At 64.7% G+C, this 115,343-nt stretch carries 88 protein-coding genes and 2 pseudogenes (1 of these 90 only partly in view); 51 read left to right on the top strand and 39 right to left on the bottom strand.

All coding sequences use genetic code 11. The annotated features are described in order from the left end of the window. The 4 genes from VT84_RS26040 to VT84_RS26025 form a co-directional block, all read right to left on the bottom strand. Positions 1-620 carry the 5' end (the start) of an ABC-F family ATP-binding cassette domain-containing protein gene (locus tag VT84_RS26040; protein ID WP_082841550.1) on the bottom strand. Its footprint begins 1,162 nt before the window's first position, so only the first 620 of its 1,782 coding nucleotides appear in the window; the start codon lies at positions 618-620; the stop codon falls past the left edge of the window. 112 nt (positions 621-732) lie between these two features. Beyond that, complete coding sequence (gene trhA / locus VT84_RS26035) at positions 733-1,467, bottom strand: PAQR family membrane homeostasis protein TrhA (protein WP_239465939.1); 735 nt, start codon at positions 1,465-1,467, stop codon at positions 733-735. 158 nt (positions 1,468-1,625) lie between these two features. Further along, positions 1,626-5,099, bottom strand: coding sequence for an ABC transporter permease (locus VT84_RS26030; RefSeq protein ID WP_082841548.1), 3,474 nt, complete (start codon positions 5,097-5,099; stop codon positions 1,626-1,628). Between the two features lie 23 nt (positions 5,100-5,122). After that, complete coding sequence (locus VT84_RS26025) at positions 5,123-5,800, bottom strand: ABC transporter ATP-binding protein (protein ID WP_082841547.1); 678 nt, start codon at positions 5,798-5,800, stop codon at positions 5,123-5,125. Positions 5,801-6,109: 309 nt separating this feature from the next. Between VT84_RS26025 and VT84_RS26020 the strand changes: the two genes are divergently transcribed. The 14 genes and pseudogenes from VT84_RS26020 to VT84_RS25955 all read left to right on the top strand — a co-directional run bounded on the left by VT84_RS26020 (position 6,110) and on the right by VT84_RS25955 (position 24,585). Beyond that, positions 6,110-6,523, top strand: coding sequence for an RNA polymerase sigma factor (locus tag VT84_RS26020; protein WP_082841546.1), 414 nt, complete (start codon positions 6,110-6,112; stop codon positions 6,521-6,523). A 158-nt stretch (positions 6,524-6,681) separates the two neighbouring features. Next, positions 6,682-8,340: a formylmethanofuran dehydrogenase subunit A gene (locus VT84_RS26015; RefSeq protein ID WP_082841545.1), complete on the top strand. Its 1,659-nt coding sequence runs from the start codon at positions 6,682-6,684 to the stop codon at positions 8,338-8,340. Positions 8,341-8,345: 5 nt separating this feature from the next. Next, a complete protein-coding gene (locus VT84_RS26010; RefSeq protein WP_157469837.1) occupies positions 8,346-8,981 on the top strand; it encodes a metallophosphoesterase family protein in 636 nt (211 codons plus the stop codon). Then, the gene (locus tag VT84_RS26005; RefSeq protein ID WP_010050902.1) at positions 8,981-9,328 is read left to right on the top strand and encodes a P-II family nitrogen regulator; all 348 of its coding nucleotides are present in this window, start codon (positions 8,981-8,983) and stop codon (positions 9,326-9,328) included. Before VT84_RS26010 ends, VT84_RS26005 begins: the two co-directional genes overlap by 1 nt. Positions 9,329-9,821: 493 nt before the next feature. Next, positions 9,822-10,139 carry an STAS domain-containing protein gene (locus tag VT84_RS26000; RefSeq protein ID WP_082841543.1) on the top strand — a complete coding sequence of 106 codons (318 nt, stop codon included), beginning with the start codon at positions 9,822-9,824 and terminating at the stop codon, positions 10,137-10,139. A 56-nt stretch (positions 10,140-10,195) separates the two neighbouring features. Next, entirely contained in the window at positions 10,196-10,561 is a 366-nt protein-coding gene (locus tag VT84_RS25995; RefSeq protein WP_052561676.1) for a response regulator, read from the top strand. A gap of 171 nt (positions 10,562-10,732) precedes the next feature. After that, positions 10,733-11,647, top strand: coding sequence for an Hpt domain-containing protein (locus tag VT84_RS25990; RefSeq protein WP_082841542.1), 915 nt, complete (start codon positions 10,733-10,735; stop codon positions 11,645-11,647). Beyond that, positions 11,548-12,282, top strand: a pseudogene (locus tag VT84_RS42430) (Hpt domain-containing protein); the annotation flags it as partial. The gene VT84_RS25990 and the pseudogene VT84_RS42430, both read left to right, overlap by 100 nt. Positions 12,283-12,658: 376 nt before the next feature. Beyond that, entirely contained in the window at positions 12,659-13,879 is a 1,221-nt protein-coding gene (locus tag VT84_RS25980; protein WP_082841541.1) for a chemotaxis protein CheA, read from the top strand. After that, positions 13,876-14,358, top strand: a complete 483-nt coding sequence (locus tag VT84_RS25975) for a chemotaxis protein CheW (protein ID WP_082843416.1) — start codon at positions 13,876-13,878, stop codon at positions 14,356-14,358. The genes VT84_RS25980 and VT84_RS25975 overlap by 4 nt, the downstream gene beginning before the upstream one ends. Positions 14,359-14,394: 36 nt before the next feature. Continuing rightward, the gene (locus tag VT84_RS25970) at positions 14,395-16,671 is read left to right on the top strand and encodes a methyl-accepting chemotaxis protein (RefSeq protein ID WP_082841540.1); all 2,277 of its coding nucleotides are present in this window, start codon (positions 14,395-14,397) and stop codon (positions 16,669-16,671) included. A 199-nt stretch (positions 16,672-16,870) separates the two neighbouring features. Continuing rightward, positions 16,871-19,546 (top strand): methyl-accepting chemotaxis protein, encoded by a 2,676-nt coding sequence (locus VT84_RS25965; protein WP_157469835.1) that lies wholly within the window; start codon positions 16,871-16,873, stop codon positions 19,544-19,546. A 71-nt stretch (positions 19,547-19,617) separates the two neighbouring features. Beyond that, positions 19,618-22,002 (top strand): methyl-accepting chemotaxis protein, encoded by a 2,385-nt coding sequence (locus VT84_RS25960; protein WP_082841539.1) that lies wholly within the window; start codon positions 19,618-19,620, stop codon positions 22,000-22,002. Positions 22,003-22,113: 111 nt separating this feature from the next. Beyond that, complete coding sequence (locus VT84_RS25955; RefSeq protein ID WP_082841538.1) at positions 22,114-24,585, top strand: methyl-accepting chemotaxis protein; 2,472 nt, start codon at positions 22,114-22,116, stop codon at positions 24,583-24,585. Between the two features lie 74 nt (positions 24,586-24,659). Here the strand turns inward: VT84_RS25955 and VT84_RS25950 are convergent, their stop codons facing one another. Then, a complete protein-coding gene (locus tag VT84_RS25950) occupies positions 24,660-26,348 on the bottom strand; it encodes an alginate export family protein (RefSeq protein ID WP_052561651.1) in 1,689 nt (562 codons plus the stop codon). 443 nt (positions 26,349-26,791) lie between these two features. Between VT84_RS25950 and VT84_RS42030 the strand changes: the two genes are divergently transcribed. The 6 genes and pseudogenes from VT84_RS42030 (at position 26,792) to VT84_RS25920 (ending at position 32,650) form a co-directional block, all read left to right on the top strand. After that, on the top strand, positions 26,792-28,747 hold the full coding sequence (locus tag VT84_RS42030; protein ID WP_082841537.1) for a methyl-accepting chemotaxis protein: 1,956 nt from the start codon (positions 26,792-26,794) through the stop codon (positions 28,745-28,747). Positions 28,748-28,840: 93 nt separating this feature from the next. Then, positions 28,841-29,929 (top strand): CheR family methyltransferase, encoded by a 1,089-nt coding sequence (locus tag VT84_RS25940; RefSeq protein WP_204249647.1) that lies wholly within the window; start codon positions 28,841-28,843, stop codon positions 29,927-29,929. Further along, positions 29,884-30,348, top strand: coding sequence for a chemotaxis protein CheD (locus VT84_RS25935; protein WP_204249646.1), 465 nt, complete (start codon positions 29,884-29,886; stop codon positions 30,346-30,348). The genes VT84_RS25940 and VT84_RS25935 overlap by 46 nt, the downstream gene beginning before the upstream one ends. A 57-nt stretch (positions 30,349-30,405) precedes the next feature. After that, positions 30,406-31,411 (top strand): annotated as a pseudogene (locus tag VT84_RS42425) (chemotaxis response regulator protein-glutamate methylesterase). Positions 31,412-31,615: 204 nt separating this feature from the next. Then, the gene (locus VT84_RS25925; RefSeq protein WP_052561656.1) at positions 31,616-32,065 is read left to right on the top strand and encodes a response regulator; all 450 of its coding nucleotides are present in this window, start codon (positions 31,616-31,618) and stop codon (positions 32,063-32,065) included. A gap of 63 nt (positions 32,066-32,128) precedes the next feature. Next, positions 32,129-32,650, top strand: a complete 522-nt coding sequence (locus tag VT84_RS25920; protein WP_052561658.1) for a chemotaxis protein CheX — start codon at positions 32,129-32,131, stop codon at positions 32,648-32,650. 612 nt (positions 32,651-33,262) lie between these two features. Here VT84_RS25920 and VT84_RS25915 read toward each other — a convergent pair. Both VT84_RS25915 and VT84_RS25910 read right to left on the bottom strand, forming a co-directional pair. Then, complete coding sequence (locus tag VT84_RS25915; RefSeq protein WP_082841536.1) at positions 33,263-33,724, bottom strand: helix-turn-helix domain-containing protein; 462 nt, start codon at positions 33,722-33,724, stop codon at positions 33,263-33,265. Positions 33,725-33,729: 5 nt separating this feature from the next. Continuing rightward, positions 33,730-34,092 (bottom strand): type II toxin-antitoxin system RelE/ParE family toxin, encoded by a 363-nt coding sequence (locus VT84_RS25910; RefSeq protein ID WP_082841535.1) that lies wholly within the window; start codon positions 34,090-34,092, stop codon positions 33,730-33,732. Positions 34,093-35,127: 1,035 nt separating this feature from the next. On the opposite strand from VT84_RS25910, the gene VT84_RS25905 reads away from it, so the two are divergent. Then, complete coding sequence (locus tag VT84_RS25905) at positions 35,128-36,726, top strand: hypothetical protein (protein WP_239465474.1); 1,599 nt, start codon at positions 35,128-35,130, stop codon at positions 36,724-36,726. Positions 36,727-37,006: 280 nt separating this feature from the next. On the opposite strand, the gene VT84_RS25900 is transcribed toward VT84_RS25905, so the two are convergent. Further along, on the bottom strand, positions 37,007-37,597 hold the full coding sequence (locus tag VT84_RS25900; RefSeq protein WP_157469832.1) for a hypothetical protein: 591 nt from the start codon (positions 37,595-37,597) through the stop codon (positions 37,007-37,009). A gap of 788 nt (positions 37,598-38,385) precedes the next feature. Next, positions 38,386-40,122, bottom strand: coding sequence for an ArnT family glycosyltransferase (locus VT84_RS25895; protein WP_082841533.1), 1,737 nt, complete (start codon positions 40,120-40,122; stop codon positions 38,386-38,388). A 200-nt stretch (positions 40,123-40,322) separates the two neighbouring features. On the opposite strand from VT84_RS25895, the gene VT84_RS25890 reads away from it, so the two are divergent. After that, positions 40,323-41,459 (top strand): prenyltransferase/squalene oxidase repeat-containing protein, encoded by a 1,137-nt coding sequence (locus tag VT84_RS25890; RefSeq protein ID WP_082841532.1) that lies wholly within the window; start codon positions 40,323-40,325, stop codon positions 41,457-41,459. A 21-nt stretch (positions 41,460-41,480) separates the two neighbouring features. After that, positions 41,481-41,714 (top strand): hypothetical protein, encoded by a 234-nt coding sequence (locus VT84_RS25885; protein WP_082841531.1) that lies wholly within the window; start codon positions 41,481-41,483, stop codon positions 41,712-41,714. Between the two features lie 529 nt (positions 41,715-42,243). Here the strand turns inward: VT84_RS25885 and prmC are convergent. The 3 genes from prmC to VT84_RS25870 form a co-directional block, all read right to left on the bottom strand. Further along, complete coding sequence (gene prmC / locus VT84_RS25880) at positions 42,244-43,119, bottom strand: peptide chain release factor N(5)-glutamine methyltransferase (protein ID WP_082841530.1); 876 nt, start codon at positions 43,117-43,119, stop codon at positions 42,244-42,246. A 610-nt stretch (positions 43,120-43,729) separates the two neighbouring features. Next, the gene (locus VT84_RS25875) at positions 43,730-47,914 is read right to left on the bottom strand and encodes an AAA domain-containing protein (protein WP_082841529.1); all 4,185 of its coding nucleotides are present in this window, start codon (positions 47,912-47,914) and stop codon (positions 43,730-43,732) included. A gap of 97 nt (positions 47,915-48,011) precedes the next feature. Further along, positions 48,012-48,425 (bottom strand): VOC family protein, encoded by a 414-nt coding sequence (locus tag VT84_RS25870; protein WP_082841528.1) that lies wholly within the window; start codon positions 48,423-48,425, stop codon positions 48,012-48,014. A gap of 74 nt (positions 48,426-48,499) precedes the next feature. On the opposite strand from VT84_RS25870, the gene VT84_RS25865 reads away from it, so the two are divergent. Next, positions 48,500-49,540, top strand: coding sequence for a hypothetical protein (locus VT84_RS25865; protein WP_157469830.1), 1,041 nt, complete (start codon positions 48,500-48,502; stop codon positions 49,538-49,540). Positions 49,541-49,633: 93 nt separating this feature from the next. Next, entirely contained in the window at positions 49,634-50,161 is a 528-nt protein-coding gene (locus VT84_RS25860) for an HU family DNA-binding protein (RefSeq protein ID WP_082841526.1), read from the top strand. 129 nt (positions 50,162-50,290) lie between these two features. Here the strand turns inward: VT84_RS25860 and typA are convergent, their stop codons facing one another. Next, entirely contained in the window at positions 50,291-52,114 is a 1,824-nt protein-coding gene (typA, locus tag VT84_RS25855; protein ID WP_082843412.1) for a translational GTPase TypA, read from the bottom strand. A 247-nt stretch (positions 52,115-52,361) separates the two neighbouring features. On the opposite strand from typA, the gene VT84_RS25850 reads away from it, so the two are divergent. After that, positions 52,362-52,850 carry a SixA phosphatase family protein gene (locus VT84_RS25850; RefSeq protein ID WP_082841525.1) on the top strand — a complete coding sequence of 163 codons (489 nt, stop codon included), beginning with the start codon at positions 52,362-52,364 and terminating at the stop codon, positions 52,848-52,850. Positions 52,851-53,158: 308 nt separating this feature from the next. Here VT84_RS25850 and VT84_RS25845 read toward each other — a convergent pair whose 3' ends face one another. From VT84_RS25845 to thrC, 4 genes are all read right to left on the bottom strand, one after another. Then, positions 53,159-54,079, bottom strand: coding sequence for a hypothetical protein (locus VT84_RS25845; protein WP_082841524.1), 921 nt, complete (start codon positions 54,077-54,079; stop codon positions 53,159-53,161). Positions 54,080-54,222: 143 nt separating this feature from the next. Continuing rightward, entirely contained in the window at positions 54,223-55,014 is a 792-nt protein-coding gene (dapB, locus tag VT84_RS25840; RefSeq protein WP_082841523.1) for a 4-hydroxy-tetrahydrodipicolinate reductase, read from the bottom strand. Between the two features lie 101 nt (positions 55,015-55,115). Next, positions 55,116-55,796, bottom strand: coding sequence for a DUF1559 domain-containing protein (locus tag VT84_RS25835; protein ID WP_052560142.1), 681 nt, complete (start codon positions 55,794-55,796; stop codon positions 55,116-55,118). Positions 55,797-55,846: 50 nt separating this feature from the next. Further along, complete coding sequence (gene thrC / locus VT84_RS25830) at positions 55,847-57,241, bottom strand: threonine synthase (RefSeq protein ID WP_082841522.1); 1,395 nt, start codon at positions 57,239-57,241, stop codon at positions 55,847-55,849. Between the two features lie 238 nt (positions 57,242-57,479). Between thrC and VT84_RS25825 the strand changes: the two genes are divergently transcribed. After that, positions 57,480-57,869 carry an FHA domain-containing protein gene (locus tag VT84_RS25825; RefSeq protein WP_082841521.1) on the top strand — a complete coding sequence of 130 codons (390 nt, stop codon included), beginning with the start codon at positions 57,480-57,482 and terminating at the stop codon, positions 57,867-57,869. A gap of 44 nt (positions 57,870-57,913) precedes the next feature. Here VT84_RS25825 and VT84_RS25820 read toward each other — a convergent pair whose 3' ends face one another. From VT84_RS25820 to VT84_RS25810, 3 genes are all read right to left on the bottom strand, one after another. Then, positions 57,914-58,960 (bottom strand): hypothetical protein, encoded by a 1,047-nt coding sequence (locus tag VT84_RS25820; protein WP_082841520.1) that lies wholly within the window; start codon positions 58,958-58,960, stop codon positions 57,914-57,916. Then, positions 58,957-59,214 (bottom strand): hypothetical protein, encoded by a 258-nt coding sequence (locus VT84_RS25815; RefSeq protein WP_082839551.1) that lies wholly within the window; start codon positions 59,212-59,214, stop codon positions 58,957-58,959. The genes VT84_RS25820 and VT84_RS25815 overlap by 4 nt, the downstream gene beginning before the upstream one ends. Positions 59,215-59,745: 531 nt before the next feature. Further along, the gene (locus tag VT84_RS25810; RefSeq protein WP_082841519.1) at positions 59,746-61,014 is read right to left on the bottom strand and encodes a hypothetical protein; all 1,269 of its coding nucleotides are present in this window, start codon (positions 61,012-61,014) and stop codon (positions 59,746-59,748) included. A gap of 155 nt (positions 61,015-61,169) precedes the next feature. On the opposite strand from VT84_RS25810, the gene VT84_RS25805 reads away from it, so the two are divergent. Beyond that, positions 61,170-62,597 (top strand): alpha/beta fold hydrolase, encoded by a 1,428-nt coding sequence (locus VT84_RS25805; protein ID WP_082841518.1) that lies wholly within the window; start codon positions 61,170-61,172, stop codon positions 62,595-62,597. A gap of 1 nt (position 62,598) precedes the next feature. Here VT84_RS25805 and VT84_RS25800 read toward each other — a convergent pair whose 3' ends face one another. Continuing rightward, positions 62,599-63,072: a macro domain-containing protein gene (locus VT84_RS25800; protein WP_082841517.1), complete on the bottom strand. Its 474-nt coding sequence runs from the start codon at positions 63,070-63,072 to the stop codon at positions 62,599-62,601. A gap of 90 nt (positions 63,073-63,162) precedes the next feature. On the opposite strand from VT84_RS25800, the gene VT84_RS25795 reads away from it, so the two are divergent. Beyond that, positions 63,163-64,143 (top strand): hypothetical protein, encoded by a 981-nt coding sequence (locus VT84_RS25795; protein ID WP_157469828.1) that lies wholly within the window; start codon positions 63,163-63,165, stop codon positions 64,141-64,143. 126 nt (positions 64,144-64,269) lie between these two features. Here VT84_RS25795 and VT84_RS25790 read toward each other — a convergent pair whose 3' ends face one another. Then, complete coding sequence (locus VT84_RS25790; protein WP_052560149.1) at positions 64,270-65,646, bottom strand: DUF1501 domain-containing protein; 1,377 nt, start codon at positions 65,644-65,646, stop codon at positions 64,270-64,272. A gap of 429 nt (positions 65,647-66,075) precedes the next feature. Here VT84_RS25790 and VT84_RS25785 point away from each other — a divergent pair, with 429 nt between their 5' ends. The 6 genes from VT84_RS25785 (at position 66,076) to VT84_RS40245 (ending at position 73,457) form a co-directional block, all read left to right on the top strand. After that, positions 66,076-66,570, top strand: coding sequence for a nuclear transport factor 2 family protein (locus tag VT84_RS25785; protein ID WP_082841515.1), 495 nt, complete (start codon positions 66,076-66,078; stop codon positions 66,568-66,570). A 64-nt stretch (positions 66,571-66,634) separates the two neighbouring features. Continuing rightward, the gene (locus VT84_RS25780; RefSeq protein WP_157469826.1) at positions 66,635-67,738 is read left to right on the top strand and encodes an FG-GAP repeat domain-containing protein; all 1,104 of its coding nucleotides are present in this window, start codon (positions 66,635-66,637) and stop codon (positions 67,736-67,738) included. A 119-nt stretch (positions 67,739-67,857) separates the two neighbouring features. After that, on the top strand, positions 67,858-68,661 hold the full coding sequence (locus tag VT84_RS25775; protein WP_082841513.1) for a carbon-nitrogen hydrolase family protein: 804 nt from the start codon (positions 67,858-67,860) through the stop codon (positions 68,659-68,661). Positions 68,662-69,173: 512 nt separating this feature from the next. Continuing rightward, positions 69,174-69,950: a YdjY domain-containing protein gene (locus VT84_RS25770; protein WP_052560153.1), complete on the top strand. Its 777-nt coding sequence runs from the start codon at positions 69,174-69,176 to the stop codon at positions 69,948-69,950. A 250-nt stretch (positions 69,951-70,200) separates the two neighbouring features. Further along, positions 70,201-71,079 carry a hypothetical protein gene (locus tag VT84_RS25765; RefSeq protein WP_082841512.1) on the top strand — a complete coding sequence of 293 codons (879 nt, stop codon included), beginning with the start codon at positions 70,201-70,203 and terminating at the stop codon, positions 71,077-71,079. A 209-nt stretch (positions 71,080-71,288) separates the two neighbouring features. After that, positions 71,289-73,457 carry a hypothetical protein gene (locus tag VT84_RS40245; protein ID WP_204249645.1) on the top strand — a complete coding sequence of 723 codons (2,169 nt, stop codon included), beginning with the start codon at positions 71,289-71,291 and terminating at the stop codon, positions 73,455-73,457. Between the two features lie 70 nt (positions 73,458-73,527). Here VT84_RS40245 and VT84_RS25755 read toward each other — a convergent pair whose 3' ends face one another. Together VT84_RS25755 and VT84_RS25750 are read right to left on the bottom strand one after the other, a co-directional pair. Continuing rightward, complete coding sequence (locus VT84_RS25755; RefSeq protein WP_052560155.1) at positions 73,528-74,238, bottom strand: response regulator; 711 nt, start codon at positions 74,236-74,238, stop codon at positions 73,528-73,530. A gap of 305 nt (positions 74,239-74,543) precedes the next feature. Next, positions 74,544-75,566, bottom strand: a complete 1,023-nt coding sequence (locus tag VT84_RS25750) for a DUF1559 domain-containing protein (RefSeq protein ID WP_052560156.1) — start codon at positions 75,564-75,566, stop codon at positions 74,544-74,546. Between the two features lie 220 nt (positions 75,567-75,786). On the opposite strand from VT84_RS25750, the gene VT84_RS25745 reads away from it, so the two are divergent. From VT84_RS25745 to VT84_RS25725, 5 genes are all read left to right on the top strand, one after another. Continuing rightward, the gene (locus tag VT84_RS25745) at positions 75,787-76,572 is read left to right on the top strand and encodes an MBL fold metallo-hydrolase (RefSeq protein ID WP_052560157.1); all 786 of its coding nucleotides are present in this window, start codon (positions 75,787-75,789) and stop codon (positions 76,570-76,572) included. Positions 76,573-76,599: 27 nt separating this feature from the next. Beyond that, a complete protein-coding gene (locus VT84_RS25740; RefSeq protein ID WP_052560158.1) occupies positions 76,600-77,328 on the top strand; it encodes a head GIN domain-containing protein in 729 nt (242 codons plus the stop codon). A 105-nt stretch (positions 77,329-77,433) separates the two neighbouring features. Continuing rightward, the gene (locus VT84_RS25735; protein ID WP_052560159.1) at positions 77,434-78,474 is read left to right on the top strand and encodes a DUF933 domain-containing protein; all 1,041 of its coding nucleotides are present in this window, start codon (positions 77,434-77,436) and stop codon (positions 78,472-78,474) included. 576 nt (positions 78,475-79,050) lie between these two features. Then, positions 79,051-80,007 carry a WG repeat-containing protein gene (locus tag VT84_RS25730; RefSeq protein ID WP_052560160.1) on the top strand — a complete coding sequence of 319 codons (957 nt, stop codon included), beginning with the start codon at positions 79,051-79,053 and terminating at the stop codon, positions 80,005-80,007. Between the two features lie 538 nt (positions 80,008-80,545). Then, the gene (locus VT84_RS25725; protein ID WP_052560161.1) at positions 80,546-81,616 is read left to right on the top strand and encodes a DUF1559 domain-containing protein; all 1,071 of its coding nucleotides are present in this window, start codon (positions 80,546-80,548) and stop codon (positions 81,614-81,616) included. Between the two features lie 212 nt (positions 81,617-81,828). Here the strand turns inward: VT84_RS25725 and VT84_RS25720 are convergent, their stop codons facing one another. The 9 genes from VT84_RS25720 to VT84_RS25680 form a co-directional block, all read right to left on the bottom strand. Beyond that, a complete protein-coding gene (locus tag VT84_RS25720) occupies positions 81,829-82,263 on the bottom strand; it encodes an RNA polymerase sigma factor (RefSeq protein WP_052560162.1) in 435 nt (144 codons plus the stop codon). 125 nt (positions 82,264-82,388) lie between these two features. Beyond that, positions 82,389-83,645 (bottom strand): DNA methyltransferase, encoded by a 1,257-nt coding sequence (locus tag VT84_RS25715; protein WP_052560163.1) that lies wholly within the window; start codon positions 83,643-83,645, stop codon positions 82,389-82,391. Continuing rightward, entirely contained in the window at positions 83,642-84,319 is a 678-nt protein-coding gene (locus VT84_RS25710) for a hypothetical protein (protein ID WP_052560164.1), read from the bottom strand. Before VT84_RS25710 ends, VT84_RS25715 begins: the two co-directional genes overlap by 4 nt. Before the next feature lie 198 nt (positions 84,320-84,517). Beyond that, on the bottom strand, positions 84,518-84,985 hold the full coding sequence (locus tag VT84_RS25705; RefSeq protein WP_052560165.1) for a hypothetical protein: 468 nt from the start codon (positions 84,983-84,985) through the stop codon (positions 84,518-84,520). A 526-nt stretch (positions 84,986-85,511) separates the two neighbouring features. Beyond that, positions 85,512-87,131, bottom strand: a complete 1,620-nt coding sequence (gene serA, locus VT84_RS25700; RefSeq protein ID WP_082841509.1) for a phosphoglycerate dehydrogenase — start codon at positions 87,129-87,131, stop codon at positions 85,512-85,514. Positions 87,132-87,222: 91 nt separating this feature from the next. Next, entirely contained in the window at positions 87,223-87,723 is a 501-nt protein-coding gene (locus VT84_RS25695; protein WP_082841508.1) for a hypothetical protein, read from the bottom strand. 66 nt (positions 87,724-87,789) lie between these two features. Then, positions 87,790-88,401 (bottom strand): hypothetical protein, encoded by a 612-nt coding sequence (locus VT84_RS25690; RefSeq protein ID WP_082841507.1) that lies wholly within the window; start codon positions 88,399-88,401, stop codon positions 87,790-87,792. A gap of 159 nt (positions 88,402-88,560) precedes the next feature. Then, a complete protein-coding gene (locus tag VT84_RS25685) occupies positions 88,561-89,172 on the bottom strand; it encodes a DUF4190 domain-containing protein (protein WP_082841506.1) in 612 nt (203 codons plus the stop codon). An 81-nt stretch (positions 89,173-89,253) separates the two neighbouring features. Continuing rightward, complete coding sequence (locus VT84_RS25680) at positions 89,254-90,252, bottom strand: ribose-phosphate diphosphokinase (protein ID WP_082841505.1); 999 nt, start codon at positions 90,250-90,252, stop codon at positions 89,254-89,256. 205 nt (positions 90,253-90,457) lie between these two features. Here VT84_RS25680 and dprA point away from each other — a divergent pair, with 205 nt between their 5' ends. Together dprA and VT84_RS25670 are read left to right on the top strand one after the other, a co-directional pair. Then, complete coding sequence (gene dprA / locus VT84_RS25675; RefSeq protein ID WP_082841504.1) at positions 90,458-91,597, top strand: DNA-processing protein DprA; 1,140 nt, start codon at positions 90,458-90,460, stop codon at positions 91,595-91,597. A gap of 55 nt (positions 91,598-91,652) precedes the next feature. Then, a complete protein-coding gene (locus VT84_RS25670) occupies positions 91,653-93,245 on the top strand; it encodes a DUF6798 domain-containing protein (protein ID WP_082841503.1) in 1,593 nt (530 codons plus the stop codon). 10 nt (positions 93,246-93,255) lie between these two features. Here VT84_RS25670 and VT84_RS25665 read toward each other — a convergent pair whose 3' ends face one another. The 3 genes from VT84_RS25665 to VT84_RS25655 all read right to left on the bottom strand — a co-directional run bounded on the left by VT84_RS25665 (position 93,256) and on the right by VT84_RS25655 (position 97,456). Next, on the bottom strand, positions 93,256-93,972 hold the full coding sequence (locus VT84_RS25665; protein WP_052560173.1) for a Uma2 family endonuclease: 717 nt from the start codon (positions 93,970-93,972) through the stop codon (positions 93,256-93,258). 71 nt (positions 93,973-94,043) lie between these two features. Next, a complete protein-coding gene (locus VT84_RS25660; RefSeq protein WP_052560174.1) occupies positions 94,044-96,581 on the bottom strand; it encodes an ATP-dependent Clp protease ATP-binding subunit in 2,538 nt (845 codons plus the stop codon). A gap of 290 nt (positions 96,582-96,871) precedes the next feature. Then, positions 96,872-97,456, bottom strand: coding sequence for a DUF6940 family protein (locus VT84_RS25655; protein WP_082841502.1), 585 nt, complete (start codon positions 97,454-97,456; stop codon positions 96,872-96,874). A gap of 516 nt (positions 97,457-97,972) precedes the next feature. Here VT84_RS25655 and VT84_RS25650 point away from each other — a divergent pair. Both VT84_RS25650 and VT84_RS25645 read left to right on the top strand, forming a co-directional pair. After that, on the top strand, positions 97,973-99,826 hold the full coding sequence (locus VT84_RS25650) for a WD40 repeat domain-containing protein (RefSeq protein ID WP_162271851.1): 1,854 nt from the start codon (positions 97,973-97,975) through the stop codon (positions 99,824-99,826). A gap of 128 nt (positions 99,827-99,954) precedes the next feature. Beyond that, a complete protein-coding gene (locus tag VT84_RS25645; RefSeq protein WP_157469824.1) occupies positions 99,955-101,142 on the top strand; it encodes a hypothetical protein in 1,188 nt (395 codons plus the stop codon). A 147-nt stretch (positions 101,143-101,289) separates the two neighbouring features. Here the strand turns inward: VT84_RS25645 and VT84_RS25640 are convergent, their stop codons facing one another. Next, on the bottom strand, positions 101,290-102,144 hold the full coding sequence (locus tag VT84_RS25640; RefSeq protein WP_082841499.1) for a DUF3472 domain-containing protein: 855 nt from the start codon (positions 102,142-102,144) through the stop codon (positions 101,290-101,292). A 56-nt stretch (positions 102,145-102,200) separates the two neighbouring features. Beyond that, a complete protein-coding gene (locus VT84_RS25635) occupies positions 102,201-102,626 on the bottom strand; it encodes a TIGR03067 domain-containing protein (RefSeq protein ID WP_082841498.1) in 426 nt (141 codons plus the stop codon). Positions 102,627-102,882: 256 nt separating this feature from the next. Between VT84_RS25635 and VT84_RS25630 the strand changes: the two genes are divergently transcribed. The 3 genes from VT84_RS25630 (at position 102,883) to VT84_RS38895 (ending at position 105,370) form a co-directional block, all read left to right on the top strand. Continuing rightward, positions 102,883-104,151, top strand: coding sequence for a tetratricopeptide repeat protein (locus VT84_RS25630; protein WP_082841497.1), 1,269 nt, complete (start codon positions 102,883-102,885; stop codon positions 104,149-104,151). Between the two features lie 54 nt (positions 104,152-104,205). Next, on the top strand, positions 104,206-104,937 hold the full coding sequence (locus tag VT84_RS25625) for an alpha/beta hydrolase (RefSeq protein ID WP_082841496.1): 732 nt from the start codon (positions 104,206-104,208) through the stop codon (positions 104,935-104,937). 163 nt (positions 104,938-105,100) lie between these two features. Continuing rightward, positions 105,101-105,370: a hypothetical protein gene (locus VT84_RS38895; RefSeq protein WP_157469822.1), complete on the top strand. Its 270-nt coding sequence runs from the start codon at positions 105,101-105,103 to the stop codon at positions 105,368-105,370. A gap of 95 nt (positions 105,371-105,465) precedes the next feature. On the opposite strand, the gene VT84_RS25615 is transcribed toward VT84_RS38895, so the two are convergent. Continuing rightward, positions 105,466-106,998 (bottom strand): HEAT repeat domain-containing protein, encoded by a 1,533-nt coding sequence (locus VT84_RS25615; protein WP_082841494.1) that lies wholly within the window; start codon positions 106,996-106,998, stop codon positions 105,466-105,468. Positions 106,999-107,225: 227 nt separating this feature from the next. Here VT84_RS25615 and VT84_RS25610 point away from each other — a divergent pair, with 227 nt between their 5' ends. The 4 genes from VT84_RS25610 (at position 107,226) to VT84_RS25595 (ending at position 115,309) form a co-directional block, all read left to right on the top strand. Further along, positions 107,226-109,229 carry a protein kinase domain-containing protein gene (locus VT84_RS25610; RefSeq protein ID WP_082841493.1) on the top strand — a complete coding sequence of 668 codons (2,004 nt, stop codon included), beginning with the start codon at positions 107,226-107,228 and terminating at the stop codon, positions 109,227-109,229. Positions 109,230-110,107: 878 nt separating this feature from the next. Further along, a complete protein-coding gene (locus VT84_RS25605; protein WP_082841492.1) occupies positions 110,108-110,641 on the top strand; it encodes a hypothetical protein in 534 nt (177 codons plus the stop codon). Between the two features lie 20 nt (positions 110,642-110,661). After that, positions 110,662-113,343, top strand: a complete 2,682-nt coding sequence (locus VT84_RS25600; RefSeq protein WP_082841491.1) for a TolC family protein — start codon at positions 110,662-110,664, stop codon at positions 113,341-113,343. Then, entirely contained in the window at positions 113,237-115,309 is a 2,073-nt protein-coding gene (locus VT84_RS25595; RefSeq protein WP_157469820.1) for a hypothetical protein, read from the top strand. The genes VT84_RS25600 and VT84_RS25595 overlap by 107 nt, the downstream gene beginning before the upstream one ends. The last annotated feature ends 34 nt before the right edge of the window (positions 115,310-115,343 follow it).

Here is a 115,343-nt window from a genome sequence, read left to right as displayed (position 1 = left end):
AACTCCAGGAAGGCGTCCACTTTACCGGGGAACGACGTGAGCTTTCCGCGCGACAGCCCGATCGTGTGGTCGCACGTCGCGCCGAGGAACGCGCGGTCGTGCGACACGATCAGGCACGCCGCCCGGAAGTCCCGGAGGAAGTGTTCGAGGAGAATCTGTGTGCGCAGGTCGAGGAAGTTCGTCGGTTCGTCGAGCATGAGCAGGTTCGGCTCGTGCAGCAGCAGTGCGGCGAGCTTGAGGCGCGTTTGCCACCCGCCGGAGAGTTTCGCGACCGGGCCGTTGAGGTACGCGCCCTTCAGCTCGAACTGCCCCGCGACCTCACCGCACTTCCAGTCGGGCTGCTCGCTGTCGCGCATCAGGTACTCGAGCGCCGTTTCGCCCGGGAGGAACGGGTCGTGCTGTCGGAGGTACCCCAGTCGCAAATTGGGCGAGCGCACGACCTCGCCGCTATCGAGCTCCTCTTCGCCGAGCAGGACGCGGAGCAGGGTGCTCTTCCCGGCCCCGTTGCGGCCGATGAACCCGACCTTCGTGTTGTCGCTGATGGTCGCGTCGGCCCCATCGAGCAGGATCTGATCGCCGTAACTCTTGTGTGCGTCCGTGACCTGGAACAGGATACCCATCGGCGCTCGGTTCCTCGTGTGTTGAGAGTAGGGGCTATGCGCACGGGTCTAAAAACCGTGCTTCTTGAGGTTTGGTTTTATGCCCGAAGCGCTGACCCGATCGCGATCGGGTTCAACGCTCCACGCGCGGAGAGGGGAGCGAGAACAACCCGGCACTGTGCGCGGTCAACAATCCTCCCGGCCGTGCGCTGGTCGGGCGCGGCGGTCGGTGCGGGATCACGTAGCGGACCACGAACAGGAAGAACACGATACTCGCGGCGGTGTCGCACAGGTGGAGCACTTCGTGATACTGGAACACGCCCGGGACGATGATCGGCCACTGCGCGAGTTCGCACACCGCGCCGAGGCTGTACAGCCCGCCGCCGACCCACACCCAGTTCATCGCGCGCCACCCGATCGCACGGTAGTACAGGGGGAGAGGGAACAGCCCGATCCACCCCAAACTCAGGTAAATGCCCACGATCGCCCAGTGCGGGGCCTTCGGTAGTAACCACATGCACGACACGCCCGCGACCGCAAGGGTCCAGACCATGCGCAGGAACCACTTGCGCCACGCGCCAACGAGCAAGACCGACAGGATCGGCGTGTACGTGCCCGCGATCAGGAGATACACGGCCGACTGGTCGATCTTCTGGAACAGTCGGCGCTGGTCCGAGGTGTCGTAGTGCAGCCCGTGGAACGTGCCGCTCGCGAGGAACAGCAACACCATCGACAGCCCGTACACCACGACCGGGAGCAGGCGCCCGGGCCGGTTCGCGGTGAGGCGGTACATCACGAGCGTCGCGAAGACGGCCCAGATCGCGGTGAGCAGGTGCGATGAGGAACTAATCGGGTCGCGCAGGGACATCACGAGCGTTGGGTCTCCGGAGGCGAGTTGATTAATCTTATCGATAACAGTTGTTACCGGACATGAGGCTGTGGGGTAGGTGCGGTGTGTGCCGCCTTCACAAACGAGGCGGCACACTGAGCGAACGGCCGGTGCGAGCAAACAATGTGCCGCTCGCATTACTCTCGACGCAGCGCCGGGATGACCGGAACGCGCAGAATTCCCGCCGTTGCCACGGACGCCACCACGAACCCGACGGCCAGTACCAGTCCCAACATCCCGGCGAGGCGCACCCACGGAATCGCTGCCCCGCTCGCGACGTGCGGCGCCACCGACGCGAGCGCGGTCAGCACGCCGCTCCCGAGTCCGATGAGCAGGAGCAGCGCGTGCTCCACGATTACCAGGAACTGAAGCGCCCGCGGTCGATACCCGACGGCGCGGAGGAGGGCCAGTTCTCCCAACCGTTCCCACACGCCGCGTAGCACCACCACCGCGAGCCCGAGTACGCCGAGCAACAGCCCGAAACCGCCGAGTAGTTGGAACGTGGAGAGATACGCGCCGATGACCGCCTGGAACGAAGCGACCCGATCGCGCGTGGGTGTCGCAGTGAAACCGTTGGCACGGAACCCGATTTCCAGCACGCGGGCGAGAGCCGTTTCCTTTCCGGGGGGCGTGCGGATCAGAAACACGCGATAGCCGTTCTGTTGGGGGAACGCGCGCGCGAACTCGGCTTCGCCCGTAATGACTTCGCTCTGGAAGGGGCTATCCACCAGCGTACCGACGATGCGGAACGTCACGCTCGCGCCGTCGTCACCGGGCATGGTGAACTCGTCGCCCACGGCCTTCTTCAGCATCCACTGTGCGGTGTTGTTCTCGCAGAACACCGGGACCGCGTTGTTGGGAGCAGGTTTCGTGAGAAGCAGCCACGGATTCGCCTTCTCCTCGTCGGTTTTCGCTTCCGTCGCGTAGAACTTGAATCCCCCGCGTGCGACGAGTGGGTCCGGCACGCCCAGAACTCGGGGACGTGCGGCCTGGAACAGGTTCATGCAACTCGCGTCGTCACCACCCCGCAATCGGAGCGGGAACACTTCCTCTAAACCCGAGTCGAGTTCCGCTTTCGCAGTGGTGTATGCGGGCGTGTCATCGATTGCGTTTTGCTCGTCACCGGGGAGTTTGTAAGCCTTTTTAAGTTGGCTCTCCAGATCCGCACGACCCAACCCCGAGCCGAACGATTGGAACAGCGGCACATCGGCTTCGGCGATGAGGTTGAATCCCCCACTTCCGCCGGTCTTTTCCAAGAACTCGCGGTCGGGCTGCCGGCGGAAGCTCTCCACCGCGACCAGCAGAAATGCGGCGGACGCAAGCAGCGCGGCTGTGAGCAAACTGCGCGCGGGGTTCCGAGCGGCGTTTCGGGCACCGAGCTGCGTGAGCGCGGGCCACCCGCGTCCGTTCACGACCTTGTGTCGCGTTCGGCGCATCCACACCCACGCCCCAGCTAGCGCAGCCGTGAGGAGTAACCCACCGCCACCGAAGAACGTCATCGCCTGGAAGTCGGGATTGCTGACCTTCCCACCCGTCGCGATGAGACCAATCCCGACGATCAGTGCTCCGATTGCAATTAACTTCGCCAGACGCGGCGGGCCTTCGGCTCCCGTGCGCACCACCGTCGTTTCCCCACGGAGTAGCGCTGGAGGCGTGACTTTCACTAGCCCGCGGAGGCTCCACCAGAGCGCAGCGAACGCCATCGCGACGGTGATGCCGAATCCGAGCACGAAGCTCAGTGCGGATGTGTGTGGGTGGAAGTATGCCTTTACGCCCTCGTCCGGCCATAGATCGAGCAAAACGGTGAGCAGGAGCCGGTTGTACCCGACCCCCGCGGCTAGCCCGAGGGTTGCACCGACCGCAGCGACCACCAACCCTTCCGCGAGCAACAGGCGCCGCACTTGCTTGACGGCAAAACCCGTAGCGAGGAGCAGCCCGACTTCCTTCGCGCGCCGGTCGAGTGAGAGCCGGAACAGCAACCCCACGAGCATGAGCGCGGCCGCGATCAGGAAGAGGCTGAAGCCGAGGAACAACCCGCCGAAGTCGGTGCCCCCCTTACTAGCTGTGAGAAGGCGCTGGCGGATCGGGTCGAAGACGAGGCCGTTCGCTTTGGGGTCGAGGTGCTTTAGGAGCGCGGTGTGCATCCGCTCGTTGAGCTTTTCCAGTGATTCGTCTTTGGCGGGTGCGACCCGGACGGACGTATCCGAACCGAACCGACTGCCGAACAGCTTTCGGCCGGTCGCGAGAGTGACGTAGGCCATTGGGGTGGCCTTGTTCGCATTGAAGAACGTGCCGCGCGGGTGCGGCGTGGGCTTCTCTGGCACGCGCGCGCGAATCTTGTCGCCGGGCAGCACCGGCGGGCGGTCCCAGTTAAAGAGATTCGCTCGCACGTCCGTGACCCCACGAATTTCGGGCGTCAGGTCTTTGTCGCGTGCGGCTCCTGTGAGCGGGATGTACCCGCGGAACGTGAGATCCGTTTCCTTCAGTCGTCCTTCGCCTTCGACTTCCGGGTCGAAGTACGTCATGTGCAGCTTCGCGCCGGGCGCCAGTCCTTTCAGTTCGGACCCGGGCCAATCGAGGAGAACCACTTCGTTGTCCGCGAGTGCGGGAACGTCTTTGGGCAAGAACGGGCCGAGTGGCTCGGCCGCGTTCGGGTTCAGGCCCGCGACGATGGGGTAGGGGATCTCCTTTTTGCCCGACGCGAGTGTATCGGCCACGTACACCACGGTTGGTTCGGCACGCAGTCCCAGGTCGGCGGCCGCGGCTTCGATGGCCTTTGTCGTCCCGGGCGGGAGAATCAGTTCGGCGGATTCGACGCTGAGGTAATTGCGCCGGTCGATCTCGCGGAACTTCACCCCGAAGTCTTCCGCTCGAAGGCGCTCACGGAGCGCGGTATTGAGGTCATCGTTCGAGGCGCCACTCGCGAGGAGCACGGTGGTGGTGGGGGCCGCGTCGCCCGTCGCCATTCGGGAAAGTGTGCGTACTGGAACGAACACATTCAGTGGCGCGGCCGGGTTCGGTGTGAGGTTGAAGTCGTTCTCGCTCGCATCGGCCGGGAGTACGGCGGCCACTGTGAATTCTTCCAGAGCGGTCGTGTCGTCGGTGGCACGCTTCCCGAGTGAAGATGACCGCGGGAGGTCCGAGAACCGCTCCACGCCGAGTTTCACTTTCTCGCCTGGCTTTGCGCCGAGCTTCGTTGCGATTCGGTGGGACAGCACAATCTGCTTGTTAGTGCTGCCCCAATCGACGCCCGAAACGCCCGCGGGCGCGAACCGATCGTCCACACCGAGTACGGTCACTTTGCCGAGATAGGGCGCGGTTGCGGGTTCACCGCTCGCCTGGACGGATGCCGGGAGCAGGAGCACGGGAGCGACTTTGCCCGGCATCCCGTCGGCCACGCCCGCGCGCACGGGGCGCGGGAAGAACGCGACCGAATCGACGCCCCCGAGTTGCCGCTCGACGCGCTCGCGCAAGCTCCCGCGGAGCGAATCGCCGACCAACAGCGCGCCGGTGAACACGGCCGAGCCGACCGCGACGCCCAGCAGCACCGCGAGGTTCCCGCGCGCGTGGTACGCGAGGTTCCGCAGTACGAGTCGAGTGAACGTAAGCATCGTGTGGCTGATCTGAGGTTGGGTCAAATCGGTTGGAGCGCGCCGTCGGTCATTTCGTAGCGTTGGGGGAACAGCTTCGCGAGGTCGGCGCTGTGCGTAACCACCACGAGAACGGTGCGCTCCTGCTTGTGCAGTTCGAGGAGCAGTTCGCCGACGGACTGGGCGTTGGTGCGATCGAGGTTCCCGGTCGGTTCGTCAGCGAGCAGCAGTGTCGGCTTCAGTACGAGCGCCCGCGCGACGGCCACGCGCTGGCGCTCGCCACCGGAGAGTTCCGCCGGGCGGTGATCGAGGCGCCCGCCCAACCCCACGCGGTCGAGGAGCTGTCGTGCGTAGGCTCCCGTTTCGCCCGCGTTCGTGGCTTTGCTCACGAGCGTCGGGATCAGCACGTTTTCGAGAACGGAGCACTGCGGCAGCAAGTGGTGGTCTTGAAACACGAACCCGATGCGTGCGTTCCGGAACTGCGCGAGTTCCGCTTCGGGCAGCGCGAACGGGTCGGTACCGTCGAGAGCGACTTTGCCGCTCGAGGGGCGGTCGAGCGTGCCGAGAATGTGGAGCAACGTGCTCTTACCCGAACCGGACGGCCCCATGACCGCGACCGCGTCGCCGCGGTTTAGTGTGAAATTCACGTTGCGGAGCACCGAGAGCGGTGTCGTGCCGCGCGTCGGGTATTCTTTCGAGACGTTTTCGACGACGAGTGACATGACGGTTTCTATGAGCGCGGCCGCCCGGCCGCAACGATCGGGAGCCGCGCTCCCGGGAGTCAGTCCGACACAAGTCCCACGCGCACACGTGTGCCGAGCTTGTATACGTCTTTGACGCCCTGCGTTCACCTGTGTCGTGCCCACAGTGGCTGATTCGCCACTTCACAAGCAGCGCCTCCGGGAACTACCGGTGACGGGGGCGGGGCTTACCGTTTTCGGCGGGTCGTGGTCCTTTCCCAAATCGAGCAAAATTCCGCGCGGGTATTCCGGCGAACCGGGCTCTTATACAGGCGGCAGTGGAGGACCGGCATGGCGGGGACGCGGTTGGCCGCACTGGTGCGCAGGCCGCGACGGGACGTAACGCCCGATTTGGGCGCGTGTTCCGACGCCGATCTCCTCGCGCGCTTCGCGGCCACGCGCGACAACGCCGCGTTCGAGTTGCTCGTGTGGCGGCACGGGGCAATGGTTCTGTCCGCGTGCCGCCGCGTGTTGGGGCACCAGCAGGACGCCGAAGACGCATTCCAGGCCGCGTTCTTGGTGTTAGCTCGAAAGGCAGCCACGGTCCGGAGCGGCGTTACCGTTCCGGCCTGGCTGCACCGAGTTGCTGTGCGGATCGCTGGCGCAACCCTCGGGCCTGTTCTGTCTACCCCGCTTTCGCCCGAGGGAAAGACACTCGTCCTTCTGGAACCGCTCAAAAACGAATTCCGGTTTCTGGACTCGTAGACGGGGAAGGATCGCTTCCGTGTCCCCGCGTTTCGGCGGCCGGTGGTTTTCAGCCACTACCGGCGGTCTTACACCTGCTGTCGCAAATCGCTCGTTCATCGGCCCGCGTGCTCGGGCTCCGCGTTCCCGGTGGGCCGCGCGGCTCTTAGAATCTCCGCATGCCTCTCACCAAGCTAGCCGGCGGCACCGTCTACGACCCCGCGAACGGTATTCACGGCGAGGTCCGCGACCTCTGGGTCGATGGCGGGAAGATCGTCGATCCGCCCACCGACCCCGCAACGCTCCCCGCGCGCGCGTTTGATCTTTCCGGCCTCGTGGTGATGCCCGGCGGCGTGGACATGCACGCGCACATCGCCGGTCCGAAGGTGAACGTCGCGCGCAAGCTCCGGCCCGAGGACCGGCGCGACAACACCCCGTTCTTGCGCACCGATCTCCTCCGATCCGGAACGCGCGGGAGCACCCCGACCACGTTCACCACGGGCTACCTCTACGCGGGGCTCGGCTACACTACCGTGTTCGATGCCGCGATCCCGCCCCTGGGCGCGCGCCACACGCACGAAGAGTTCCACGACACCCCGGTCATCGACAAAGGGTTCTTTGTTCTCGTCGGCAACAATCACTACCTGATGGACCAGCTCGGGCGCGGTGAACCCGAGCGCGTGCGAGCGTTTTGTGGGTGGCTCCTCAACGCGACTCGCGGGTACGCGCTAAAAGTGGTGAACCCGGGCGGAGTGGAGGTGTGGAAGCAGGGCCGCAACGGGATGGCGGGGCTCGACGACGTCGTTCCCGGGTTCGGGGTGTCCCCGCGCGCGATCGTCGCTGCGGTCGCGCGCGCGGCCGACGAACTGAAGCTGCCGCACGCGGCTCACATTCACTGCAACCAACTCGGAATGCCGGGGAACTGGCAGACGACGCTCGACACGATGCGGGCGGTGGATGGCCACCGCGGGCACTTCACGCACATTCAGTTCCACAGTTACGGCGGCGGACCGGACGATCAGGGGACGTTCTGCTCCAAAGTGCCCGCGCTCGCGGAGTGGGTGAACGGCCACCCGAACCTGACCGTGGACGTCGGTCAGGTGATGTTCGGCGACACGACTTCAATGACCGGCGACGGCCCGCTCGGGCACTTCCTGCACAAAGTGACGGGCCGGAAGTGGTTCAACGGCGACACCGAGTGCGAGGGCGGGTGCGGGATCGTGCCCATCGAGTACAAGGAAAAGAGCTTCGTTCACGCGCTCCAGTGGGCCATCGGGCTCGAATGGTACCTGCTCGTGAACGACCCGTGGCGCGTGGCGATGAGTACCGACCACCCGAACGGCGGCTCGTTCCTCGCGTACCCGGAAATCTGCGCGCTGCTTCTGAGTCGCGACTACCGGCGCGAGGTGCTGAAGCGCCTGCCCGAGCGCCTGCGCACGGTCTGCACGCTCCCGGACCTCGAGCGCGAATACACCCTCTCGGAGATCGCGATCGTCACGCGCGCCGGTCCCGCGCGGATGCTCGGACTACCGCACAAGGGGCACCTCGGACCCGGCGCCGACGCGGACATCACCGTGTACACCCCCGGCACCGACTTCAAGCTGATGTTCGAGCTGCCGCGGTACGTGTTCAAAGCGGGGGAAATGGTCGTCGAACACGGTGAGATCCGCGTGGTCCCGTTCGGGCCGGCGCTCGCGGTTCGGCCGGCGTTCGATGAAGCCGCGATCCCGCACATCCGCGAGTGGTTCGAGGGCGCGTATTCGCTCGCGTTCGATAACTACGCGGTCGGCCCGGAGTACGCATCGCACGGCGAGATCGTCGTGCCGTGCCGGGGGTGAGCGCCATGCGAATCGGCATCGTCACCGACATCCACGACCAGGTGAAGATCCTCGCCGATGTACTCGCCGCGCTGAAGGCCGAAGCCGTCGACGCGATCGTCACGCTCGGCGACAACACGGACCTGTTCGGGAAGTGGAACAAGGCCGACGAGGTCGCGGATCTGCTGCGCGGGGCCGGTGCGGTCGGCGTGTGGGGTAACCACGATTTCGGACTGTGTCGCAACGTGCCGGAGGAAACCCGGTTCCGGTTCCTGCGCCGCACACTCGATTATTTCGAGACGCTACAGCCGCGTCTCGAACTCGGTGGGTGCCACTTCAGCCACATCGAACCGTTTCTCGACCCCGAACGAACAGACGATTTGTGGACGTTCGAGGGGCGCCCGGAAGACGAGGAACGCACGGCCAAGAGCTTCGTCGCGATCCCGCACCGCGCCGCGTTTTTGGGTCACTTCCACCGATGGCTCGCGCTCTCGGATGCGGGGCGTGTGGAGTGGAACGGGAGCGCCCCGCTGCACTTCGAGCCGGACAAACGGTATCTTGTGGTAGTGGCCCCGCTGTTCAACGGGGAGTTCGCGGTCCTCGACACCGACCGCGGGATCATCGAACCGCGCAGACTTCCCCGGCGCGAGGAACCGACATAATGAAGCTGATTCTGGCGATCATTCAGCCCTCGAAGCTCGACGCCGTCAAGGAAGCGCTGAACAAGGTAGAGGTGTTCCGGCTCACGATCGTGGACGTGCTCGGGTTCGGCCGGCAGAAAGGCCACACAGAGGTCTACCGCGGTCACGAGCTGACAGTGAACATGCTGCGGAAAGTTCAGTTACAAATCGCAGTTAACGAAGACTTCGTCGAGCCGACCGTGAACGCGATCATGGACGCGGCCCGCACCGGTCCGGAAGGGCGCATCGGGGACGGCAAGATATTTATTCTGCCGCTAGAAGACTGCATCCGTATTCGCACCGGCGAGCGCGGACCGGAGGCAATTTAAGCACCGTCAGAATTGTAGTCCGGTCAAATTTTTCAGCCGGAACTCGCAACGCCGGGCTCAATTCGATCGCGATCAGAGCGGGCGAACGTCCGCGCGCGATCGGAATATGTTGCCGAACGGAAATGCCCTGTTCCGGTCGCATTTCGTTACGAACTTGCACGTCTTCCGGACAATCCGAGCACCCATACGAGCGCAAATTGCCGATTTCGCTGGCAATCACCGTGCCCACAAATTTGACTTCACCGCGCACTCGTTCTGAACTGAATGTGGGCACGTTGAGGTAATCACTCAACCGCAACGAGTGACCCAACTCGCGGCTCATCGACTCGACTCGCTAAGGACCGGGCTCTGAACACCAGCACGAATTTTCGCGCGTTGGGTGTTGGAACCGGGAAGTTCAGTACCTTCGGGCAAATATTGGTGGGTCGGCTCGATAAGAGCGAGAGAGATCGATTAAGACGCGACAAGAAACTCTGAGACAGGGGCGCGGTGAATGGACAGCGATGAACCGATTCACGTAGCCGTTGACCCGGAAACGGGCGCGTCGAATCTGACCCTCAAGGGGCGCATCACCGTCGACTGTGCGCGCGCATTCCACAAGGCCGCCCTCGATCTGGTGGCCGGCGGGACCAACGTCCGGGTGTCGTGCGCGGGCGCGGAGTTCTTCGACGTGTCCGCGCTCCAGATCTTCTTGTCGCTCGGCCGGGAACTCATGAAGCGGGGCCGGCGGTGCGACATCGTCGGCGTCGGTGGGCCGCTCGCGGCGGACTTCCGCCTCGTGGGGCTGGGGGGCGCTGCGGCGCAGGCCTGAACGCACTTGTCCAGGCCCAATATCGGACCGGGTTGCGAACTCGGGAAAGGGAACCGATGACGAAGACCGTCCTGATCGTGGACGACTCGCCCACGATGCGGCAAATGGTGGGCGACACGCTCCGCGGAGCCGGGTACGCAGTGGTCGAAGGGATCAACGGCGAGGACGCCCTGCGCAAAGTCGCCAACAAGACCGTGCAACTGGTGATTACCGATTTCAACATGCCGATCATGGGCGGCATCGCCCTGATCGAGCGCCTTCGCGCGAAGCCCGCGTTCCGGTTCACACCGATCCTGGTGCTGACCACCGAGACCGAGATGGCGCGCAAGGAACAGGGCCGCAACGCGGGCGCCACCGGCTGGGTGACCAAGCCGTTCGACCCGACGCGGCTCATTCAGGTCGTGAAACGACTCGTGCCCTGACATTCACCTTCTCCCGGAGCCCGCACCCGCGCGCCCCGGACCAGGCGGAGCGGAAATGCGGATCGACCCAACGGCGTACCGAAAAACGTTTTTCGACGAGGCCATCGACCACCTCGCGACCCTCGAAGGCGCCCTGCTCCGGCTGGAAAAGGGCCGCCCGATTCCACCGCGGTGGACGAGGCGTTCCGGGCCGCCCACTCCGTTAAAGGCGGGGCGGACGCGGTCGGGTTCCCCCACATCGCGAAGTTCACGCACTCCGTCGAGGGGTTCCTCGAGCGGTTCCGCGCCAACGGCCAGGTTCCGCGCCGCGGGCTGGACATCCTGCTCGAAGCGACGGACGTGCTCACCCGGCTGGTGAACGCGGCCCGGCACGACGAGCCGCCGCCCGAGGGGACCGAGGAACTGGTCGCCCGGCTCGCGGCCGAGGGCACGGCGGTCGGCGCCGAGGCGCACCCGGAACCCGCACCCGCTCCGGCCCCGGAGCCCGCCAACGGGAGCGGCCGCGCGTCCAAATCGTGGTGGGAATCCCCGAACGAACTCGACCGCCTCAAACCCGCCGACGCGGAGCCGCGCGTGACCGCATACACCGTCACCGTGACCCCGCACCCCGAGGCCCTGCGCTCGGGGCTGGACCCGCTCCCGCTGCTCCGCGAGCTCGCGCAGCTCGGCACCGTCGGGCGCGTCGAATTCAACCTGTCCGCGCTCCCCGCGCTCGCCGATCTGGACCCGGAACGGTGCTACGTCGCCTGGACGGTCCACCTCGAAACCACACAACCGCTCACCGCGATCAACGACGTCTTCGCGTTCTCCCCGGACATGATTAAGGCGACCGTCGCGCTCGCCGCGAGCGCCCCGGCCCCCGCGCCGGTGGCTCCGGCCGCGCCCGTTGCCGCCGCGCCCTCGCCCCCACCGGTCCCGGCCGCCCCGCCGCCCCGAGCGCCCGAGCGCCCGGCCCCGGCCGCGCCCCGCCCGAGCGCTCGGCCCCGATGCCGCCGCGCATCGAGAACCCGGGGGCCTCGCTGTTCGGGACGTTCGACCGCCGGCTCCCGACCCCCGACCCGGTCCGGTTCGCCGCGTTCCTCGTGAGCCGCAACGCGATCAACGCCGCTCAAGCTCTCGACGCGCTCGTGCGCCACCGCGACGGGCGCCAGACGGCCGCCGCCGTTGCGGTCCAGGCCGGACTGATGACGATCGACCAGTTGCGGGACATGGTGGAGTGGATGGGGGCCGACGAGGGGTTCAGCGAGGCCGCGATCCGGCTCGAGTACCTGACCGAGAGCGACCTCGGGCGCGTGCTGATCCGGCAGGAACAAGGCGCACCGCCCCTGAGCGACCACCTGATCGCGAGCGGCGCGCTGGCCGAGGACGCGGTGGCGCGCGAGCTGGCCGCGTACCGCTCACAGGCCGCCGCCGCCCCGGACCCCGCGGCGAGCTTCAGCGAACTGCCCCCGGTGGAGATGCCGCGCACGCCCGGGGAGTCGCTCCTCGACGAGAACGGCGCGATGATCGGCGACTTCTGCGCCGAGGCCGCCGAGCACCTGGAGACCGCGGACCGGAACCTGCTGACGATCGACGGCGACCCGACCAACGCGGACGCGCTCAACGCGGTGTACCGCGGGTTCCACACGATCAAGGGCGTGTCCAGCATGCTCGGCCTGAGCGCCGTGCAGATGCTCGCGCACGAGGCCGAGAACCTGCTGAACCTGGCCCGCGAGGGCAAGGTGCTCTTGCAGGGCAAGCCGATGGACCTCGTGTTCGCCAGCACCGACGCCCTCAAGCGCCAGGTCCAGTTCGTCCGCACGTGGGCGATCGAGCGCGGCAAACTGGCCGAAGACCCGACCCTGCCGAACCTGCTCGCCGAACTGCGGGTCGCCGTGGGCGGGTTGACCCACGGCCACCGCCCGGCGGCCCCGCACCCGGCCCCGGCCGCGCCGAAGGCCGAGGCACCGAAGGCCGAGGCACCGAAGGCCGAGGCACCGAAGGCCGAGGCCAACCACGACCACCCGACCCCGGCCCGCACCCGCACCCGGCCCGGCCGCGCCGAAGGCCGACGGGCACCCCGAACCCGCCGCGCGCCGCGCGCCGGACAAAGAAACGGTGCGCGTGGACAAGGACCGGCTCGACAAGCTCATCAATACTATCGGCGAACTCGTGATCGCGCAGTCGATGGCCCAGCAGGAGTTCGACGAACTCAACGCCGAGGCCGGCGTGCTCTCGCTCGCCCTGCCCGAACTGTCGAAGATCTCGCGCGACCTCCAGGAGCTGAGCCTGTCGCTGCGGATGGTCCCGATGCAGGGCACGTTCCAGAAGATGGCCCGGCTCGTCCGCGACCTGTCGCGGAAGATGGAGAAGCCGGTCGAACTCGAGCTGCACGGCGAGGAGACCGAACTCGACAAGACGGTGGTGGACCAGCTCGGCGACCCGCTCATGCACATGGTCCGCAACGCGATCGACCACGGGCTGGAGGAGACGTCGGAGCGGGCCGCGGTGGGCAAGCCGACCGCCGGGCGCGTCGTGCTCCGGGCCTACCACCAGGGCGGGAGCGTGTTCATCGAGCTGACCGACGACGGCAAGGGCCTGGACCGCGAGCGCATCCTGAAGAAGGCGCTCGAAAAGGGCATCATCACCGAGGGCCAGCGCCTCACGGACTCCGAGATCTACGCGCTCATCTTCGAGGCCGGGTTCTCGACCGCGAAGGCCGTGACCGACGTGTCCGGGCGCGGGGTCGGCATGGACGTGGTCCGGCGGAACGTCGAGGCGCTCCAGGGCAACATCCTGATCCGCACCCAGATGGGCCAGGGGACCACGTTCACCATCCGGCTCCCGCTCACGCTGGCGATCATGGACGGGCTGGTGGTCGGGCTCGGGGGCGAGGTGTACGTGCTCCCGCTGCTGTCGGTCGTCGAGTCGTTCCGCCCGCACCCGGCCGACATGCACCGGATCGCCGGGCGCGGCGAAGCGGTCACGGTCCGCGGCGAGGTGGTCCCGCTCCTGCGGCTCCACGAGATCCTCGGGCGCCCGAGCGAGGTCACCGACCCGTGCCGCGGGCTGGTCGTGCTCGTCGAGGACCAGGGCAAGAAGCACGCGGTCCTGGTGGACGAGCTGCTCGGCCAGATGCAGGCCGTGGTCAAGAGCCTCGACGCGAACTACAAGCGCGTCGAGGGCCTGGCCGGGGCCACCATCCTCGGCGACGGGCGCGTGGCCATGATCCTCGACATCCACGGGCTGGCCCAGTTGCACACCCAGTTCGGCAAGGGCGCACCGGAACCGGCCCTCGCCGCGGTCGGTTCCGACAGCTTCTTTGGAGACGAACTATGAACGCACCCGAAGCGAGCGACCTGAACGGCTCACCGGACGGGAGCCAGTTTCTGACGTTCATGCTGCAGGACGAAGAGTACGGGTTGGAGATCTTGCGGGTGCAGGAGATCAAGGGGTACTCGAAGATCACCCCGCTGCCCAACACCCCCCGAGAAGTCAAAGGGGTCATGAACCTGCGCGGGACCGTGGTCCCGGTCATCGACCTGCGCGCGCGGTTCAACCTGCGCGAGGCCGAGTACACCCCGTTCACGGTCATCATCGTGGTCACCGTGGGCACCAAGGTGGTCGGGCTCGTCGTGGACGCGGTGTCCGACGTGCTCAACGTGGAGCCCAAGGAGATGGTCCCGACCCCGGACCTCGGGTCCGGCGTGGACACCTCGTTCCTCAACGGGATCGCGCGCACCGGCGAGCGCCTCGTCTCCCTACTCAACATCGATCGGCTCGTCGGGAACGCGACCGGGCCGGCACTCACAGCGTAGCCCCCACCCTCTCCCCCCAGCACCGAGAGCACGCCCATGAACTGGTTCCGCAACTGCCGGACGATGACCAAGCTCCTCCTCGGCTTCTCGGCCCTCGCGGTGCTGGTGGCCGGTACGGGGTACATCGCGACGTCCAGCATGCAGACGATGAACGGCCGCTCGGAGGAGCTGTACGAGAAGCACCTCAAGGGGATGCACGCGATCGACGAGACCAGCACCTCGGTCGCGATGGGCGGGCGCGGCGTGCGCATGACGATCCTGTCCAAGACCCCCGAGGAGCGCAAGAAGAACGCGGACCAGGCGCGCCAGTACCTGCGCGACGTCCAGAGCCACGTGGACGCCGCGGAACAGTTGCTCGTCACGCCGGATGAGAAGCAAAAAATGGCCGACGTCAAGGCGCTCGCGCCGGCGTGGATCGAGCGCCTGGGGAGCGCGAACTCCCTGGCCGAGGCCGGGCGCGACAAGGAGTCGCTCGAGGTGCTCCAGGCGTCGGCCGGCGGGGCCAACCAACTGGTCACGGCGATGGCCCAGTTGCGCGAGACCAAGTTCAAGACCAGTAAGCAGGCGTTCGAGAGCGGAACAGAGACGTACCGCTCCGCCCGCCAAACGATGATCGGCGCGGTCATCGGGGGCGTGGCGGGGGCGCTGCTCCTGGGGTACCTGATCGCCCAGCTCATCACGGCCCCGCTCAACCGCTGCGTGGCGGTGCTCGAGGGCGTGGCCAAGGGCGACCTGACACAGCGGGCCGAGATCGACACCCGGGACGAGACCGGGCGCCTGGCGGCGGCCCTGAACGTGGCGATCGGCAACATGCAGGCGGACGTGACGGAGATGGCCCGGACCAAGTCCATGCTCGACTCGGCCCCGATCAACGTGATGTTCGCGGACCGCGAGTTCAAGATCCGCTACGCCAACGCCGCCACGTTCAAGTCGCTGCGCGGGGTCGAGCACCTGTTGCCGATCAAGGCGGATCAGTTGTTGGGCCAGTCCATCGACATCTTCCACAAGCGCCCCGAGCACCAGCGCCGGTTGCTGGGTGATCCGAAGAACCTGCCGCATTCGGCGAACATCCCGCTGGGCACGGAGACGCTGGAGCTGAACGTGAACCCGGTGTTCGACGAGAAGCGCAACTACATCGGGGCGATGGTGACGTGGTCCATTATCACTGAGCGCCTCGCGCTGGAAAAGCGGGTCAAGGAAAACGCCGAGCGCGACGCGGCACAAAGTGCCGAACTGCAACACAAGGTCTCGGCGATCACGGAGTCCGTGAGCGCGCTGGCGGCCGGGGACTTCACCCAACAGATCCCGGATCTGGGGACCGACGAGGTGGGCCAGATGGCCGCGGCTCTAAACGAGGCCGTGGTTTCGGTTCGGACCGCCCTGGAAGGTGTGCGCGAAGTTTCCGTGCAACTCGCGGATGCGTCGAGCCAGCTCTCGAGCGCCAGCGAGGAGATCTCGACGGGCGCCCAGGAACAGGCGAGCAGCCTCGAAGAGACGGCGAGCACCCTCGAAGAAATCACCGCGACCGTGCGCCAGAACTCGGACAGCGCGCAACAGGCGCGTCAGTTGGCGAGCACTTCCCGGGACACGGCCGAGAAGGGCGGTCAGGTGGTGGGCAACGCGGTTGGCGCGATGAGCGAGATCAACGAGTCGTCGAAGAAGATCGCGGACATTATTACGACGATTGATGAGATCGCGTTCCAGACGAACCTGCTGGCGCTGAACGCGGCGGTGGAAGCGGCCCGCGCGGGTGAGCAGGGTCGCGGGTTCGCGGTGGTGGCGAGCGAGGTGCGCAACCTGGCCCAGCGGAGCGCGACCGCGGCGAAGGAGATCAAGTCGCTGATCGAGGATTCGGTGAAGAAGGTCGATGCCGGTACCGAACTCGTGAACCGGTCCGGCTCGACCCTGGGCGACATCGTGACAAGTGTTAAGCGCGTCACGGACATCATCACGGAGATCGCTGCGGCCAGTAAGGAGCAGTCCACGGGTATCGACCAGGTGAACAAGGCCGTAACCCAGATGGACTCCGTGACCCAGCGCAACGCCTCGCAGACCGAGGAAATGTCGGCGACGGCGCAGACGCTGACGGACCAGGCGGGTCAGCTACGCGACCTCGTCTCGCGCTTCAAACTAAGCGACGACGGGCGCCCCGGAGCGCGCACGGCGCCCAAGCCGGTTCGCGCGAAGGCGGCTCCCAAACCCCGGCCCGCGGTGGCCCGCGCGATGAGCAACGGGCACTCCAATGGCAACGGGCGCGCCCACGACCTCGACCGCCTCGGCGGTGGGGGCAACGACGGGTTCACCGAGTTCTGATTCCTGCCCCGCTATCAGTGCTCGCGCGTGATCCACAAGCGCGAGCACTGCATTATCTGAAAAACGCAGTGCTCGCGCGAGTATTGCATTCCATATTTGGCCGTGTCCGAGCCGGTGATTGGTGTCACCGGTGTAGTGATCGTTCTCCGTTCATCGCGCAACTCGGACGTAATACGCCCACGGATTCTGAGACGCACCGATGTCACTCTCGAAACGGCTCCACGATCTGAGTTTGAAGTGGAAGCTGACCGCCGCCCTGGTTCTGCTCGGACTGTTCCCGATGGTCGCGGTGATCTACGTGGCGGACGCGAACGCGCGCGGGGAGCTGGAGGACCGATCGGGGCGCCTGCTCGAGCAGCGCGCCGCGGGCACGATCGACAAGATCGAGCGGAACTTCTTCGAGCGGTACGGGGACGTTCAAGTGTTCGCGTTCAACCCGATGGCCCAGGGTGCCCCGGGCGAGGTGACCGCCGCCGCGAACTACTACACGAAAACCTACGGCCTGTACGACCTGATGGTCGTCGCCGACGCGAGCGGAAAGGTGATCGCGGCCAACACGGTCACCGGTGACGGCAAGGCGCTCGACACGTCCGCACTCGTCGGCCGGGACGTCAAGAACGAGGAATGGTTCCAGGCCTGCATAAACGGGCGGGTGCCGGACGGCGAGAGCTACGCGCAAGACGTGCGCGAGGACAAATGGGTCGCCGAAATGTACCGGCACCGCGGGATGGCCGTCAGCTTCTCCGCGCCGGTCCGGGACAAGGCCGGAAAAGTCGTGCGCGTGTGGTCGAACCGGGTCTCGTGGGCGCGGGCCGTTGAGCCGATCATGCAAGAGGTCCGCAATTCGAGCAAGGGGATGGAAACGCAACTCATCTCGAAGGCCGGGGTGCTGTTGGACGACTACGACCCGAAAGCGGTACTCGCCCTCAACCTGCGCGAGCTCGGCCTGAAAGCGGCGGCGCTCGCCGCCGAGGGGAAAACGGGGTTCGTTGTCGAAGAACACAAGCGCCGCAAGGTGCCACAGATCAACGCCTACGCCGCGTCGAAGGGGTACTCGAACTACAAGGGGTTCGGCTGGAGCGTCCTCGTGCGCCAGGACGAGAGCGAGGTGCTGACCGCCGCGGCCGCGACCCGGCTCCAGTTGCTGGCGATGGCCGGGGCCGGGACCGCGATCCTGTTCGGCGTCGCCCTGTGGCTGGGCGCCACGGTCGCGCGCCCGATCCGCAAGATCATGGTGTCGCTGGGAGAGGTCGCCCAAGGGGATCTGACCCCGCACGCGGACGTGAAGGGCCGGGACGAGGTGGGCCAAATGGCCGAGGCGTTCAACGCCACGGTCCGGGGCATCCGAACGGCCCTCCAGCAAGAAAAAGTGAGCTGGGAGGCCGTGGGCAAGCAGCGCGAGCAGAACGCGGATTTCGCGGGCCAGATCGCGGCCGTCAGCAAGGCCCAGGCGGTCATCGAGTTCAAACTCGACGGGACCATCGTGAGCGCCAACGAGAACTTCCTGCGCACGGTGGGGTACCACCTGTCCGAGATCCAGGGCCGGCACCACAGCATGTTCGTCGAACCCGCGTTCGCGTCGAGCCCCGAGTACCGGGACTTCTGGGCCAAACTGAACCGCGGGGAGTACGCGGCGGCCGAGTTCAAGCGCGTGGGCAAGGGCGGTAAGGAGGTCTGGATTCAGGCCTCGTACAACCCGATCCTGGACCTCAACGGCAAGCCCTACAAGGTGGTCAAGTACGCGACCGACATCACCGCGGCCAAGAAACTCGAACAGAAGATCCACGAGGACGCGGCCGAATTGCAACACAAGGTCGCGGCGATCACGACGTCGGTGACCGCGATCGCCGCGGGCGACTTTACGCAACACGCCCCGGACCTGGGGACCGACATTGTGGGGCAGATGGCTGCGGCCCTGAACGAGGCCGTGGTGTCGGTGCGGACCGCCCTGGAGGGGGTGCGCGAAGTGTCCGTGCAACTCGCAGATGCGTCGAGCCAACTCTCGGGAGCCAGTGAAGAAATCTCGACGGGCGCCCACGAGCAGGCGAGCAGCCTCGAAGAGACGGCGAGTGCGCTGGAGGAGATCACCGCGACGGTGAAGCAGAACTCGGACAGCGCGCAGCAGGCGCGTCAGTTGGCCAGTCACTCGAAGGAAGTGGCCGAGAAGGGTGGCCAGGTGGTGGGTAGTGCAGTGGGCGCGATGAGCGCGATTAATCAGTCGTCGAAGAAGATCGCGGACATTATTACGACGATTGATGAGATCGCGTTCCAGACGAACCTGTTGGCGCTGAACGCGGCGGTGGAAGCGGCGCGCGCGGGTGAGCAGGGTCGGGGTTTCGCGGTGGTGGCGTCGGAAGTGCGGAACCTGGCCCAGCGGAGTGCGACGGCGGCCAAGGAGATCAAGGGGTTAATCGAGGACTCGGTGAAGAAGGTGGACGCGGGCACCGAACTCGTGAACCAGTCCGGCTCGACGCTGGGTGACATCGTGACGAGTGTGAAGCGGGTTACGGACATCATCACGGAGATCGCGGGCGCCAGTAAGGAACAGTCGGTGGGTATCGACCAGGTGAACAAGGCGGTGTCCCAGATGGACACCGTGACCCAGCGCAACGCTTCACAAACCGCGGAACTGTCGGCGACGGCGCAAACCCTGACGGAACAGGCCTCGCACCTGCGCGACCTCGTCTCGCGCTTCAAACTGAGCGACGATCACACCGTTTCGCGCCCCGTGCCCAAGCGCACGCACACGAAGGGCGCCGCGCCCAAGCCCCGGCCCGCGGTGGCCCGGGCCACCAACGGCCCGCGCTCCAACGGCCGCACTCACGAACTCGACCGCCTCGGTACCGACGACAGCGACGGGTTTACCGAATTCTGATCGATAATTACTCCGCGCACCGTGCGGTACGCGGTCCGACGCTCATCCAGTGCAAGTGATGCGAGATCGAGATGGCTAGTCAAAGTGCTTTGACGTGGGTCCGGAACCAGGGAATCGCGGCGAAAGTCCTCGTTCCCGTGGCGCTCGTCGTGGGTATCACCACGGCCGCGGTCGTTTACCAGACCTGGCACGGCACCCGGGACGAGACGATCACGAACAGCGTCGCGAGTGCGCGCGGCACCATCGAACAGTTCAAGGCACTGCGGGCTTATTACACGAACAACGTAGTCCAGAAGGTCAACGCCGGGTCCAAGCTGCGCGTGTCCCACGACCACAAAGAGAAAACCGACACGATCCCCCTGCCCGCCACCCTCATTCACGATTTGAGCGCGGAGATTTCCCAGAAAGAGGGCGGTCTGAAGCTGCGGCTGTACAGCGAGCACCCGTTCCCCAACCGGAACGATCGCGCGCTCGATTCGTTCGGTAAGGACGCCCTGGCGCACTTCAAGGCGAACCCGCAAGCCGAGACGTTCACCCGAGTCGAGCCGCTGAACGGCGAGGAAACGGTCCGGGTCGCGATCCCCGATCGCATGACCAGTCAGGCGTGCGTGACCTGCCACAACCAGCACCCGGCCAGCCCCAAGAAGGACTGGCAACTCGGCGACGTGCGGGGCGTTCTGGAAACGGACGTCCCAATCGGGAAGCAACTGGCCCATTCGTCCCAACTCGCCACGCAAATTAGCGGCACCGTCATCGGCGGGAGCACGGTAATTCTGGGCGTCGTCGCGTTCTGCTTGTGGGGCGTGCGCCGCGGGCTCAGTAACACCGCCCGGGTGCTCGACGCGGTCGGGTCCGGGGACCTGACGCAGCGCGCGGAGGTCACGAGCGGCGACGAGGTCGGGCGCCTGGCCGCGGCTCTGAACGCGGCGATCGGCAACATGCAGGCCAACGTCACGGACATGACCCGCGTGCAGGCCATGCTCGATTCGGCCCCGATCAACGTGATGTTCGCGGACCGCGAGTTCAAGATCCGTTACGCCAACGCCTCGACGTTTAAAACACTGCGCGGGGTCGAGCACCTGTTGCCGATCAAGCCGGACCAGTTGCTCGGCCAGTCCATCGACATCTTCCACAAGCGCCCCGAGCACCCGCGGCGCTTGGTCGGCGATCCGAAGAACCTGCCCCACTCGGCGAACATCCAGCTCGGTACCGAGACACTGGAACTGAACCTCAGTCCGGTGTTCGACCAGAAGCGCAACTACATCGGGGCGATGGTCACCTGGGCCGTCATCACCGAGCGCCTCGCGCTGGAGAAGCAAGTTAAGGAGAGCGCCGAGCGCAGCGCGGCGCAGGCGACCGAACTGCAACACAAGATCTCCACCATCGTGACCTCGGTCGGAGCGATGGCGGCGGGTGACTTCACGCAGCAAGTTCCGGACCTGGGTACCGACGCGGTGGGCCAAATGGCCGGTTCGCTGAACAAGGCGATCGTGTCCGTTCGGAGTGCCCTGGAGGGCGTGCGCGAGGTGTCCGAGCAACTCGCCGACGCTTCGACCCAACTGTCCGCGGCCAGCGAGGAGATCTCGACGGGCGCTCAGGAGCAGGCGAGCAGCCTGGAGGAAACGGCGAGCACGCTCCAACAGATTACGAGCACGGTGCGCCAGAACTCGGACAGCGCGCAACAGGCGCGCCAACTCGCGAGCAACTCGAAGGAAGTGGCCGAGAAGGGCGGCCAGGTGGTGGGGAACGCGGTGGGCGCGATGAGCGCGATCAACGGTGCGTCGAAGAAGATCGCGGACATTATTACGACGATTGATGAGATCGCGTTCCAAACGAACTTGTTGGCGCTGAACGCGGCGGTGGAAGCCGCACGAGCCGGAGAACAGGGGCGCGGGTTCGCCGTCGTCGCCTCCGAAGTCCGCAACCTCGCTCAACGCTCCGCGACCGCGGCCAAGGAAATCAAGGATCTGATCGAGGACTCGGTCAAGAAGGTCGACGCGGGCACCGAACTCGTCAACCGCTCGGGTTCGACCCTGGGCGACATCGTGACGAGCGTGAAGCGCGTAACGGACATCATCACCGAGATCGCGAGCGCGAGTAAGGAACAGTCCACGGGTATCGATCAGGTGAACAAGGCGGTGTCCCAGATGGACACCGTGACCCAGCGCAACGCGGCCCAGACAGAAGAGATGTCGGCAACGGCGCAGACGCTCACCGACCAAGCCGCGCAGCTCCGCGAACTCGTCGCGCGCTTCAAGCTCACCGACACGGCGCCGCGTGTCGCTCACAAGCCGGCGTCCAAGGGGCCACGGTCCGCGCACTCGGGCACCAAGCCCCGCCCCGCGGTCACACGCGCGCTCAAGAACAACAAACACACGGGTGGTAACGGCAACGGGCACACCCACGAACTCGATCGCCTCGGTAACGACGACAACGACGGGTTCACCGAATTCTGATCGATAATTGTTTTGTTCACCGGTTGTTAGATATTTAACCCACTTAACGTCTCGGCCCGCATAGATTGGAGGTCGAAATCGCCCTCGCGGTTGGGGCAGAGGAGGTATCCCGTGTTTGCCTGGTTCTCAACAACTTCGCCCTCCATCCGAACCAAACTGTTCGGGTTCGCGGGTATTTGCGTACTCGCGCTCGTGGCCGTGATCGGGCTCGCGGTTCACCTCACCCGCCAGGGGCGCGACATCGCGGCCCGCGAGTGCGGAACCCTCAGTTCCCAGGACATGGCCCACACCCTCGACGGGACGTACAACCTCTGCCTGCCCCAGCAAGAGTGCCTGGACCAGATGACGACCGCGGCACTCAAGGTCACGGACCACCTGGTCGAAGACGTCGGCGGGGTGCGCCCGTCGCCGGACGAAACGGTGGAGTGGACCGCGGTCAACCAGCTCTCGGGCCAATCGGCCAAAGTCGTGATTCCCAAAATGATGTTCGGGGACCGGTGGGTCGGTCAGAACCGGGATCTGAACGTCCCGAACCGGCTCGTGGACGACGTCCGCGCACAAACGGGGTTCCACTGCACCCTGTTCCAGCGCATGAACGCGACGGGCGACATGCTGCGCGTCAGTACGACGCACCCGACGGCCAACGGGGTCCGGGCGAGCGGCACGTTCATCCCCCGGACCAACCCGGACGGGAACCCGAACCCGGTCGTCGCCAGCTTGCTCTCCGGGAAAACGTACCGGGGCCGCGCGCGCGTGCTGAACGCCTGGTACATCACCGCGTACAAGCCGCTCGTGAACGCGGAGGGGGCGGTGATCGGGGCCGTGTACGTCGGCATCCCCCAGGAGAACGTCCCCGGGCTGCGGGCCGCGATCCGAAAGGTCGAGGTCGGGGCGAGCGGGCGGGCGTTCGTGCTCGACACCCCCGGAACGTGGATCATTTCGTCCACCCCGTCGGACGAGGGCCGGAACGTTTTCGCCGCCGGCGCGTCGGACAAGGACACCGCGCTGCGCGAGGTCTGTGAGCGCGCGCGGGCGCTGAAATCCGGAGAAACGGCCGAGAAGGTGTGTGAATGGACCGAGGGCGGAACGAAGCGCACGCAGGTCGTTCGGTTCGCCTACTTCGCGCCGTGGGACTGGGTCATCGGGGTCTACATGCCCCAAGACGAGATCCGGGCCGGCGAGCGCCGGATGAGCGAAATGGGCGACCGGACCCAGACGCAACTGGCGCTGGTCGGGGGGCTGGCCGCGCTCGTGACCCTGTGCTGCGCCGCGTGGCTCGCGCGGTCACTCACCCGGCCCATCGGCCGCACGATGAGCGTGCTCGAAGCGGTCGCGCACGGCGATCTCACGCGGACCGCGGAAGTGACGACCCGTGACGAGGTGGGTCGTATGGCGGTGGCCCTGAACACGGCGATCGTGGCCCTTCGTGACGCGGAGGTCCAGAAGCGCGAGGCGGCGGAGCGCGAGGCCCGTGAGGGCGCGGTGCGCGAGCGCGAGAAGACGGAACAGGTGCGGCGCGAGGCCGAGCAGGTGCAGCGCGAAGCGGCCGAGCGCGACCGGGTCGCCGACGAGCTGCGGCGCAAGGTGGATCAAATTCTGGTGGGTGTGAACGCGCTCGCGGCGGGGGACTTCACGCAGCAGGTGCCGGACCTGGGGACCGATACTGTGGGCCAGATGGCGCGGTCGCTGAACAAGGCGATATTGTCGGTGCGGACGGCCCTGGAGGGGGTGCGCGAGGTGTCCGTGCAGTTGGCGGATGCGTCGGGGCAGTTGTCGAGCGCGACCGAGGAGATCTCGATGGGCGCCCAGGACCAGGCGAGCAGCCTCGAAGAGACGGCGAGCAGCTTGGAGGAGATCACGGCGACGGTGAAGCAGAACTCGGACAGCGCGCAGCAGGCGCGCCAGTTGGCGAGTAGCTCGAAGGAAGTCGCGGAGAAGGGCGGTCGCGTGGTGGGGAACGCGGTCGACGCGATGAGCGAGATCAATCAGTCGTCGAAGAAGATCGCGGACATCATTACGACGATCGACGAGATCGCGTTCCAGACCAACCTGTTGGCGCTGAACGCGGCGGTGGAAGCGGCCCGTGCGGGTGAGCAGGGGCGCGGGTTCGCGGTGGTGGCGTCGGAAGTGCGGAACCTGGCCCAGCGGAGTGCGACGGCGGCGAAGGAGATCAAGGGGTTAATCGAGGACTCGGTGAAGAAGGTGGACGCGGGCACGGAACTGGTGAACCGCTCGGGTTCGACGCTGGGTGACATCGTGACGAGCGTGGCGCGGGTGACGGCGATCATCACGGAGATCGCGACGGCGAGCAAGGAGCAGTCGGTGGGTATCGATCAGGTGAACAAGGCGGTGTCTCAGATGGACACGGTGACGCAGCGTAACGCGGCCCAGACGGAGGAGCTGTCGGCGACGGCTCAGACGTTGACGGACCAGGCGGGTCAGCTCCGCGACCTCGTCGCGCAATTCAAACTCAACGAGCACCCGGCCGCGACGTTCAAGACCGAGCGCTCCAAGCCTCGGCCCGCGGTCACGCGCGCCCTCAAGAACGGGCGCGGTAACGACGGCGGGTTCGCCGACTTTTGACGCACTTCGCCGTGAAAAATGAAGCGAGCGGTCGGGGACGTGCCCCGACCGCTCGTTACGTCGCGCGCTTCAACTTACCACTTGAGGCTGTACTGAGCGTACAGGAGCTCGACGTTGTTCGGGTTGCCGGTGCGCCGCCAGAACGAGCCCCCGAAGAACTTCGAGTACCCGAACATGAAGTCCTGGTGCGTGGAAAGGTGGACGGTGGCCAGGATGTCCATTTCTTGCCCCACTGCGTTCCCGGCCCGGCCGGTTGGGTCTTGCCGAATGATCTGCCCTCGCGTGTTGTACAACCCGTCCTTCACCGAATCGAGGTTGAAGGAGTGGTACTGGACGGACAGGTTCATCCACGGTTGTGGGCTGACGCTGAACTGGAAATTCAGGTCGTGGATGTTCTGACGAGCCACAAGGTCGATGTACCCGAAGTAATTGTGCGCCTGCGCGAACAGTTGATTGAAGGTGCGGTAACTCCCGGACCGACCGGTCGGGTCTTTGTCGCCGGAGGCGTAGTCGTAGTAAATCCAAAAGTGCGGGTTCCAGGGAAGGTTAGTGAACCGGTAGCCCAACCCGGCCACCAACATCTTGGCCAGTACGTGGCGCGACCCGCGCTCGCCGAACTGGACCGCGCCCTCGAAGTCGTAAAGGAACCGCTTGTCCACGTCACCGGTGTACCGGCTGCCGATAGTGTGAATGTCCCCGTTAGCGGTGGTCGTGTTCGCCTGCATCAAACCGAGGTAGTACAGGTCGAAGAACGTCCCCGCTTTTGGCCGGTAGGTGCTCCAAAGCCCGACGAAGTTGCGGTTGTTGTCCACCGAGTCCGCTTTAGAGTCGTTGGGGATGACGGGCTGTACCCAGAAGGCGTCTACGCTCCACTGATCGCTCGACCAGAACGCCTTCGCCCCCTGGAACGTCCGGCGCGTTTGGCCCCAGTCGGGCGGGGAGACTAGGCGCTGGGAACCGTAGAGGAGTTCCTGCCGACCGACGCGAACGGACAGGGGGCCGCCGAACGGGTTCCCCACCTTGGCTTCCACGAATGCGTTCTGGATATCCGGGCCGCTCTCATCGGTCGGGCCCGGGGCCAACCGGTTCCCGTAGACCTGCGTGTCCATGAACTCGACGAACACCCGGTACTCGTCCTTGTACCAGAAGTCCCCATACGCCCGCACGCGGAACAGGTCGTAGAAGTTGTTTCGGCCCGTGCCCCGGCTGCTCAGCTCGTTCATGTACCGGTAGCGCACTTCCCCACCGGTCGAGAACAGGAAGTTGTCTTCCGGCCCGAAGTGGACCCGCTTGTAAGCGTCGGCCCAGTCGTGCTGTGTGTTCTTCGGGTCATCCAGGTAGCGGAAATCGAAGTCGAAGTAGGGGGTGGAGTTCAAGCTCCACGGGCCATACGGCTGCTTCGGGCGCTCGTCCCGGTAGTTCCCCTCGATGACGTCGCGCAGCGAGTAGTACCCGGGACCGCCCGACGGGACCGTCGTTCCCGTCCACCACCCGGTCGGGGGGCGCTTGGCGACGACCGGAACTTTCGACCAGTCCACTTTCTTCTTCTCTTCGGGCGCTTTGGCGGCCGGCGCCGCGGGTGCTGCTCCCGGGGCAGCGGCACCAGGGGCAGCGGCTCCCGGAGCTGTAGGGGCCGCTCCCATCGGTTCCGTGCTGGGGCCGGCACCCGGCGCCTCCGGGAGCGCGGGTAGTTCGCCGGGCACCGGCGCCCCGGGCTGCTGGGCGTTGGCCCGTGCGAACGCGAAAAGGGCACACCCGAGCACTACCGCCCCGAGTAATCGTGATGGAGAACGGGGGGCTGGAAGGTCTAAAAGTGGAGGCGTGGGCATATCGGAACACCTTTGCGAGTGCTGAATGTCTCGAACCGAATGCGAGTAGTCGCGTTTCGTAAAACCGGACGGTTCGTACCGTTTTGTGAACCCGTCGCTGCAAATCCGTCCTCAATCGTACCGATCTTTAACAGAAAACTGAGAGCGGACCGGAATTCTGGGTCGTTCACGTAAAAGATAAAAACCGGGACGATGATAAAAATCGGCACAGCGTTCGTCCCGCTCTAGATTTTTTGTGCAGGGTTGCCCAGTCGCGAAGCGTGTTCCAAAGTTTCGCTGAGTATTAAGCAATTCCTTCGGAAATGTTGCGATAAGTGAGTTGATTGGCTGGAGAACCCCCCAGCTCCACCCTAACCCCCCGCCCGGGCGAGGATTTGATGCTACGGCTCGTCTCGCGAGTGAATATCGGCCCCCGCCTGATCGCGGGGTTCCTGATCGTCACCGTTGCCTGCTTCATGGTCGGGCTCCGCGGGCTGGCCGCTAACGCAGAAACGAACACGGCCCTCGACAACACCTCCGGGAACCTGCTCCCGTCCGTCATCAACCTGGACACGATCCGCACCGCAGCGGTCGCGGCGCAGCGGTCCGAGCGCACGCTGGTCCTCGCCGTCATGCGCAAGGACATGAAGCGGTGCCAGGACCTGTACGGCCGGATCGACGAGGGGTGGCGCGACATCGATAAGGGGATGTCCGCGTATGCCGTACTACCGATGGAAGACGAAGAGGCGGGCCTCTACCGGGAGCTCGTTGCGGCGCTGGCGGCGTGGAAGGTCGATTGCGACACGATCGTGCGGCACGCGAAAGCGGGCGACGCGAAAGCGGCCGAGGAAGCGTGCATGCGCGAGTGGGCCAGTTCCGCCGGGAAGCTGAACAGCACGCTGACCCAGATGATGAACGTTCAACAAAAGATGGCCGAGCGCGAGCGGACGACGTCCCGCGAGCGCTACGTCGCGCTGCGGGCGGAAATGTGGATCGTGTTGGGTGTGGTGACGGCCGCGGCCATCGGGCTCGGGTTCCTCCTGTCCGCGTCGGTCACGCGCCCGCTCGGCGACACGGTTCGGGTGCTGGAAACGGTGGCCCACGGGGATCTCACCCCGACGGCCGCGGTGACGACGCGGGACGAGGTGGGTCGTATGGCGGTGGCCCTGAACACGGCGATCGTGGCCCTTCGGGACGCGGAGGTTCAGAAGCGCGAGGCGGCGGAGCGCGAGGCCCGTGAGACGGCGGCCCGCGAGCGCGAGAAAGCGGAGCAGCAGCGGCGCGAGTTGGAGAAGGAGCACGCGGAGGCGGCCGAGCGCGATCGCGTGGCGGCAGAGTTGCGTGCCAAGGTGGACCAGATGCTCGTGGGCGTGAACGCACTGGCGGCGGGCGACTTCACGCAGCAGGTGCCGGACCTGGGCACGGACGCGGTGGGCCAGATGGCGCGGTCGCTGAACAAGGCGATATTGTCGGTGCGGACGGCCCTGGAGGGGGTGCGCGAGGTGTCCGTGCAGTTGGCGGATGCGTCGGGGCAGTTGTCGAGCGCGACCGAGGAGATCTCGATGGGCGCCCAGGACCAGGCGAGCAGCCTCGAAGAGACGGCGAGCAGCTTGGAGGAGATCACGGCGACGGTGAAGCAGAACTCGGACAGCGCACAACAGGCGCGCCAGTTGGCGAGCAGCTCGAAGGAAGTGGCCGAGAAGGGCGGTCAGGTAGTGGGCAACGCGGTGGGCGCGATGAGCGCGATCAACGAGTCGTCGAAGAAGATCGCGGACATCATTACGACGATCGACGAGATCGCGTTCCAGACGAACCTGCTGGCGCTGAACGCGGCGGTGGAAGCCGCACGAGCGGGTGAACAGGGGCGCGGGTTCGCGGTGGTCGCAAGTGAAGTGCGGAACCTGGCCCAGCGGAGCGCGACGGCGGCGAAGGAGATCAAGGGGCTGATCGAGGACTCGGTGAAGAAGGTCGACGCGGGTACCGAACTGGTGAACCGCTCGGGTTCGACCCTGGGGGATATCGTGACGAGCGTGGCGCGGGTGACGGCGATCATTACGGAGATCGCGGGCGCGAGCAAGGAGCAGTCGGTGGGTATCGATCAGGTGAACAAGGCGGTGTCCCAGATGGACACGGTGACCCAGCGCAACGCGGCCCAAACAGAAGAGCTGTCGGCCACGGCCCAGACGCTGACGGACCAGGCGGGTCAGCTCCGCGACCTCGTCGCCCGGTTCAAACTCAGCGAAGAACACGCCGTGCCGAAATCGACCCGGGGCCGCGGTCCGGCTCCCAAGTCTCGTCCGGTGAGTGCTCGTGCGGCGGTCGGTTCCAGCGACGATGGGTTCGCGGAGTTTTGATAGCAGTTCTCCCGGCCGCACCCCGATCGGGAGCGCGCGGCCGGATCGTGTGGTACTGGTTGTTCATCTCCTCATCCGATTGTGAGTACGCCCGTGGCTCAACGACACGACTCCGAAGGTTCCCCGAACGGACCCGCGATGCGCGAAGAAGAGTTCGCCGCGATCCGCCAGTACCTCTACGACGAGACGGGGATCTCTCTGAGCGCCGGGAAGCGGGACATGGCGTGCTCCCGGCTCGCGAAGCGCTTGCGGCACTTCGGGCTGAACTCGTACAGCGCGTACCTGCGGAAGGTCCAGGACGGCGACCCGCCCACCGAGCGCCAGGAGTTCATCAACTGCCTCACCACCAACAAGACCGACTTCTTCCGCGAGCCGCACCACTTCGACTTCCTGCGCGACACGGTGATCCCGCAGCTCCGCGCGAGCGGGCGCAAGCGCCTGCGGCTCTGGTGCGCGGCGAGCTCGACCGGTGAGGAGCCGTACACACTGGCGATGACCCTGCGCGAGCACTGCCCGGCCTCCGAGGGCTGGGACGCGCGCATCCTCGCGTCGGACATCGACACCTCGGTCCTCGCGCACGCGGAGCGCGGCGTGTACGACCTGGACCGGGCCGGGGACATCCCGCCCGCGATGCTGCACAAGTACTTCCTCCGGGGCACCGGCGCGAAGGCCGGGAAGATCTCGGCCCGCCCCGAGCTGCGCGAGCTGCTCACGTTCCGCCAGATCAACCTGATCGAGGAGCCGTGGCCGATCCGCGCCCAGTTCGACGTGATCTTCTGCCGCAACGTGGTGATCTACTTCGACCGCGACACCCAGCACAAGCTCCTGACGCGGTTCGCCGCGCAACTCGACCCGAACGGGTTCCTGTTCCTGGGGCACTCCGAGAACATCCACTGGCTCGCGGACACGTTCGCCCCGCTCGGGTCCACCGTGTACAAGATGCGCGGGGGGACCGACACGCCCCCGCCGGCGCGCACGCTGCCCCGGTCCGCGGCGCGCCCCGAAGCGGCCCCGCGCCCAGCGCGCCGGCCCCGGCTCCGGTCTCGGGGGCTAAGGAAGACGAGTACAACATCATTCTCGGCGACGTCCAGGCGACGCGCGGCCCGGCCGTCATCAAGACGCTGCTCGGCTCGTGCGTGGCCGCGTGCCTCTACGACCCGGAAACGGGCGTCGGTGGGATGAACCACTTCTCGCTCCCGGGCTCGTCCGACGAGGGCACCAGCGCCCGGTACGGCGCGCACGCGATGGAGCTGCTGGTCACGGCGATCATGAAGAAGGGCGGGGACCGGAACCGGCTCCGCGCAAAAGTGTTCGGCGGCGGGAAGGTGCTGGACGTGGCGTCCGAGCACCTGAACGTCGGGGCGCGCAACGCCGAGTTCGTGCTCAAGTACCTGGAGGCCGAGGGCATCCCGATCGTGGGGCAGTCGCTCGGGGGCAACCGCGGGCGCCTGGTCCGGTTCCGCCCGCACACCGGCCAGGCGATGGCCAAGCACCTCGCCGGGCGCGAGCAGAACCAGGTGGCGGAGAACGAAACGAAGTTCGGGCGCGAGCTGAACCAGCGCGTCGAGACCCCGCCGGACGACGGGATCACCCTCTTTTAAAAGCAAGGCGGCACCGTGGCAAAGACGAAAGTGCTGGTGGTCGACGACTCGGCCCTCATGCGGCAACTGATCACCGAGATCCTGCGCTCCGACCCCGAACTCGAAGTGGTGGGCTCGGCCGGTGATCCCTATGCGGCGTGGGACAAGATCAAGCAGGTCTCCCCGGACGTGCTCACCCTGGACGTCGAGATGCCGCGCATGGACGGCCTCACGTTCCTGGAGCGCATCATGGGGCACCGGCCGATCCCCGTGGTGATGGTGTCGTCGCTCACCGAGCGCAACTGCGACACCACGTTCCGCGCCCTCGAGCTGGGGGCGGTGGACTTCGTCACCAAGCCGAAGCTCGACGTCGCGACCAAGACCATCGCGCTGGCGGGCGAGCTGGTCACGAAGGTGAAGGCGGCGAGCCGGGCGCGGGTGCGCCCCGGGCCCGCGCGCCGCGGCGAGCCCGGCCGTCCGCACCGCGGGCGCGGGCGGGCTGCGGACCACGCACAAGGTGATCGCGATCGGGGCCTCGACCGGCGGGTGCGAGGCGATCGCGACCGTGCTCGGCGGGATGCCCGCGGACGCGCCCGGCATCGTGTCCGTGATCCACATGCCCGAGGGGTTCACCAAGTCCTTCGCGGCCCGGCTCGACCGGAGCTGCGCGGTCCGCGTGTCCGAGGCCCGGGACGGGGACCGGGTCGTACCCGGGCACGCGCTGATCGCCCCGGGCGGGTACCACCTGGAGGTGGCCCGGAGCGGCGCCATGACCACGGTCCGGGTGCGCCCGGGAGAACCGGTAAATCGCCACCGCCCGTCCGTTGATGTGCTATTTAACTCGTGTGCCCGCGAACTCGGTCCCAACGTGACCGGGGCCATCCTGACCGGGATGGGGGACGACGGCGCCCGCGGGCTGGTCGCCATGCGCCGGGCCGGGGCGCGCACCTACGCCCAAGACGAGGCCACGTGCGTCGTGTTCGGGATGCCCAAAGAGGCCATCGCGATGGGCGGGGCCGACGAGGTGCTCCCGCTCACGAGGGTCGCGGAACACCTGCTCCGCAGCGCGGCGATGATTAGCTGACGCCGCCCCACAAAAATCCGGCCGGCGCGCTCCCGCCCGGCCCGTTCGGTCGCCCGAACACCAGGTCCCGCGAGCCGGAACCGGAGCAAAAAAGCCGACGAATGGTTCGATGATAGACGGGGGGTCCGGAGTGCCCATTGTCGCCCCGCCCCTTCACACAACACCTTAAGTTTTACCCCTGACCCACACAACGAGGAGAATCTCATGTCGACGTTACGCGCCCTGGTGGTGGACGACTCCCGCATCATGCGCAACATGGTGATGAACGCGCTGAAGCAGTCCCGGTTGGCCACGTTCGAGTTCACCGAAGCGTCGGACGGGGCCGACGCCCTGACCAAGTTCGACCCCACGAAGTTCGACATCTGCTTCGTGGACTGGAACATGCCCAACATGAACGGGGTCGAGTTCGTCAAGAAGGCCCGCGCCGGCGGCACCGCGTTCCACATCCCGATGGTCATGGTGACCAGCGAACAGACGATGGCGAAGATCGAAGAGGCCCTCAACCAGGCCGGCGCCGACTCGTTCATCTGCAAGCCGTTCACCCCGGACGACATGCGCGTCAAGCTCGAGAAGCTCGTGAACAAGGTGCTCAAGACCAAGACTCCGGCCGAGCAGCAATCGGGTGGCGGGTTCTTCGGTGGCCTGTTCAGCTAAGGAATTGGCCCCGCGCGCGGCGCAGAGCGCCGCGCTTTTTAGAACCCACCCGGAGACGATTACATGGCCGAGACTCTCGCTGCCGCGCTGGTGTTCCCGCCCGTGGTGAGCAAGGCCGTTGAAGAATCGGCGGCCGCGTTCTTCAAGTCCTCGTGCAACATGACCCACGTCCCCAACGGGACCGTGGACGAGAACGACCTGGGTGCCGCGGGCATCATGAGCACCATTTCGTTCATGGGCGACCCGCCGTGGGCGTTCGCGATGGCGTTCCCGGAGGAATCCGCGGTCACGGTCGCGAAGGTGTTCGCCGGGTTCGAGATCGAGTTCGATAGCCCCGACATGGGCGACCTGGTCGGGGAGATCGCCAACGTGATCGCCGGGGACATTACCGCCCGGCTCCACCGGAAGGGGATCAAGGCCCCGATGTCGCTGCCGACGGTGGTGCGCGGGAGCAACGTCTCCCTGCTCACACCGCCCGGCGGATCCTCGACCCGACTCGTGTACGCGGGTCCGGGCGGAACGTGCTGGTTCAACCTCGTGGGAACCCGCACCGACGGCATCAATTTCCGGCGCCCCGGAACGTGATCGAAGAACGCACCTTGTTGAAGACCGTGATAGCAAAACGGGCACGAGTTCGGTTCCAGGATTGAAACTGTAGCTGCAAGTGCCCCCTGCTGAACCGCGAACCATCGCCTTACCCGCCGGGACCGGCGATCGTCGCACCAGACTTAATCGAAGCACCGCACCGACTCCACTTCTTGCTCGATCCCCTCCGAACGACAAGCAACTCACGCTAACAAACGCTCACAACTTGCCCCCGCGCCTTCATCGAACGTGATTCGTGCTAACTACTTGTATCGCAATGGCTTCGGCAGGTGTTCCTGCCTCGTGACTTGCTTACAACTGCTAACATTCTGCCACATCGTACTCGCCCGTTCGGGCAACCAACTACCGCGCTAAGTGTGTAACGGCGATTAGCGGGTTCACCGCTCAGCTCACACCGGCCGTTCGACCGGAAATCGACCACTGTGAAAAGTGGTTTTGATAAATTGTATACTAGTGGACAAAGTGTTAAAAATAAAATTGGCAGAAAAGTAGTGCCGCCAAGTGTGAAGCGGGCCGGTGGCGAGTTGTTGGTGAACCCCGCCCATGAGGGCGGTTGGTAGTAGCGGCCCGTTGAGTCGAACTTTTACCCGCTCAGGATTTAACCTTCCTCTTGCGAACGGCTTTGGCCTTCTCCACGGGCGGCCCAATGGCGACCTGAATGAACTTACCACGCCCCCCGGGACCGGCCTTTGGAGACTTCGTGCGAACCGCTCCGGGCGCCTTGCCGACGAGAGCTTCGACCGATCCTTCGTCCGAGGGAACCACGAAAGAAACGCGCCCCCCTAAAGCGAAAAAAGCCTTCGCGATTTGATCGAGAGACACTTCTTTCGCGGCGGCCTCGATCAGAGCCACGCGAGGTTGTGTCGTGGAGATTCGTTTCCCCAGGTCCGATTGGTTGAGCCCTTGCCGCTCACGGAGCCGCTTCGTTTCTCCCGCCAGGTGCTGCCGGATCTCGATCAACTCTCGCTCGGCGGCATTCAGTTGCAGGAACTCGGTCGCGTCGCCGAATTTCCAACCGTGGGACTCCAGATTCGCCCTTTTCTCAGCGTCCATTTATTTCACCCCTTCTTGTCACCCTTCCGCGCCTTTTGCTCCCGGTCGTACCGCTTCGCCCGTTGCTCGCACCGCTCGAACGATTTCTTTTGCTCCGCGCCGCTCGTCTTCTTGAACACGTCCAAAATCACAACGGCGTCCGAGTCGGCCCGGTACACAATGCGCCAGTTGCCGCGCTCGTCGCGCACCCTCAGTTCGTGAAACCCCTTGCCCACTTTCGGGAGCGGCCTCGAATGCGGCAGCTTCAGTTTTTCGCCCTTCTGCAACCGCTCCAGGAGCAAAAAAGCCTCGACCTTCCCCTCCGAAGCAAGCGGGGGCGACCCGATCTCCTCGCCGAGCCAGACGAGGGGCTTGCGGGCGGTACTCATCACCGAATGATATGCCGAATCCGATATAAACACAACCGCGGTAACCCGGCCCAGCAGGGCCGTTTAATATGGGGATGTGGGCCGGTATGGGGCGCCCGCGTGGTAGCGGTTGTTGGTGAACCCCGCCCTTGCGGGCGGGTCGTTCGGCTCACCTTGTTCGGTAGCCGCACAAGGGCGGCACCCACCGCCCTTGCGGGCGGGGTTCACCACAACCAGCCACTACGGGTTTCGCGCTCTCAATAACTCTGTCTTCGGTCTTATCCGGTTGATCCTGTTAATCCTGTCAAAAAATGCTCCGAGCTTTTGCATTCCGTCGGCTCGCACGAGCGGGTAGGGAGATTCGCGCCGAGAATTTCGCGAACCTCGTTTGCCGGCCTCTGTCCATTATTCCGAACGCCACGAGCGGGTCGCACCCAACGCGACGAGCTTACAAACACAATCCCTTGCTCAGGGAGAGGTCACAGGTTCGACTCCTGTTCCGTCCACTTACGGGCGGATAGCTCAGTGGTAGAGCGCTCAGTGCCAATTGCTCGCACAACTCGTGCGGCGCGCTCGCGGTGTTCACTTGCACTTATTCGGGTACAGCCCGTACCCCACTGTGGAAGCGTACAAACAGTTAACCCGACGGTCGCAGGTTCGACTCCTGCCCCCGCGCCCTCAAAAGCGTGAGGTAGCTCAGTGGGTAGAGCTTCGGATCAAGTTTTCACTGCTTCACGAACTCGTGCGGGCTTATTCTTTCAGATACTTCGGAGCGGCCGTGAAGCCCGGCTCTGCGGGCGGCAGGTCGCGAGGGCCGAGGAGACAATCCGTACCCCACAAGGAAAGCGTACAAACCCTCAGATTCAGCACGCGAAAGCGTATGCGGGTTCGAGTCCCGCCGTCGCCCGGGCACGGGCGATGTGGCGAAATGGCAAACGCACTGAATAAAAAGTTGAACCGCTTCCCGAACTTGTACGGACGATATTTTTCGACCACCACCGGCCGCTAACGCGGCCGTTTTCATTGGCACGCAGCGAGTTAGAAGGGGGCTCTCACATGACGATGACGAAGACCGAGGCGGATTTGCGGCTGTCGATGTTGAACAGCCTCCTCACCTGCCCGCACCGGAAGTTGGGGCTCGTTCACCCGCTGCACGCGGAACTCGTGAAGCAGGATCCGCGGTTCTACGTGCGCCTCGCGGCGTGGTACGCGGACCACGGGGACGTGCGCGACCACAAGGAAATGTTCATCGTCACGCTCGCGCTGAGCGACTTCCCGGGGCACCGCGACACCGGTCTGGCGATGCTGCGCGAGCTGCCGCCGTATCAGGTCGGCCGCGTCATCGATTTCATCCACGGCCGCAAGGAAGACGTTGCGATCGAAGTGGACCGCAAGCCGGACGACGTGCCGGCGTCCGCGTTCCGCCCGAAGGTCGACCGGAAGGCGTCGCGCGGCAAGAAGCCGGGCAAGCCGAAACTGGCTGAAGGTGGAACGGTTACGCTCACGGACACCTTCGGGCTGTTCCGCAACGTGCCGCGGTCGCTGAAGACGGAGGTCGTGCGCTACCTGCGCGAGCGTGAGGCGGACGCCGACTGGTTCGACTCCACCGCGATCACCGCGCGCAAGACGCTGAAGCGGCTCTACGCGCTTCTGCACGTCAAGCCGGGGCCGCGCGCGCAGGCCGTGTTGTTCGACGAGCGCCCGCCGGAGGGCTCGAAGCTCGCGGGCCTGAAGGATCTGGCGAAGGCCGAGACCGCGGACGAGCAGGCCAAGCTCATCGCGGCCCACAACGTCCCGTTCCGGGTGGCGATCGGGCTGGTGAAGGGGGTGACCCCGAAGGTGCTGACGGCGCTCGTGGGCCGGATGTCGCCGCAGGAGGTCATCAACAACCTCGACATGCTCCGCAAGCGCGGCGCGTTCGACGACGCCGGCGTGAAGGCGCTCATCGAGTCGAAGCTGGAGTCCGCGAAGACGGCGACCCGGGTCAGCGCGTTCAAGGCCGAGAAAGCGCTGGAGTCGGTCCCCGTGAGCGCGGCGGTCCGGCAGAAGCTCGAAGCGGTCGCCGACTCGCAGGTCAAGGCGCGCGGGCGGATCGCGCGGCCGACGGCGCTGCTGATCGACAAGTCCGGTTCGATGAGCCAAGCCATCGAAATCGGCAAGCGGCTCGGGTCGCTGTTGGCGGCGGTCGCGGACAAGGAACTGTTCGTGTACGCCTTCGACTCGATCGCGTACCCGGTCGAATCGGCCGGGCCGGAACTGTCCGCGTGGGAGCGAGCACTTACGGGCATCACGGCTGGGGGTAACACCTCGGTCGGGGTGGGCATCGACCAACTGCGCCGGAAGAAGCAGTTCGTCGAGCAGATCGTGATCGTCACGGACGAGGGCGAGAACGCGGAGCCGCGGTTCGTGCCGGCGCTGTTGAAGTACCGCGAGGAACTGAAGACCGATCCCACTATTTGCTTCGTGAAGGTTTCGGGGGCGACCTCGCAACTGGAGGACGAGTGCAAGAAGGCGGGGATCGCGGTGGACGCCTACCAGTTTAACGGGGACTACTACGCGCTGCCGAACCTGGTCCCGCTGCTCGCCCGCCCGAGCAAGCTGGAACTGCTCCAGGAAATCCTGGAGTACCCGCTCCCGGCCCGGCGCACGGAGTGATGCTTGGCCAAGACCAGGGGTTGAAACCCCTGGCTATTACCGGTGACCCCGTTGGGGTCCAAAAACCGACCAGGGTTGAAACCCCTGGTCGGGTCCGTTTTGCCTTTGGACCCCAACGGGGTCACCGGTAATAGCCAGGGGTTTCAACCCCTGGTCCGTTTTGCTGTAGCCGGCCTCTGCGGGGCCGGGGAGCCACAAACCGTGGATGTCCCGGCCTCGCAGAGGCCGGCTACAGAAGGCAATCAAAACGAGACCGTATGAGTCGTCCTGGCGGCGAAGGTCATTTCTTCGCCCCAGCGGTACGCTCCGCAATTCCCAATACGGGCGCACCGCCAGGAAATTGATCCGATGAAGCCCAGTGTTCCACGACCATACGATGCCCGATCTTGGTCCAGCGCTCGACTCGGTCGTCATCGAATGCGAGTACCACAACGCCGTTCATTGAGTCGCGGACTTTTCCCGGGGAACGCCGCTTCGGTTCGGTGACATTCGCCGTGCCCTCCTTGACGAGGTCACACGTTTCCACGACTCCGTTCGCAAATTCGACGGTCCATTGCCCAATCCAGGCGTCATCGATCGGTTGCGCGCCTCGATTTTTCGCAACGATGGCTGCTGCGCCTCCACAGAGCGGACCCACTTTCTGTTTGGCTGCAACAAACGCTAACAGGGCTTTGACTTCGGGCAGATGGTTGTCGCGCCCGCCGGCGAACATGTCGCCGAAAAGCTCGATGTGGCCTGTCGGATACAGAACGTTTTCTCCGACGTCTTTTGGCTTCTCGTTGGCCGGGTGAATCGCCACCGTCTCAAAGCCCCGGCGCCGGCGCAACTGCCGACGAGAACGGCCTTGCCGGTTCCGGCGGCTTTTTGCCATTTCGGGGCCTCTTTGTCGCTTCCGCGGCCGAATTGGACGTAGCCATCGATCGGTGTACTGAACTCTGCAAGCTGTAAGGTCGGGTTCTTGGCACGGGTAAAACTGCCCCAGATTCTGATCATCGAAATCGACGACTGGTCTTGAGTCGTTTCGACCCGATCGACGACGACGTACATCACCGGGCGCCCGCCCGCGAAAGCCGTTGCCGCACCGAACGTCGCGAGAATTAAGGGGGCCAATAGGAGTTTCTTCATGATCCGATCTCCTTTTGATTTCTGTCGCCCGGCGATCTCGCAACGTCAGCGGATCGCCGACGGACATCGTGAATGGTAGCGGCGAGCTAACAACCAGAAGAGTTGTTTATTGTTTACCTCATCACCTTTATTGTTACATTCGGGTCGCGCGGCGAACGAGTTTCTTTACACGGATCAAGACAAGAGAAAAGAGATTATTTGACAGGATTAACCGGATTTTGAAATCCAATCCTAGCCGTTTAATGTGTGGAAGTGGGCAGGTACTGGCGCCCACCCGCTCGTTGACACTCGCGGTTCGCCACGAGGCTCAGGCGAACCGCGAGTGTCAACGAGCGGGTGGGGCTACGTAACCGCGAGAACTCAACGGCTTTGTTCTGAATCCTGTTAATCTTGTTGATCCTGTCCAAAATTCTGTTTCTTGTCTTGATCCGCGTTATCTGCGTTTATCCGCGGTTCTGCCTTCTGCTCTCTGTCCTCTGCTTTCTTTTGTGCCTTTTGTGCCTTTTTGTGGCCATACCGTCTTTATTCGTTTCCTCACTCCGCGCCGTCGCGCGGGGGGACGTGGTACTTCGGTACCACGACGGCCACGTCGCACAGGCCCCACGGGGTCGCGCCCGCGAATTTGTCGAGGAGCGACGACTTTCCCTTGCGCTTGAGTGTGCTCGTCTCCACGATTTCCAGGCTCGGCGGGAGCGTGTTCTTGAAGCCCTGGAGCGAGTCGTGGTGCGTGAACAGGATCACCGTGCGCGGGCGGTGGTGGCAGTCCACCATGAGCTGGTTCACGCTCTTGGTGCGCACGTTGCGCATGTCGGACCGGTCGTGATAGAACGCGAGCGAGTCGCAGTTCCGCGGGAAGCACACCACTGCCACATCGTGGTCGCTTACGAACCGCTCGACCAGTTCCGGTCGGCCGAACGGTGACCGCTCGCGTGCGTACCACGGCACCGCGACGTAGTGCGCCACCATCACGAGCGCGGCCATTCCCCCGATCAGTGCCCGGGTGCGGAACGCGGTGTTCCATTTCGTGCGCGCCACGAACTCGCCGATCGCGAGACACAGGAACGGGTACGCCGGGAGCACGTAAGTCGGTAACTTGCTGCCGGAGCAACTGAAGAAGAACGCGCACCACGCCCCGGTGAGGAGCCAGAACCCGCCCGCGGACGAGCGGTTCGCGCTGTCCCCGGGTGCGGGGCGGAGCAACCGCCAGAAGTACGCCGCGAACAGGAGCGTTCCGGGCAACAACCCGCCGAGCAGAATCGGCACGTAGTACCAGATGGGCTGCAGGTGGTCGAACGGTTGCAGGAACCGCATCACGTTGTGTTCCCAGAAGAAGTACTTCAGGAACTGCGGTTCGCGGAAGTAAATCGCCACGTACCACGGCAGGTTCACCGCGAACACCACGCCGAAGAACGTGAGGTACCAGTACCACCGAACCACCGCGGGGGCAGGTTGCGTCTGTAACCCCTCCCCAACCCCTCCCCTAAACGGAGAGGGGCTTAAAACCATCCCGGGTTGCATGGCGTTGGTTGTATTTGGTTCTGTTCCCCCTTCCTTCTTAGGGAAGGGGGTTAGGGGGTTAGGTTGCCTTTCCCCCCCCCGCATCAGGAACCCGTACACCCACAGCGGCACGAACAGCAACACTTCCGAGATCGGCCCTTTCGTGAGGAACCCCAACCCCGACGCGACCGCGGCGGCGATCCACCACCCGCGCTTCAGCTTGCCGGTGCGCACGGCCTCGAACCCGCACAACACGGACGTCGTCACGCACAGCACGAGAAGGCCGTCGAGCAAGAGTAGCCGCGCCACGCTCACGAAGCCGGGCGCGACGGAAAGCAGCATCGCGGCCCAGAACGCGCTTCGTTCGCCCACGCTCCGGCGGCCGATCAGGTAGATGGCGAGAATCGTGAAGTGGACGCACAGCGCGGGCACGAGCCGGGCGGATTCCTGCGAGATACCGAACGCGCGGTAACTCAGCGCGGTCAGCCAGTACATGAGCGGCGGCTTATCGAGGTACGGTTCGCCCTGGAGCGTTGGCACCACCCACGAGCCGTTGACCAGCATCTCCTTCGGGATCTGCGCGTATCGCCCCTCGTCCGGTTCCAGCAAGTGAAACCCGCGCGTGGGGTACAGCAGTACCGCGGGAAGGAGCAGGACCAACAGTAGCGACAGCCGGCGCACCCGGGTGTCCGCGTCGGCCTTACCTGGAAACAAAATGTCCGTGAAAAGCAGCCGACACCACCCGATCAGACCCCCGTGTTCGCGCGCACCCATACCCCGCCTCCAACAAAGATGGAGGGTTATCGCACAGAATTGAAATTCCGGTCAACCCGGGCTGCGCGGGCGCCGCGTGGCCGCGCGTGGGCGCGCTTTATCCAGCGCCAAAATGAGATCCGAGTTGTCGCGCCCTTTTCACTGCGAGCGCCGAGTTTGCTCAGTACGATGAAGGGCGTCCATTCCTTCGGAGTGTTCCCATGAAGAAGCGATTGCTCGTGTCCCTGCTCGCGTTCACCGCGCTGGTCGCGCTCGCACTCGTGCCCGCGTCGTCGGCCGCAGAGCCGAACGAAGACGCGCTGAAAGCGGCCGTGGAAAAGGCCACCGAGTACCTGAAGAAGGCGCAAAAAGAGGACGGGAGCTGGTCCGCGGAGCCCCAGAACCGCGGTATCACCGGGATCGTGGTCACGGGCCTGATCCGCACCGGGACCAAGCCCGAAGACGAACCGGCGGCGAAGGGCGTGAAGTTCATCGAGAAACTGGTGAACGCGAAGTCCGGGCACATCGCGGGCGACGACTCGAAGGCCGGGCTGATCAACTACACCACCAGCATCAACATCCTCGCGCTCAACGCGGCGAACAAGGGCGACAAGTACAAGGGCGTGATCGGCAACGCCACGAAGTACCTCAAGGAGTACCAGTGGGACGAGGCCCGCGGGAAGAAGGACGACAGCGACTACTACGGCGGCGCCGGGTACGCGGGCGACAAGTCGCGCCCGGACCTGTCGAACACCGCGTTCTTCCTCGAAGCGCTCAAGGCCGCGGGCGTCGCAAAGGACGACCCGGCGTTCAAGAAGGCCCAGGTGTTCATCAGCCGGTGCCAGAACTTCGAGAGCGAGTACAACACCGCGCCGTGGGCCAAGAAGAACAACGACGGGAGCTTCGTGTACACCGGGGCCAACGGGGGCGAGAACCGGCGCAGCGACGACACGAAGAACGACCTCGGCGGCTACGGGAGCATGACCTACGCCGGCGTGAAGAGCATGATCTACTGCGGCATCGCGAAGGACGACAAGCGCGTGCAGAAGGCGCTGGAGTGGATCGGCAAGAACTACACCCTCGACGCGAACCCGGGCATGCCGGAGGTGAACAGCCAGCGCGGGCTGTACTACTACTACCACACGTTCGCGAAGACGATGGACGCGCTCGGCGTCGACGAGTTCGCCGACGCGAAGGGCGTGAAGCACGACTGGCGCGCGGACCTGCTGGCCGCGATCGCGAAGCGCCAGAAGCCCGACGGCAGCTTCGTGAACGACAACGACCGGTGGATGGAGGGCGACAAGAACCTCGTGACCGGCTACGCGCTCATGGCGCTGAGCTACTGCAAGAAGAAGTAAGCCGGGCGTGACGGAGGACGTGTGGACGAACAGATCAGTGTGCGGCAGGCGTACACCGCCATGTACGCCTTTCTGGAAGAACTCTACTCCAAATATGAGTTCGACCAGATTGGATCGGTGCTGGGCGGCCTGAGTCTACTGGCGGACGGGTCGCCGGCGGATCAAGCCGCTTGGTCCGATTGGTTGAGAGCGGTGGAACGCGCGAAGGGTAATCAGGTGGACATGGGTCTGCACATTCGCCAAACGAGCAAGTAATCGCGCGTAGACTTGAGTTACTGCAAAAATGAAGTAGTCGCCGAATGACAGAGCGAATTGTTTGTCGAACGCCCCTGATCGAAATTTGGGACGAAACAGGGGTGCTGCCGATTACAAGACATCGGGAGTTAGGTCGGTCCGAAATGACCGACCTCCTCCGACGAGGGCCAGTACGTTTTGTGGTGGCAGATTGTGGCTTTCCACTGCGGTGGATCGACCCTCAAGACTGTTACCAATTCTGGAAAGAGGAAGTGAAACAGCGGGTGGTTGAACCTTCCGCGGCCGGCTTTCGTTTAGTGGGTTTTCCCGGAGAGTATTGCTTCGTGGCGGTGGAGTGGGGAGGCAACGAAACCTCGCCGGTTGTTGTTCTCGAACGACATCATTGAGCCCCACGGTGGTGGGTTGTTGGTGAACCCCGCCCGCAAGGGCGGGGCGTTCGCCCCACCTTGTTCGGTAACCGCACTTGTGCTTGCACTCGCCGCCCTTGCGGGCGGGGTTCACCAACAACCCGCCACCGCGTGTTCTCCGTTCACTTCTTCTTCGCGGTGATAACGCGCGGGTTCTTGTTCAGGTCTTTGATGGTGGGGCCGAGTTCCAGTTCCGGGCGGTCGGCCAGGAACCCTCGCACCGCGTCTTCTTGCTTCCAGCCGATTTCCAGCAACAGTGACCCGTTCGGTTTCAGGAACGGCCCGACGCCGGCCGCGATGCGCCGGTAGAACGCCAGCCCGTCCGGTCCGCCGTCGAGCGCGAGGCGCGGTTCGTGGTCGCGCACCTCGGCACTGAGTTCGGCGAACTCGGACTGCGCGATGTACGGCGGGTTGCTCACGACCACGTCGAACGTGCTGCCCGGCGCGACCGGCCCGAACAGGTCGCCTTGCAGGAACGTCACGCGGTCCGCGACGCCGTGCTTGGTGGCGTTGCGCTTCGCGACCCCGAGCGCGTCCGGGGAGACGTCGACCGCGGTCACGCGGGAGTCCTTCTTCTGGTGCGCGAGGCTGATCGCGATGCATCCGGACCCGGTGCCGAGGTCGAGCACGGCGGGCGCGGGCAGCGGTTTGAGGATCTTGAACGCTTCGCCGACCAGGGTCTCAGTGTCCGAGCGCGGGATCAGCACCGCCGGCTCCACCTCGAACGAGAGGAGGTAGAAATCGCGCGAGCCAATGAGATACGCGGTCGGCCACCCGGCCACGCGGCGGTGGATCAGTTCGCGGAACTTCGCTCGTTCGGCGTCCGCGGGCTGCTCATCGAACCGCACGAACAGGTCCACGCGCTTGCAGTCGAGGACGTGCGCGAGCAGGATCTCGGCCTCCAGTTTGGCGCCATCAATGTTCTTCGATTTGAGGAAGTCCGTCGTCCACGCGAGAAGCGCTTTGATCGTCCAGACGGTCGGCGTCGGTGCGGGCATGAGAGGTCCGTTCTCGGTGAATGCGGGCGTTGAGGGCATTATTGCGAATCCCGCGCCGGTGCAACAGACCGGTTACCGTGCTTGCGGGCGCGCCGGGCGTCGGGTACAACATCACTCACTGGTCGTGCTTGTGTTTAGCTCGGTGCTTTGCACCAGGCTGATGTTGCGTCAGCCGAGCTGTTACTGTGCCGTTCGGCGCGGGGAAGGCTGTTCCAGCAACGCTATCGACCCCTGGGGCCACCCGGGGTGGAATTGCTGGGACAACCTCGCGAGTCGCGGTTTAATTCCACCCCGGGTGGCCCCAGGGGTCGGCGTTGCCGTGAGCCTTCCACACCCCAGGTCGAGAAGTAAAGCAAGCCGATCAACCGGGGCGCGGGCCGATCCGCGCCCCGGTTCGTTTTGACGAACGCGGCCGATGGGAAGTGCCAACGAGCTCCCAGAGTTCGCGTTCCATGACGCACCTCACCACCCGAGCTTCAACGGCAAGGTATCACAGGACGCGAACTCCGTTCCGCGCAAGTCGTTGCCCGAGGCCGGCTACAGAAAACAAGTCTTCTGCGCGGTCTGGTATGAGTTCGGTTGATCCGGTTAATCTGTCCAAAATTTTTTTCTAATCGTGCCGGCCGTTCGCTGAGCCGAGGTTGTCGTAAGCGTGAGGCGGTCGGTAGAGCCGAACGCGGTGGCCGTTCACTTCGCTTTCGGCCACGAGTTCACTGCACAGTCCGCGCAGGGCTTTCCACAAAATGGCCGACTGGTAGTGCTCGGCCTCGGCCGGGATGTGATCGAGTAGCGTGCGGGAACAGACCACCACCAGTCGGTCCTGCACGCGGGAGAACGCGACGTTCGCCCGGTTCAAATCGAGGATGAATTCGACACTCGCTTCGATCGCTGTTGGGTCGCTGACCGTTGCCGAGACGATCACAGTGGGGCGCTCGCCTCCCTGGAGGCGCTCGACTGTGTCGATCACCCCCACCGGCCCCTCAGTTCCCGACAGTGCGGCCAACCGCGTTGCGAGGAGACTGCGCTGGGCGCGGTGCGGGGTGATGATCGCCACCGAACCGGCCGGAAGTGGCGGCGCGGCGCCGAGTAATTGCTCCACGATCGCGACTTCGACCGGGTTGCTTCGGCGCGAACCGTCTTCGTCGTGGATTGCCAGGAACAGCCCGATGTTCCACTTCCAGACGTGCCCCCAGAACGGGCCGCCGACATCGGGGACCGCGGTCACGGTTCGCGGTAGGCCGGCCAGTTCGATCCGATCTCGACGGTACACGCGGGCGATCAACTCGCGAACCACCGGCGGGAGGCGGAACGTGAGCGTTAACCCAGACCATCGGGCGCTCGTCGCGGGTACGGTCGGGTTGCCGCCCTCATCCTGTGCCCCGATGATGCGCCGAACAGCATCGTATGCACTGGCGAACGGTTGGTAGAGCACCATCGGGGGGCGGTCTTCGGCTTCCCAATCGTGGGCCGTGATCGGGGCCAGTTGTCGGTGGTCGCCGGCCAGCAGAATTCGGCCGTTCGAGGGTACAAGTGTTGCGAGCGCCAGGAAGTGCGGAAACACCATCATGGACGCTTCGTCCACGACCAGGAGGGCCGCACCGAGTCCGGCCCCGCCGTTGAATGTCTTGAGTTTCTCGACCGCGGAGGCGAGTTTGAGCAATCCCGCCGTTGTTCCGCCGATCACCAGAACTGCACCTGTCGTGAGTTCGGTGAGTTTCTTTTTCACACCGAGTATGGCCGCAGGCAGGTTCTCGACCGAACCACCAACGACGTGTTGTGTCGGGTCGTTCGTGTGAACCTTGACCAGTTTAATTGGCGGAACTCGCCGGCCGTTTGCTGCAGCATGTTGGGTGAACGCTTCACGGTACCGGTCGATGCGCTCCAGCAAGTTATCGAGCGCGGTGTGCGTGTGTGCTGCGAGGAGCACGATGTCGCCCGCGCGCCCGCCTGCGAGCACCCGAAGCAAAACCGATAGGGCCGTGGTCGTGGTCTTCCCGGTGCCCGGCGGTCCCTGGATCAACTGGACCCGCGTATTCAGTCCTTCGACCGCCGCTCGTGCCTGGTCCGGCGAGGCCGGGTAGATGTTCGCGGGCGGGAGCAAGAAGGAATCCACCAACTGCTGTAGGCTACTGACTTCCGTGGTGGGGAGGGGAGTAACTGCGGGCGGCCGTGGATCGACTGGGTCGAACCATGCGTAAACGTGGCTCTGCTGCTGGAGCCGGTCGTCCACGCGCCCGGCGACGTAGTCCGATACGCTCTCGTCCAGTGTCGCGTAGCCGCGCTCGAACAGCATTTCCGCTTTTCGGCTCGCGCCGCTCGACAGCCGGTACCGGTCCTCCTCGGCGTACATGGCGTCCAGAGTCACGCGACCGGTCGGCCAATCGATCTCCCGCACCACACACGTGCGCCCCACGGCCGCGGTCAACTGCCCCACCGTCTGGCCCTGCTTCGGGTCACCGTTCCACGGTGACAGACGAGCGAACGAACCGGGACCGAACCGGCACCGGGCTTCCAGATCGGTCAGCGTTAACCCGCCGAACGCGAACAGTTCGATCGACCCGGTGATCGTGCTTTTGTCCGCACCGACTTTGACCTGTCGCAACGGGAGCGTGCGCCCGGCCGGTACGCGGGCGATCGGCGGAAGTAAGTGCGCAGCGACCCAATCGGACCTGCGAACGTGTTGGTCCAGCCGGAGGAAATCGGTCGCGGCGCGAGCCACGCCGTCCCGCCCGAGGCGAAATACGGGCAGCTCGTTGGCCGCCAGCGATGCTTTCTCGACGCCGGAATTCTTCGGGCTGATCCCTTCCTCGACCCAACGCAGCGCGTGAACACGCGCCCGAAGGTACTCGGTGAGCAATCCGGGTGTTCCGGCACGCGCGTAGGCCGCGAGTGATTCGCGCACGCGATCGTCGTTCGGATCGACTTTCGGCAACGTGCCCCACGCGGCGTGCCAGTACGGGGCCGGGAGCGCGTCGGAGAACCGGCTGCGCACCTCGAACACGTGCCCCGCCGCGCCTTCGTCTGGTGCCCACGAACCGTCCGGTTCGACCGCGAGGCGAATCGCGAAGTCGAAGATGCCCTGGGCGAACACGTGCGCGAGATCGTGTTCGTTCCCGTCAACGAGACGGGTCCAGTGGTACCGCCGGCCCGCCCACTCCAGAGATGTGACGACGCCGAGTCCGCGCCCGGTCCAACCGAGGGCGAAGCGCCGGTCCACTTCTTCCTGCACGGCCGAGTACATCAACTGTTCCAGCCCCTCGCGGCACCCGAACAGTTGGCGAATCGGGCCGAGTAACTCGGGACCGGCCCGGCTGCACCCTTCGAGCAGTTGGCGCACTTCGGAACGGGACCAGACGTAGAAGTGGACTGGAGCTGATGCGACGCCGAGTTCCTCGGCGATGAGGCGCACTAACCGGTCGAAGAACCGGCGGATCAACTCGCCTTCAGCAGCGGTGTCCGCGACGTAGTTGGTACCCGACCACGGGACCGCTTGGTACTCGATGATTTCGCGCCCGTCGGGGAGCGGGCGGTCCTCGTTCGTGGGCCGACTGCTCGCGTCTTTTTTGACTTCAAACCGCTCCCGTACTTCGGGCACGGCGCGCCCGTCGGCGAATGCTGTGTCGAGGCGCCCGGCGCTGCGCGTGACGTGTGCCGACAGCGCCCCGATGCGGTTCTCGGTGTAGTCGTAATCGATCGCGAGATAGATCCGGAGGAGCCGGTTCCCGTTCACTTCGTGTGGCGGTAAGTGCCCGACACCCGTATTCGGGATCGGCTCGACGCCAGACCCTACGACGGTGCGCGTTTTGGGGAGTGTGAACAATCGTGCACGGGCGCGGAGCCGGAGCCGGTCGAGGTTCTCGCTGAACCCGGGATCGCGTGCGAGTGATTCGATTTTGGGATCGAATAGAGGTGGGTTGGCCACCTGATCGAGTGTCTCCAGGCCGGCCGTGCGGAGCAGCCGCGTCGTGACCGGATCCAGCCCGAGGAGTTCCGGGCGCCGCAGGCGTGCGCTTTCGGTCAGGCAGTGCGGCGCGAACGAGCACCCGTCGCACTTTGAGTCGATCTGGAACCCGATCTCCGCGAGCGGGCGTGCGGCGGCGGCGTCTAAACGACCTTCCGGGGCGAGGAGCTGAGTAAGGTCCGCTTCTTCGTGCGTCAAATCGAGCGGCGCCAGCGCGAGAATCGACTGGTTCGTGTTCCGATCGGCATCAATTCGTGCCACGACGCACTCGATGGTCGTCCGATCGAAACTGTGGGCACCGACGGGAACGGGCTGGTCGCCGATGATGTCGCGGAGCAGCATCCGGTACGCGGCGACCTGGATGCGGTGATAGGTGCGGTCCCGGCGGCTCGCCTTGCACTCCACCAGCCACACGCGCGGTGCGCCACCGATCCAGCGGAGCAGAACGAAGTCGATAATGCCGTAGAGTCGAAACGCGCCCATGTTGCCGCCGACCGCGACCTGTCGGGCGTACCCCTGCGTTCCGGGTTGGAGGCGCGCGAAGACGCCCGCGAGTGCGTCCCATGTGACTTCGTCCCGCTTGCCTTTGGGCAGCGGAGCGGCGAGATTATGGAACCCGGATTCGACCAGCTCGATTTCCCAGCGGTCCTCGCGCCGGCGGCCCATTTCGGCGAGGACCGGGTCGATGCTGTCGCGGACGCGCTCGAAAAACGGGAGCGGGCCGACTTCACGAGCGGAGTGAACGGTGAGGTGGAACCGGCGATCGCAGGAGTGGTGGCGGACGTACTCCCCGAGGTCGGTAGCGGTGATGTTGATGCGGGGACGCGGACTCAACGCGGAACCTCGGCACGGCCGCTCTATCGGTCATCGGAGCGGGAGAAGACTGGGTGATACCATTTCGCGGGAACGAGAGGCAATCCCGGTTGACCCGCTACGAGTTCGGCCAGTCCGCGTGCTGGAGGACGACGCGGTAGCCGTCCGGATCGGCGAACGTCTTGCCCGATTTGTCCCAATACGGATTGAACGACTCGACCGGTTCGTGTCCGGCGACTTGCAATCGGGCGATCGCGCGGAGCCATTCGTCCCGGTCGGGCAAATAGAAGACGAGCAAGTTGTCGTCGGTCGGGGCTTTACCAACCGAGTGTCCCCGTTTGTGCGTAAACTCCAGGTGATACGCCGCGCCCCTGTGCCCCAACATGATTCCGTCAAAGCCATCGTGATCGCGAAACTCGCCGATCACCTCGAACCCCAACCCGTCCCGGTAGAATTGAACGACCGCTTCCAGCTGATCGGTCGGGCGCGCAATTCGTAGGTGTGCGGTCGCGATTGTTTTGGCCGGACCCATCGGTTCACCCTCTCTGCTCGCGGGTCAGGTTCTAAATTGATGGCACCGCGCCCGTTTGAAACTGGAACCCGAACTTGGAACGTCAGTCCCACGATCAACTGTGTTCCTGGCTCGGGATGCCACCCGGCGCGTGGCCGCCGGACCACTACACCCTACTCGGACTCGAGCGCGGAGCGGGAGATTTTGCCGACATCGAGTCCCGCGTGCTCGATCGCATGGAACTGCTCCGGCGGTACCAGCTCTTGCACCCCGATCCCGTCACGGCCGGGATGAACCGGCTCGCACAGGCGCTCGTGTGCCTCACCGATCCGACCGCGCGCGCCGCATACGATCGCGGGTTGGGCATTGCCATTGCGCCGTTCGAGGTGGTCGATGATGAACCGCCGAGTGGCGAGTTCGGGGCCGTGCGCTCCGCGGAAGCCGTTCCGGTCGAGGTGGCGTTCGAGTCGGGACTGGGAGCGCCCGGCGAAGATTCGAGCGCGGCCTACAAAGTGGCCGATCCGACCCCGGCGCCTTACGAGGTTGTGCCGGAAGAACTGATTGCGGAAGAACTGCCGGAACCGGACAACGCACCCGACGCGCTGCCGGCACTACCTCTGCCAGCGGTTCCCGTTGCGCGCATCAATCAGCTCAAACCGCGCACTGTTTATCGGCGACTTGCCGCGCTGCGCCGGGCACTTCGAGCGTGGGACGGACTGCGCCCGGTGATGGGGAACCCGACCGAAGCGCTCGCGACGCCGATCTCGGTATTGCTGTTTATTCGGGCTGTTGCGAGCGCTCGGGAAGCCATCCCGCGGGTCGCCTTTGTGCTCAACGAGCCAAGCGCACCGGGCGCGCTGGTCACCGCACTCGTCTCTTCATCACACGCCGCACACACGGTGCGCACACTGCTTCCTTCTCAGAGGCAATCGGTCGCGCTCGACTGGCGCCGCGGGTATGATGTGCTGCGGCGCGAGCACGATCAACTTCGCGCCCTCGCGCTCGGGCGCCGGGCACGCCGGCGCGCGAATTCGGGCGCCAATTTTCTGCTCGCGCTCCGGCGCACACCGGAACTGGCGCTCGTGGTGCTCGCGCTCGCGGCCCTCTTCGTAAGTCTAATTCGTCGCAACTCCTGAAATCGTATTTGCTTGACGCGATTCCATGTGCTGTCTAGACTTAGGACAGTTCCCGGATGATGAAACGGGCCGACTCACCGAGGGACCACGCTCGTGACCAAGAAAGAAATCGTCAAGACGATCTGCGACCGGGCTAACCACGAAAAGCTCATTCCGAAGCACAGCCTCACGCAGCTCGCCACAAAGGAAATCGTGCAATGGACCTTCGAGGCGATTATCGCCACGCTGGTCCAGGAGGGGCGCATTGAACTGCGCAACTTCGGCGTATTTGAAGTCAAGCAGCGCAGGCCGCGCAAGGCGCGCAACCCGCGCACGGGTGACCCCGTCAACGTCGAGGCGAAGAACGTGGTAACGTTCCAGCCCGGCAAAATGATGGAAGAACAGGTCAAGAAGTCCACGAAGATCGCGGAAGTGAAGAAGAAGAAGCCGCGCAAATCGAAGGCGGACAAGGCCGCTGCGAGGAGCGCGGAGCCGAAGACGGCTCCCGCACCGATCGCCGAACCCTCGGCCAACGGTAACGGTACGGTCCCGACGGAAACCGCGAGCGTACCCGCGGTCGTCAGCACCGTGACGAAGTCCGCGGTCGAGCCGGTGACGTCGGACGCCCCGGCCGCGACCTGAGTTCCACCCAAGTGTCTAAAACAGAAACCGCCGGGGAAAAATCCCCGGCGGTTTCTGTTTTGAGGAAATCAAAAAGAGCCCGTTACGGGAGCGCAGGTGGAAACCCCGTGCTCCCAATGAATTTCGCGACTAGCTCCGTGATTGCCGCTTGCGGTCACCTTCCTTCAGGTACAGTTTCCGCATCCGCACCGCGGCCGGCGTGATTTCGACCAGTTCGTCGTCCTCGATAAACTCCAGCGCCATTTCCATCGAGAACACGGTCGGCGGCTTCAGCACGGCGGCCTTGTCGCTACCGGACGCCCGCATGTTGGTCAGCGGCTTCGGCCGGGTCACGTTCACCACCATGTCGTTGTCGCGGCCGTGTTCGCCGACGATCTGCCCTTCGTACACGGCGTCCTGGGGAGCGACGAACAGGTTGCCCGAAAGATCTTCGGCCGAGTACGCGGTCACCTTCCCGGTGTCCTTCGAGATGAACACGCCGGTGGGGCGCCCGGCCTGCGCGCCGCGCACCGGCCGGTAGTCGAGGAAGTTGTGGTGCATGATCGCGGTGCCCTGGGTGCCCGTCAGCATCCGCGTGCGCAACCCGATCAGGGACCGGGCCGGGATGTGGAACTCGACCTGCGTGCTCCCGCGGTGGCTCTCCATCCGCTGGAACTCGCCCTGGCGCTCCAGGACCAACCGCATCACCGTGTTCTGGTGCTCCGCCGGCACCTCGACCACGAGGTGCTCGTAGGGCTCCTGCTTCTGGCCGTCGATCTCCTTCACGATCACTTGGGGCTTGCCGACCGCGACCTCGCCGCCCTCGCGGCGGATCGTTTCGAGCAGCACCCCGAGGTGCAACAGCCCGCGCCCGCTGACGATGAACTCGCTCTCGCGGGCGCCCGGCTTGACGCGCAGGGCGACGTTGTGTTGCAGTTCCTTTTGGAGCCGGTCGCGCAACTCGCGGCTCGTCAGCGGCTTCCCGTCCTGGCCCGCGAACGGCGAGTCGTTCACCCGAAACACCATGTCGAGCGTCGGCTCGTCGATGGTCAGCGGCGGCAGGGCGTGCGGCTTGTCGAACTCGCAGATCGTGTCGCCGATGTCCGCGTCGTCGATGCCCACGATCGCGCACACGTCGCCGGCCTTGAGCTCTTCGACTTCCCGCTTCGCGAGCCGGTCGAACTCGAGAACCTGCACCACGGTGTCCGGGAACACGGTGCCGTCCTTCTGCTTGACGACGGACACCTTCTGGTTCTTGCGGATCTTCCCGGCGAAGATCTTCCCGATGGCGATCTTGCCGACGAACTCGCTGTACTGGAGCGCCATCACCTGCATCTGGAGCGGGGCGTTCTCGTCCACGTCGGGGGAGGGAACCTTTTCCAGGATCGCGTCGAACAGCGGGCTGAGGTCCTTCGGCTCGACCTCCAGGTCGGTGGTGGCGATACCGGCGCGGCCGCTCGCGTAGATGATCGGGAACACGGCGGTCTCGTCGTCGGCCCCGAGTTCGATGAACAGGTCGAACATGAGCGCGTGGACGTCCGCGATGCGCGCGTCCGGGCGGTCGATCTTGTTGATGATGACGATCGGGCGCAGCCCGGCGGCGAACGCCTTCTTCAGCACGAACCGCGTCTGCGGGAGCGGCCCTTCGGCCGCGTCCACGAGCACGAACGCGCCGTCGGCCATCTTCAGGATGCGCTCGACCTCGCCGCCGAAGTCGGCGTGCCCCGGCGTGTCGATCAGGTTGACCTTCACGTCGCCGATGCGGATGCCGCAGTTCTTCGCGAGGATCGTGATCCCGCGCTCGCGCTCCTGGTCGTTGGAGTCCATGATGAGGCCGTGCTGGCCCCCCACCAGTTTGTCCAGTTCCTCGCTACGGAACTGACCGGACTGCCGGAGCATCTGGTCGACGAGGGTCGTTTTGCCGTGGTCAACGTGCGCGATTACTGCGACGTTCCGAATGTCATTCCGCTTCATGGAGTCGTTGCGAGTTTCGAGTTCGGGTTCCGGAACCAAGTGAACAACCCGTTCCAACAGGACCGGGTCCGATTTTCAGGGCGACTTCAACTTGGCACCTGAAACCCAGAAGTCGGGAACTTCCCTCGGGTCTGGTGGAGTCAAGCGCTTCCTGTAATGTAGAAGTTACGTGGGCCGCGCGGAAGGGCAGATGACGTGTGGTTTCAGTGAACATCACCGCGCTAGCGTTTGAGAGAGGTTGGCCGCGATGCTTTTATATTTAATTCGGCACGCCGAGGCCGTAGAACTCGGATCGCCCGGTGCGGCCCGGGACTTCGATCGCGCCTTAACGCCCCGCGGCCACGCCCAGACGCTCGCGATCGCGGAAGCGTTCGCCCGGCTGCGACTTACCGTCGACGCGGTCGCCGCCAGCCCGCTCGTTCGCGCGCACCAGACCGCCGTGGGGCTGCTGAACGTGTGGCAGCCCGGCACGCGGCCCGTTACGCACGACGCGCTCAGCCCGGACCGACTCAAGCCCGGTAAACTTTCCGAATTTTTGGCCGACGTCCCCGGTGACCGGGTGGCCGCGGTGGGGCACATGCCGGACCTCGGCGCCTACGCCGAGTGGCTCCTCGGTGCGGCCGACGGGAGCATTCAGTTCGCAAAAGGCGCCGCCGCGTGCATCGAGTTCAAGGGCGATCCCGCGAAGGGCAGCGGGAAGCTCCATTGGATCATCACGCCGGAATGGTTCATGTGATTGCGGGAATTTCTGATTAATTCTGGGGGCGCCTGTTTGTTCCCAGGGTGCGCGTCTGCGCCGTGACCCTGGGCTGAGGAATCTAACCCCTTCGGGGTAGGTTTTCAGCACATACAGGCGGTCAACTGCATTTGGACATCACCCACCGCCCTTGCGGGCGGGGTTCACCCGTGCCGGCGACAACCGGTTCTCCCGTGCATTCCCTGTGCGTGTTCTGTACCCCGAACGGGGTTAGATTCCTCAGCCCAGGGTCGCGGCGCAGACGCGCACCCTGGGAGCAAACCGCGACATCGGGGAATGTTCTTCATTCACTTCCCCGCTGAGATCCACCTGCGCCACGCGAGGTCGAGCGCGGGCAGGTCTTTTTCCTTCCACCCGGCCGCGTCGAGACCTTGCTGAACGGTCGGCATCGCGATGTTCTCGCTGGGCTTGAGGCCGTCGAGGAACATCTGGAATTTCGAGGCGCCGGGACCGTAAGCGAGGTACTCGGCGAAGCTGGTCGCGAGCACTTCACCGTTCGCGGATTTGGCATCGCTCCAGATGTCCGCGAGGGCCGGCGGTCGGCCGCCCTTCGTTAGCGCGGCTTTCGCCTGAGATTTGTACGCCACGTAGCGCTTCGAGGTAGTGCCCTCGGCCCGCATCGTGGTGACTCGGCCGAACCCGTCGCGCAGCCAGTCCGGAATGGTTTGCGCGCCCGTGCCTCTGGCCTTCAGGTGCTCGCCGGACACGCGGGCCGCGGTGCTCGCGTACAGGTCCGCATCGGTTGCCTTGCCCGTCACTTCGGCCGGATCGACGATGAACGGCGGTTCGGCGCGGAGGTCGGCGAACGCGCCCTCGGGCGGTTGCTGGAAGGCGCGCCGCATGAGTGACTTGTACTCCGCGTTATCGGGAACGAAGTAGACCGTCAGCTTGCCCTTCCAAGACGCCTCTTTCTCGTCGTACTTGAGCGTCTTGCGGGTCAGGGTTGTGGTCTTTTCGAGGACTTCGCCGAGCGCCTTGGCTTTCTCCGCGCTCACCGACCCCACGATGATGAAGTTGTTGGTCTCCACCACCGTTGGCTTTTCCAGCCCGGCCTTCTTCAAGTTCGCGAGAGCGGTATCCTTGGCCTGCTTCACCAGCTCCTTGTCTTTATCTTTGTCCTTATCTTGGGCCGAGGCGGGACTCGGTGGAGCCAGCACGATCGCGGTGAGGAGCGCGATACCAACTGCGGGCCGAACGCGAAGCAACATAGGCTGGGTCTCGGGGTACGGGTCGGGGCAGTGGAAGTGATTATAACCGACGTGCGGGCGCGAATGCTCGTTAGAACTGGCGCTTCAAAGGAGGTGCGTCCGTGCTCGCGTATTCCCCGAAGCGCCAGTTCGTCGGACGGGGCTTACAGCCCGAGTACGTCGTTCATCGTGTAGCGCCCGGCCGGGCGGTTCGCCATGTACTTCGCGGCCAACAGTGCGCCGCGGGCGTAGCTGTCGCGGTTGTGGCCCTTGTGGACCAGTTCCAGCGTTTCGCCGATCGTGGTGAAGATGATCGTGTGCTCGCCCACGTTGTCGCCCCCGCGCACCGCGTGGACCCCGATCTCTTCGGACTTGCGCTCGCCGATGATGCCCTCGCGCCCGTGAACGAACGCGCCGCCTTGCACGTCCTTGATGATCTCCGCGAACCGCATCGCGGTGCCGCTGGGCGAGTCCTTCTTGAACCGGTGGTGCCGCTCGACGATCTCCGGGTCGAAGCCCTTGCCCTTGAGGGCTTCCGCGGTGAGCTTCACGAGTTTGAACAGCAGGTTGACGACGAGGCTCATGTTCGGCGCGAACAGCACGCCCGTCATGTGGGCCGCGGCCTCGATTTCGGCCTTCTGCGCGTCGGTGTGGCCGGTGGTGGCGACGACAACGGGGATCTGCCGGTCCACGCACACGGGCAGGACCGCCATCGTGCCGACGGGCGCGGAGAAGTCGATGAGCGAATCCACCCGTAGCCCGAGCGGGATGTCGTAGCGGATCGGCACGCCGATCGCGCCGACGCCCGCCACCTCGCCCGCGTCTTTGCCCTGGAGCGGGTTCGTCGCCGAGTCGATGGCCGCGACGATTTCCAGTTCCGGATCTTCTTTCGCCAGCGCCACGAGTCGCTGACCCATCCGCCCGCACGCCCCGTTGATCGCAATATGAATCTTCATGTGTGCCTCGCATCGAGCGGGCGGCACTTTATTCGGAATGCCGCGTGCTCGTGGGGTCGTTGTACACCGCGCGGCGGGCACCGGCCGTTCGAGTGGCGCGGTTACTGGCCGTAAGGCACGCTGCCGTCGTAGAAGAGTTGGTTCGCTTTATCCATGTGGCGCTTCGGGGCGTGGCGCGCGGCTTGAGTTGCTGTATCCGTGGGCCACATCGTGAAGTGATCGGCCGCGCTGCGACAGGACGGCAGGTCGTCGTGCTCGAACACGAGTAATCCGCCTCCAACTTCGGTCAGCTTCTTCCCGCCCACGTCTGGGTTGATCGCGTAGCAGATCTGAAACGATCCACCGTTTGTCGGGCTGCCGAAGTTCCGGTCGGATGCGTCCGGGCAGCGGAACACGCGGAGCGAGTTCTCAACGAACGGCGTAACAGAACCAGTGGGTGTGTACCCGGGAAGGGCGGTCGTTACGGTCGCGCCCGTGCGGTTGTCGTAGGGGCACCACCACGTTTCGGTCGCCCCGGTGTAAGTGTTGGCCGGGTTGCACGTGAGGCACCGTTGGTCTTTACCGTCCTTCCACGGCGCCGGACACAGGCGCCCGAACGGGAGCGTTTTGTGGGCGTCGTGGTACATGTGAAGTCCGAGCCCGATTTGCCGGAGGTTGTTCCGGCACACGGTGTTGTTCGCCGCCGCTCGGACGCGCTGGATGGCCGGGAGCATCAGGCCAATCAGGATCGCGATGATCGCAATGACGACCAACAGTTCGATCAGTGAAGCCCCGCGGCGCATGGTACACCCGGCAAAGTGGCCGACCGTGTCCCGGTCGGCGCCGGGGACGATCAGGCGCGGGATTCGATGGCCCGGACGATCGCGGAGAGGTCGTTCGGCACTTGCACGGCGCGGTTCGCGAACGCGACCTGCTTCACCCCGCGCTTGCCGAGCTTCGCGTCGAAGGTGGCCTTGTCCGCCGAGTGGTACGCGACCGTTTCGTCCGAGTCCTTCAGCTCGTGTCCCGTCAACACACAGACGACGGAGTCGGACGGCGAAATCACCTTTTCTTGAACAAGTTGCCGCAACCCCGCGACGCTCGCGGCGCTGGCGGGCTCGCACCCGAGTCCGCCGGCGCCGATCTTGGCCTTCGCGTCCAGGATGTCCGTATCGGGCACCGCGCGCACCACGCCGTTGCACCGGTCCATCGCGCGCAGGGCTTTCGGCAGGTTCACCGGGCGGTTGATCTCGATCGCGCTCGCGAGCGTGTCGGCCTTGCGGTTGTTCGCGTCGAGCGCGGCGTAGTAGCCGTCGATCTTCGACTGGTCGAACTGCCCGCCGTTCCACCGCAGCCCGTTCTTCTCGTAGAGCTGGTAGAACGTGTCCGCCCCGCCCGCGTTGATGACGGCCAGGCGCGGGACGCGCGAGATCAGCCCGAGGTCCACGAGTTCGCCGAACGCCTTCGCGAAGCTCGACACGTTACCGAGGTTCCCGCCCGGCACCACGATCCAGTCCGGCACTTCCCAGTTCAGCGCTTCCAGCACGCGGAACATGATGGTTTTTTGCCCCTCCAAGCGGAAGGGGTTCACGCTGTTCACGAGGTAGATGCCGAGCTGCCGACTCACTTCCTGCACGCGACGCAGCGCGTCGTCGAAGTCGCCCTCGATTTGCACCGTGAGCGCGCCGTGTTCGAGCGCCTGCGACAGCTTCCCGTAGCTGATCTTCCCGCTACCGATGAAGATGACGCCGCGCATCATTTGCGTGGCCGCGCAGTAGATGGCGAGGCTCGCACTGGTGTTCCCGGTGCTGGCGCACGCGGCCCGGGTCGCGCCCGTCACGCGCGCGTGCGTGAACGCGGCACTCATGCCGTTGTCTTTGAAGCTGCCGCTCGGGTTCATCCCCTCGTACTGGAGGAACAGCCGGCCCGCGTTCAGCCCGGTGTATGCGGCCACTGCGTCCGCGCGCTGGCAGAGCGTCTGGCCCTCACCGATACTGACGATAGCGTCGTCCGGCGCGAAGGGGAGCAGCTCACGGAACCGCCACACGCCGGAGAAGTCCAGCGGGTTCGTGCGGTTGGCCCACTTGCCCTCGAAATGTTTGAGCGACTTGGGAACCGGGAGCTTGTTCCAGTCGTAAGCGACGTCGAACAGCCCGCCGCACCGGGGGCACCGGAACGCGGTGTCCGCGCGGTCCGCGGTGCCACCGCACGTCGGGTTGATGCAGCGCTGGAATACGAGGTCGGCCATTCTGAGATCTCGTGGCTCAGGGCGCGTGTTTTGTTGCACACACGGCGCCAACTCGGGGAGATAGAGACACTTCGATATAGGTTCTTATCAGCACAATGCACAGCGTAATTCTAAAGGATACCGCGCCGTGCCGATCGCGGCGCGCCTCAATTGCGGCCCGGTGACCGGATTGCATTCGGCCCGGTGCATCCGGGCGCGCGGCGTGGTATATAGAGGGTGCCCATCCCGGAGCCAGCCAATGCCCGCGCACCTGCTCTCACTCGCCGACGGTCCGAGTATTCTCCTCGACAAGCCGATCCTACTGTTCGGGCGGCACGAGGAGTGTGACGTGCAGTTGAACTCGAAGAAGGTGTCGCGCCGCCACTGCGTACTCGCGCAGGTGAACGAGTACCTGGTGATCCGCGACCTCGGCAGCACCAACGGCGTGCGGATCAACGGCGAGCGCGTCGCGGAGGGGAAGTTGCGCCCGGGCGACGAAGTGCAGATCGGTAACTTCAAGTATCAGGTGTGCGGCGACCTGCTCGGTCGGTCGAAGGAACACCCGTCTGCCGCGGACTACAAGAGCGTGCCGCCATCGGCCGGCGCGGAGGAGATCCCGCCCGAAGAGAGCGGGCCGGCGTCGGATTAGCAGTTCGTGAAGAGAAGGGGGGGTGTCGCTGTAGATTTGGGCGGTTACGCCGCCGCCCAGAGCGCTTGCCAATCGGGTGTGTGGCTCAGGGCGCGGAGTTCGACCAGCGGGCCGACGTGTTCGGCCCGCCACCGCGCGCCCGTTCGCTTCAACCGCAAGTTCACCTCTTGCTTGATCGTTCCCTCCACCGCACCGCTGCCGATACTCTGCCCGCGTGCCAACCGCGGGGCGTAATCCAAGCGGGTCGGGTGCTTGGCCATGTACGCCGCCAGCCCCAGCAACGGAGCGGTCGAGACGTCGCTCGGTGCCGCCGCGAGCACCCCGGCCAGCCACCGCTCCAGACCGACTTTCCCCCCGGCCACCAACGCCGCACGACCGGCTCGCGCCGGCGCGTCCGCCGCGCCCGTCGCGTCCCCGAAGGTGCCCTTCACCGCGTCCCCGACGTGTTCCAGGGCGTGATACACGTCCAGAACGCCTGCCGCCTGGGGCCAGTGGTCCGACGCCAGGTTCCAGATCCACTCGGCCCCGTCGCCCAGCACCGTCACATCGCGGGCGGTCGTCACGCCCAGCCGATCCGATTCCTCTCGCAGCCGGGTACCGAACGCGCCACACCCTTCGATCGCCGCACGCACCGTGCGAACGGTCGGGCCGGGCAAGGTGCGCGTGTCCCACTCCTCGGGAGTGGCCGACGCGCCCGCTTCTCGCTTGCAAAATAGGCCGACCTTCACGTCCCGCCAGCCGTCGCGCGTGTTCACCTTGCCCGCGTCGATCAGCACCTCCACCGCGCCTTTCGCGGTCGCGAACCGCCCCGCGTCGCCCCGGCCGGGGCGCGCGGCCGCCGCCCGCTTGGCCTGGGCGTGGGTCGCCTGACGAATCACCTCGTCGTCGACCTGCCAGCCGCAGAACTCCGCCACAACCTGTTGCGCCCGCGCGAAGGCGTGCTCGACGCCCGCCAGCACCAGCAACCGCGTCGCCTGCCGGGTGAGGAAGCCCTCGATCCCGAGGGCGTGGTCGGCTCGGAACGTGCCCCCGTGACCTCGGCACCACGAGTACTCGCGGTCGAGTTGGACCGGCCCGAGGGCGGTCGTCACCGTCCGGCGGTGTCGCCCTTTGGACCGCCACCCGGCGACTTTTTTTCCAGGTCGGCGCGAGCCTGGACGGTGGCCGCGAGGTTGTCACGGAGGAGCCGGCGACCGGTGCCCAATGCAAAGGTCTCGCAGGCCTCGAGTACGGTGCCGTGGGCGGCCGTCGTTCCCAACCGCCGCATCTCTTGGACGTAGGCGATGGCCCGTTCGAGTTCGATCCGCTCGGCGTCCGTGGTGTATTCGACGGTCAACGTGGGCATCCTGCCACTCCATGAAATGGGGTGAAATAGAATAACCCCAAGCCGATGCCCAAATCTACAGCGACACCCGAGAAGGGGTGGCTCGGGAAGAGAAGGGGTGAGAGTGTGAGTGGGTGAAGGGGTGAAAAGGCCCGAGCCAAGAGATTCGTGATGCGCCTGTTTGTTCCCAGGGTGCGCCCGCGTTGCGGTCGGCCCTGGGCTGAGGAATCTAACCCCCGTTCGGGGTACCGGCATTGGTCGCGCGGGCGTCGTTGTTTGTGGCGCCACCCACCGCCCTTGTGGGCGGGGTTCACCTGTACCGCACCATTCTCCCGGCGCGTTCCCTGTGCGTGTTCTGTACCCCGAACGGGGTTAGATTCCTCAGCCCAGGGCCGACCGCAACGCGGGCGCACCCTGGGAACAAACCGCGACACCCCGGATCAATCCGCGGTCGCACGAAACAACCAGGCGCGCCGAAAACCCGCGACCGCTCGGGGCCTTTTCACCCCTTCACCCGCTCACACTTTCACCCCTTCTCTTCACGAGCACGAGTCACTCCCGGAACAGCACGTCCACACCTGCGGCGTCGGCGGGAACGGTTTCCTGCGCGGCCGGCTTGTCGCCCTGCTTCCAGGTGAACGTTTGCGGCAGTTGTGCGTGCAGGAACGTCTTCGCGGGGAGCGTGACCGTCTTGCCTTCAATGGTCAGCGACAGGTCGCGGTTGGTGTGGTTGTAGAACCCGACCTTACGCAGCCCGTTCATGGCCGCAGTGCCGGACGCCGGGAACACACTCACCTTCGGCGCCCGCGCGCCCGTGAGCGGGCTGGACTTCGATTCCGACGGCTTGCCGTCCGGCATGATCGGCGATTCGGGCGGAACCGTGAGCGGCGGCAGCCCTTCCGGGGTCTTCGGCAGGGGCAATCCGGACGGCGGAATCAAGGCGTCCGGCGCCGGCGCGGGGACCGGCACCGCGGTCGCGCCGCTAGGCAACTCCAGGGAAGGCAGCTTCTGCTCCTTGTCCGGCTTCGGCAGCGTGGGGGCTAGCGGGTCGTTCACTTTCGGGAGATCGAGCGCCGGCGGCTTCGGTGCCTTGTCCTCCTTCGGCAAATCGAGCGACGGCACCTTGATCCCCGGTTCGTCTTTCGGGAGGTCGAGCGACGGCAGCTTCGGGGTCTTGTCGTCTTTCGGCAAGTCGAGCGGCGGGAGCTTGAGTTCCTCGTCTTTCGGGAGATCGAGCGCCGGCGGTTTCACGCCCGTTGCGCCCGGCTTCGGGTCCAGGGACGGGAAATCGAGCATCGGCTTCTTGGGTTCGGGCGGGGGCGTTTTACGCGGGTTCGTGTCGGTACCGCGTGGCACGTCGATCGAACCGGTCGTCGTCGGTGGTTTCGGGGCCGCTTCCGGTGTGGCCGGTTTCGGCGTCATCGGTGTCATCGGCGGAAGCGGTTCGGGTGAGCCGGTTCGCGGAGTTTCCGTGCCCCCAATCGGGCGCACACCCGGATCGCTGTTCGGCCTCGAGTGGCCCGTCGCGGGCGGGTTCGGCGGGGTGGTCGGGCGCGGGGTCGGGTTATTGGCGGCGCTATCGGGACGCTTGTTGGGTGCGGATTCGACACGGGGTGGACGCGACGGCGCGGCGACCGGCGCGCAGGGATACACGTAAACGGGCTGGTAATACATCGGCGGGTTGTAGTAAATCGGGGCGGGCGCCGGGTAGTAGTAGCCCGATTCGTAAACCGGCGATCCCCAACGCGGCCAGCACGCCGAAGCCCAGTCCGGGACCAGCACCAGCGCGAACAGCGCGCACAGGCAGAGTTGACGCTTCACGGTGGATTCCTTTCCGTTGTCGATCCTCTGGGCGCTTCCACGCCCGCCTCCCCACCACCAAAATCGGGCGGCACAACTTTGGGGGCACTCCGGGGGAACACAAGTTGTAACTTTTTCACTGGGAGCGATTCAACCCGACTTCTGAGGGACGCGAAATGCGGCAGTTCGGCACGTCGGTCGCGGTAATTCTCCTCCTGGCAAGCACATCTGCGGCCGAGCCGCCGAAAGCGGCCGAGGTGCTCGCACAGCGGTACGAACTCGGCCAGCGCCTCAAGCGGTTCGAGCAGGAGTGGGAGAAACAGGACAACCCGACAGCGCGCAAGCGCGCCCTCGCGCACATTCAGAAGCTCACCGAGCAGTTCCTGACGTTTCAGTTCGGTGAGGTCGCGCGGGCGCTCGATCGGGCCGGGTTCGCGCTCACCTCGGACGAAGAACCGAGCGTCACGCGACAATGGGCCTGGAGCCTCTTCGCGGTGCCCGAACTGCGCGTCGTAGACGGCAAGGCGCAGGAGTTGACCGTTACGATTAAGCAGTTCTACGTGCCGAAGTGCGATGTCCCGAAAAGTCCCGAGGTGCAGTTCTGGTTCACCGATAAGCAGATTACCACGCTCCGGCCCGACACGTTCCCGCACACGCTCAAGGTGCCGCTCCCGCCGCTCGGTGAGTTTGTGGGGCTGGACCGCAGACTGTACTTCATGGTGGAAAGCGGGCGCGAGATCCGCCGTACCGCGATCGGCATTTCGCAGATCGCGGACCTCGATGCACGTCTGGCCGCGCTCAAGAAAGCCATCGCGTCGTGGGAGGCGATCGACACGATCGAGAAGGCGACCGCTCGTGATCGCGCCGAACTGCTGACCGAACTGGTCGGCGGAACCGCGCCCGAAACGGATTTGCCGGCCGCGGACCTGCTCAAGAACGCGGAAACGATGCTCGACGGCAAGCCCTTCTTCACGTCGGCGAAATCGGGACAGTTTTGGCTCTCCGTACCGACCGACGCGAAGAAATCGGTCCCGACACGGATCTTCGTTCTGAGGGGGCTGGACCCCAAGAAGCCGGTTCCGGTTGTGGTCGCGTTGCACGGCGCTGGTGGGTCGGAGAACTTGTTTTTCGAGGGCTACGGTGCGGGGCAGATCGTGACCGAGTGCCGCAAGCGCGGGTGGGTGCTGGTCGCCACGCGCAGCGGGCTGAATTTCAGTAGCGCGCCGCCCGTTCCCGCGATTCTCGATCAGCTCGCGAAGCGGTACGAACTCGATCCGAAGCGCGTATTTGTGATCGGCCACTCGATGGGTGCGACGCAGGCCGTCGGGTTAGTGCGACAGCACCCGGACCGGTTCGCGGCCGTGGCCGCGCTCAGTGGCGGTGGCTCTGTGAAAGACGCCAAGGCGTTCGCGGACCTGCCGTTCTTCATTGGCGCCGGCGAAAAAGACTTCGCGCTCACCAGTGCCCGCGCTTTGAACAAGGCGCTCGTGGCGGGCGGCGCGAAGAACATCACCTACAAGGAGTACCCGCACGTCGAGCACATGGTGATCGTGCGCGAGGCGCTCGCGGACGTGTTCGCGGTGTTCGACAAACGAGCGAAGTGAATCACTTCTCGAAGTCGTAAACCGTTACCCGAACGCCGCGCCCAAGGAGGTGCTCCAGAACGAGCGGCTCGACCTTCGACCAGTCGCCGCCCGCGAGTCCGCACCCGATGCGCGGCATGTGAACGGACGCGCCCAGTTCGAGTGCTTTTTCTGCAACCGTCCTCAGACCGGCGGTGATGGCATCGTACCGCACCGGCGGACCGGAGCTGCCCGTTTTCGTGCCGCGCTGCCCGATCAGGTTCGCGACCCAGATGTACGGCTCGACTTGCACGAACTGAACGGCACCGAGGGCGAACCCGTCCCGCGCCGCGAACCACGCCCGGTACGCGGACTCTGGTTCGCTCCAGCGGCGAGAAAGCGCGAGCACGAACCCCTTTCCCCACCCGCCAACGTCGTTACAGACGTGGCAGATAAGTTTGGTCCCCTTCGCTTGCGGACAGGTCGCGTCACCTTTGAGATAAGTGATCCCGCTCATGGCGTTCCCCTAATCGCGTGCGATCAAGAAGGACGAGACTCCGCGGGTGCGGGTTCGCGGTGGGTCGGCGCCACCCCGAACGAGGCGGCGTTGTCCCCCGGAAGCAAATCCGGGATGATGGGCGAGAGTACCCGCGGGAGCGCGTTGGTGACGTTCAACCCGTGTCACCACGCTGCCCTCATTGAGCCGATTCAGCACATCCTCGAGGTCATCATGAGCGCCCTCACGGTAGTTCTCCTCAATGCGTGCCTGCCCCTTGCCGCGCCCGTCCCGCACGCGGAACAACTGGCGTCGCTTCCCGAGGTCGCCAAGCGGCTCAGGGCCGGGGGACCGGGCGACACGCTGATCGAGGCGGGCGTGAAGCGGATCGCCGCTGTTCCGGCCGCGCAGTTGACGGACGAACTCGCCTTTCTGAGTGCCGTCGCTGACCGGCGGTTGCCGGAACTGCGACTGCGGAGGGAACTCGGAGACGTGGCCGAGATCCTGGAACGGAAATATCGAGACGACCCGGACGCGCTGCTACGGGTTCTGCTCCTGAAGGCCGATCTGTACCGGGATTGTCTATCGGACCGGAAAAAGGAGAGGGAGATTCTGGAGAAAGCAGAGGCCCTCCAAGCGGACCTTCAGGCGCGGCAGGCGGTGTCCCAGCTCACCGTTTACTTCAAACTCGGAGAAAGTTCCCTGGGCGCGGTCGACCCGAAATCGGGAACCACAAATAAGGCGCGCGAGTACTACGCGAAGGTAATCGCGTTCGAGTTCCCGGCCCGCCCCACCAACCCGTACTACGGTGAGTACCAGGCCGCGTACACCAAGGCCGCGTGCCGCCTCGTGGAAATGTCAACGGACACGGAACTGAAGAACTTGCGGTTCCACCCCTTCGCCTTCGAGATGCTGGCAAAGCACTATCCGGACAAAGTCAAGCTCATCAGCAACGAGAATCCCTGGGTCGCGGAGTTCAATGCCCGGGTCGAACGGTGGCTCGAACTCGAGGCCAAGAACTTGCCCCAGGACAGCCCGATGCGCGTTCACTTCGCGTTGGTGCTGGAGCACCTCCGCAAGAACAAACCGTAACCGGTCGGCGAGGTGGACCGGGGCGCTTTATTGGGACCGCAATAGGACCGAGTGCGGGTGCGAATCGTCTGTTCTTCTGGAGCGACCGATGAGGGCCGCTACAGAAGCCACCGAACCAATAGTGCGTCAGACGAGTTCCTTGATCGGTTGGGCGCTCCCTTCCACGAGGTACTGCGGGCGGCCGGTGAGGTCCGCGAGCGTGGCCTTGTCCGCGTCGATCCCGAGGTTGTGGTAGAGCGTCGCGAACAGCTCGCCGAACGTGACCGGGCGCGACGCCGCTTCGCCCGCGATCCTGTCCGTGCTGCCGATCACCTGCCCCGTTTTCATCCCGCCGCCCGCCATGAGCGCGCAGTTCACCGCGGGCCAGTGGTCGCGCCCGACTTGCGCGCTGATCTTCGGCGTGCGCCCGAACTCGCCCATCACGATGACGGTGCAGTCCTTGTCCAGCCCGCGGTCGTGCAGGTCTTCGACCAGCGCGCTGACGCACTTGTCGAACGGCGGGAAGTCTTCCTGTTCCCGGAGGAAGATCGAGTTGTTCGCCCGGCCCTCGGCGTTCATTCCGCCGTGCCAGTCCCACTTGCTGTAGTTCAGCGTGACGACTCGCGCCCCGGCTTCGATGAGGCGCCGGGCCATGAGCAGGCTCTGGGGCACGCGGGGCGCGCCGTTCGCGTCCATGAAGACCTTCGGGTCGCCGGTGCCGTACCGCTCGACCACGCGGAGCGGCTCCTTCGAGAGATCGAGCGCCTCCGCCATGCGCGACGACGTGAGCAGCCCGAACGCCTGTTCGGTGAACGAGTCCATCGCTTTCAGATCGCCGGACGAGTCCCGGTCGCGGCGCATGTCGTCGAATTTCTTCAGCAGCGATTTGCGGTCCGCGAGCTGGTTCACGGTGACGCCGCGGAGGATCATGTCGTCGCGGGTCGGTCCCATCGCGCGGAACGGCGTGAGGGCCGGTCCCAGGAACCCCGGTCCCGGCTCGTTGTACGGCCCGTGCGTGCAGGTGTAACAGAGGCTCACGAACGGCGGCACGGCGGGATCGGCCGGCCCCTGTAACTTCGCGACCGCGGACCCGAACTGCGGCCACCCGCCGGCGGGCGTCGGCTTCTTCGGGTCGAACCCGTTGTACACCTGGATGGCGTCGTGATCGGCCTGGTTGCCGACGAGCGAGCGCACGACCACGAGCTTGTCCATGATCTTCGCGAGGTGCGGGAGCGCCTCGCAAATCTGGATGCCGTTCACGTTGGTCGGGATGGGCTTCCACGGACCCGCGACCTCTTTCGGCGCGTTCGGCTTCAGGTCGAACATGTCCTGGTGCGGCGGCCCGCCGACGAGGTAAATGAGGATCACCGACTTGTGCGGCGAGCGAACCCCGGCCGCGGCTTCCGCGCGGAGCAAGTTCGGCAGCGTGAGCCCGCCCAACCCCAGCGCGCCGATTCTCAGGAACCCGCGACGCGGAATGAGATGAGGCGCGGGTGGTACGAGGGACGCGGTGCGTGCGGACATGGCTTGGCTCGCGTTGGGTGGGAACGCTACGGCGGGCTGTAAACGAGAGGCAGGAGGGAGTGAGAACAGTTTCTACGAGGCCGAGTGCCACGTCAACGGCTTTTCTGGCTGAGTTCGGGATCGTTTGGTGTGGAGATAGGTAAGCGTGAGTGCCAACGAGCGGGTGGGGTTGTACGGCTGCCAGAATCGCTTCTGATCGCTCGGCAGAGTTTCGGACCGAGCTGGGATCGGGTACGCTGGGAACGAGCTTTGCAGTAGCACCCAGAGCCGCGCACGGGTCGAGGTCACCCAACCGGTGATTGTGCGGATCGCGCGAGCGTGGTGCTGAAGCGCCTGCCTGCAAACGGGCTTCGTCCGAGACGGAAGAGATGGGCCGAAATCGATTGCGGGCGCGAGTGCGTTACACCAACTCCGGGATCGAGGTGCCTCATGGAAGCATCCGTGATCGAGAAGTTCGTCGAAGATCTGGACACCGCGTTCAAAGCGGGCGACCCGCGCGCCGCGACCAAGGCATCCGAGACCTCGTGCGTAGAAGCTTTGCAGGGCATGTACCGAGCGGCCGTCCGAGGGGACATTGCGGCGTTCCTCGGGGCACTCGCCGAGGACGTGGAGATGGAAAACGTCGGCCCGGAATCGATCCCGTTCGTGGGGCGCTGGAACGGGCGAGAGGCCGTGGCTGCGGCAGTGGCGCGCAACTTCGCCTGGCTGGAGGACCAGCGGCCCGAGGTTCTGACCGTGGTCGCGCAGGGCGACACCGTGGTGGTACACGGACACGAGCGCGGCCGGTTTAAACCCACGGGGCGCCCCTACGCGATGCACTGGGTGCAGCTCTTCACCATGCGGGACGGGTGCCTCGTGCGGTTCCGGCAGGTGTTCGACAGCGCCCAGATGGTCGACGCCGTGGCAGAGTGGAAGCCACAGTAGCTCGGATCGGAGCTTTCCGAGAGAGAAACGCTATTGTCGCCTTAAGACACTCACGAGTTTCACCATGATTTGGCCATTCCGCCGGCGCGATTCCGATACCCCTTCATCCCTACCCCGCTCCCGTCCCGCACAACTTCGGATCGAGTCTCTGGAAGATCGGAGCGTTCCCGCGGTGGTGGTGAGCGCCACCGGTACCAACTTCTTCCCCAACCCGTTCGGGGGCGGCCCCTTCTTCCCCTTCGACAACTTCACGGGCACGGTCCGGTCCGCGAGCGGGGACGTGAACGGAGACGGAGTCGCTGACATCATCACCGCACAGGGCGTCGGGACTGGGAGCGCGTCGCGCATCCGGATCTTCGATGGGGCCTCGTCCCGGTTCCAGTCGCGTGCGGTAGTGATTGCGGACTTCTATGCCTATTCCAACGTTCCCGACGCGAGCCAAACGCCCGGGTTCGCCGGGGGCGTGTTCGTCGCGTCCGCGGACCTCAACGGCGACGGGTTCGCCGAGGTCATTACTTCGCCGGGAACGGGAGCCAGCGGGCACCTCAAGGTGTTCAACTTTAACAACGGGGCGGGCGGGTTCCTGGGAAGCGCTCCGAGCCTGCGTGCGAGCTTCTTCGCGTACCCCGGCTTCCTGGGCGAGATTCGAGTTGCCACTCTGGACCCGGGCAGCGGCCAGTTACCGTTACTCGTCACTGCGTCCGGCGCGGGCACCACGCAGTCCGACATTCGGCTCTACACCAATGCGTTCAACATCGGTTCGGTCGCGTCGGGTACGCTCGTGGTGCCGGCCGTGCAAATGTTCCCGTACCCCGGATATTTGGGGGGCGTGTCGATCGCGGGGGGCAACGCGGGGCGCTTGTTCGTGTCCCCGAACGTTGGACAGGCGCAAGTGACCGAGTTCGACCTGAACGCGCCCGTCGGAGGCCCGATGACGCTTTCGCCGGGCGTCACGCTCTCGACCGGGTTCAATGCTCCGTCGGACGCGCGCCTGGGAGTGTCCGACGTCAACGGGGATAACGTGCCCGACGTGCTCACCTCGTCCATCGGAAAGAACGCGACCGGCGCTATTTCGATCTTCTCGCTGAGTACGGACGCGCTCAGCCCCCTCACCGGTCTGTTCGGGTTCCAGGGGTTCGGGTTCTTCGGGGATTCGTGGGTGGGCTAGCGCATTCGGGCAGTGATAACGGGTGTTGGTGGAAGGGAGTCCGCAAACGAGCTCCCTCCGTTGCTACAGTGCCCCTGAGAACTGGCACCATTTCACGGTTCCCGACGCGGAGACGCCGCATGCTGATCGCGCTAGCCTCCCCACGAGTCGCGTCCTCGGTTGAGGACGGACTGGAAAAGACCAAACAGTGCTTGGCCGACGCTGCGGCTCGTGGCGCGGAGATCGTGTGCTTCCCCGAAGCCTATCTGCCGGGGTTGCGGGGACTGGACTTTGAGGTGCCGCCCTTCGACCGAGAGCAGCAAGAACACGTTCTCCGCGTCGCGTCGGCGTGGGCGCGAGAGTACAAGATCGCCACGATCCTCGGGATGGAGTGGCACACGGACGCGGGCCGACACATCGCGGCCGTCGTCGTGAATGCGGATGGAGAAATACAGGGCGTTCAGACCAAAAACCAACTCGATCCGTCCGAAGAGCCGCTGTACGTTCCCGGGCGCACCCGGCGCCTGTTCGAGGTCAACGGCCTCAAGTTCGGTGTGGTGATCTGTCACGAGGGGTTCCGCTACCCCGAAACGGTCCGGTGGGCAGCGGTTCGCGGCGCCAAGGTCGTGTTCCACCCGCACTGCACCGGCAGCGACAAAACGGGACCGCAACTGACACAGTGGGGGGCGACGGATGCGCCGTACTACGAGAAGGCGATGATGATGCGCAGCCGGGAAAACACGATCTACTTCGCCAGCGTCAACTACGCCTTCCGCCACCAAGAATCGGCAACCAGTCTCATCGCGCCGTCGGGCGAGTGCCAGGCGCATCACCCCTACGGTCGGGACGGCGTACTGGTGCAGGACATCGATCCGGATGCCGCTACGGGACTGCTCGCGTCCCGGTACGCACCGGGGCGATATCAGGAATCCCGCGCCGAGTGAACGCGAGTGAATTTTTTGCGTCCGAAAGGGAAGTTTTGTTTTTATGTCCATTGTGGTCGCGTGTATAATTGCGATATGCCCGGGCGAACGGCCGGCGTAAGCCGGCTGACAAACGATCGCAGTGTGTTTAGGCGAACGGCCGGCGTGAGCCGGTTGGTGGAAGTGGTCACGTGGATCGAGACTCTCACCACACCGGCGAGAGCGCGGTCCGTGGCTGCCACCAGCTGGCTCGCGCCGGCCGTTCGCCTAAGCGCCGTAACCGACCACCCAAATACCGATGCGGGTCGTGCGAAATGTTAGCCGTGGAACGGGCAACAAAAGAGCGAAAGTGTCAAAACGCCGGAGATTTTGGAGATTTTTGCTCGGAACGAGGCTTTGCGGCCCAACTTGTTAGCAAATGTTAGCCACGGAATCGGAGGGCGTTTCGGGCGACATTGTTACGGTCTTTTGTCGTTGTGTTAGGTCGCGGTCCGCTGATAGTCTGACTGCTGGAAACCCCGCGAGGTACCCACATGCTGAAGACGATTTTCGGTTTCACGGCTCTCGCCGCACTGGTCGTCGGCACGTCCCTGCCGCGTTCGACCGGCGCGGACGATCCGCCCAAACCGGAAGAACTGCCCGAGTACCCGTTGCTCGACAAGAAGAACACGGCCAAGGCCGTTACACCGGACGAAAAGACCATCGTTGCTGAACTGGCGCCCGACGGGGACAAGAAGAAAATTGTTCGCATCGGGATGATCTGTGAGGTGTGCTTGCGCGAGGGGGCGCTCGAACAGTTCCTCTGCAAAAAGGGCACGAAGGAGCACGAAGCGATCGTCCGCATCGACCAGGACGCGGAAATGGTTCACCTCGCGCTCCTCGCGGCCGGTGCGAAGGTCGGCACCCCCACGCAGTTCGTGAACGCCCAGACCGGCTGCCCCGAGTTCAAGGCCGCGACCGGCAGCAAGGTGAACGTGTCCGTTCACTACAAGCACAAGGGCAAGCTGCACACCCACCCGGCGCAGGACTGGATCTGGGACACGAAGAAGAAGGCCCCGATCGAACACACCTGGGTGTTCGCGGGCAGCCAGTTCATCAAGAACCCGGACGACCCGAAGGCCAAGCCGTTCTACGGGGCCAACAGCGGCGACATCTTCAGCATCTCCAACTTCCCGTACTCGACCCTGGAGATGCCGGTCCAGATCAGCAAGGACGAGGCCCAACTCACTTACGAGGCCAAGACGGACAAGATCCCGCCGCTCGGTTCCAAGGTGTGGGTGATCCTCGAAGTGGTCGCGGAGAAGAAATGATCGAACGGACGTTTGGTGCCGCGTTCGGTCCGCTGGGCCGGTGATTCGCGCGGCACCAAACACCTGCGTTTTCTGCCAACGGCGGCCCGATCTCTCCGTTAGAACGTCGTTGCGGCGCCGTTCTCGATTCGCTATTCTGGGCTGAATACAGAATCGGCAATCCGCCGCCGCGGGTGCGTCGTCATTCCGTTAGCCGCCATTCCGCCCGCGAACGACTCTCGCCGCGGGAACCCCAGTCGCAGAGGGGCGCATGTCTATCCCGATTTCGTGTGCCGGGTGTAAATCCACGTTTGAAGTGCCGGACAATTTGGCCGGCAAGACGATCCGCTGCACGTCGTGCAAGGCGCAGATGACGGTACCCGAAGCACTCGAAGTGGCCGGGAAGAGACCGTCCGCTTCTGCTGCCAAAACCGCGCCGCAGAAGTCGGCTGCTAAAGCTGTTGTGGCAGATGATGACGAGGACGACGTCAAAACTAAACCGGGGAAGGGCGGGGGCGGTGCGAAGAAGTCCGGTATCGTCGGCTCGACCCGGAAGCGCCGGGACGACGATGATGACGACGATGACGACGATTACAAGCCGGCCCGCAAGAAGGGTAAGAGCCAGAACGGTTCTGGGGCGATGATCGCGATCGTCGCAGCGGGCGTGGTCGGGCTGGCTGCGATCGCGGGCGCGGGGATCTGGTTGCTTTCCGGCGACAAGAAAGACGAAACCGCGGCCAAAAGCGACAGCACGAGCAACTCGTCCACCCCTCCCGCGAACTCCGGGAGCATGATGCCCGGTGGCCCGGGTGGGCCACCGGGCATGCCCGGACGACCCGGTGGCCCCGCCGGTGGTGGTTCGAGCGGCGGACCGCCGGGCGGGCCACTGCCTCCCGGTGGTCCCGCCGGAGGAGGTTCGAGCGGTGGTCCGCCTACTTCCGTGTCACTTCCCCCGGGCGGTCCTGCCGGCGGGGGTTCGAGTGGCGGTCCGCCGGGTGGGTTACTCCCTCCCGGTGGTCCCGTCGGTGGTGGTTCCAGTGGCGGACTGCCTGGTGGCCCGGTTTACGGTCCGGGCGGCATGAGTCCCGGTCCCGGTGGGGCGATGCCCCCGGTGCCCCGGGACGCCCCCCGGGCGCGCCCGGCTCTCTGATCCCAGGTGGCCCGGCCGGCGGCCCTCCCGGTCAGCGGCCCCCCGGGGGCGCTAGTATCGGTGAGGGGGTTCTTGATCTCACCAAGGAACAACTCGGAACCCCGGGCGAATGGGCTACTTACAAGGGCGAAGGTTACACCGCCGAGTTCCCAGGTACGCCAGCCGCGGACACAAAAACGGCCCCCGCCGGACCGCTCGGCAACGTCAGTGTGAAGCTCGCCGTACTCGGAAAGAAGGGCGAATTTGCTCTGGCGATCGGGACAATGGATCTGCCGTTCGCGCTCGACCAGACCGCGGCCCAGCTCGCGCTGAAACAAGCCTTTGACGTGCCCATTCCCAATGTGAAGATCCTGAACCCGCGAGAGGTTACGGTTGACGGGTTCGCGGGGCGCGAGGGCGAGATCGAAGTAGCCGGAGTCGCGCCGGGCAAGATGCGGTACGTGATCGCGAAGAACCGCGTGTTTTACGTGTTCAGTGTGAGAAAAGCGGGCGCGGACGAAACCGACGAGCAGCGGTTCCTCAACTCGTTCAAGATCACTTACAAGGGCGACGGGGTTCCGAGCGCCCCAACCCCCTGGACCGGTGACGGGAACCTGAAGGCGAAGATCGATCCCTTTTACACGGCCGCTTTCGATGTGGAGAAGAACGAAGTTTTCACGTTCGATGTGCGCGTCATTACCTCGGGCCAAAGCCAACAGATTAAAGGGTGGCTCCGGCGCTACACGTACCCCGATTTCAAGAAAGTTTCGATCCACCGGGTGCCCCAACTCAGCTCGCGCGCCGTCGTCGACGGCAAGGGCGGGTTGCTCTACACCGCGACGATCACGAACCCGGGGGTCACAACCAAGCAGAGCCAGTACGACAACGCATCGGCCAGCGGCGACGTCGCAATTTACGACCTGAACGCACTGCGCGACGGGAAAACGGCCGACGGAAAGGCGCTGGACGAAAAGACCGAACTGAAGCCCGTCGCGACGCTGACGGTCCGCCACACGATCAACGCCATTGAACTATCCGAGGACGGCAAGAGCCTCTACGTCCTGACGACCCACGGGGCGCCGAAAAAGGTGTCAGAAATCGTCGCATACGACACCAGCACGCGCAAGGAAACCGCCCGCAAACAACTGCCTGAACCCGCACGGGACATGACGAAAGCCGCTGACGGCAAGAGCTTTATCGTCATGGGTGACTACTCCGTGAAGAATAAGACTTCGGACGTTCTGTTATTCGACATCGCGACGATGACCCCGCAGCCTTCGACCTCGTTCCAGGGGCCTGTACTCGATGTGGCCCCCGCGACTAGCGGCGGCATGCTGGTGACCGTAGCCCGGCTGGACACACCGGCGCTACCCGCGGGCGGACCAGGTGGGCCGGGAGGAGGTATCGGTGGGCCTCCGGGCGGACCGGGTGGCCCGGGCGGTGGGCCTCCCGGTGGCCCGGGCGGTGGGCCTCCCGGTGGCCCGGGCGGTGGGCCTCCCGGTGGCCCGGGTGTCGCTCCTTTCCCTGGCGGTCCCGGCGGGGGCGGACCTCCGGGTGGTGGGGCGCCCGGGTTCCCCGGCGTTGGTGGCCCGGGCGGACCCGGGATGATCCCCGGTGGGCCGGGCGGACCTGGGGGCGGCCCCGGCGGTGGGCGTCCGGGCGGCGGACAGAACAACGGAGGGAACGCGGCTCCGCAGATCCAATTCAAGATGTTCATGCTGAAGGGCAGCACGGAAATGGACCTCGGCGTGGGCGCGCGGTCCGCGAATGGGGGGTACGCCGAGTACGACCTCGCGAACAAGAGGCTGTTCGTGTCGTCGTTCCGGGGCAACGGTCTGGACGTGTACGAGGTGACCGACGCTGACGCGGCCAACGGTTTGAAACTGAAATCGTCGATCCGCACGGTCAAGAACGAGTCGGTCCAGGGGCATTTCTTTATGGCCCCGGACGGTAAGGCACTGTTGTTCCACAACGGTATGGTCATCGATCCCGACAACGTGGGGGGCGGAACCCCGGGTGTGACCAACAGTGGTGGGAACTCTGGTTTCCCCGGCTTCCCGGGTGGTGGACCGGGAAATCCCGGCGGAAATCCCGGATTCCCTGGTGTGCCTCCAGGGGGTATTGGTGGCCCGGGGATGCCTCCAGGTGGTTTCTCCCCTCCCGGTGGACCTGGCGGTATTCCGGGGATGCCTCCCGGCGGGCTGTCGCCCGCGCCTGGGGCGATTCCTGGAAGTCCTCCTGCCGGTCCCGGCGCTCCGGGAGGGTTTCCGATGCCTCCAGGCGCTGCGCCCCCGGGGGCAGCACCGGGAGTTCCTGGAAGTCCGCCGGGTAAACCGCCTGCTCCCGGATCGCCTGCCGCTCCTACTACTCCGGGTGCTCCCGGAATGCCCGTCGATTAGGGCAAAGCAATGAAAAACGAAACCGCCCCGCTCAAAAGCGGGGCGGTTTTTGTTTTGTGCGGGATTAATGTTACTTCACTTCGACTTTGTCTTCCCGGAACCGGTAGCCGATGCTCCGCACGGTCTCGATCAGGTCCGCCGACCCGCCCGCTTTCGTGAGCTTCTGGCGCAGCGTCTTGATGTGAACGTCGATGGTCCGTTCGAGCACGATGGAGTTGTCGCCGATCGCGGCTTCCATCAGTTGCTTGCGGCTGAACGCGCGGCCCGGCTGCCGGACGAGGCACTCCAGGAGTCGGAACTCGGTGGGCGTGAGGTCGAGAGCTTCGTCGCCGTAGGTGACGCGGTGCCGGATGCGGTCGATCTTCACGCCACTGTAGTCGGTCACGTCGCCCGGTTCCCCCTGGCCCTGGGCGCGGCGCAGAAGTGCCTTCACCTTGTGGAGCAAGATCTTGTTGGTGAACGGCTTACCCACGTAGTCGTCGGCGCCGAGCGAGTACCCGACCACCTGGTCGGTTTCCTCGGTTTTGGCGGTGATCATGATGATCGGCATGTCCCGGGTGCGCTCGCCGGCGCGGAGCTCGCGGCACACGTCCAGCCCGTTCATCCCCGGCAGGTTCAGGTCGAGCAGAACGACGTCGGGTAGCGTGGTTTGGGCCTTGCGTAGCCCCTCCAGTCCGTCGTTCGACACCGTGACCTCGAACCCTTCCTTGTTGAAGTACCAGGTGAGCGACTGGGTCAGCCCGCGCTCGTCCTCAATGATCAGAATCCGCGGTTGCGCCATCGGGGTTCCCTCGTGCGTAGCGGACGGCCCGCTCTGGAGCGTGGGGGCAATTCCGGGGCGCGGGAAGGTAGGGGTCGCGATCACGATGTTGGTTCCCGTGGGTACGTTAAGCGGTCCGACATCTAACGCTAGTTTACCCGGAAAACGGACTTTGGGTGCGGTGGAGTTGTAGTTATGGGGTGTGAAGAACGAGTAAAGGACGGGTGAAGTGCTGTAGAGAACTGTCTATTCGTATGACAGGAACTGAAAAGCCCACCCGGACCGTCCGGGCGGGCGCGATCGACCGCGGAAACCCGTGCGGCCGGTCAGTCGTTGGCGTTCACCTCGCCGCCGCTGCGGGTCGCGAGCGCGAGCAGCGCGTTCGCCGTGGCACTGTCGCGCAGCAGACGCACGCTCCCGTCGGCCATGCACACGTTGGCCCCACCGGTGTGGAAGCTGTAAAAGAGGAAGCCCCATTCGTTGGAACTGTTGATCTTCATCGGCAGCCCCGTGTTCGGTCCGGGCGCCGAGTTGCTGTTGTTGCACCACTCGATGCGCTGGCCGATTTCGTAGGGGTTATCGTTCGTCGCCCACGCGCCACCACGCGCCCTAGCACACGACGCGGCGTTCTTGTCCGTTTGTGCTTTCGCGACGAGCTTGCCCAACCGGTACACGTCCTCGCGCCCGGCACACTCGGCGAACAGGATCGTGTTCGAGGTACCGTCGCCGATCGACGTGATCCGCGTGGTCCCCTCCACGATGTCGCGCAGCACGCCGCGCCCGTCGCTCGCGGTCAGTCCGAGTTCGGAGTACAGGGCGGCGCTGGCCCCCTCGACGGCGAAGTAGTCCGTCGTCGAGCCGATCTTGTTCTGAACGGCCGCGGATTCGAGCTTGTTCTGGAGGCGCGGTTGGTTCGGCGTGGCCGGGCAGTTGAACACTTTGAAATAGGTCTGAGCCGTGGTGCCGTTGGGAATGGTGACACCGACGTTCGGGGCGGCTTCCCCCGTGGTGCGCCACCAGTTCTCGTTCAGGTTGTAGTACGCGCCGGACACGGCGTTCGCCTGTTCGAGGTGCGGGAGCAGGTCGGGTGCCCAGCTCCGTTGCGGGAGCGTCGTTCGCTTCGACGCGGGGAAGTAGCCGTAAGCACTTTCGTAACTGTGTGCGGACAGCCCGAGTTGCTTCAGGTTGTTCTGGCAGCTCATACGAGCGGCGGCCTCTCGCACTTTCTGTACCGCGGGGAGCAGCAGGCCAATGAGGATTGCGATAATTGCGATCACGACCAGTAGTTCGATGAGCGTGAACCCGTGACGGGCACGCGGCACCGAGTGCGGCGAATAACAGCAGGGCATGGCGGAAGTCGGTCCTTTCTGGGTTGGAGGCTTGGCAACTCGACTTTAGCAACCCCGGTGCCGTATCGGAATCGAGCGTTTCTCATGAGATTCCGGTCGTGCGGTATGGATCGATGGGCACAGAATGGCCACGTGTGGTTACGTAGCGCTCGCGCCGGTGCTCGGTTGAATTGCGGTTGGGGCTGGGTAAGATGAACGGATACACAGGACGGAGACCGCGATGGTCCAGCGGAAATACCTCTTCCCCAACGTGATCGAGCTGAACCTCCAATCGAGCCAGTCGTTCGGGGTGAACCTCTACCTCATCGACGGCGGTACCGAGTGGGCGCTCATCGACGTGGGGCAGGACGACACGCTCGGCGAGGTGATCGAGCTGATCCGCAAGCTCGATTTCCCGCTCTCGAAGTGCAAGATGCTGATCGCCACGCACGCGGACGCGGACCACGTGCAGGCGCTCGCCGCGGCGCGCGACCGGCTGAAGGCGAAAACCGGCGCGCACCCGCGCGCCGCGGTCGCGCTCGAAGCCGGTGACACGGTGCAAACGTTCGCGCGGATCACGGCGCAGAACATTGACATGCCGATGCCGCCGTGCAAAATCGACGTGAAACTGACCGAGGGCGACGAGATCAAAGTCGGCAAGCTGAAGCTGAAGGTCTGGCACACGCCCGGCCACACGCCTGGGCAACTCAGCTTCAGGCTCGGGAACCTGCTGTTCAGCGGGGACAACATCTACAAGGACGGCTGCGTGGGCGCGATCGACGCCCACCACGGCTCGCACCTGCCGAGTTTCATTTCGTCCCTCACGCGCATCCGCGACGACGACGCGGAGTTCCTCCTGCCCAGTCACGGCCCGGTTTTTCGGAAAGACCCCGCGATTCTCCAAAATGCCATCGACCGGCTGACGAAGTATCAGCACATGGCCGACTTCGGCACCTGCACCGTTTCGTGGCCGCTCGAGGAAGAGTGGAAGCGGGACATCCTCGCGGGGAAGATGCCGGAGCTGTGAGCCGTCGGCTTCATTTCCGGGGGCATCATGATTCGCTGGGCAATCAAACACTCTCTGTACGTTGCCGCACTGGGGTTCGGGGGAATGGTTGCCTGGGCGGTCGCTCGCCCCACGGTCGAAGGTTCCGGTCATGCGGTTACCGAAGAACGCTCGATCGGTTCCGTGTCCGAGGTCACGCTCTCGGGCGTCGGTGACGTGACGATTAAGCAGGGTGACGTGGCTTCTCTGCGGGTCACCGCGGACGACAATATCCTGCAGCTGCTCGTATCCGAATCGAATGGGAACAAGCTCCGCCTCTCGACGCGCTCCTCCTCGATGCGCCCCAAAACGAAGATCGCGTATGTGGTCACGGTTCCGCAACTGGATAACCTCAGCGTTTCCGGTGCGGGCAACGTGACGGTCGAGAAGTTCACCGGCGACGACCTGAAGGTGAAGCTGTCCGGCGCGGGTACCGCAACGCTGCGTGACGTGAACTACAAGGAACTCACACTGGACCTGAGCGGCGCGGGGAAGGCGACCGCGACCGGCACCGCGACGCGGACCATGTTCAAGCTCTCCGGGGCGGGCAAGATCGACGCCACGGGCTTGCAATCCACCTCTGGGGAAGTGCGCGTGTCCGGTGCGGGGTACGCAAATGTGTGGGCAGCGCGTGAGTTGAAGGCCAACGTTTCGGGTGCGGGCGGTGTCCGATACAAGGGCACCCCGCAGCTCGAACAGAAGGTGAGCGGGGCCGGGAGCGTCCGCCCACTGGAATAACTCACATCGAGATGCGTTCGACGAACAGGGGGCAACCGCCCCCTGTTCGCGTTTTCGTACTCTATCACGAGGGGCACGCGCTCCCACAAACACGTGAGGTTCGCCATGAAGATGGGCTTGGTCGGGTTCGCGGGGACCGGCAAGAGCACGGTATTCGAGTGGCTGACCGGCGAGAAACCGGACCCGTCGAAGGTGCAGCAGGGGCAGACGGCGATGGCCGACGTCCCGGACGAGCGGCTCGCCAAAATCGCGTCGATTCTCAAACCGAAAAAGACCACCTACACGAAGGTCGCGGTACTCGACACGCCGGGTCTGATGGTCGGCGAGCAGAAGGACAACGCGCGCCGGCTCGGGGTGATCCGCGAAGCGAACGGCATGGTCATCGTGCTCGACGGGTTCTCGCGCACCGATTTCGCGGACCAGCTCAAGAAGTTCCGCGAGGAACTGCTGTTCGCGGACCTCGAAGTGGTGTCGAACCGCGTGCCGAAGGTCGTGGCGGGGTTGAAGAAGGCGAAACCTGCGAAGGAGCGCGAGGCAGACGAGGCCGAACTCGCACTCCTTCAGCGGGTGGTGGCCGCGTTCGAGGCCGGAACGCCCGCGTCGGCGATCGGGCTGACCGCGGACGAAGACAAGGCGCTTCGCAGTTTCCAGTTGCTCACACTCAAACCCGAAATCGCGTTCGTGAACCGCGGTGATAGCGGGTTCAATGATCCGCTGCCCGCGGACTTGCTCGCGCTCGAACCGCACACGGTGCAGGCCCCGGTGAAGCTGGAGAACGAACTGCTCGCGCTGGGCGACGAGGACCGGGCGACCTTCATGGCCGACCTGGGCGTGACCGAGTTCCGGCGCGACGCGACCGTTCGCGCGATGTTCTACGGCGTGGGCCGCGAGGCGTTCTTCACGGTGGGCGAGGACGAGTGCCGCACGTGGTCGATCCCGAAGGGGTGCGAAGCGGTCGAAGCGGCCGGGTGCATTCACAAAGACCTGAGTGAGAAGTTCGTCCGCGTGAACGTGATCGGGTACGACGATTTCGTCGCGTGCCACTACTCCGAGAAAGAGGCCAAGACGAAGGGACTGAACCGCACCGAGGGCAAGACCTACGTCGTGAAGGACGCCGACATCTTGCACATTCTCGCGAGCAGTTGAGCGACTGCGGTGTGCGCTTGTGGGCCGAATGCGCAGTTCGGCCCCGGGCGCCTCAATGCTAACATTTGCTAACATTCCCGGACCCTCACTTGTTAGCGGTTCGGCGCAAATTGATTGTTATTAACAAGTTGAAAAATTCTAATATTTGTGATATTATCGCTCGCGTTAGCCTCGTTTCCTCGTAACGAGCCGCGCCCGCAAGGGAGCGGGGCTTTCCGTGCGTGGAATCGGGACGACAAACGGGAGTCCCTCCCGCTCTCTTGCGGGCGCGGCTCGTTCGGCCGCTACGGGTGTGTTGGGTGCCAACACACCCGTAGCGGGGTCGTGCATCGCGTTCCGCGCACCAAAAAAGCGGTCGGCGTGTTTCGGCTGGTAAAGGTTCCTGTGCTTCGCAGCTCCAGTTCTTCACCAGCCGGGACACGCCGGCCGTTCGCCAGATTCGAGTTCTGGGGGTAGTGTGGGTTCTGTTCGGTCACCCTCCAAAACCTTCACTACTCCAAATCATACGCGAGTGGACAAAGGAATACAAGTGGATGTGCACCGTCACCAGGGGAGAAAAGCGCAGAGGAACATTTCATGACCGGCACTCGAAGGCGACGTTGGGGGTACATCGACCAAACCGGGCGCGTGGGGATCGATTTCCGCTTCGATAACGCGAGCCAGTTCAACGAAGGGTTGGCGCTCGTGAAAGTCGGTGGGCTGTCGGGGTTCATCGACAATACCGGCGAAACTGTCATTGAACCTCAGTTCGGCGATGCGTCGCAACCCTTTTTCGATGGCCTTGCTATGGTCCAGGCTGCGACAGGGAAGTGCGGCTACATTGATCGATTCGGCCGGTACGAAATCGAACCGGTATACGACTGGGCGTGTCCATTTTCTGAGGGCATTGCTCTGGTCCGGGTCGCCGGCAAGTACGGCTACATCACCAAGAACGGCACGTTTCTCGTGGAACCGCGGTACGAACACGCCAACTCCTATTCAGAAGGTCACGCAGGGGTGTACGACGGAGACCGTTGGTACGTGCTCAATCGGAGCGGAGCAATCGCGTTCGGTCCGTTCGGCTCAGCCGGTGAGTTCAGAGAGGGCGTCGCCAACGTGTGGCACGAAGGAGGGGAAGCTCTACTACGAAGCGACGGCACCGTGGTTTCTCCGCGGGGTGTCGATTGGCTGAGCCAGTATTTCTCATGCGGCCGGATTGAATTCTCGCGATCGGATAAATACGGATACTTGGACCGTGATGGGAATGTGGTAATACCGCCCATGTACGATGAGGCATCGTTTTTCCAAGAAGGCTTGGCGGGTGTGAAGTTGAACGGTCGGTGGGGCTACATCGATACGAGTGGTGCGATGGTCATCGAGCCACGCTTTGACAAAGCTAGTTTCTTCAAGGAGGGAGGGCTCGCCTACGTCGAAGTTCGCGGGAAATCGTGTTACATTGACCGCAGCGGCAATGTGGTGTTGGAGACCAGTTTCATCAAAGGCGGGTTCCCATTTCGCGAGGGGCTCGCGCCGGTGTACGTTGACGTGGGATAAGTTCAAATTCGGTTAGAGCGAGCAGCCGGAGGTCAACTTCTCCGGAGCCCCATTCGTGTCGATCAAGCGCGCGGGACAGCGGGGCGATGCATTCACAGGGATGAGACGTGACTCCCGACGGGCGGTTTCGCAACTGCGAAGCGCCGGTTCTGGCGGCTCGCAATCGTGTCAAATCGCCGAAAAGCAAGTCAATTGACAGTACGGTGATCGCGGCAGTTACAGCCCCCTGGGTGAAGAATTCCACTTCGCGAGCATCAAAACAGATGAAAAAAGAAAAAAGTAGAATTGACGTTCATGAGAATTCGGTAATGATGTGCTTCATTACTGGGGTAGAGTTCTAAGTTGGCGACTCGCAAAACGGTGGCCCTCGCAACCACCGATCTCCACGTCAACACCTCTCCTACCCCGGATTTCTCTCCAGCGCGTCTCATTCGGTCCTTTTTGTCCCGTCGGTAGCACCGGCGTTTGGGACCGTATGGTCGCGCGGACTCGATCACATTTCTCTCATCCGGCTCGTGTCCCGTTTTGGAGACTCGTCATGCTCTCGGTCCGTCCTGTTTCGCTCCGCCGCGCCTTTACACTGATCGAACTGTTAGTGGTGATCGCAATTATTGCGATCCTCATCGGTCTGCTCCTGCCGGCCGTTCAGAAGGTCCGCGACGCGGCCGCGCGGATGACGTGCCAGAACAACCTGAAGCAAATTTGCCTCGGATCTCACAACTACGAAAGCGCCAACGGCCGGTTCCCCCCGGGCAACCTGGGCGGGAACTCCAGTACCGGCTTCTGGGGCGGGCAGTCCGTGGGGTCGCTGTTCTTCATCCTGCCCTACATCGAACAGGACAACCTGTTCAAACAGTTCACGGGCCAGTACTCCCTGGAAACGACCGTGGCCTTCCCGTCGAGCGGGGGCGTCAACTGGTGGAGCGCCAACCCCGATTTCAGCCTCTCGTACACCAAGGTCAAGACCTTCAAGTGCCCCTCGGACCCGGTCACCACCGCCACACAGACGACGAACGGGGCGATGATTCTGGCGATGGCGGACCCGTCGGTCGCCGGCGGCACGAATGCGTGTACCTACGGTTGGTTTTCCGGGGGGAGTGCCTACGACATCGGCCTGACCAACTACACCGGTGTGGCCGGCGCGATCGGTGATAACGGTCACCCGTCGTCGCCGTCGGACGGCCCGGGTATCAATCTGCAGAAGTACCGTGGGATCTATTACAACCGCTCAAAGACCACCATCGTCTCGATCACCGACGGCACGTCGAATACGCTCGCCTTTGGTGAAGGATTGGGGCGCTCCGTTGGCGCAACGACACCCGACTTCGCTTGGTCCTGGCTCGGTATCGGGTCCATGCCGACGAAATTCGGTATGCAGTCGGCCACCGCGGGTTCGGGCGGGAGTTCGGCTAGTGTGCCGCTGTGCTTCGGGAGCACGCACACGGGCGTCGTCAATTTCGCAATGGCCGATGGAGCCGTTCGCACCCTCCGTCAGGGGAGCACTGGTGTCCGCAACCCGCTCCCGGCCGGAGGCGACTGGATGGTCTACCAACAAATGTCCGGGGCACAGGACGGAGACGTCTTCAGCACGGGCCAAATCGGTAACTGATCGCGCGCTAGCCAATCGTGCCGTTGCAGATCAGGCGCTCCGGTTCGGAGGGAACCGGACGCCCCTCCTTATTTCTTGCAGAGAACTTGCACTCTACGGAGAACTCGATGAGACAGTGCGTTTTGAAAATTGCCTGCTTTTTTGTGCCCGTCGTCTTGGTCGTCGGTTGCGAAAAAAAAGAAGCAGCTCTTCCGACTAAACTGGATCAACCTTTACCCAAGGTGGCCGGTTCCGATGGGGGGCCGAAAACGACGCCCGGAGCGGGGGGCAAAAAGGCGCCGACGCCCGGTGCCGCGTCCGATTAGCCAATCGACAACCGAATCGCAGATGAGATGTCTGCCACGGGCGCAATGTGACGACGTGGGTCGCGCCACGATGGTGCTGCCCACGACTACTGATGGCTCGCGTATTTTGGGCGCAACGAGCACCACGAAGGCGGCCTGGAACGCATCGTCCGCGTCGGTGGCGTTACCCAACACGCGGCGGCACATGCCGAGGACCAGTGCGGCGTGCCGGCGCACCAGTACCGCGAACGCGGCTTCGTCCCGGTGTTCGAGGAACCGGCCGAGCAGTTCACCGTCCGGGGCCGTGTCCGGGTTCAGGCGGGCCGCAACGCGGCGCAGCCCGGTCGAAACGGTCGTGGTCATGCGGGCCTCGCGGGTGGATCCTGCCCTACTGTTCCCGCGCGGAGCGAATCCGTCGATGAAAAATGTGGGGACGTGCAAAGAGCACATGGGGACGAAGCCCCGCGTGCCCATTTGTGACCGTGCCGTTACGGTTTGCGGAGGAGGAGGGCGTGCTCGAACCGCGGGCGGTCGCGGAACGCCTTGGCGGTCGGGCCGTGGAAGTGCGGGCGGGCCTGTGACGCGCGCGCGGCCGGGTACAGTCCGCACACGCGGCTGACCTCTGCGACCACTTCGTCGGCGCGGATTGCCACGTCGCCGACGGCCGAATCCGCCATCATGATGACGATCGGCGCGTTTGGCGAAAGCACGCGCATCACCGAGCGGAAGAAGCGTTCGAGTTCCTTACCCCAAGTGATGCGCGCGTTCTCGGGCTTCATCCGCGAGTACGCGGTTCGTGAACCGATCTCCCCGCGCGCGAGGGGGGTGGGATCGAGTCCGAGCCAGCGCAACCGCAGCGCGTGGTGCGAGAGGTAATCGTAAGTGGCCGCGTAGGGCGGCGACGTGATGACCGCGTTCACCGGACCGGGCGGTACGCGCTTCAATTCGGTCGCGTCGTCCAAAAGTGCCGTTGCGATCGGGGTCGGGCGCGGGAGCAGGTTCCCGAGTACCGCGAGTCGGGCGGCGAGGTCTTGCGCCTTCTGCACGAACAAGCGCGCGGGGAATCCGGCCGCGGTGCGCCGCGGGGCCGTACCCGAGGTCGTGTCGCCCGACTTGCGCGAGAGCTTCACCAGTACCGAGGACAGCACCAGTTCCAGGTCGGTGCGGGCGGGATCGTCGCGCAGCGATTCGATCTTCGCGCGGAGCGAATCGAGTTCGAGCAGAACGTGCGGCTCGAACAGGGCCATGTCTTCCGCGGAGAAGCGCCGACTCGCGCCGGTTTTGGCCTTCCGCCGGGTGTTGGCGTGGTCCGCGCACTCCTCGGCCCGGGTCGCGAAGTGCGCGAGGTCGCCGGGCGTGCGCGGGCGCGTCTTGCTGGCCGCGAGTCGCACCGCGATGGGATTTAGATCCGTACCGACCGCGCTCCGCCCGGCGATGAGCGCTTCCACGAGTACCGTTCCGGACCCGCAGAACGGGTCGAGCACGCGGCCCCCGGCGGGCACGAACGCGGTGACGAGCCGCGCGGCCGTGGCGGGGTGCATGCGCGCGGGGTACGTGTGGAACCCGTGGACGTGCGCGCGGGCCGGTTCGTTGTCGTCGTCCGTGGCCGGGGGAACGGTGAGCGCGCGGGCGAGCCGGTCCGCGTCGGCGCGGTCGCCCTCGGTGTCGATCGCGCCGCCCACGTGGGTCAGTGCCCGGCGGCGGTTCGGCTCGCGCGCGGGGCGTTTGTCGTGCCGGTCGTTCACTTCTTCAGCATCTCCAGCGCGTCGGTTTGTTCGCGCTCAAATCTCTTGGTGAGTCCGGGAATCAGTGCCTCGCCCACGTTCTTGAACCGCACGAGCTTGCCGTCCTTGTCCTTGCGCCCGCGCTCTGCGTACACGGCGCGGATGATCGCCTCGTCGGTCACGTCCTCGATCTTCGCGTCCTTCAGCAGCGGCTTCACCGCGGTCACGATGACGTCCGTGTTCGGCCCGTGGTGAACCGCAACCGACCACACCACGTCGCGGATCGCCGCGCTGCGCTTGGTCACGTCGAGCTTCAGATCCCGTTCGAGCCGCCGGACCTGCGGGTCGTAGTGCGTTTCCTTGATGAACGTGTGCTCGTTGGCGTGGAGCGCCTTCGGGTCTTTCGCGGCGAGTTCCTTCCACTTCTTGGTGAACTCGTCGCTCCCGCCCTTCAGCCCCTTGAACTCTTCGGGGTAGTACCGCTTAACGAACTCGTCCGCGCGGCCGATCTTCGACGCGAGTTGGTACGTGCCGTATGACACCCCGCCCGGGTCGCCCTTACCGGTGGACACGGTGCCGGGGCCGCGCCCGCCGGACTCGTACTTCTCGGACAGCTTGCCGAGCGCTTCGTCCGCGGCCCGCGCGCCCGGCGCGCCCGCGAGGAGTAAACACGCGGTAAACAGAACGTGGCGCATGGGGCTTCTCGGGTTGGCGTTCCGCGCTCAGTAGTTGTTCTGCGGAATTGCGGCGCCGATTCGAGTGGCGCGAGTCAAACTCGCGCCGGCTCGCGTGACAAGAATTGAAGGGAAGGGGACCGGAATTGATGTGGGAGCGGACCGGCTCGCCGTTGCAACGATGGCCCCGGTACCGTCGCAACGGCGCTGGTTAGACGCTTACCGTTCGTTCGGCCGCGGGTTCGAGCGCTGGAGTACGAACGTGCAGGTGTTCGTGGGTTTGTTATTGCCCGCGTTGTTCGCGTTATTTGCGTTGTCCGTGCTGTTCGCGTCGTGGACGCACAGCGAGAAGAAGTCCTGCGTCAGCACGTACACGCCCACTTTTGCGATCGGCTTGTCGGACGGGTTCCCGCCGGCGGTCTCGGACACCTTGAGCGTGCCGTTCGGACCGAATTCGAGCTTCAAGGTCACGGCCGTTTTGCCATCCTTGCCGCTACACGTGATGGTGTCACCCTTGGCGGTCACCGTCATGTTTTTGGCGTCGGCGAGCGCCTTGCCGTCCCGCTCCGCGCAGAGGACGGTCCAGTTGCCGTCGAGCGAGATCGCGGGCGCTGCGGCGCTGCTGGCCCCGGGCTTGTCATCGGGCGTGACGGCGAAGAAGGCCGCGTACAGAAGCATCGTGAACATGTGCGTGCTCCGTGCGTCGAGAGAGGTGTTCCCGACCGGTTTCGACCCGACCGGTCCGGGTCCGGGCACCCGTCTTGGGATGCGCGACGGGGTGGAACGATTGCAACGATCGCGCCGAACGTTGAGCGGCGCCGTGAACGAGGCGCACACTTCGGTGGACGCTCTTATCCGGTCTTGTTTTCATTGTTTTCTGTAGCCGGCCTCTGCGAGGCCGGGACATCCGCAGTCAGTGGCTCCCCGGCCTCGCAGAGGCCGGCTACAGAAATACGTAACCAGAGCGATGGCCGTCACGCCGCGCTAGCACGCGGGGATTTGCGCATTAGCGTTCCGTAAAGTGGGAAATGCGTCGCCTTGTTTGTGCGAGCGAGATGATCGAGAGATTGGTTTTGCTAGCGATAAATTGACTGACGGCGCAACGAGATGAGGGCGCCCGGCCGAGTGGCCTTTGGTCGGGCGGAATGAACGAGGGAAACGCGCCCTTCGGTGCCGCTGGCAGAAGCTCAGCAGCGCCGAAGGGCGTTCGTGCTCAGCCCAGCCACGCGGGGAGTTCGCCCGCGGCGGGCAGTTTCACCACGGTGACCGAGCTGATGTGTGCGTGGTTCTTCACCGCGGCCAGCGCCGCTTCCGGCGGCGGGTTGTCGAGGTTCAGGATGCCGATCGCCTCGCCTCCGGGCGCCTGCCGGCCGACGGTCATCTGCGCGATGTTCACCGCGTGGGTGCCGAAGATTGTGCCGACGAACCCGATGAGGCCCGGCACGTCGCGGTGCGTGAACACGAGCAGCACGCCGTCGAGGTAGCCCTCCATGCGGTACGGCCCGAGTTGCACGAGGCGCAGGTACTGGTCGCCGAACAGCGTGCCCGCGGCGACGGTCGTGCCCTTTTCGGTTTCGACTTCCGTGTGGAGCAGCGCGGCGAAGTCGCCCTTCTTGGGGTTCGACGATTCCGCGATCTCGATCCCGCGCTCGCGCGCCAGCACTTCCGCGTTAACGAGGTTCACGCCCTCGCTCAACCGGTACTCGAGCATCCCGGCCGTGAACGCGGCGGTGAGCAGCCGCGTCTTCTGCCCCGCGAGTTCACCCCGGTAGGTGAGCGACGCGCGGCGGATCGTTCCCTGCGCGATTTGCGCCTGGAGCAACCCCAACCGGCGCGCGAGGTCGACGTAGGGGCGCACCTCGGCGAGTTCCGCGGGGTTCACGGCCGCCATGTTGACCGCGTTCGCGACCTGGCCCTTGAGCAAGAAGTCGGCGATGAGCTGCGCCGCTTCGATCGCGACGTTTTCCTGGGCTTCCAGCGTGGAGGCGCCGAGGTGCGGCGTGAGCACGATGTTCGGCGCCTTCAGGAGCGGGTTGTCCGCGACGATCGGCTCCACGGTGAACACATCAATGCCCGCGCCCGCGATGGTGCCGGCCGCGAGCGCGTCGGTGAGGGCCTTCTCGTCCACGATGCCGCCGCGGGCGACGTTCAGCACGCGGGCGGACTTCTTCATCAGCCCCAGTTCACGCGCCCCGATGAGGCTCTTGGTGTCGTTCCCGAGTGGGACGTGGAGCGTGAGGAAGTCGACCTTCGGTAACAGTTCGTCCAGGTTCGCGGCCGTCTCGTACCCGAGTTCGGCGGCCTTCGCCGCGGTCACGAACGGGTCGAGGGCGATGACCTTCATGTCCATCCCCTTCGCGCGCCGGGCGACCTCGCGCCCGATGCGCCCCAACCCGACGACGCCGAGCGTCTTGCCCGCGACCTCGGTCCCGACGAACTTGTTGCGGTCCCAGCCGCCGGCCTTCATGGTCGCGTCGGCGACCGGGACGCGCCGGGCGAGCGCGAGGAGCAGCGCGATGGTGTGCTCCGCGGCCGAGACGGTGTTCCCGCCGGGTGTGTTCATGACCACGACGCCCTTGCGGGTGGCCGCGGCGACATCAATGTTGTCCACGCCCACGCCGGCGCGCGCGATCGCGCGGAGACTGCCGGTGTCGTCGAAGTACTCGGCACTGAGCTTCGGTTGAGAGCGACAGATGACCGCGTCGGCGCCCCGAATTGCGGCCTTGAGTTCGTCGGCCTTGAGGCCGGGCCGGTTGTCTACTTCGAGACCGGCCGCTTTGAGCAGCTCGATGCCCGGGGCTTCCAATTTGTCGGCAATCAGTACGCGCGGCATGGAGAGTTGAGTCTTTCGTGGTGAGTGTTTGGGGCCATAGTGCGTTATATCCCGCCGGGGCGGAGCGGCCGCAAACACCACCCGCGGAATGCTAATCTTCGTGATGCGCGTACTTTTTGGGGTTAAAGTCCTTCCATTCGATCACCGTGGGTTTGCCGTCGATTGTGACGGTCGTGGTGATGGTGAGCACGTCTTTGGCCCGCATCCAGCCGGCTTTCGCGACGAAGTGCGAGCACTTCCCGGCGGGATCGTCCTTGCGCTCGTCCGTCGGGGCCGGCTCGAACTCCAGTTTGTGCTCTTTGCCCTCGGCGGTTTTCGCGGTCGCGGTAAATTTTGCGATCGGCAGCGCGACGGGCTTTTTGAGGTCGGCGGCGGCACGGAAGAACACGTCGAGTTCGTTGCCGTCCTTACTGGAGAGGTGGGCGGTGAGTGCGGCGTGGTAATGCCCCGCATCCTCAACCATCATGTGGTCCAAATCGTGTGAGTGCTCATGTGATTCCGACTTGAAAGTGGTCGGAGCGGTCTTCGGGTCGTTGAAGCACCCGCAGAACGCGAGTGCAACAGCCGCGAGCGGAACACAGAAGCGGAGCATGGATCGTCCTTGGTGCGGTGCGAACTGTTGAGCCGGGAACTCGAAACGTGATCGATCCGGTCGGTATCACTTATCTTCAAACTGGTAGCAATAAGTCCACGTTTCGTTCGGGGACGCGGCCGACAAGGTGGGGATGCGCTTTTTCGCCACTTTGTAATCTTCGACGAAGCACTCGAATTTAAACTCGACGGTTTCTTTCTGAAAATCGGCGAACACGAGCCTGAGCAGCCCGGGGCGAGTTTCGGTTGAACAGCTTCGGAGCCCCGGAAAAGTAACCGCAGTGCTGCCCGGGTATTTGATTTGGACGGCTTGTGTCTTGCGGTCGGAGAAAGGGAATTCGAGCATATCGTACACCAACACGACCTTTCGCGCGGTTCCACCGTTGGTGTAATCGATCGTTTCGTATGCCCCTTCCTGCTTGCGCCCGTTCCGTTCTTCCGTTCGGCGCAACACCATTACCTTTCCGGCGGGGACTTTCTCCTCGAAGACGTATTTCCCGATCCCGAAGTCTTCCGGGGCGAGCGTGTCGGCGTGGCGGACCGTGACCAACTTGGGTTCGGCCTTTTGTTCCGCCTTCGGTTCGGGCTTGGGTTGCGGTTCGGGGTCGGGTTTTGGTTCGTAATAACAACCGGATCCCGCGATTACGAAGCCGGCGAGCAGCAAGTGAGCGAGCCTCATGTGGTGCCGTCTCCCTTGTCGTTGTGGAGCATCACGCCAAATCGGAACACTTACGCTTGTTCGATATTTCCTACTCTCCGCGCCATCAGCGACCGCTTTTTCATTCGCCAATCGTGTAGTCGTGGTGGCTCGTGTGCCGTGAACAGATTGCCGGGATCGCTATCGGGGCGGACCTGGGGGTACCACGAGCGGACCGAAGCCGATCACGAGTTGGAGGGCAACGAACGCCAGTGACACGGTGCCGATGACCATGCCGGTAATTGCCAGCGGCTTTCCCTTCGGATCATTAAGCCCAAACGCCCCAGTAATGATCGCTGCCAACCCCAGCGGAATCGTGACCGGCCACGTGAGTATGGAACAGCACCCGCAACAGGTCGCGGGGAGGGCGAGACTACTCAGCAAGCCGAGAACGAGTGCGGCCACGGAAGCCGCGCCGGGACCGCTGCTGCGCGGGCGCGGCGGGCTGTAGTCGAAATCATCGTCCTCTTCTTCGTCTCGTCTCCGGCGTGCGGAGCGGCGATCGGAATCGTCTTCCTCGTCCCGGCGCTGAGAACTCCGCGCGGATCGGCTCCGCTCGCGGTCGTCGGGCGCGTCCTCGGTGCGGCGCCGCACGCCCGAACCGGACCGACCGGCACTGTCCGGGCGTGTGGGCCGGGTTTCTGCAACGAACACGTGCAGGCAGTTCCCGCACTCGATCTCCTGGCCCGCGAACTCGGCGCCGATTTCCAGCACCGATTTGCACTCCGGGCACGTGACCTGAATGTTGGGCATGGGAGCGGGCGGGATGTGAGGAATGGAGGCGATCCGCGTGCGGGAACGGGCGGGGTGATCCCGCGCACCGTTCCCGGTTCTTTACTTCGTGTTGATTTCCCGCGTGATGGGCGGTTCGTCCTTGAACAGTTCGCTGACGGACTCGTTGCCGTGGATGCGCTGGATCGCGTTCGCGATCAGCGACGCGACGGAAATCACCTTGATGTTCGGGAGCTGCTTCTCCGGCGGGAGCGGGATGCTATCGGTGATGGCGATCTGGTCGATTTTTGCGGACCCCAATCGTTCGATCGCGGGGCCGCACAGCACGCCGTGCGTGGCGCACACGTAGACCGCTTTCGCGCCGTGCTGCCGGGCCACGTTGACCGCGCCCACGATGGTCCCGGCCGTTGAAATCATGTCGTCGTAGATCACGACCGATTTGCCGTCGACCGGCGCGCCGATCAGGTGCCCGTGCTTGATCTCGGTGGCGCTGGTCCGGCGCTTGTCGGCGACGGAGATCTTCCCGCCGACGTTCTTCTGGAAATCGAGCGCCTTTTTGATGCTCCCCTCGTCCGGGCTGAGCACGATGAGTTCGCTCTGGTCGATCCCGAGGCTGCGGACGTGTTTGGCGATTTCTTTGACCGCGTAGAGGTGGTCCACCGGGATGTCGAAGAATCCCTGGATCTGAGCGGCGTGCAGGTCGAGGGCGAGGACGCGGTCGGCTCCGGCTTTCGTGATGAGATTCGCGACGAGCTTCGCCGAAATCGGTACGCGGCCCTTGTCCTTGCGGTCCTGCCGAGCGTAGCCGTAATAGGGCAGCACTGCGGTGATGCGCGCGGGGCTGGCCCGTTTAAACGCATCGAGGATGATGAGCAGTTCCATCAGGTGGTCGTTCACCGGCGTGGACGTCGGCTGGACGATGAACACGTCCCGCCCGCGCACGTCCTCTTCGATGCGGACGCTCGTTTCCCGGTCCGGGAAGTCCCCGAGCGTCATGTTGCCCAGCGGGACGGCGAGCACCTTGGCGATGCCCTCGGCCAATGGCCGGTTCGCGCGCCCGCTGAAGATTTTGAGCTTGTGATTGTTGCCGTTGCCGGACACGGCCGTCTCCTGAATTGGTCCCGGGTACGGCCCGGAACCGCATTATGCACCACGAGAAACGCAACCGCCAGCGCCCAATCGAAATCGGGCGCGCTGGGTACCAAAATCGGGTGTGTCGGGAATATCGGGGATCGGGTATCGTGAAAACCCCAGCCGGCCCATTCGTCCGGGTCGCGCCGCCCAACGCCCTCAATTGCACGCCGATATGTCCGATCTCAACGACCACCTCGCCCTTGCTCTGGTGCCGGGGCTCGGGCCGAAGTTAACGGCCGCGCTACTGGGGCGATTCGGTTCGCCGGCCGCAGCCCTGCGCGCCACAGCACCGGAATTGCTCCAGATCCCGCACATCGGGGAGAAGTTGGCCGGCGCGCTCGCGGAGGCGTTCGGGACCGTGGACACCGGTCCCGAACGCGCGCTCCTCGAAAAACACGGTGTTTCACCGGTGCCGCTCGGCTCCGCGGGGTACCCGCCGCCGCTTGCGGCGGTGGTCGCCCCACCCCCATTGTTGTATTTCCGCGGGGCCTGGGTGGAAGCCGATGTGAACGCGATTGGCATTGTCGGGTCACGCGCCTGTACCGCTTACGGGCGAAAATTGGCCGAACAACTCGCCCGCGACCTCGTTCGAGCCGGTTTCACGATCGTTTCCGGCCTCGCACGCGGAATCGACGGCGTCGCGCACCGGGCCGCACTCGACGCGGGCGGGCGCACGATCGCGGTGCTGGCGGGCGGATTGTCGGCGATTTACCCGCCGGAACACGCCGAACTCGCGGACGAAATCGCGCAGCGAGGGTGTTTGGTCACCGAAACGCCGATGACCGTTGCCCCGCAACCGGGCATGTTCCCGGCGCGGAACCGTATCATCAGCGGGTTGAGTCGTGCGATCGTCGTTGTAGAAGCGAACGCGAAGAGCGGGGCGCTCATCACCGCGACCCACGCGGCGGAGCAGGGGCGTGAGATATTCGCGGTGCCGGGCGCGGTAGACAGCTCTGCCAGCGCGGGCAGCCTCGAACTCATTCGCAAGGGCGCCCGACTCGTGCGCAACGCGGACGACGTGATCGAGGATTTGAAGGGCATTTCGACGCCAGAATATCGGAGCGGCACAACCGGTAGCCAGAAAACGGCCGAGCCACGTTCGGCTCCCGCACCGGAAGCCCCACCTGCACCGCGACCGGCACTCGATTCCGTCCAGGAGCGGGTTTTCGACGCGCTCGCCGCCAAGCGCCACGCGGACGAACTGGCGCGCGAACTGAGCCTACCGGTCGGTGACCTGTCCCGCGTGCTCATGCAGTTGGAACTGAAGAAGGTCGTGCGCCGACTGCCCGGCAACTTCTACGAACGGCGGTAGAGCCGCACGGGTCGGCGCTCCTCGCGGTTGCGTGCGACGTTTGTAAAACGAACGCATGCCTTCACCTGCTCCCGCGCCGACCGGTCGCGTCCGCACGCTCGAAGCCGTCCTGCTCGCGATCGCGTTCGCGATGGCACACACGCAGTCCCCGCTGTACTACTCGAACCAGAACCAGTATCTCCTTCACGGCGCCGTACTCGGCGGGCACGGGCACCTCGCGCACGACTGGCTCGCGAACACCAGCGACCCCACGCCGCTGTTCTCCGCGCTCGTCGCGGGGGTGTACTCGGTTCACCCCTGGGGGCTACAGCCCGCGTACTTTGTCGTTCTGATGGCGTACTTTCTGGCGGTGCGCTGGCTGGTCGCAGCCGTACCGGGCTTCCCGAACACGCGCACGGCGCGGATCACTTTTGCCGCTCTCTTCACCGCGACCCACGCGGCCATTTTGCGGTGGCTCTCGGTTCAGGCGGTGGGTGTGGATTACCCGTGGTACCTGCAAGCCGGCTTCGCCGCTCAGTACCTTCTCGGACCGGGAATTCAGCCGTCGGCGTTCGGCGTGCTGCTCGTGTTCGCGCTGGCCGCGTTTGCACACGGTCGCCCAGTTGTGGCGTGCGCGCTGGCCGCGGTGACGTGTTGGTTTCACTCGACGTACCTGTTACCTGCTGGGTTACTCGTACTCGGCTGCGTGCTGGAACTGATGCGCGCTGGGCGCACACGCACGGGCATTGGAGCGGGAATCGTCGCGCTGGTGCTGGTCGTGCCGGTTATCGTGTTCACCCTGTGGCGGTTCGATCCGTTCGGCTCGAACGCAGACCGCGCGATGCACATTCTGGCTCGCGTGCGCATTCCGCATCATTGTGTACCGTCGCGGTGGTTCGACGTGGTGGCCGGCGTGCAACTGGCGTGGCTCATGTTCGGACTGTTACTCGCGCGGCGAATGCCGTTCGGCCGCGCTCTAGTGGTTGCAGCAATCGGTGGGGCGTTCCTGACCGCAGCGCAGCTCGTGCTTCAGAAGGATTCACTGGCGCTCGCGTTCCCGTGGCGCATCTCGGTGCTGCTCGTACCGGTCGCGACGGCGGTCATTATCGCGCGATTGGTTGCATGTGTTACTCCGGGAACGCGAGGTGCCCAGATTGCGTTTGCAGGGCTGGCGGGGTTGGTTGTGGGCGGAGTGATTGTGACGGTGGGAGGGCTCGGTTACCGCGGGGCCGACGAGCACGAATTGTACGACTTCGTGCGCGCGACCGCGGGGCCGGGTGACGTGTACCTGATCCCGACCGATTTCCCGAAGGTGGGTGCCGGGCGCGGGGCCGTATCGAACACGTTCGCGCCGCCCCCGCGTGCGAAGGAGGGGACGAACCAGGTGCCCGTTGACCTCCAGCGGTTTCGACTCGCGACCGGGGCGTGCCTGTATGTCGATTTCAAGTCGGTACCGTATGCCGCAGCGGAAGTGGAGGAGTGGGCGCGCCGGATGAAGTTCGCGTCCGCGCTGGCGGCGGAAGGTGCCTGGAACGCTCCCGGGCGGCACGAGCAGTTGAAGGCGGAAAGGATCACGCACATCGTCTGGCCGCGCGCGAAGCCACTTGCGGCCGCGTACCTGGAAGAGACACACTCCGACTCGGCGTACACCGTCTACCGGGTAAGGTGATTTTCGGTTCTCACAAGGTGTCGGGATCGACGCCCAGTTCGCGGAGACGGGCTGCGAGCCGCTCGGCCTTCTGCCGCTCCTGTTCGGCGCGTTGTCGTTCTTGTTCGGCGTTCTGCTCTGCTGCTTCTGCTCGAACTTGTGTTTCGTGTTGGAGCGCGCCGAGTTCGACGTAGCTCAGGAACCGTCGGTGGTCCGGGTGGTACACCGCGATGTTTCCGCGCTGCAACTCGAAGCGGATGCCGAGGCGCGGACTGGTGTACCCGTTCATGTCTGCGATTCGCTCGAACTGCTCGCCCTTTCGCACCCATCCATCAACGTGCGCCGGGAACTCCGGGTACACGATGTAGTATTCTTCCGCGCCGTACCGCTCGTAGAAGTCCCGTTTGTCTTCCATCTGGCTGAAGCGGTTGCCCGGCGACCATACCTCGAAGATCACTTGCGGGAAGACGTGGTCTTCCTCGAACACCTTATAGCTGCCGCGGTGCCCCTTGGGGCGCCCGAACGCGACGTACACGTCCGGCGCCTGGCGGACGTCCGCGGTGCCCTCGACCGGGTAAATGAGGTGGTCGCCCGCGACGAACACGTCCGCCCGGTCGCGGAACATCAGGTCGATGTTCCCCTGGAGCGTGACGATCCACTCGAACTGGAGCGTGTTATCGGCCATCGGCTGACCGTCGGAGTCGGGGTAGTGGACCGCCGGCGGGGGCGCGTTGGTGATTGACGACATGCTCTACCAATAACAGAAGCGGGCCACGCGCCGCAAGCGCGTGGCCCGCTTCTGTTATTGACCCGTCGCGGTTAGGACGACGGGCCGGTGGCGACGACCGGGGTGGACGAGTGGGCGTCGAAGCCGAGCTTCTTCTCGCCGTTCTCCTCCACGATCTTCACGGTCAGCGTGTCCGATCCCTGGAACGTGCCCTTGAGCAGTTCCTCGGCGAGCATGTCTTCGAGGTGCTGCTCGATGGCCCGGCGGAGCGGCCGCGCGCCGTACTCGGTGCTGGACCCCTTGTCGATCAGGTAGTCCTTGGCCTCGTCCGTCACGGTCAACTGGATGCCCTTCTCGGACAGCCGCTTGGCCACCTTGGACAGCTCCATGTTCACGATCGCCTTCAGGTCGTCGCGGCCGAGCGCCCGGAACACGATGATCTCGTCGAGGCGGTTCAAGAACTCGGGCCGGAACTCCTTCTCCATGCGCCCCTTGAGCTTCTTCTGCATGTCCTGGTAGCTCGCCTCGGTGTCCTTCCGGATACCCTTGGTGAACGCCGAGGTCATGTCGTCCAGGGCGACGATCGTCTCGGCCCCGATGTTCGTGGTCATGATGAGCATGGTGTTCTTGAAGTCCACCACGCGGCCCACGTTGTCGGTCAGCCGGCCCTCTTCCATGATCTGGAGGAGCATGTTCCACACGTCCGGGTGGGCCTTCTCGATCTCGTCGAGGAGCACCACGGAGTACGGCTTGCGGCGGATCTTCTCGGTGAGCTGGCCGCCCTCTTCGTACCCGATGTATCCGGGCGGGGCGCCGACCAGCCGCGACACGTTGTGCTTCTCCATGTACTCGGACATGTCGAGCTGCACGATGTTGTTTTCGTCGCCGAACATGAACTTGGCGAGCTGCTTGGCGAGCAGCGTCTTGCCCACCCCGGTCGGCCCGGCGAAGATGAAGCTCCCGATGGGGCGCTTCGGGTCCTTCATCCCGGACCGGCTCTTGCGCACGGCCTTCGCGATGGAGTGGATCGCCTCGTTCTGGCTGATGACGGTGTTGTGCAGCTCGGCCTCCATATTGAGGAGGCGCCGCGTTTCGTCCTCGCCGACCTTGCGGAGCGGCACGCCGGTCATCTTGCTGACCACTTCAGCGATGACCTCCTCGTCCACCACGCCGTCGGTTTCCTTGGCCTTCTCGCGCCACTGCTTGTGCTGGGTCTCTTTCTCCTTGCGGAGCTTCTCGGACTGGTCGCGCAGGCTCGCGGCCCGCTCGAAGTCCTGGTCCATGACCGCGGCTTCTTTTTCCTGGTTCAGCTTCTCGATCTTCTCGTCGAGATCCTTGAGGTCCGGCGGCCGGGTCATGCCCTTCAGTCGCACCCGTGCGCCGGCCTCGTCGATCACGTCGATGGCCTTGTCCGGCAGGCAGTGCCCGGTGATGTAGCGCTCGGACAGCTCGACCGCGTGCTTCAGCGCGGCGTCAGTGATCTGCACGCGGTGGTGCGCCTCGTACCGGTCGCGGAGCCCCTTGAGGATCTCCACCGTTTCCGCCATCGAGGGCGGGTTTACGATGATCGCCTGGAACCGGCGGGCCAGCGCCGCGTCCTTCTCGATGTACTTGCGGTACTCGTCGAGCGTGGTGGCCCCGATGCACTGGATCTCGCCGCGGGCCAGCGCCGGCTTCAGCACGTTGGAGGCGTCGATCGCGCCCTCGGCCCCGCCCGCGCCGACGAGAGTGTGCAGTTCGTCGATGAACAGCATCGTGTTCTTCGCGCGGCGCACCTCGTTCATCACCGCCTTGATGCGCTCCTCGAACTGGCCCCGGTACTTGGTCCCGGCGACCATCATCGCGAGGTCGAGCACGACGATGCGCTTGTCGCGGAGGATCTCCGGCACGTTCTGGTCCACGACCAGTTGCGCGAGCCCTTCCACGATGGCGGTCTTGCCCACCCCGGCCTCGCCGAGGAGCACCGGGTTGTTCTTCTGCCGGCGCGACAGGATCTGGATGACGCGCTCGATCTCGGCCGTGCGCCCGATGACGGGGTCGAGTTTGCCCTGGCGGGCGAGTTCGGTGAGGTCGCGCCCGAAACTGTCGAGCGCCGGGGTCTTGGATTTGTTGCGACCGGTGCGCTCGGACGAGCCGCGCTCGTTGCCCCCGCTGCCCGTGCCGCCGCCTTCGGATTCGTTCGGCATGTTGTGGCCCAACAGGTTCAGGACTTCTTCACGCACGTCTTCGAGCTTGAGTCCGAGGTTCATGAGAACCTGGGCGGCGACCCCCTCTTGCTCGCGCAGGAGGCCCAATAGTAGGTGCTCGGTGCCGACGTAGTTGTGGTTCAGGTTCCGAGCCTCCTCGATGGAGTACTCGATGACCTTTTTGGCCCGGGGCGTGTGGGGCAGGCGCCCCATGACGACCTGCTCGCCGCCCGGCCCGTGCTGGACGATCTTCTCGACCTCCAACCGGATCTTCCGGAGGTCGATGTCCAGGTTCTTGAGCACGTTGGCCGCGACCCCGGAGCCCTCTTTAACGAGACCGAGCAGCACGTGCTCGGTCCCGATGTACTCGTGGTTGAAGCGCTGGGCCTCTTGGTTGGCCAGCTGCATCACCTTCCGCGCCCGATCCGTGAATCGTTCATACATCGACGCCGTCTCCCGCGACTGGGGATGAATCTGCGAAGCGCCGTAACGCGGCAGACCGTGTTCGGCTCCAGCCCATCATATTCCTTTTGAGGCGGGAACCAGCAAAAGGTTTCAAGGAAGGGCCGTTGGCCGTTCGGTGTTGACCCGTTGCGTTCGACCGTCTCGGACGGGAAGCCCCTGCGGAAGCGGGGGAGAGGAGCGTGAAGCCTGCGGAATTCTAGACGCCGGTACGAGCTTAATCAAGGCGGGCGCCCAAAGGATGTGGCCGGGTGTTACGCTGCGGGCGCGGATCATTTCGCGGGGCGCCGGTACGGGGCGTGCCCGTAGTATTTGGGGCTGTTGTCCAGCCGCACGTGAAGCCACGGTACACCGGCCCCAGCAGTGCTGAGCCACACAGGGGCCGTACCGAGGCGCTGAGCCATCGCTTTGCCGACCCTCGCCCACAGCGCGTCGCGCTGAGATTCCGGAGCGTTCCGCACGAACGCCGCGATGTGCCCGTATGCGGACGGTTCTGTGATCGGACACGGGACGACCAGGATCGCGTCGCCGCTGAGGTTCGGGAAATCGAGCACTTCCGCGTTAGGTGAGTGGCGAAAGTGCTCCTCGAAGGCGTCCGGCTTGGGGCGCCTCATGAGGTGCGGAGCGTCCAGCACAACGAACTCGAACACTTGTCCCGTGGTTGTGGAAGTGACCGCGGGCGTTTCCCAGCGGAACGCAGTGAAGGGCACCTCAGCGAGGAGCGCGTTCAGCCAGGAGCGGAATTCGGTGTCGGTTCGGAGCGCGTGAAGGACTTCGGCGAAGGTGGCGGGATGGTCGTCTCGTTGGACCGCGAAGTGAAGGCCGGTGGCCAGCTCGGTACGTTGTGCCGTCCACATGTTGTGTCCTCTGGGACCAAGAATTGTGTTCACCGGTCCGTAGCTGATGAACAACACGTTGTTATCAGACGCGCCGCGCAGATACTCCGTTATGTAATCGCCCGACGAGCCGATTCATTTCTCGGTTTCATGGACGTTTGAGTTGACGGTGGCTACCTTCTGGGACAATAATCACCCAACCGTCTTCTGCAAACGGCCGGAGCGTTTTACCCGTTGTTGGTTGTGCTTTCCGGGTTTCACGCCTGCTGACGCGGTGATCCACACAAAGCATTCAAGAAGTCTCAAAAAATCTATTAGTTGCCGCGATAAACTGGCTTGTTTCTAAAGTCTTGTCCCACACAATGTTCAGACGCGGGAAGAATTCGCGCGACGCCAAATATGTGCGGTCCGCCGATTTTTCCGACTGTCGCCCCCGATTTTCTCGCCAGAACGAAAACGCTGTTCTACACTCGATACACCGGTTCCGCCCCAATCACCGCTCACCCGGAACCAGGGCTGCTCAGACGAAGGGGTTTCATGTCCACACCCGTTACCACACACGTTGAAGATACGACCCCCGTTCGCCCGTCTCCGCTGGTGAAACGTGTCTTCGGCGAACCGCGGTTCCACACCGACGGCGACATCGCCGCGATCGCGTTCTCCGCGGACGGCTCACTGTTCTCGATCGACGAAGCCGGCGTGCTCCGCCACTGGGCACAAGACGGCACGCAGCTCGCGCGGCACTTCCTGAGCGACCTCGAAACGCTGTGGTGCTTCAGCGCCGGGGCGAAGGTGCTCGCCAGCGGGAACGACGACCTCCTGCTGTGGGACGTGAAGACCGGCCAGCTCCTGCGCCGCATCGAGCAACCGAGCGAGCAACAGTCCTGGGTCACCGCGATCGCGTTCAGCGCCGACGGGACCACCGTCGTGAGCGGGCACGACGACGGCAAGCTCCGGTTCTGGGACACCGCCGCGTACAAGTTCGTGGGGGAGATCGCCGCGCACCCGCGGAAGGGGATCGCCGCGATCGCGTTCTCGCCCAACGGGGAGTTCGTCGCGACCGCGGGCGAAGACCTCAGCGTGCGGGTGTGGGACGCGGAAACGCACAAGCCCGTGGCCGAACTGAAGAGCCACACCGACCGCATCCCGGCGCTCACGTGGAGTCCCGATTCGACACTGTTGATTTCCGCCGGGTGGGACACGTCCGCCCGCGTCTGGCGCCCGCCGCAAGCGGACCCGCTCATGCTGCTCAACAGCCACGCGGACCAGGTGGTGACCACCGCGTTCAGCCCGGACGGGAAATACCTCGCGTGCGCCGATTCGGACTTCGACATTCACCTGTGGCTCGACGCGGTAATCGCGGTCCGTGGTCCGGTGCTCCGCGGGCACAACGACGAGATCCGTTGTCTCGCGTTCAGCCCCGACGGGACGAAGCTCGCCAGTGCCGGCGCGGACCGGGTCGTTCACGTGTGGGACGTGCGTGACGGTAAGCTCATCGCCGGGCCGAACCCGCGCGGCCGGCACGCGATCGCGGTCATCCCGGGTTCGCCGCTGCGGTTGGCGAGTTCGGGGGCGGCGAACGTGCGCGTGTGGGACGTCGAGAGCGGCGACGAGGTCGCCCCGACGAACCTGTGCTCGGCGTTCTCGGTCGCGGCCAGCCCGGACGGGAAGTGGCTCGGCGTCGGGGGCACGGACTACTTCACGCAGTTGTGGGACGCGGCCGACGGGCACCTCGCCGCGTCTCTCGAAGCGACCAAGCCGCCGGTCGGGTTCGTCACGTTCAGCCCGGACTCCAAGGTCCTGGCGCACACCAGCCCGGCCGACGGCCTCGTGTGGCTGTGGACGTGCGCGACCGGCCAGCCGGACATGATTATCGTCGAGGCCGCCGACGCCTGCACCCTGGAAACGGTGGCGTTTCACCCGAACGGCAAGTGGATCGCGTGCGGCGGCGTCGACTACATGTCCACGTGCGAGCGCGACGGCGCGGTGTGCATCTGGGACGTGACGACGAAGGAAAAACTCTTCACCTACGACACGGGCGTGACCTCGCTCGCGTTCGACCCGCAGGGCAAGTACCTCGCGGGCGCCGGGCTCGACGACGCGGTGTACGTGTGGGACGCGGAGACGCAACACACGGTGTTCGTGTTCGGCGGGCACCAGCAGAACATCAACGTGGTGGTGTTCGACCCGACCGGGAGCTACCTGCTCAGTGGCGGCGACGACGGCACCGTGCGCGCGTGGGACGTGCTCAGCGGCCGGCACCTCGTGGCCCGCGCGTTCGATTGCCCGGTGCAGTCGCTCGCGTTCAGCCCGGACGGGAAGTACCTCTTCTGCGGGAACAGCAATACGACTTGCTATCAGGTCGAGTTCAAGAAGTTCCTGGAAGAGTGAAATAGGTTCGTGAACCGAAGTGAGGGCCGTGCTCGCGAATCGTTGCGGGCGCGGCTTTTTCTTTCTGACAACTTCACAAACGCAGCCCCCAGCGTTCCGTTGTGCTTCGGAACTCTGGCGGCCGGTTCATGCCCATGCCGCCCCTCACACGCGAAATCCCTATGCGCGAGGGCTGGCACGTGTTAATGGCACTGGCACTTCTCGTTGCCCTCGGTCCGGCCACCACTTCAGCACGAGGCACGAAGCCCCTACTCGAAGACGTGCGGGACCGCCACCGGGCCGCGCTCGAAGCGATCCGCACCGTGACCTACTCCTACGAATGGACGCAACTGAAGAACGAGCCGATCCAATACGATAACGTGCCGTTGCAAGGTATTCCGGGCACGCCAATTGATTCGGCGCACGAAACCGGGCCGGGACAGTATTGGCAATCACCCGACGTCTGGAGAACCCGGTCGCTTTATTCGGACGGGAGTCGCGTCGACGAAGTATTCCGTTTCGGCCGGCTGATGCGGGCACGGCCGGCGAAGAAAAATGTTTCCGATCAGAGCCTCAAGGTGACGTCCGAAACGATGTCGGCGTTTCAATACGGTCACGGCCTGGCGGCGCTCTTCGAGCACTGGTCACGCGACTTCGGGTTCCTGCCCTTTCACGGCTTGTTGCAACAACCTCACAAGATCCGTTCTGTGGAACGTCTCCCGGGGCAGTCCGGTGGACATCCCGGCGAAATCCGGGTCGTGCTAGAGAACGACAAGTGCGTCTACGAGTTTTGGTTCAGCCCGAAACACAATTACTTGATCCGCAAACGGATCGAGCACCCGGCCGACCAGCTCCGCCACCGGCACGAAGACGAGGTCTCGGAGTTCGTCGAACCGAACCCCGGCCAGTTTTTCCCGGCGCGGATCGAGAGGCGCTCGTTCGAGGCCGGGGAACTCAAGCAGCACACCCGAAGGAACCTGTCCGAGGTCCGGGTCAATCGCCCGGTTCCGAACGAAGCGTTTCGGATTCCCGGTATCGAGGGCTGTCTGTGCGACGATCAGACAACGGGAATGCAGTTTCGCGTTGACGCGGACGGGTACCGGTTCGGGGCCGCGCAGCCCATTCCCCCCACGACGACTCACCAAACGGCTCACTTCGAGTTGTTCCCCTCGCGCCCAGCGTCCTCACCGTCCTCGCTCGCGGACCAGTCGACGGAGTTTTGGCTCTACGTCGTGATCGCTGTGCTGGTACTGGGGCTTTGCGTCGCGCTGTTTGAAATCCGCTGGTTGCGGGCCGAATTGCGAAAGAGGCCGATTCCAAAACTCGGCGGCAATTGAGAGCACAATTGCTCCCGGTTCCCGGTGCTTGAACGCGCTACGGTTGTAGCGCGTTCCTCGATATTGGTCCCACTTGGGATCAATACTCGCCTTCTGTTTTTCTCTCCGCGCCCTCTCGTGCCCTCTGCGGTGAATACTCCGCCTACCTCACTCCCACTTCGGCAGATCCGCGGGCGGCTTCGCTTCGGTCTTCTCTTTGTCGCGGGTGACCTGCTCCCGCAATTTGGTCGTCTTGTTCTCGATGTCGCCGCCCGTGACGAGGAAGTAGCGGCCCGAGGTCGCGCCCGCGTCGATGTTCAGCACGGGGTTGGAGTCCGCGGTGAATCGCGCCTTGTTGAGCGACACCCATTCGCCCTTGGTGGTCTTCACCCACCCGCCGCCGAAGCCCGCGCGCCGTTCCTTTGTGGTGGACACCTTGTTGCGGCGGAAGTCCTCCACGAACGAGTAGTACCCCCTGAGCAACTCACCCTTTGTGAGCGTCGAGAACGTGACGAGGTGCTTCCACTCCTTCTTTTCGGGCACGAAGAAGTAGCCGCTGTACGCGGTGCGGGTGTCGCCGTCGGGCTTCGCGGTCACGAGGAAGCGGTACGTCTGGCCGACCTTCCACTCGTAGTCGAAGAACGATTGCCCGCCCGTGCCCTCACCGCCGAACCGCTGCACGCGCACCGCGTCGTCCTTGTGGAGCATCTTCACGCGCTTCTCGGCGTCCACTTTCTTGGGGTCGTCACCGGCCGTCGGATCCCACACGGAGAAGAGCACGAGCTTCTTCCCGTTCGCGAGTTCCTGGATACCGAAGTACCCCTTACCCCACCCGGCGGCCATGAAGTACGTGCCGTCGGCGGACTTCTCGACGGTCATCTCGTTGTAAAACGCGACCCCTTCCGGCGCCGGGTAGCCGAGGTGGACCGACCGGCACGCGATCCCCTTGAGCTTTTCGTCCGCGGAACTGGGGCACACCGTGAGGGCTGCCAGAGCGAGCGTTGTGATTGCGAAGCGGGTCATGGGTTCTCCGAGTATCGAGGAATGCCCAGGGCATCCGCCCCGGGCGCTCTTTGTGGTTACTTGGCCTTTTCTTTCTTCAACTCGAAGAAGTAGCCGGACTTGCCCTCGAAGTCCTTCGCGCGCTTGTCCTTCTCGACCGAGTAGGCGAGCTTGAGCGTGCCGTCCTTGAGTTCGACGATACCGAGCGCCTTGGAGCCCTTCGTCCCGTCCGGGCCTTCGACGATCTCCATGTCGATCGTGGCCGGTGTCACGGCCGTGTCGAGCCTGTACTTCATCACGAACTTGACGTCGCCGCCCGCGATGGTGAACTTGTCCTCGGTCGCGGTGTACGTGGCCTTCTTCGCGGTTTCGTCCACATCGGCGCCGTTCTTCTTACCGGCAACGAGCGTGTACTTGCCGGCCAGATCGATCTTGTCGTCGGCTCGTGCGGCCGACTGTAAGAGGCACGCGGCCGAGATTGCCGCCAGCGCGAACGTCTTCATTCCGATTCCCCACCGGCCAGGTTGACCGCGCGCCCCCGGACCGTCCAAAAGCGCCGCGGCGGACGTGATTGTATCCCGGAAACGGGGCGCCAGAGTGGGGAAGCCCGGGGCGGTATCGGGTCGTTCGGGTCTGCGCTATCTCATTTTCCCCACAGCTTTAAGCGCGGGAAAGCGGCATGGCACCGGTTACGGAGCATCGGTAGAATCGTCACCACGGGTAGAGATTCGCCATCTTCCTTAAAATTGGAGGAGCGCCATGGTAACGGCGGGAGTGCGACGGGTGGTTCTGGTGGTCGCCGCGCTCGGGTTCGCGGGGCTAATCGGTTCGCAGGCGCGCGGGGACGAGAAGAAGAACCCGCTGCGCGAGGAGCTGCTGAAGCTCAACTCCGTCACCGGCGAAGACGCGCAGCGGGACAAGCTGGTCGCGCTGGCCAAGGACAAGGAGAAGACGAAGAAGCTGGTGGCCGAGGCCGGCAAGATGCTGAAAGAGGCGAAGGGGAAGGAGAACCCGTTCAACTTCAACGGCGCTCTCATGGTGGCGCGGCTCGCGCACTTCAACAAGCAGTACGAGGTGGCCGAGCCGTTCTACGAGTACCTCGTCGAGTCCGCGACGAAGCTCAAGAGCGGGAGCAAGATGGTCCAGGCCTATGAGGGCCTGATCGACATGTACTGGGACAACAAGAAGTACGCGCTCGTGACCGAGACGTGCCAGAAGTTCGTCGACGACATGGGGCCGGACGAGTACGAGCAGGCCAAGCCGTTCATCCTCGAGCGCCTCGTGCAGTCGATGGCCAAGGAGGAGAAGTTCGACGAGGCGCTGCGGCTCGCCGACACGCTCATCGAGGCCGACCGCGAGGGCTGGTACTTCTTCCAACTCAAGGGCTGGGTGCTGCGCGAACAGGGCAAGCTGCCGGCCGCGATCGAGGCGTACAACAAGTCGCTCGACAAGATCGACGCGAACAAGGGGCTGAAGGCGGACGTGCGCGACCGGTTCAAGGACCGCACGCGGTACATCCTCACCGGGCTGTACGTCGACAATAAGGACGTCGAGAAGGCCGCGAAGAACCTCCAGACGCTGATCCAGCGGAACCCGGACAACGCCACGTACAAGAACGACCTCGGCTTCATCTGGGCCGACAACGATCTGAAATTCGAGGAGTCCGAGAAGCTCATCAAGGAGGCCCTCGACCTCGACAAGAAGGAAAAAGAGAAGCTGAAGAAGGAAGGGAAGCTCGACGAGGTGAAGCCGAACGCCGCGTACCTCGACAGCCTCGGCTGGGTACTGTTCAAGCAGAAGAAGTATTCGGAAGCACTGATCCCGCTGAAGGAAGCCGCGGCCGACGACGAGGACGGCAGCCACCTGGAAATCTGGGACCACCTCGCGGACTGCCACCTGGCGCTGGGCCAGAAGAAGGAAGCCATCGCCGCGTGGGAGAAGGCGCTCAAGCACGAAGACCTGACGAAGCGCGACGGCGAGCGCCGCCGAAAGGTGAGCGAGAAGCTCAAGAAGGCTCGCGCGGAGTAGTGGCGTCGCGCCCTCGCTCATAGGGGCGAGGGCGCCTCGAACGGAGTTGTTCCCATGCCCGATGGCTGGACGCAAACCGCCATCGGCGGGAAGTTGGTCGATGTGTTCGACCCGCCCAACGCACTTCCGCAAGCACTTCTTTACCTTCACGGTCTCGACGAACGCACCCCGGCAACTGATGCAAACTTCATGGCCGCTCTACGCACGCATCGATTGCGGTGTGTGGCGCCACACGGTGGGCAGTGCTGGTGGGCCGATCGCGTGTGTTCGGAGTTTGATGCCGATCTCACCCCGGAGCGCTACTTACTAGACGCGCTCGTACCGTGGGCGGAATCGGCGTGGCGCTTGGGTCCGCGTGCGATCGCTATTGGCGGCGTGGAGATGGGCGGGCAGGGTGCGCTGCGGCTCGCGTTCAAGCACCCGGAGCGGTTCCCGATTGCGGCAAGCGTCTCGGGCGCGTTGGATTGCCAGGATTGGTACGGGCGCGGAACACCGCTCGATGAGATATACGACAGCCGCGAGCGGTGCCGACAGGACACGGCCGTGCTCCACATCCACGCGCACCGCTGGCCGCCGCACTTGTGGTTCTGCTGTGCGCCGACGGACGCCGCTCACTATCGCGGTAACGACCGACTTATCGAGAAACTCACCGCGGTCGGAGTTCCACACACCGCGGATCTCGATACGCGGGCGAAACCGGGCGTGCGCTACGAAGACCAAATGGTCGCGCCGATGCTCGCGTTCGTGGCTGATGCCCTCTCTCGCGAAGCGAAACGGTTGATGTGAGGAGTGTTTGGAGTGTAGTCCGCTCGCTCCGCGAGCAGTTTGCTTACGGGAGCCCGTTCGGACAAGGCTCCAGGTAAGTCGAGAGGGTATCGTTGTGGGAGTGTCTCGTCAGGGACAATACTACGTAACCAGTATCGTCACCGGACCACAGCATTTGTGGCTCATGCTCGACCTCGTCGACGAGCGCCTTACCGATCCGTATGTGACTGCTATCGATGTGTGCTCTGTCTACGGATGCCCCACTGAAGAGGTGGTCCGAGCTGCTGTTCTCGCCGGAACTGATCGGGCGAATGCGGAGTTCGGTACCAATTTGCACCCGCTGGAAATTCGATTCTCCTATTCGGGCTGGAACAACGAACGGTGCAGCATCGCAGGGGCAGCGGCTTACGAAATCGTGCGAGCAATCGCCGAGAGCGCCGTCAGCAACTCGTAGTCACTTCGGGCCAGTGAGCGGGAGTGGTTTGCGCGTTTGTCGTTGCTGGTTAAATGGGTACATCCGCCGCTCCGCGAGCGGACCACATTTTCGGCTCAAAACACCGCGCTGGAACCGCCCCGTGTGTGCGGGAGTTCGTGCGATTCCGGCGGCGCGGGCGGTTTTGGCGGCGGAATCGAGGGGGCACGCACGCCCGCGAGTGCGGACCGCGGCGCGCCTTTCAGCCCCGCCATCGGGCCGGGTGTCGGGCGGATCTGGTCCGGGTTCGCGCCGTTGGCCCACAGGAGCACGCGCCGTGTGACGTCGGCAGCGAGCTTGCTGTTCGTCGGCGGGAGTTCGCCCGGCGGCAGTCCCAATTCCAGCCCGAGCACGTTTTGTAAGATCCCCGCGACGGACAGGGCCATTTCGCGGTTGGGTTGGCGTGCCAGCCCGCGGAGCACGTCCACGCCGTCCGGGTCGTGCGGGTTGATACGCAGCATCTGTTCTGCGGCAAACAACCGGATCGGACCGGGTTGGTCCATGTTCGTGAGCCGGTCGAGCAGGTCGACCGACAGCAGGTTGTGGTCGCGCAACAGGGCCGCGAGTTCGACCCGGAGCGAGGGCGCCGCGCCCGTATCGAGCATCATCGCGGCGAGCTGGCTCGCGAGTTCCGGGCGCTGGCCGTCGGTCAGGTCGCGGTGGAACTGTTCGATGAGCGTGAGGATCGCACGCGGAGCGAGCGGTGCGTGTTCTTCCGCCCAGGTGATGAGGTCGGCGAACGCGGCTCCCGGCAAGCGCCCGGAGGCGAAGAGCGGACCGTCGTTCGCGAGCCGCGGGTCGGCCAGTGCTTCGCGCACGCCCTCCCGGGCGAACGGCCACCGTGCGTCCGCATTCCACAGGATAGCTTCTGACGCGGCGAACCGCACTTCGGCGACCGGGTCGCGGAGCAGTCCCGCCAGACCCGCAATGAGGTCCGCGGACCCGACGCCGGCCATCGCGTAGGCTGCGGCGGCTCGAACCGCGGGTTCGGGACTTTCGTGTGCGGTTTTTAGAACTAACTCAGCTTCCCCCGGCTGCCATTGCGGGCGATACTCCAGCGCTCCGAGTGCGGCGCACTGCACCTCCGGGCGCGGGTCCGTGAGCAGCGCGAGAACTGGTCGTACCTCGTCGAGAACGGCTGCCCGGAGTGCAACAACTTCGGGGAGCGCACGGCAATCGGTGAGTTGGATCGGCCAGCGCTTGCGAACCACGAGGCGCCCGCACCACTTGTTCGCCCGGCGCAGCGGTTCCGCACCGGTGCGAATGAGATCGTGAACGGCGGCGAGTGCAACCGCGGTGAGGAGCAGAACCGACTGACCAATGTGAACGGTCCAGTCGGGCGACCCGCGGGTCGGGAGCCACAACCAGGCGAGCGCGATGAGGTACAGGATGATGAGCGACGCGCTGACCGGTGGGCGCCACACGGGGTGCGCCCGCAGGAACGTCAACACGAACATACCCTGTACACCGGCACCCACGTAAAGCGGGACCATGTGCGTGCGGTAGCCGAGAAAAGCTAGCACGGTGCAGGGCAGAAGTAACAGCGCGCAGCTCGTGACCCAACCCAAAAGGCCGAGATCGCGGCGCGGCGCTGAGGTGGACCAAGACATAGTGACCTGACCCGACCGGAGCCGGGGTGACGCAGTACGGTAAGGGGGCGCGCTGCGACCGACCGAACGGGACTTGCGGTTCGGCGAGTCAAACCAATTTAATTCGCGATTCAGCCCGGGGCAAACAATGCGTCGGAAGTCGTAAAGCTCAGCGTCGGAAAAGTCGGCACGGACCGGCTCGATATCTTACGATTTAAGTCATTCTGGCCCGGGGCGGAGGGAGAGGCATGCTCGCCGTGTTCGAGTGCGTGGCGCTGGCGGTTCGGGACAAGGGGCTGCGCGGGCTGACCGAACTCGTGCCCGGCGGCCCGTACATCTTCGAGGTCGCGCAGCACGCTTACAAGATGCTGCGCGAGCGCCAGAAGGCCGCTGAGCTGCGCGAAGAGATCGCAAAAGTCGCGGCCGCGAGCGCGGAAGAAGCGAAGAAGATGGCCGAGCAGGTCGCGCGCGAGGTCGTGAACCAGGGGCCGATCGAGGACCGGCTCACGCTCGAACTGTACCTCACCCAAATGCCCGGCGCGGTCCGGCAATCGCTCAAGCGCGCGGACGATCCCACCGGGAAGACCGTGCCCCCGGACTTCGCGGTGGACGAAGCGGAAGACCTCGTCAAAATGCTGCCCGCGCGGGTACCGCACTTCCGGCCCGGGGGCGACCTGCCCGGGCGCCCCGGCTGGCGCCTCGAAGAGCTGCTCGGCGCCGGCGGGTTCGGCGAAGTGTGGCTCGCGCGCCACTCGTTCCTCCCGCACCCGCGGGCGGTGAAGTTCTGCACCGACGCGAAGGTGCGGGCCAAACTCACGTCGCACGAGGGGCGCGTGATCGCCCGCGTGATGGAGCAGGGCACCCACCCGAACGTGGTCCCGCTCCTGGACGCGGTCCTCGACGGTGAGACGCCGTGGCTCATGTACGAGTTCGTCGGCGGTGGGAACCTCACCGATCTCATTCACCGCTGGCAGGCGCTTCCCGAAGGTCAGCGCGAATCGCTCGCGGTGCTCGCGCTCAAGCAACTCGCGGTGGCCGTGGGCACCTTCCACCGGCTCGCGCCCTCGATCGTTCACCGCGATCTGAAACCGGCGAACATCCTTTTTCACGTCGAAAATCGCAACGGTTCTGGGCAATCCGAGGAGTTCCGGCTGCGCATCACCGACTTCGGCATCGGCGGGGTCGCGGTGGACTACCTGCGCACGAACGCCGCCGGCATGTCGATGATGACGGGCTGGCTCGAAACGTCGCTCCGCGGGTCGTACACGCCACTGTATGCGTCCCCCCAACAGTCGCGCGGGGCGAAGCCGGACCCGCGCGACGACGTTCACGCGCTGGGCGTCATCGCGTTCCAGATGCTGACGGGTAAACTCACCGAAGCCCCCGGCACGCGGTTCGAGCGCGAACTGAAGCGCCGAAACGTGTCGGACACGCTCGTGGACCTCATCGGCGACTGCGTGGACACCGAACCGAACGGGCGCCCGAAGGACGCGGTCGAACTCGCGGAGCGCCTGGGCAAACTGAAAGAGCCGGTCACACAAGTTCTGACACCCAAAGCTCCGGTTCCGGAAAAGAAGGGTGAGAAGACCCCTCCGACTGCTCCCGCCACCCAAACCGGGGCGGCAGCGTCCGGAAATGGGACCACCCCGAAAGCGCCGGTGCTGTCCGAAAAGGGCGCGCTGGAAGGCAAATCAGCCCCGGTCACGATCGTCGCCCACGCGGTACCCGCGGAACCAGAAAAGTGGCTCATTCCCATTCGGGGAGTCTGGTTCTCACGCACGGGCGCAAACGCAGATGCGCCGTGGATCGCGAGCAGCGTCAAGTTGCCCGGCGAGATCGTTGCGAAGCCGGGCGAAGCGTACCGGCTCACGCTCAACCCGGACACCACCGGCGACGACGACCTCGCCAAACTCAAGGCCCTCTCACGGTTACCGGGGCTGGAAGCCATCGACCTGTCCGGGTGCGTCCGAGTCACCGATACCGGCATCATGCACCTCGCGAACCTCCGCGGTCTGAAGGCTGTCGGCCTCGCCGACACGCAGGTGACCGATTCCGGCGTGACGCTCCTGCTCACGCGGTTCCCCGACCTGGAAGCGGTCGGACTCGCCGGGGCCGCGAACGTGTCGCAAACGGTGGTGCCGTACCTCGCGCGCCTCCGCAAACTGAAGCTCCTCGCGCTCCCGCCGCGCGCGGACACCATCGACGTCCGCGTCGAGTTCACCAAGCGCCGGCCGGCGTGCCAGTTGGTGTAATCTTTTGAAGAGCTTCCCGCGCTTACCGTGCGGGGAAGACTATTTCGGTTTGGACAGTTCCTCTGACGGAACGGTGGTGCGAAATGCGGGTTCCACTTGTTCGGTCCGGACCTAATCCCGCACCTATCGCGTGGTGGGAGTGGTTGTTTTCCCCGTTTATGGCCGTCGGCTGCGTATTGATGTTGGGCGTTTTGAGCTTGGTGGCTTTCCCCTTATTTGCTCTGTACCCGGATCTCTGTTACACCAGTTACGACGATGGAACAGAGCGACAACTAGAAGTGATTCGCCGGTACCGTCAGTTCACCTCCCGCGTCTCCTTCTGGCGACGGTGTCGCCGCTTGTTGGGGCGATTACGACGGAAGTCGCCGCCGAGAACGCCGCGGCGCATTTTGCGCGACCGATTAGTTAACGGTGCGTGAATCGTTTCGGCAACACGCTTCGCAGAGATTTGATGGAATGACAATTGTTTTTCTCTATGCGATTGCTTCTCATGTCGTTGTCATTAGAGGCTGTGGCTAACATTCGCTAACATTTTCCGGACGGCGGTGCATCTGTTAATTCGGCGCAAATCCAATGCAGAAAGCTGTTTACAGATAGATGGTCGTGTAGTGGATATTAGTATTTCTGCCCCGACTCTCCTTGGTTGTTCCTCGGTAAAAACAAACCCAATTGCCGCTTCATTGAGATGATGTGGCTTTCTCTCTATATACGCAATGTCAGTAGCGCGAGTTCGATCGATTGCGCCAAATAGGTGCAGTAATAGCGATCTCGCGCGGCAATTACGGCTTCAACGCCATTCGCCTCAACTCAACCAAACTGTGCGGTCGATACCGTCCGTGCCGGATGTGCCGGGGTTCCGGATTCTGCACGGGTGCGCTATGCACGGATCAGCTCGCTGCCTCCCATTCGTCGCCGCGTTCGCCCTCCTCGCTCTCCTCTTCGGGCCGGGGTGTGCTCGGTACAACTACCGCGAACGCGCCGATAAGGACGTCGCGGGGATTATTTCACAGAAAAACGTGTTCCCGGACTGGCAGGTGAAGAAGGATTGGCACGTCTACCCGGACCCGCGTGCGCGCTTCGCGGACGCTTCCAACCCGGACCGCCCGCCGTACCCGCCCGACGACTACGCGGCCAAGTTATTGGCGCCCAACCCACAGCGCCCGACGAAAAAGTCCGGCGTCGGGCGGCAGGACGGCGAGGGCTACGTCTCGCTGCTCCAACAGTGGGACGCGGAGAACCGCGCCGACGACCCGAACGCGCCGACCGCACGCGCCGCCGCCGGACCTACCCCCCCTCCCCCCTCCCTAAAGGGAAGGGGGAGCAGGTATTGGATGTCTCTGGGCGAACCGCGAGCGCCAATGAGCGGGTGCTTTTCCCCCCCTTCCCTTCAGGGAGGGGGGATGGGGGGGTAGGTTCTTCCGAGCGCCCGGCCGTGCGGCACAGCGTCCCGCCGGGGTTCCCCGGCGCGGGTCAGGCGGCACCGGCCGCGAAGTCGAACAACGAGATCGGGCCGTGGGTCGCTGCGGCGAAACGCGGACCGCAAAGTCCGGTCCCGGCCACCGCCACAAACAGCGCGCCGCCCAAGACTCCACTGCATCCGCCCGTTATTACGGTCATTTCGGGCGACGCGGAATCGACCGGCAAGGCGGTGCCCGCGGTCGCGCTGGTGCCGGTGCAGCCCGTTCCGGTTCCACCGATCGACAGCCTGCCGCCGATTCTTCCGCCGGGCACGGAACCGAAGGCGCTGGACCTGAAACAACCTCCGGGGCCGGACAACCCGGGCAAAACCGCGGACCCGATGGGTAAGGGGCCGCCCGAACTGTACCCGTCGGTCCTGACGATTGGGAGCGACCCCGCTTCGGAGTACCTCAAAGCGCTCGAATCCGGGCAGACCGGGTACCGGCTGAAACTCGATCAGGCCATTGAACTCGGGTTGTTCAACGCGCGGGAGTACCAGGACCGGCGCGAAGACCTGTACCTGATTGCGTTGCCGGTCACACTGGAGCGGTTCAATTTTGCCGCGCAAGCGTTCTTCACGGAGCAAGTGATCCGGGAATCGACCGGGCGCCAACTCGCCAACGGCGGCGAACGGTGGTCGCTGAACACCACCGGCGGCGTCAACAAACTGTTCCCGACCGGTGCGATGCTCATGGTGAAGCTCGCGAACCAGATCACGATCGACCTGTCCGGGGACAAACCGCAGACGAGCATCAGCAACCTGTCGCTGAGCCTCATGCAGCCGTTCCTCCGGGGCGGCGGATTCGCGGTTACGCTCGAAGACCTCACCCAAGCCGAGCGCACGCTGGTCTACGCGATGCGGTCGTACACCCGGTTCCGCAAACTCTTCTACGTCGCGCTGGCGGCCGGTGGCTCCGGCGGCGGGTACACGAACAACCCCTACGGCCTCCAGGGGCTGTCGCCGAACCTCGGGCGCGGGATCGGTGGGAATCTCACCGCGCCGAACATCGGGTATTTGCCGCTCCTCCAGCAGTCCGCGACCCTCAATAACCAGCGGAAAAACGTCGTGGCACTGGAGCGCCTGTTGCAGTTGTATCAGGCGTTCCGCGAGGGCGGGCAGCAGTCCGATTTGCAGGTCGGGCAGGTGGAGGTGCAACTGCTCACCAACCGCTCCCAGCTCCTCGGTTCGGCGAACACCGGGGCCAGCCAGAGCGGGATCCGCGGGTTCCTCGACAGTCTGGACAACTTCAAGCTCCAGCTCGGGCTGCCGATCACGGTCCCGCTGGAACTCGACGACGGCCCGCTGCGCCCGATCCGCCAGCAACTCGGGCGCTTCGAGGAGGTTTACGCCCAGGTGCAGCAGACGGAACTGGCGGCCGCGAAGTACGACCCGGCGGAACCGGTCGCCCAGTTCCGCGCCCGCTGGCGCAACTTGCTCACGGATTCCGCGTTAGTCAAGGGGACGCCGTTCGCGAAATCGATCGGTGAGCGGTTGGATTCGTGGGCGCCGGCGAAACTGACGGACGATCAGGCGGCGACGCGGTTGGCCCAGCTCCGGGAGGAGCGGCGCAAGCTGCTCGCGGCCCGCGCCGATCGGCAAGTGAAGGGGCTTCCCGAGCCGGAAGCCGATACCCGGAAGATCGCGCTCCTGGAAGACGACATCGATTTGGGGGACTTTGAGCGCCTGGTGCGCATCTACGAGTCCCAGCCGTGGACGAAGGTGACCACTCCGACGGCCCGAGCCACCGCACAGGCGGCCGCGTTCCGCGACGTGTTCAATTCGTTCTACCAGTTGATTCTGGAGGGGCGCAACGACCGCCTGACGGCCGTTCGGTCCCAGTGGCCGACGTTACCGCCGCTGACCGTGGGCGACACGGGCACCGACGTCCTTGTCGCCCCGCTCGACGACGCCTACACCGCGGCCATTCAGACGGCTCTCACAAATCGCCTCGACCTGATGAACGCACGCGGGCAGGTCGTAGATGCGTGGCGCCAAATCGCAATTCAGGCAAATTCGTTGCAAGGGGTGTTCAATGTTCGGTATGATCTAAGCAGCAACACTCCGGCCGGTCGGAACAATGGTCTCGCGTTTGCGGCCGATCGTAGCAACCATCAGCTTGTATTTAACGCGGAATTGCCGCTCGTTCGCCGGGCGGAGCGTAATAATTACCGGGCCGCGTTGATCGGTTACCAGCGCCAGCGCCGCACGCTGATGGCTTTCGAGGACAACATAACCAACGACGTCCGGAGCGACCTCCGGGAATTGCGAACCCTGGCCCAGTTGTACCGCATCCAACAGCGGGTGGTGGAACTGGGGTATTCGCAAGTGGATAACGCTCAAGCCATCCTCCTGGCCCCGCCCGCACCCGGGGCCGCGAACGACGCGGGTAGCGCCGCGGCCCTGACGCAACAGGTTCTAGACGCCCAGAACCGTCTGGTAACTGCCCAGAACACGCTCTTCCAACTTTGGGTCGCGTATCAGATTGGTCGGATGCAACTGTACGTCGACCTCGAACAGATGACCCTCGATGACCGCGGGGTATGGATCGATGAGTTTTTCAACCGAACCGATGCCCAAAACCGATCTCCCGCCGACGGGCAACGGCCCGGCGAACGGCTCCACGCTCCCCAACCTGTCGGGGCCGGCGGGAAGTAAACCCCAACAGCGCAAGCTCCCGTCGCGCAGCGGCGGCGGGGGCCGATTGTTGCCCTTCGCTTTCGCGGGGGCGATTCTCGCAGCCGCCGGCGTCGCCGGTGGCTGGTACTTTTTCCTTCGCGCGGCCCCGGCCCGCGCGGACGTGCTGCTTCACAAGGTCAAGCGCGAATCGCTCGTGGTCACCGTTGCCGAGAAGGGGACGCTCGAATCGGCCGATAACCGCGACATCGTGTGCGAGGTGCGGGCCGGCACGAAGGGCTTCGCCAGCACCATCAACTGGGTCATCGACGACGGCTCCCGGGTCAAGCCCGGGCAGCTCCTGATGCTCCTCGACGACTCCGCACTGAAGGATCAGGAAGAGAAGCAGCAGATCGACACGGAAACCGCGAAAGCGAACAAGGTCAAAGCGGAAAAAGATTACGAGATCGCGGTCAAGCAGAACCAGAAAGACGTCGCGACCGCCGAATCCGATCTCACCAAAGCGGTCAACGCTTTGAAGGATTACACCGGCCTCAGTTACGACCCGGCGCGCGGGGCGCTCGCCGCGGTCGCCGGCGGCCCGGCGGCCCTGTCCGAGGCCGGCACGTTTCGCCAGAAGTTGGACGACCTGACCGGTCAGGTGAAATTGGCCGAGAGCGACCTCGAACAGTATCGCGAGCGGTCCGCGTGGGCGGATCGCATGGTGAAGTTGTCCTACATGAGTTCCGCTCAGGCCCAGGCCGAGCGCTCAAAAATGGACAGCCAGGTCGAGAAGCTCCGCAGCCTCCAGGCCCAGCGCACTCAATTAATTGCGAGCACCCGTAATCAGGAACTCACGAACCTGATTCTCGCTCGCGACATTGCTCAGATCACAGTGGAGCAAGTCGTTCTTGCCGCCGAAGCCAAACTCGTCCAGTTCGCCGCCGAAAAGCAAAAGTGCAACTCGATTTACCTCCAGGCGGACGACACGCTCCGAGAAATCGCTCAACAGAGGGCGAAGTGCCGGATCACGGCCCCCGACACGATCGAGCCGGACTCGATGGTGGTGTACTTCCGCAACGAGTCGAACCGGTTCGGGAACAGCAGCAGCCAGGGTATGATCGAGCAGGGCGCGCAGGTGAAAGAGGGGCAGAAACTGCTCCGCATCCCGAACCTGCACCGGATGCAGGTGAACACCAAGGTTCACGAGGCGATGGTGGCCCGCATCCGCGGGGACGTGCGCGTGCCCACGTACCTCGTGGACGGCATCCAGAGCACGATGCTGTTCAACACCGATCCGTTCAACCGGCTCGTCACCCAGCGCCAGGAGATCATCGACCGGCTGCGCGAGAAGTACCGCAACTTCGAGTACAAAAAGTTGTCCGAGGGGCAGAAGGCGAACATCCGCGTGGACGCGCTGCCCGGCAAAGTGTTCGAGGGACACGTCCGCACGGTCTCCGCGGTAGCGAGCCAGGCCGATTCGTGGATCTCGGACGTGAAGCTCTATCAGACGCTCGTGATGGTCGACTACGAGGTGTTCACGGACGGCACCAAGAAGCGCATCGAGAGCGAACAACTCAAGCCGGACATGACCGCGGAAGTCACGATCACCGTGGACACCGCGACGGAACCGGTGCTCACCGCGCCCGTTCAGTCCATCGTCGGTGGTGCCGAGATGGGCGTCGCGCGCAAGATCTACGTCAAGACGCCGACCGGGTACGACGAACGCGAGGTCAAGCTCGGACTCTACAACGAGAAATTCGTGGAGATCCGCGAGGGCCTGACCGAGGGCGACGAGATCGTCATGAACCCGAAGGTGCTGCTCGACCCGAACGACAAGACCCGCACCCGCGACGGCGACAGCAAGGGCGGCGGTAAGGGCGGTGAGGGTAAGGGCGAGAACTTCAAGGGTGACGGCGCGGGCGGTCCCGGTGGAGCGGGCGGCGCCGGGAAGGGTGGCGGTGGTAAGAAAAAGGGCGGTGGTGGCGGTCCGCCGGCCGGTCTCTAATAGCTCGGAATACCGAAGTCGGGACCGGGTGATC

This window comes from Gemmata sp. SH-PL17 (assembly GCF_001610855.1).
Classification (GTDB): Bacteria; Planctomycetota; Planctomycetia; order Gemmatales; family Gemmataceae; genus Gemmata; species Gemmata massiliana.
The sequence above is the reverse complement of the archived record's forward strand: the minus strand, read 5'-3'. Positions and strand labels throughout refer to the sequence as shown.

Coding starts and splice junctions, on each gene's coding strand:
- VT84_RS25710 (WP_052560164.1), bottom strand. CDS start 84,319: ATGCGCCACGTTCTGTTTACCGCGTGTTTACTCCTCGCGGGCGCGCCG.
- VT84_RS25800 (WP_082841517.1), bottom strand. CDS start 63,072: ATGAGCGGGATCACTTATCTCAAAGGTGACGCGACCTGTCCGCAAGCG.
- VT84_RS25815 (WP_082839551.1), bottom strand. CDS start 59,214: ATGCCCACGTTGACCGTCGAATACACCACGGACGCCGAGCGGATCGAA.
- VT84_RS25975 (WP_082843416.1), top strand. CDS start 13,876: ATGAACGCACCCGAAGCGAGCGACCTGAACGGCTCACCGGACGGGAGC.
- typA (WP_082843412.1), bottom strand. CDS start 52,114: ATGAAGCGGAATGACATTCGGAACGTCGCAGTAATCGCGCACGTTGAC.
- VT84_RS25775 (WP_082841513.1), top strand. CDS start 67,858: ATGCTGATCGCGCTAGCCTCCCCACGAGTCGCGTCCTCGGTTGAGGAC.
- VT84_RS25745 (WP_052560157.1), top strand. CDS start 75,787: ATGGTCCAGCGGAAATACCTCTTCCCCAACGTGATCGAGCTGAACCTC.
- VT84_RS25910 (WP_082841535.1), bottom strand. CDS start 34,092: ATGAGTACCGCCCGCAAGCCCCTCGTCTGGCTCGGCGAGGAGATCGGG.
- VT84_RS25905 (WP_239465474.1), top strand. CDS start 35,128: ATGACGATGACGAAGACCGAGGCGGATTTGCGGCTGTCGATGTTGAAC.
- VT84_RS25595 (WP_157469820.1), top strand. CDS start 113,237: ATGAGTTTTTCAACCGAACCGATGCCCAAAACCGATCTCCCGCCGACG.
- VT84_RS25670 (WP_082841503.1), top strand. CDS start 91,653: ATGCCTTCACCTGCTCCCGCGCCGACCGGTCGCGTCCGCACGCTCGAA.
- prmC (WP_082841530.1), bottom strand. CDS start 43,119: ATGCCCGCACCGACGCCGACCGTCTGGACGATCAAAGCGCTTCTCGCG.
- VT84_RS26010 (WP_157469837.1), top strand. CDS start 8,346: ATGCGAATCGGCATCGTCACCGACATCCACGACCAGGTGAAGATCCTC.
- VT84_RS25770 (WP_052560153.1), top strand. CDS start 69,174: ATGCTGAAGACGATTTTCGGTTTCACGGCTCTCGCCGCACTGGTCGTC.
- serA (WP_082841509.1), bottom strand. CDS start 87,131: ATGCCGCGCGTACTGATTGCCGACAAATTGGAAGCCCCGGGCATCGAG.
- VT84_RS25730 (WP_052560160.1), top strand. CDS start 79,051: ATGACCGGCACTCGAAGGCGACGTTGGGGGTACATCGACCAAACCGGG.
- VT84_RS25915 (WP_082841536.1), bottom strand. CDS start 33,724: ATGGACGCTGAGAAAAGGGCGAATCTGGAGTCCCACGGTTGGAAATTC.
- VT84_RS25755 (WP_052560155.1), bottom strand. CDS start 74,238: ATGGCGCAACCGCGGATTCTGATCATTGAGGACGAGCGCGGGCTGACC.
- VT84_RS25835 (WP_052560142.1), bottom strand. CDS start 55,796: ATGCGCCGCGGGGCTTCACTGATCGAACTGTTGGTCGTCATTGCGATC.
- VT84_RS25895 (WP_082841533.1), bottom strand. CDS start 40,122: ATGGGTGCGCGCGAACACGGGGGTCTGATCGGGTGGTGTCGGCTGCTT.
- VT84_RS25635 (WP_082841498.1), bottom strand. CDS start 102,626: ATGAAGACGTTCGCGCTGGCGGCAATCTCGGCCGCGTGCCTCTTACAG.
- VT84_RS25660 (WP_052560174.1), bottom strand. CDS start 96,581: ATGTATGAACGATTCACGGATCGGGCGCGGAAGGTGATGCAGCTGGCC.
- VT84_RS25725 (WP_052560161.1), top strand. CDS start 80,546: ATGCTCTCGGTCCGTCCTGTTTCGCTCCGCCGCGCCTTTACACTGATC.
- VT84_RS25690 (WP_082841507.1), bottom strand. CDS start 88,401: ATGAGGCTCGCTCACTTGCTGCTCGCCGGCTTCGTAATCGCGGGATCC.
- VT84_RS25920 (WP_052561658.1), top strand. CDS start 32,129: ATGGCCGAGACTCTCGCTGCCGCGCTGGTGTTCCCGCCCGTGGTGAGC.
- dapB (WP_082841523.1), bottom strand. CDS start 55,014: ATGAAGATTCATATTGCGATCAACGGGGCGTGCGGGCGGATGGGTCAG.
- VT84_RS25650 (WP_162271851.1), top strand. CDS start 97,973: ATGTCCACACCCGTTACCACACACGTTGAAGATACGACCCCCGTTCGC.
- VT84_RS25970 (WP_082841540.1), top strand. CDS start 14,395: ATGAACTGGTTCCGCAACTGCCGGACGATGACCAAGCTCCTCCTCGGC.
- VT84_RS25845 (WP_082841524.1), bottom strand. CDS start 54,079: ATGTTGCTTCGCGTTCGGCCCGCAGTTGGTATCGCGCTCCTCACCGCG.
- VT84_RS25805 (WP_082841518.1), top strand. CDS start 61,170: ATGCGGCAGTTCGGCACGTCGGTCGCGGTAATTCTCCTCCTGGCAAGC.
- VT84_RS25645 (WP_157469824.1), top strand. CDS start 99,955: ATGCCCATGCCGCCCCTCACACGCGAAATCCCTATGCGCGAGGGCTGG.
- VT84_RS25995 (WP_052561676.1), top strand. CDS start 10,196: ATGACGAAGACCGTCCTGATCGTGGACGACTCGCCCACGATGCGGCAA.
- VT84_RS26030 (WP_082841548.1), bottom strand. CDS start 5,099: ATGCTTACGTTCACTCGACTCGTACTGCGGAACCTCGCGTACCACGCG.
- VT84_RS25630 (WP_082841497.1), top strand. CDS start 102,883: ATGGTAACGGCGGGAGTGCGACGGGTGGTTCTGGTGGTCGCCGCGCTC.
- VT84_RS25735 (WP_052560159.1), top strand. CDS start 77,434: ATGAAGATGGGCTTGGTCGGGTTCGCGGGGACCGGCAAGAGCACGGTA.
- VT84_RS25870 (WP_082841528.1), bottom strand. CDS start 48,425: ATGGGTCCGGCCAAAACAATCGCGACCGCACACCTACGAATTGCGCGC.
- trhA (WP_239465939.1), bottom strand. CDS start 1,467: ATGTCCCTGCGCGACCCGATTAGTTCCTCATCGCACCTGCTCACCGCG.
- VT84_RS25765 (WP_082841512.1), top strand. CDS start 70,201: ATGTCTATCCCGATTTCGTGTGCCGGGTGTAAATCCACGTTTGAAGTG.
- VT84_RS25685 (WP_082841506.1), bottom strand. CDS start 89,172: ATGCCCAACATTCAGGTCACGTGCCCGGAGTGCAAATCGGTGCTGGAA.
- VT84_RS25605 (WP_082841492.1), top strand. CDS start 110,108: ATGCACGGATCAGCTCGCTGCCTCCCATTCGTCGCCGCGTTCGCCCTC.
- VT84_RS26020 (WP_082841546.1), top strand. CDS start 6,110: ATGGCGGGGACGCGGTTGGCCGCACTGGTGCGCAGGCCGCGACGGGAC.
- VT84_RS25900 (WP_157469832.1), bottom strand. CDS start 37,597: ATGGCAAAAAGCCGCCGGAACCGGCAAGGCCGTTCTCGTCGGCAGTTG.
- VT84_RS25655 (WP_082841502.1), bottom strand. CDS start 97,456: ATGTGGACGGCACAACGTACCGAGCTGGCCACCGGCCTTCACTTCGCG.
- VT84_RS25640 (WP_082841499.1), bottom strand. CDS start 102,144: ATGACCCGCTTCGCAATCACAACGCTCGCTCTGGCAGCCCTCACGGTG.
- VT84_RS25960 (WP_082841539.1), top strand. CDS start 19,618: ATGGCTAGTCAAAGTGCTTTGACGTGGGTCCGGAACCAGGGAATCGCG.
- VT84_RS26000 (WP_082841543.1), top strand. CDS start 9,822: ATGGACAGCGATGAACCGATTCACGTAGCCGTTGACCCGGAAACGGGC.
- VT84_RS25785 (WP_082841515.1), top strand. CDS start 66,076: ATGGAAGCATCCGTGATCGAGAAGTTCGTCGAAGATCTGGACACCGCG.
- VT84_RS26005 (WP_010050902.1), top strand. CDS start 8,981: ATGAAGCTGATTCTGGCGATCATTCAGCCCTCGAAGCTCGACGCCGTC.
- VT84_RS25625 (WP_082841496.1), top strand. CDS start 104,206: ATGCCCGATGGCTGGACGCAAACCGCCATCGGCGGGAAGTTGGTCGAT.
- VT84_RS38895 (WP_157469822.1), top strand. CDS start 105,101: ATGCTCGACCTCGTCGACGAGCGCCTTACCGATCCGTATGTGACTGCT.
- VT84_RS25720 (WP_052560162.1), bottom strand. CDS start 82,263: ATGACCACGACCGTTTCGACCGGGCTGCGCCGCGTTGCGGCCCGCCTG.
- dprA (WP_082841504.1), top strand. CDS start 90,458: ATGTCCGATCTCAACGACCACCTCGCCCTTGCTCTGGTGCCGGGGCTC.
- VT84_RS25615 (WP_082841494.1), bottom strand. CDS start 106,998: ATGTCTTGGTCCACCTCAGCGCCGCGCCGCGATCTCGGCCTTTTGGGT.
- VT84_RS25740 (WP_052560158.1), top strand. CDS start 76,600: ATGATTCGCTGGGCAATCAAACACTCTCTGTACGTTGCCGCACTGGGG.
- VT84_RS25965 (WP_157469835.1), top strand. CDS start 16,871: ATGTCACTCTCGAAACGGCTCCACGATCTGAGTTTGAAGTGGAAGCTG.
- VT84_RS25780 (WP_157469826.1), top strand. CDS start 66,635: ATGATTTGGCCATTCCGCCGGCGCGATTCCGATACCCCTTCATCCCTA.
- VT84_RS26025 (WP_082841547.1), bottom strand. CDS start 5,800: ATGTCACTCGTCGTCGAAAACGTCTCGAAAGAATACCCGACGCGCGGC.
- VT84_RS25610 (WP_082841493.1), top strand. CDS start 107,226: ATGCTCGCCGTGTTCGAGTGCGTGGCGCTGGCGGTTCGGGACAAGGGG.
- VT84_RS25890 (WP_082841532.1), top strand. CDS start 40,323: ATGAAGAAGCGATTGCTCGTGTCCCTGCTCGCGTTCACCGCGCTGGTC.
- thrC (WP_082841522.1), bottom strand. CDS start 57,241: ATGGCCGACCTCGTATTCCAGCGCTGCATCAACCCGACGTGCGGTGGC.
- VT84_RS26015 (WP_082841545.1), top strand. CDS start 6,682: ATGCCTCTCACCAAGCTAGCCGGCGGCACCGTCTACGACCCCGCGAAC.
- VT84_RS25850 (WP_082841525.1), top strand. CDS start 52,362: ATGCTTTTATATTTAATTCGGCACGCCGAGGCCGTAGAACTCGGATCG.
- VT84_RS25825 (WP_082841521.1), top strand. CDS start 57,480: ATGCCCGCGCACCTGCTCTCACTCGCCGACGGTCCGAGTATTCTCCTC.
- VT84_RS25790 (WP_052560149.1), bottom strand. CDS start 65,646: ATGTCCGCACGCACCGCGTCCCTCGTACCACCCGCGCCTCATCTCATT.
- VT84_RS42030 (WP_082841537.1), top strand. CDS start 26,792: ATGCTACGGCTCGTCTCGCGAGTGAATATCGGCCCCCGCCTGATCGCG.
- VT84_RS25925 (WP_052561656.1), top strand. CDS start 31,616: ATGTCGACGTTACGCGCCCTGGTGGTGGACGACTCCCGCATCATGCGC.
- VT84_RS25750 (WP_052560156.1), bottom strand. CDS start 75,566: ATGCCCTGCTGTTATTCGCCGCACTCGGTGCCGCGTGCCCGTCACGGG.
- VT84_RS25705 (WP_052560165.1), bottom strand. CDS start 84,985: ATGTTCACGATGCTTCTGTACGCGGCCTTCTTCGCCGTCACGCCCGAT.
- VT84_RS25665 (WP_052560173.1), bottom strand. CDS start 93,972: ATGTCGTCAATCACCAACGCGCCCCCGCCGGCGGTCCACTACCCCGAC.
- VT84_RS25695 (WP_082841508.1), bottom strand. CDS start 87,723: ATGCTCCGCTTCTGTGTTCCGCTCGCGGCTGTTGCACTCGCGTTCTGC.